The 111,228-nt window shown below is 64.4% G+C and carries 115 protein-coding genes, 2 tRNA genes and 2 pseudogenes (2 of these 119 cut by a window edge); 74 read left to right on the top strand and 45 right to left on the bottom strand.

The genetic code is table 11. The annotated features are described in order from the left end of the window. Window positions 1–1,392: the 5' portion of an NAD(+) synthase gene (locus tag FHS94_RS08020; RefSeq protein WP_184056457.1), read on the bottom strand. It extends 663 nt beyond the left edge of the window; the window shows 1,392 of its 2,055 coding nt (coding positions 1–1,392); it begins with the start codon at window positions 1,390–1,392; its stop codon lies beyond the left edge, outside the window. A gap of 80 nt (window positions 1,393–1,472) precedes the next feature. Between FHS94_RS08020 and FHS94_RS08015 the strand changes: the two genes are divergently transcribed. The 7 genes from FHS94_RS08015 to FHS94_RS07985 all read left to right on the top strand — a co-directional run bounded on the left by FHS94_RS08015 (window position 1,473) and on the right by FHS94_RS07985 (window position 7,285). Continuing rightward, a complete protein-coding gene (locus FHS94_RS08015; protein WP_184056455.1) occupies window positions 1,473–1,817 on the top strand; it encodes an arsenate reductase in 345 nt (114 codons plus the stop codon). Window positions 1,818–1,871: 54 nt separating this feature from the next. Next, window positions 1,872–2,306: a hypothetical protein gene (locus FHS94_RS08010; RefSeq protein ID WP_184056453.1), complete on the top strand. Its 435-nt coding sequence runs from the start codon at window positions 1,872–1,874 to the stop codon at window positions 2,304–2,306. Window positions 2,307–2,330: 24 nt separating this feature from the next. After that, on the top strand, window positions 2,331–3,191 hold the full coding sequence (gene panB / locus FHS94_RS08005; RefSeq protein WP_184056451.1) for a 3-methyl-2-oxobutanoate hydroxymethyltransferase: 861 nt from the start codon (window positions 2,331–2,333) through the stop codon (window positions 3,189–3,191). Between the two features lie 110 nt (window positions 3,192–3,301). Further along, the gene (locus tag FHS94_RS08000) at window positions 3,302–4,003 is read left to right on the top strand and encodes a tetratricopeptide repeat protein (protein ID WP_184056449.1); all 702 of its coding nucleotides are present in this window, start codon (window positions 3,302–3,304) and stop codon (window positions 4,001–4,003) included. Continuing rightward, window positions 4,000–5,337: an outer membrane protein assembly factor BamB family protein gene (locus FHS94_RS07995; RefSeq protein ID WP_246348428.1), complete on the top strand. Its 1,338-nt coding sequence runs from the start codon at window positions 4,000–4,002 to the stop codon at window positions 5,335–5,337. The genes FHS94_RS08000 and FHS94_RS07995 overlap by 4 nt, the downstream gene beginning before the upstream one ends. A gap of 50 nt (window positions 5,338–5,387) precedes the next feature. Then, entirely contained in the window at window positions 5,388–6,758 is a 1,371-nt protein-coding gene (gene der / locus FHS94_RS07990; RefSeq protein ID WP_184056447.1) for a ribosome biogenesis GTPase Der, read from the top strand. Between the two features lie 89 nt (window positions 6,759–6,847). Further along, on the top strand, window positions 6,848–7,285 hold the full coding sequence (locus tag FHS94_RS07985; RefSeq protein WP_343055215.1) for an Hpt domain-containing protein: 438 nt from the start codon (window positions 6,848–6,850) through the stop codon (window positions 7,283–7,285). Window positions 7,286–7,288: 3 nt separating this feature from the next. Here FHS94_RS07985 and purL read toward each other — a convergent pair whose 3' ends face one another. The 3 genes from purL to map are packed head-to-tail and all read right to left on the bottom strand — an operon-like array spanning window position 7,289 to window position 11,429. Next, the gene (gene purL, locus FHS94_RS07980) at window positions 7,289–9,532 is read right to left on the bottom strand and encodes a phosphoribosylformylglycinamidine synthase subunit PurL (RefSeq protein ID WP_184056443.1); all 2,244 of its coding nucleotides are present in this window, start codon (window positions 9,530–9,532) and stop codon (window positions 7,289–7,291) included. A 59-nt stretch (window positions 9,533–9,591) separates the two neighbouring features. Continuing rightward, window positions 9,592–10,587 (bottom strand): bile acid:sodium symporter family protein, encoded by a 996-nt coding sequence (locus tag FHS94_RS07975; RefSeq protein ID WP_184056441.1) that lies wholly within the window; start codon window positions 10,585–10,587, stop codon window positions 9,592–9,594. Between the two features lie 14 nt (window positions 10,588–10,601). Continuing rightward, window positions 10,602–11,429, bottom strand: a complete 828-nt coding sequence (gene map, locus FHS94_RS07970; RefSeq protein ID WP_184056587.1) for a type I methionyl aminopeptidase — start codon at window positions 11,427–11,429, stop codon at window positions 10,602–10,604. Between the two features lie 52 nt (window positions 11,430–11,481). Here map and FHS94_RS07965 point away from each other — a divergent pair, with 52 nt between their 5' ends. Continuing rightward, window positions 11,482–12,240 carry a competence/damage-inducible protein A gene (locus FHS94_RS07965; protein ID WP_184056439.1) on the top strand — a complete coding sequence of 253 codons (759 nt, stop codon included), beginning with the start codon at window positions 11,482–11,484 and terminating at the stop codon, window positions 12,238–12,240. 16 nt (window positions 12,241–12,256) lie between these two features. Here the strand turns inward: FHS94_RS07965 and FHS94_RS07960 are convergent, their stop codons facing one another. After that, complete coding sequence (locus FHS94_RS07960) at window positions 12,257–13,426, bottom strand: glycosyltransferase family 4 protein (protein ID WP_184056437.1); 1,170 nt, start codon at window positions 13,424–13,426, stop codon at window positions 12,257–12,259. A gap of 95 nt (window positions 13,427–13,521) precedes the next feature. Between FHS94_RS07960 and FHS94_RS07955 the strand changes: the two genes are divergently transcribed. Together FHS94_RS07955 and radA are read left to right on the top strand one after the other, a co-directional pair. After that, entirely contained in the window at window positions 13,522–14,232 is a 711-nt protein-coding gene (locus tag FHS94_RS07955) for a glutathione S-transferase family protein (protein WP_184056434.1), read from the top strand. Between the two features lie 32 nt (window positions 14,233–14,264). Continuing rightward, window positions 14,265–15,638, top strand: a complete 1,374-nt coding sequence (gene radA / locus FHS94_RS07950; RefSeq protein ID WP_184056432.1) for a DNA repair protein RadA — start codon at window positions 14,265–14,267, stop codon at window positions 15,636–15,638. Here the strand turns inward: radA and FHS94_RS07945 are convergent. Next, window positions 15,617–16,081: an NUDIX hydrolase gene (locus FHS94_RS07945; RefSeq protein ID WP_184056431.1), complete on the bottom strand. Its 465-nt coding sequence runs from the start codon at window positions 16,079–16,081 to the stop codon at window positions 15,617–15,619. The two genes, radA and FHS94_RS07945, sit on opposite strands and share 22 nt — an antisense overlap. 84 nt (window positions 16,082–16,165) lie before the next feature. Here FHS94_RS07945 and FHS94_RS07940 point away from each other — a divergent pair, with 84 nt between their 5' ends. The 4 genes from FHS94_RS07940 to FHS94_RS07925 are packed head-to-tail and all read left to right on the top strand — an operon-like array spanning window position 16,166 to window position 19,249. Beyond that, window positions 16,166–16,726, top strand: coding sequence for a CvpA family protein (locus FHS94_RS07940; protein ID WP_184056429.1), 561 nt, complete (start codon window positions 16,166–16,168; stop codon window positions 16,724–16,726). Further along, entirely contained in the window at window positions 16,723–17,172 is a 450-nt protein-coding gene (locus FHS94_RS07935; protein ID WP_184056427.1) for an iron-sulfur cluster assembly scaffold protein, read from the top strand. Before FHS94_RS07940 ends, FHS94_RS07935 begins: the two co-directional genes overlap by 4 nt. Further along, window positions 17,172–18,923: a cation:proton antiporter domain-containing protein gene (locus FHS94_RS07930; RefSeq protein ID WP_184056425.1), complete on the top strand. Its 1,752-nt coding sequence runs from the start codon at window positions 17,172–17,174 to the stop codon at window positions 18,921–18,923. Before FHS94_RS07935 ends, FHS94_RS07930 begins: the two co-directional genes overlap by 1 nt. Continuing rightward, window positions 18,920–19,249 carry a DUF423 domain-containing protein gene (locus tag FHS94_RS07925; RefSeq protein ID WP_184056422.1) on the top strand — a complete coding sequence of 110 codons (330 nt, stop codon included), beginning with the start codon at window positions 18,920–18,922 and terminating at the stop codon, window positions 19,247–19,249. The genes FHS94_RS07930 and FHS94_RS07925 overlap by 4 nt, the downstream gene beginning before the upstream one ends. 7 nt (window positions 19,250–19,256) lie before the next feature. On the opposite strand, the gene FHS94_RS07920 is transcribed toward FHS94_RS07925, so the two are convergent. Genes FHS94_RS07920 through FHS94_RS07910 form a run of 3 tightly spaced genes read right to left on the bottom strand, consistent with a single transcriptional unit; the run spans window position 19,257 to window position 21,033 of the window. After that, a complete protein-coding gene (locus tag FHS94_RS07920; RefSeq protein ID WP_184056420.1) occupies window positions 19,257–19,397 on the bottom strand; it encodes a DUF2256 domain-containing protein in 141 nt (46 codons plus the stop codon). After that, a complete protein-coding gene (aroB, locus tag FHS94_RS07915; RefSeq protein ID WP_184056418.1) occupies window positions 19,397–20,497 on the bottom strand; it encodes a 3-dehydroquinate synthase in 1,101 nt (366 codons plus the stop codon). Before aroB ends, FHS94_RS07920 begins: the two co-directional genes overlap by 1 nt. Next, complete coding sequence (locus FHS94_RS07910; RefSeq protein ID WP_184056416.1) at window positions 20,494–21,033, bottom strand: shikimate kinase; 540 nt, start codon at window positions 21,031–21,033, stop codon at window positions 20,494–20,496. Before FHS94_RS07910 ends, aroB begins: the two co-directional genes overlap by 4 nt. Window positions 21,034–21,113: 80 nt before the next feature. Between FHS94_RS07910 and FHS94_RS19640 the strand changes: the two genes are divergently transcribed. From FHS94_RS19640 to FHS94_RS07895, 4 genes are read left to right on the top strand one after another with little or no spacing between them, the layout of a single operon-like run. Next, the gene (locus FHS94_RS19640; protein WP_281396862.1) at window positions 21,114–21,248 is read left to right on the top strand and encodes a hypothetical protein; all 135 of its coding nucleotides are present in this window, start codon (window positions 21,114–21,116) and stop codon (window positions 21,246–21,248) included. Beyond that, window positions 21,232–23,049 (top strand): hypothetical protein, encoded by a 1,818-nt coding sequence (locus FHS94_RS07905; RefSeq protein ID WP_246348427.1) that lies wholly within the window; start codon window positions 21,232–21,234, stop codon window positions 23,047–23,049. The genes FHS94_RS19640 and FHS94_RS07905 overlap by 17 nt, the downstream gene beginning before the upstream one ends. A gap of 3 nt (window positions 23,050–23,052) precedes the next feature. Continuing rightward, window positions 23,053–23,967 carry a tyrosine recombinase gene (locus tag FHS94_RS07900; RefSeq protein ID WP_184056414.1) on the top strand — a complete coding sequence of 305 codons (915 nt, stop codon included), beginning with the start codon at window positions 23,053–23,055 and terminating at the stop codon, window positions 23,965–23,967. Between the two features lie 9 nt (window positions 23,968–23,976). After that, a complete protein-coding gene (locus tag FHS94_RS07895) occupies window positions 23,977–24,924 on the top strand; it encodes an acetyl-CoA carboxylase carboxyltransferase subunit alpha (RefSeq protein ID WP_184056412.1) in 948 nt (315 codons plus the stop codon). A gap of 83 nt (window positions 24,925–25,007) precedes the next feature. Here the strand turns inward: FHS94_RS07895 and FHS94_RS07890 are convergent, their stop codons facing one another. Together FHS94_RS07890 and FHS94_RS07885 are read right to left on the bottom strand one after the other, a co-directional pair. Further along, on the bottom strand, window positions 25,008–25,175 hold the full coding sequence (locus FHS94_RS07890; protein ID WP_184056409.1) for a Flp family type IVb pilin: 168 nt from the start codon (window positions 25,173–25,175) through the stop codon (window positions 25,008–25,010). A gap of 99 nt (window positions 25,176–25,274) precedes the next feature. After that, entirely contained in the window at window positions 25,275–25,448 is a 174-nt protein-coding gene (locus tag FHS94_RS07885; protein WP_343055214.1) for a Flp family type IVb pilin, read from the bottom strand. 74 nt (window positions 25,449–25,522) lie between these two features. Between FHS94_RS07885 and FHS94_RS07880 the strand changes: the two genes are divergently transcribed. After that, window positions 25,523–25,921, top strand: a complete 399-nt coding sequence (locus tag FHS94_RS07880) for a (deoxy)nucleoside triphosphate pyrophosphohydrolase (protein WP_184056583.1) — start codon at window positions 25,523–25,525, stop codon at window positions 25,919–25,921. Window positions 25,922–26,830: 909 nt separating this feature from the next. Here the strand turns inward: FHS94_RS07880 and FHS94_RS07875 are convergent. Then, window positions 26,831–26,904 (bottom strand) — tRNA-Cys (locus FHS94_RS07875). Between the two features lie 114 nt (window positions 26,905–27,018). Between FHS94_RS07875 and FHS94_RS07870 the strand changes: the two genes are divergently transcribed. The 4 genes from FHS94_RS07870 (at window position 27,019) to FHS94_RS07855 (ending at window position 31,786) form a co-directional block, all read left to right on the top strand. After that, window positions 27,019–27,804 carry a hypothetical protein gene (locus tag FHS94_RS07870; RefSeq protein WP_184056405.1) on the top strand — a complete coding sequence of 262 codons (786 nt, stop codon included), beginning with the start codon at window positions 27,019–27,021 and terminating at the stop codon, window positions 27,802–27,804. Between the two features lie 34 nt (window positions 27,805–27,838). Next, complete coding sequence (locus FHS94_RS07865; RefSeq protein WP_184056403.1) at window positions 27,839–28,291, top strand: hypothetical protein; 453 nt, start codon at window positions 27,839–27,841, stop codon at window positions 28,289–28,291. Between the two features lie 1,075 nt (window positions 28,292–29,366). Continuing rightward, window positions 29,367–29,804, top strand: coding sequence for a BLUF domain-containing protein (locus tag FHS94_RS07860; protein WP_343055213.1), 438 nt, complete (start codon window positions 29,367–29,369; stop codon window positions 29,802–29,804). Window positions 29,805–31,057: 1,253 nt separating this feature from the next. Then, a complete protein-coding gene (locus FHS94_RS07855) occupies window positions 31,058–31,786 on the top strand; it encodes a PEP-CTERM sorting domain-containing protein (protein WP_246348425.1) in 729 nt (242 codons plus the stop codon). Between the two features lie 431 nt (window positions 31,787–32,217). Here FHS94_RS07855 and FHS94_RS07850 read toward each other — a convergent pair whose 3' ends face one another. Continuing rightward, window positions 32,218–32,811: a PEP-CTERM sorting domain-containing protein gene (locus tag FHS94_RS07850; RefSeq protein WP_184056399.1), complete on the bottom strand. Its 594-nt coding sequence runs from the start codon at window positions 32,809–32,811 to the stop codon at window positions 32,218–32,220. 1,072 nt (window positions 32,812–33,883) lie between these two features. Here FHS94_RS07850 and FHS94_RS07845 point away from each other — a divergent pair. From FHS94_RS07845 to FHS94_RS20000, 4 genes are all read left to right on the top strand, one after another. Next, window positions 33,884–34,045 (top strand): hypothetical protein, encoded by a 162-nt coding sequence (locus FHS94_RS07845; protein ID WP_184056397.1) that lies wholly within the window; start codon window positions 33,884–33,886, stop codon window positions 34,043–34,045. Between the two features lie 69 nt (window positions 34,046–34,114). After that, window positions 34,115–34,351 carry a hypothetical protein gene (locus FHS94_RS07840; RefSeq protein WP_184056395.1) on the top strand — a complete coding sequence of 79 codons (237 nt, stop codon included), beginning with the start codon at window positions 34,115–34,117 and terminating at the stop codon, window positions 34,349–34,351. 48 nt (window positions 34,352–34,399) lie between these two features. Then, the gene (locus tag FHS94_RS07835; protein ID WP_184056393.1) at window positions 34,400–34,600 is read left to right on the top strand and encodes a hypothetical protein; all 201 of its coding nucleotides are present in this window, start codon (window positions 34,400–34,402) and stop codon (window positions 34,598–34,600) included. A 62-nt stretch (window positions 34,601–34,662) separates the two neighbouring features. Further along, window positions 34,663–34,809, top strand: coding sequence for a glycine zipper domain-containing protein (locus tag FHS94_RS20000; RefSeq protein WP_484592894.1), 147 nt, complete (start codon window positions 34,663–34,665; stop codon window positions 34,807–34,809). Window positions 34,810–35,672: 863 nt separating this feature from the next. Here FHS94_RS20000 and FHS94_RS19910 read toward each other — a convergent pair. Both FHS94_RS19910 and FHS94_RS07825 read right to left on the bottom strand, forming a co-directional pair. Continuing rightward, on the bottom strand, window positions 35,673–35,804 hold the full coding sequence (locus tag FHS94_RS19910; protein ID WP_184056391.1) for an OapA N-terminal domain-containing protein: 132 nt from the start codon (window positions 35,802–35,804) through the stop codon (window positions 35,673–35,675). Window positions 35,805–37,054: 1,250 nt separating this feature from the next. Continuing rightward, window positions 37,055–37,309, bottom strand: a complete 255-nt coding sequence (locus tag FHS94_RS07825) for a hypothetical protein (RefSeq protein WP_184056389.1) — start codon at window positions 37,307–37,309, stop codon at window positions 37,055–37,057. Between the two features lie 382 nt (window positions 37,310–37,691). Here FHS94_RS07825 and FHS94_RS07820 point away from each other — a divergent pair, with 382 nt between their 5' ends. The 4 genes from FHS94_RS07820 to FHS94_RS07805 are packed head-to-tail and all read left to right on the top strand — an operon-like array spanning window position 37,692 to window position 39,089. Then, entirely contained in the window at window positions 37,692–37,982 is a 291-nt protein-coding gene (locus tag FHS94_RS07820) for a hypothetical protein (protein ID WP_184056387.1), read from the top strand. After that, a complete protein-coding gene (locus FHS94_RS07815; RefSeq protein ID WP_184056385.1) occupies window positions 37,979–38,170 on the top strand; it encodes a hypothetical protein in 192 nt (63 codons plus the stop codon). The genes FHS94_RS07820 and FHS94_RS07815 overlap by 4 nt, the downstream gene beginning before the upstream one ends. Further along, window positions 38,170–38,793, top strand: coding sequence for an SOS response-associated peptidase family protein (locus FHS94_RS07810; RefSeq protein WP_184056383.1), 624 nt, complete (start codon window positions 38,170–38,172; stop codon window positions 38,791–38,793). Before FHS94_RS07815 ends, FHS94_RS07810 begins: the two co-directional genes overlap by 1 nt. 2 nt (window positions 38,794–38,795) lie before the next feature. Continuing rightward, complete coding sequence (locus tag FHS94_RS07805) at window positions 38,796–39,089, top strand: integration host factor subunit alpha (RefSeq protein WP_184056381.1); 294 nt, start codon at window positions 38,796–38,798, stop codon at window positions 39,087–39,089. A 27-nt stretch (window positions 39,090–39,116) separates the two neighbouring features. Here the strand turns inward: FHS94_RS07805 and FHS94_RS07800 are convergent. Continuing rightward, window positions 39,117–39,186, bottom strand: a tRNA-Ser gene (locus tag FHS94_RS07800). Between the two features lie 333 nt (window positions 39,187–39,519). Here FHS94_RS07800 and FHS94_RS07795 point away from each other — a divergent pair. After that, a complete protein-coding gene (locus FHS94_RS07795; protein WP_184056379.1) occupies window positions 39,520–39,714 on the top strand; it encodes a hypothetical protein in 195 nt (64 codons plus the stop codon). A gap of 975 nt (window positions 39,715–40,689) precedes the next feature. Beyond that, window positions 40,690–40,917, top strand: a complete 228-nt coding sequence (locus FHS94_RS07790; protein ID WP_221234627.1) for a hypothetical protein — start codon at window positions 40,690–40,692, stop codon at window positions 40,915–40,917. Window positions 40,918–41,015: 98 nt separating this feature from the next. On the opposite strand, the gene FHS94_RS07785 is transcribed toward FHS94_RS07790, so the two are convergent. After that, window positions 41,016–41,519 (bottom strand): calcium-binding protein, encoded by a 504-nt coding sequence (locus tag FHS94_RS07785; protein ID WP_184056375.1) that lies wholly within the window; start codon window positions 41,517–41,519, stop codon window positions 41,016–41,018. Between the two features lie 323 nt (window positions 41,520–41,842). On the opposite strand from FHS94_RS07785, the gene FHS94_RS07780 reads away from it, so the two are divergent. Beyond that, window positions 41,843–42,949, top strand: coding sequence for a calcium-binding protein (locus FHS94_RS07780; RefSeq protein ID WP_184056373.1), 1,107 nt, complete (start codon window positions 41,843–41,845; stop codon window positions 42,947–42,949). A 507-nt stretch (window positions 42,950–43,456) separates the two neighbouring features. Here FHS94_RS07780 and FHS94_RS07775 read toward each other — a convergent pair. Then, complete coding sequence (locus FHS94_RS07775; RefSeq protein WP_221234626.1) at window positions 43,457–44,119, bottom strand: hypothetical protein; 663 nt, start codon at window positions 44,117–44,119, stop codon at window positions 43,457–43,459. A 333-nt stretch (window positions 44,120–44,452) separates the two neighbouring features. Beyond that, window positions 44,453–44,986, bottom strand: coding sequence for a calcium-binding protein (locus tag FHS94_RS07770; protein ID WP_184056370.1), 534 nt, complete (start codon window positions 44,984–44,986; stop codon window positions 44,453–44,455). 311 nt (window positions 44,987–45,297) lie between these two features. Between FHS94_RS07770 and FHS94_RS07765 the strand changes: the two genes are divergently transcribed. After that, on the top strand, window positions 45,298–46,356 hold the full coding sequence (locus FHS94_RS07765) for an acyltransferase family protein (protein WP_184056368.1): 1,059 nt from the start codon (window positions 45,298–45,300) through the stop codon (window positions 46,354–46,356). On the opposite strand, the gene FHS94_RS07760 is transcribed toward FHS94_RS07765, so the two are convergent. Beyond that, window positions 46,357–47,343: a cellulase family glycosylhydrolase gene (locus FHS94_RS07760; RefSeq protein ID WP_184056366.1), complete on the bottom strand. Its 987-nt coding sequence runs from the start codon at window positions 47,341–47,343 to the stop codon at window positions 46,357–46,359. It abuts the gene before it with no gap. Between the two features lie 160 nt (window positions 47,344–47,503). Between FHS94_RS07760 and FHS94_RS07755 the strand changes: the two genes are divergently transcribed. After that, on the top strand, window positions 47,504–48,556 hold the full coding sequence (locus FHS94_RS07755) for an acyltransferase family protein (RefSeq protein ID WP_184056364.1): 1,053 nt from the start codon (window positions 47,504–47,506) through the stop codon (window positions 48,554–48,556). A 314-nt stretch (window positions 48,557–48,870) separates the two neighbouring features. On the opposite strand, the gene FHS94_RS07750 is transcribed toward FHS94_RS07755, so the two are convergent. Then, window positions 48,871–51,972, bottom strand: a complete 3,102-nt coding sequence (locus FHS94_RS07750) for a LamG-like jellyroll fold domain-containing protein (RefSeq protein WP_184056362.1) — start codon at window positions 51,970–51,972, stop codon at window positions 48,871–48,873. Between the two features lie 52 nt (window positions 51,973–52,024). On the opposite strand from FHS94_RS07750, the gene FHS94_RS07745 reads away from it, so the two are divergent. Next, window positions 52,025–53,923, top strand: coding sequence for a phage major capsid protein (locus tag FHS94_RS07745; RefSeq protein WP_184056360.1), 1,899 nt, complete (start codon window positions 52,025–52,027; stop codon window positions 53,921–53,923). A 29-nt stretch (window positions 53,924–53,952) separates the two neighbouring features. Here FHS94_RS07745 and FHS94_RS19375 read toward each other — a convergent pair. The 4 genes and pseudogenes from FHS94_RS19375 to FHS94_RS07725 form a co-directional block, all read right to left on the bottom strand. Next, window positions 53,953–54,312: pseudogene (locus FHS94_RS19375) on the bottom strand (terminase large subunit domain-containing protein); the annotation flags it as partial. Window positions 54,313–54,582: 270 nt separating this feature from the next. Continuing rightward, the gene (locus FHS94_RS07735) at window positions 54,583–54,864 is read right to left on the bottom strand and encodes a hypothetical protein (protein WP_246348424.1); all 282 of its coding nucleotides are present in this window, start codon (window positions 54,862–54,864) and stop codon (window positions 54,583–54,585) included. A 396-nt stretch (window positions 54,865–55,260) separates the two neighbouring features. Then, window positions 55,261–55,623, bottom strand: coding sequence for an HNH endonuclease (locus FHS94_RS07730; RefSeq protein ID WP_184056356.1), 363 nt, complete (start codon window positions 55,621–55,623; stop codon window positions 55,261–55,263). After that, window positions 55,616–55,795 (bottom strand): hypothetical protein, encoded by a 180-nt coding sequence (locus FHS94_RS07725; RefSeq protein ID WP_184056354.1) that lies wholly within the window; start codon window positions 55,793–55,795, stop codon window positions 55,616–55,618. Before FHS94_RS07725 ends, FHS94_RS07730 begins: the two co-directional genes overlap by 8 nt. 115 nt (window positions 55,796–55,910) lie before the next feature. Between FHS94_RS07725 and FHS94_RS07720 the strand changes: the two genes are divergently transcribed. Beyond that, window positions 55,911–56,240 (top strand): PilZ domain-containing protein, encoded by a 330-nt coding sequence (locus FHS94_RS07720; protein WP_184056352.1) that lies wholly within the window; start codon window positions 55,911–55,913, stop codon window positions 56,238–56,240. Window positions 56,241–56,568: 328 nt separating this feature from the next. Here the strand turns inward: FHS94_RS07720 and FHS94_RS07715 are convergent, their stop codons facing one another. The 5 genes from FHS94_RS07715 to FHS94_RS19635 form a co-directional block, all read right to left on the bottom strand. Continuing rightward, window positions 56,569–56,982 (bottom strand): hypothetical protein, encoded by a 414-nt coding sequence (locus FHS94_RS07715; RefSeq protein ID WP_184056350.1) that lies wholly within the window; start codon window positions 56,980–56,982, stop codon window positions 56,569–56,571. Window positions 56,983–57,336: 354 nt separating this feature from the next. Next, complete coding sequence (locus tag FHS94_RS07710) at window positions 57,337–57,858, bottom strand: hypothetical protein (RefSeq protein WP_184056348.1); 522 nt, start codon at window positions 57,856–57,858, stop codon at window positions 57,337–57,339. A 34-nt stretch (window positions 57,859–57,892) separates the two neighbouring features. Beyond that, on the bottom strand, window positions 57,893–58,444 hold the full coding sequence (locus FHS94_RS07705) for a hypothetical protein (RefSeq protein ID WP_184056346.1): 552 nt from the start codon (window positions 58,442–58,444) through the stop codon (window positions 57,893–57,895). 209 nt (window positions 58,445–58,653) lie between these two features. After that, on the bottom strand, window positions 58,654–58,848 hold the full coding sequence (locus tag FHS94_RS07700) for a hypothetical protein (protein WP_184056344.1): 195 nt from the start codon (window positions 58,846–58,848) through the stop codon (window positions 58,654–58,656). A 304-nt stretch (window positions 58,849–59,152) separates the two neighbouring features. Beyond that, entirely contained in the window at window positions 59,153–59,287 is a 135-nt protein-coding gene (locus FHS94_RS19635) for a hypothetical protein (RefSeq protein ID WP_281396860.1), read from the bottom strand. A gap of 137 nt (window positions 59,288–59,424) precedes the next feature. Between FHS94_RS19635 and FHS94_RS07695 the strand changes: the two genes are divergently transcribed. Beyond that, a complete protein-coding gene (locus tag FHS94_RS07695) occupies window positions 59,425–59,679 on the top strand; it encodes a hypothetical protein (protein ID WP_184056343.1) in 255 nt (84 codons plus the stop codon). 29 nt (window positions 59,680–59,708) lie between these two features. Here FHS94_RS07695 and FHS94_RS07690 read toward each other — a convergent pair whose 3' ends face one another. Together FHS94_RS07690 and FHS94_RS07685 are read right to left on the bottom strand one after the other, a co-directional pair. Beyond that, window positions 59,709–59,921 carry a hypothetical protein gene (locus tag FHS94_RS07690; protein ID WP_221234624.1) on the bottom strand — a complete coding sequence of 71 codons (213 nt, stop codon included), beginning with the start codon at window positions 59,919–59,921 and terminating at the stop codon, window positions 59,709–59,711. 71 nt (window positions 59,922–59,992) lie between these two features. Further along, entirely contained in the window at window positions 59,993–60,892 is a 900-nt protein-coding gene (locus FHS94_RS07685) for a DNA polymerase III subunit beta family protein (protein WP_184056341.1), read from the bottom strand. 299 nt (window positions 60,893–61,191) lie between these two features. Between FHS94_RS07685 and FHS94_RS07680 the strand changes: the two genes are divergently transcribed. The 7 genes from FHS94_RS07680 (at window position 61,192) to FHS94_RS07650 (ending at window position 65,899) form a co-directional block, all read left to right on the top strand. Continuing rightward, window positions 61,192–61,623, top strand: a complete 432-nt coding sequence (locus FHS94_RS07680; RefSeq protein ID WP_184056340.1) for a hypothetical protein — start codon at window positions 61,192–61,194, stop codon at window positions 61,621–61,623. Then, window positions 61,623–61,817: a hypothetical protein gene (locus FHS94_RS07675; protein WP_184056339.1), complete on the top strand. Its 195-nt coding sequence runs from the start codon at window positions 61,623–61,625 to the stop codon at window positions 61,815–61,817. The genes FHS94_RS07680 and FHS94_RS07675 overlap by 1 nt, the downstream gene beginning before the upstream one ends. Next, on the top strand, window positions 61,814–62,077 hold the full coding sequence (locus tag FHS94_RS07670) for a hypothetical protein (RefSeq protein ID WP_184056338.1): 264 nt from the start codon (window positions 61,814–61,816) through the stop codon (window positions 62,075–62,077). Before FHS94_RS07675 ends, FHS94_RS07670 begins: the two co-directional genes overlap by 4 nt. Next, entirely contained in the window at window positions 62,074–62,733 is a 660-nt protein-coding gene (locus FHS94_RS07665; RefSeq protein WP_184056336.1) for an HNH endonuclease, read from the top strand. The genes FHS94_RS07670 and FHS94_RS07665 overlap by 4 nt, the downstream gene beginning before the upstream one ends. Before the next feature lie 1,312 nt (window positions 62,734–64,045). Then, a complete protein-coding gene (locus FHS94_RS07660; protein ID WP_221234623.1) occupies window positions 64,046–64,591 on the top strand; it encodes a DUF1643 domain-containing protein in 546 nt (181 codons plus the stop codon). Further along, window positions 64,588–64,869: a MerR family transcriptional regulator gene (locus FHS94_RS07655; RefSeq protein ID WP_184056334.1), complete on the top strand. Its 282-nt coding sequence runs from the start codon at window positions 64,588–64,590 to the stop codon at window positions 64,867–64,869. The genes FHS94_RS07660 and FHS94_RS07655 overlap by 4 nt, the downstream gene beginning before the upstream one ends. Next, window positions 64,838–65,899, top strand: coding sequence for a tyrosine-type recombinase/integrase (locus FHS94_RS07650; RefSeq protein ID WP_184056332.1), 1,062 nt, complete (start codon window positions 64,838–64,840; stop codon window positions 65,897–65,899). The genes FHS94_RS07655 and FHS94_RS07650 overlap by 32 nt, the downstream gene beginning before the upstream one ends. A 452-nt stretch (window positions 65,900–66,351) precedes the next feature. Here the strand turns inward: FHS94_RS07650 and FHS94_RS07645 are convergent, their stop codons facing one another. Continuing rightward, window positions 66,352–67,221 (bottom strand): glycosyltransferase family 2 protein, encoded by an 870-nt coding sequence (locus tag FHS94_RS07645; RefSeq protein WP_184056330.1) that lies wholly within the window; start codon window positions 67,219–67,221, stop codon window positions 66,352–66,354. Between the two features lie 217 nt (window positions 67,222–67,438). Between FHS94_RS07645 and FHS94_RS07640 the strand changes: the two genes are divergently transcribed. The 6 genes from FHS94_RS07640 to FHS94_RS07615 all read left to right on the top strand — a co-directional run bounded on the left by FHS94_RS07640 (window position 67,439) and on the right by FHS94_RS07615 (window position 74,812). Continuing rightward, window positions 67,439–68,353: a polysaccharide pyruvyl transferase family protein gene (locus tag FHS94_RS07640; RefSeq protein WP_184056328.1), complete on the top strand. Its 915-nt coding sequence runs from the start codon at window positions 67,439–67,441 to the stop codon at window positions 68,351–68,353. 102 nt (window positions 68,354–68,455) lie between these two features. Continuing rightward, complete coding sequence (locus tag FHS94_RS07635; RefSeq protein WP_184056326.1) at window positions 68,456–69,133, top strand: protein-L-isoaspartate O-methyltransferase family protein; 678 nt, start codon at window positions 68,456–68,458, stop codon at window positions 69,131–69,133. A gap of 56 nt (window positions 69,134–69,189) precedes the next feature. Beyond that, window positions 69,190–70,683, top strand: coding sequence for a TolC family outer membrane protein (locus FHS94_RS07630; RefSeq protein WP_184056577.1), 1,494 nt, complete (start codon window positions 69,190–69,192; stop codon window positions 70,681–70,683). Between the two features lie 28 nt (window positions 70,684–70,711). Beyond that, window positions 70,712–71,245, top strand: coding sequence for a DUF2497 domain-containing protein (locus FHS94_RS07625; RefSeq protein WP_184056324.1), 534 nt, complete (start codon window positions 70,712–70,714; stop codon window positions 71,243–71,245). A gap of 90 nt (window positions 71,246–71,335) precedes the next feature. Further along, complete coding sequence (locus tag FHS94_RS07620; RefSeq protein WP_184056322.1) at window positions 71,336–73,975, top strand: valine--tRNA ligase; 2,640 nt, start codon at window positions 71,336–71,338, stop codon at window positions 73,973–73,975. A gap of 78 nt (window positions 73,976–74,053) precedes the next feature. Further along, window positions 74,054–74,812 (top strand): EAL domain-containing protein, encoded by a 759-nt coding sequence (locus FHS94_RS07615; protein ID WP_184056320.1) that lies wholly within the window; start codon window positions 74,054–74,056, stop codon window positions 74,810–74,812. A 90-nt stretch (window positions 74,813–74,902) separates the two neighbouring features. Here FHS94_RS07615 and FHS94_RS07610 read toward each other — a convergent pair whose 3' ends face one another. After that, a complete protein-coding gene (locus tag FHS94_RS07610) occupies window positions 74,903–75,376 on the bottom strand; it encodes an Hsp20 family protein (RefSeq protein ID WP_184056317.1) in 474 nt (157 codons plus the stop codon). A gap of 565 nt (window positions 75,377–75,941) precedes the next feature. Here FHS94_RS07610 and FHS94_RS07605 point away from each other — a divergent pair. Genes FHS94_RS07605 through FHS94_RS19630 form a run of 6 tightly spaced genes read left to right on the top strand, consistent with a single transcriptional unit; the run spans window position 75,942 to window position 79,214 of the window. Beyond that, window positions 75,942–77,192: a lipoprotein-releasing ABC transporter permease subunit gene (locus FHS94_RS07605; protein WP_184056315.1), complete on the top strand. Its 1,251-nt coding sequence runs from the start codon at window positions 75,942–75,944 to the stop codon at window positions 77,190–77,192. After that, entirely contained in the window at window positions 77,185–77,859 is a 675-nt protein-coding gene (locus FHS94_RS07600) for an ABC transporter ATP-binding protein (protein WP_184056313.1), read from the top strand. Before FHS94_RS07605 ends, FHS94_RS07600 begins: the two co-directional genes overlap by 8 nt. Continuing rightward, window positions 77,856–78,029 (top strand): hypothetical protein, encoded by a 174-nt coding sequence (locus FHS94_RS07595; protein ID WP_184056311.1) that lies wholly within the window; start codon window positions 77,856–77,858, stop codon window positions 78,027–78,029. Before FHS94_RS07600 ends, FHS94_RS07595 begins: the two co-directional genes overlap by 4 nt. Continuing rightward, a complete protein-coding gene (locus tag FHS94_RS07590; RefSeq protein ID WP_184056309.1) occupies window positions 78,026–78,616 on the top strand; it encodes a GNAT family N-acetyltransferase in 591 nt (196 codons plus the stop codon). Before FHS94_RS07595 ends, FHS94_RS07590 begins: the two co-directional genes overlap by 4 nt. After that, complete coding sequence (locus FHS94_RS07585; protein ID WP_184056307.1) at window positions 78,613–79,092, top strand: glutathione peroxidase; 480 nt, start codon at window positions 78,613–78,615, stop codon at window positions 79,090–79,092. The genes FHS94_RS07590 and FHS94_RS07585 overlap by 4 nt, the downstream gene beginning before the upstream one ends. Next, window positions 79,089–79,214, top strand: coding sequence for a hypothetical protein (locus FHS94_RS19630; protein ID WP_281396859.1), 126 nt, complete (start codon window positions 79,089–79,091; stop codon window positions 79,212–79,214). The genes FHS94_RS07585 and FHS94_RS19630 overlap by 4 nt, the downstream gene beginning before the upstream one ends. Here FHS94_RS19630 and FHS94_RS07580 read toward each other — a convergent pair. Beyond that, on the bottom strand, window positions 79,203–79,778 hold the full coding sequence (locus FHS94_RS07580; RefSeq protein ID WP_184056305.1) for an HdeD family acid-resistance protein: 576 nt from the start codon (window positions 79,776–79,778) through the stop codon (window positions 79,203–79,205). The genes FHS94_RS19630 and FHS94_RS07580 overlap by 12 nt on opposite strands. 92 nt (window positions 79,779–79,870) lie before the next feature. Between FHS94_RS07580 and dnaE the strand changes: the two genes are divergently transcribed. Both dnaE and FHS94_RS07570 read left to right on the top strand, forming a co-directional pair. Then, a complete protein-coding gene (gene dnaE / locus FHS94_RS07575; protein ID WP_184056303.1) occupies window positions 79,871–83,380 on the top strand; it encodes a DNA polymerase III subunit alpha in 3,510 nt (1,169 codons plus the stop codon). Window positions 83,381–83,455: 75 nt separating this feature from the next. Next, a pseudogene (locus FHS94_RS07570) lies at window positions 83,456–85,047 on the top strand (long-chain fatty acid--CoA ligase). 10 nt (window positions 85,048–85,057) lie between these two features. Here the strand turns inward: FHS94_RS07570 and FHS94_RS07565 are convergent. The 3 genes from FHS94_RS07565 to FHS94_RS07555 all read right to left on the bottom strand — a co-directional run bounded on the left by FHS94_RS07565 (window position 85,058) and on the right by FHS94_RS07555 (window position 86,598). Next, window positions 85,058–85,279 (bottom strand): hypothetical protein, encoded by a 222-nt coding sequence (locus tag FHS94_RS07565; RefSeq protein WP_184056301.1) that lies wholly within the window; start codon window positions 85,277–85,279, stop codon window positions 85,058–85,060. After that, the gene (locus FHS94_RS07560; RefSeq protein ID WP_184056300.1) at window positions 85,276–85,464 is read right to left on the bottom strand and encodes a hypothetical protein; all 189 of its coding nucleotides are present in this window, start codon (window positions 85,462–85,464) and stop codon (window positions 85,276–85,278) included. Before FHS94_RS07560 ends, FHS94_RS07565 begins: the two co-directional genes overlap by 4 nt. Before the next feature lie 63 nt (window positions 85,465–85,527). After that, entirely contained in the window at window positions 85,528–86,598 is a 1,071-nt protein-coding gene (locus FHS94_RS07555) for a PA0069 family radical SAM protein (protein ID WP_184056298.1), read from the bottom strand. 57 nt (window positions 86,599–86,655) lie between these two features. Here FHS94_RS07555 and FHS94_RS07550 point away from each other — a divergent pair, with 57 nt between their 5' ends. Further along, a complete protein-coding gene (locus FHS94_RS07550) occupies window positions 86,656–86,997 on the top strand; it encodes a VOC family protein (protein WP_184056296.1) in 342 nt (113 codons plus the stop codon). Window positions 86,998–87,027: 30 nt separating this feature from the next. Here the strand turns inward: FHS94_RS07550 and FHS94_RS07545 are convergent, their stop codons facing one another. From FHS94_RS07545 to FHS94_RS07530, 4 genes are all read right to left on the bottom strand, one after another. Then, window positions 87,028–87,504: a hypothetical protein gene (locus tag FHS94_RS07545; RefSeq protein ID WP_221234622.1), complete on the bottom strand. Its 477-nt coding sequence runs from the start codon at window positions 87,502–87,504 to the stop codon at window positions 87,028–87,030. Between the two features lie 99 nt (window positions 87,505–87,603). Beyond that, window positions 87,604–88,131 carry a molybdenum cofactor biosynthesis protein B gene (moaB, locus tag FHS94_RS07540; protein WP_184056292.1) on the bottom strand — a complete coding sequence of 176 codons (528 nt, stop codon included), beginning with the start codon at window positions 88,129–88,131 and terminating at the stop codon, window positions 87,604–87,606. A gap of 47 nt (window positions 88,132–88,178) precedes the next feature. Further along, the gene (locus FHS94_RS07535) at window positions 88,179–89,975 is read right to left on the bottom strand and encodes a lytic transglycosylase domain-containing protein (protein ID WP_184056575.1); all 1,797 of its coding nucleotides are present in this window, start codon (window positions 89,973–89,975) and stop codon (window positions 88,179–88,181) included. A gap of 35 nt (window positions 89,976–90,010) precedes the next feature. Next, window positions 90,011–90,736, bottom strand: coding sequence for a uracil-DNA glycosylase (locus FHS94_RS07530; RefSeq protein ID WP_184056290.1), 726 nt, complete (start codon window positions 90,734–90,736; stop codon window positions 90,011–90,013). 141 nt (window positions 90,737–90,877) lie between these two features. Between FHS94_RS07530 and FHS94_RS07525 the strand changes: the two genes are divergently transcribed. From FHS94_RS07525 to FHS94_RS07500, 6 genes are all read left to right on the top strand, one after another. Beyond that, a complete protein-coding gene (locus FHS94_RS07525) occupies window positions 90,878–92,533 on the top strand; it encodes an electron transfer flavoprotein-ubiquinone oxidoreductase (RefSeq protein ID WP_184056287.1) in 1,656 nt (551 codons plus the stop codon). A 43-nt stretch (window positions 92,534–92,576) separates the two neighbouring features. Continuing rightward, window positions 92,577–94,106, top strand: a complete 1,530-nt coding sequence (locus tag FHS94_RS07520; RefSeq protein ID WP_184056286.1) for a tetratricopeptide repeat protein — start codon at window positions 92,577–92,579, stop codon at window positions 94,104–94,106. Continuing rightward, window positions 94,103–94,990 (top strand): 4-(cytidine 5'-diphospho)-2-C-methyl-D-erythritol kinase, encoded by an 888-nt coding sequence (locus FHS94_RS07515; RefSeq protein ID WP_184056284.1) that lies wholly within the window; start codon window positions 94,103–94,105, stop codon window positions 94,988–94,990. The genes FHS94_RS07520 and FHS94_RS07515 overlap by 4 nt, the downstream gene beginning before the upstream one ends. 137 nt (window positions 94,991–95,127) lie before the next feature. Then, window positions 95,128–96,198 (top strand): recombinase RecA, encoded by a 1,071-nt coding sequence (gene recA, locus FHS94_RS07510; RefSeq protein ID WP_184056282.1) that lies wholly within the window; start codon window positions 95,128–95,130, stop codon window positions 96,196–96,198. A 198-nt stretch (window positions 96,199–96,396) separates the two neighbouring features. Next, window positions 96,397–97,221, top strand: a complete 825-nt coding sequence (locus FHS94_RS07505; RefSeq protein ID WP_184056280.1) for a methyltransferase domain-containing protein — start codon at window positions 96,397–96,399, stop codon at window positions 97,219–97,221. Further along, window positions 97,218–97,850: a glutathione S-transferase family protein gene (locus FHS94_RS07500; RefSeq protein WP_184056278.1), complete on the top strand. Its 633-nt coding sequence runs from the start codon at window positions 97,218–97,220 to the stop codon at window positions 97,848–97,850. The genes FHS94_RS07505 and FHS94_RS07500 overlap by 4 nt, the downstream gene beginning before the upstream one ends. On the opposite strand, the gene FHS94_RS07495 is transcribed toward FHS94_RS07500, so the two are convergent. Continuing rightward, entirely contained in the window at window positions 97,841–99,157 is a 1,317-nt protein-coding gene (locus tag FHS94_RS07495; protein WP_184056573.1) for a dicarboxylate/amino acid:cation symporter, read from the bottom strand. The two genes, FHS94_RS07500 and FHS94_RS07495, sit on opposite strands and share 10 nt — an antisense overlap. Before the next feature lie 77 nt (window positions 99,158–99,234). Between FHS94_RS07495 and FHS94_RS07490 the strand changes: the two genes are divergently transcribed. Further along, the gene (locus FHS94_RS07490) at window positions 99,235–100,488 is read left to right on the top strand and encodes a M24 family metallopeptidase (protein WP_184056276.1); all 1,254 of its coding nucleotides are present in this window, start codon (window positions 99,235–99,237) and stop codon (window positions 100,486–100,488) included. A 141-nt stretch (window positions 100,489–100,629) separates the two neighbouring features. Then, window positions 100,630–103,287, top strand: coding sequence for an alanine--tRNA ligase (gene alaS, locus FHS94_RS07485; protein ID WP_184056274.1), 2,658 nt, complete (start codon window positions 100,630–100,632; stop codon window positions 103,285–103,287). An 84-nt stretch (window positions 103,288–103,371) separates the two neighbouring features. On the opposite strand, the gene FHS94_RS07480 is transcribed toward alaS, so the two are convergent. Beyond that, window positions 103,372–105,171 (bottom strand): cation:proton antiporter domain-containing protein, encoded by a 1,800-nt coding sequence (locus tag FHS94_RS07480; RefSeq protein WP_184056272.1) that lies wholly within the window; start codon window positions 105,169–105,171, stop codon window positions 103,372–103,374. A 118-nt stretch (window positions 105,172–105,289) separates the two neighbouring features. On the opposite strand from FHS94_RS07480, the gene FHS94_RS07475 reads away from it, so the two are divergent. Next, window positions 105,290–105,796, top strand: a complete 507-nt coding sequence (locus FHS94_RS07475) for a hypothetical protein (protein ID WP_184056270.1) — start codon at window positions 105,290–105,292, stop codon at window positions 105,794–105,796. Window positions 105,797–105,835: 39 nt separating this feature from the next. Here FHS94_RS07475 and FHS94_RS07470 read toward each other — a convergent pair whose 3' ends face one another. Then, window positions 105,836–107,056, bottom strand: a complete 1,221-nt coding sequence (locus FHS94_RS07470) for an NADP-dependent isocitrate dehydrogenase (RefSeq protein WP_184056268.1) — start codon at window positions 107,054–107,056, stop codon at window positions 105,836–105,838. A 285-nt stretch (window positions 107,057–107,341) separates the two neighbouring features. On the opposite strand from FHS94_RS07470, the gene FHS94_RS07465 reads away from it, so the two are divergent. The 4 genes from FHS94_RS07465 to tsf form a co-directional block, all read left to right on the top strand. Next, window positions 107,342–108,064 (top strand): phosphatidylserine decarboxylase, encoded by a 723-nt coding sequence (locus FHS94_RS07465; RefSeq protein ID WP_184056266.1) that lies wholly within the window; start codon window positions 107,342–107,344, stop codon window positions 108,062–108,064. 91 nt (window positions 108,065–108,155) lie between these two features. Continuing rightward, window positions 108,156–108,962: a CDP-alcohol phosphatidyltransferase family protein gene (locus FHS94_RS07460; protein WP_184056264.1), complete on the top strand. Its 807-nt coding sequence runs from the start codon at window positions 108,156–108,158 to the stop codon at window positions 108,960–108,962. 500 nt (window positions 108,963–109,462) lie between these two features. After that, window positions 109,463–110,287 (top strand): 30S ribosomal protein S2, encoded by an 825-nt coding sequence (gene rpsB, locus FHS94_RS07455; protein ID WP_246348423.1) that lies wholly within the window; start codon window positions 109,463–109,465, stop codon window positions 110,285–110,287. An 81-nt stretch (window positions 110,288–110,368) separates the two neighbouring features. Continuing rightward, window positions 110,369–111,228: the 5' portion of a translation elongation factor Ts gene (tsf, locus tag FHS94_RS07450; protein WP_184056262.1), read on the top strand. 85 nt of this gene lie beyond the right edge of the window; only the first 860 of its 945 coding nucleotides appear in the window; it begins with the start codon at window positions 110,369–110,371; the stop codon falls past the right edge of the window.

Genomic DNA, 111,228 nt, shown 5'->3' with positions numbered 1-111,228 from the left:
GAGCCCCGCCTGCACATTCTCGAACGTCACGTCATAGACCGGCTCGCCACGGCCGAACGGGTGCTTCATCTCCTCCAGCATCGCCCTGGCGCCGGGACGGATGTCGATCTCCTCGCCCGTGATGCCGAGCGCGTTCATCAGCGCCCAAGCATTCGCCTTTGTCCCCTCGCCGGTCGCGAAGCCGGGCATGGTGAAGCCGAGAATGTCGGTACGCGGCTTGCCGAGGCGATCCATCGCCTTGGCCGCGACGATGAGGGCGTGGGTCGAGTCGAGCCCGCCCGACACGCCGATCACGATCTTGCCTGAACCTGCGGCGGACAGGCGCTTGGCGATGCCCTCCACCTGAATGTTGAAGGCTTCGTAGCAGTCCTCGTCGCGCTTTTCGGGGGCGTTGGGGACGAAGGGGAAGCGGCGGACGTCGCGGATGAGGCCGATGTCCCGGGGTGCGACCCCATGTTCGAACCTGATCCGGCGGAACTGCTGCTCGGGGTGGCCCAGCGCGCGTGCGGCGTCGCTGAAGGTGCCATTGCGCAGGCGCTCCTGCGTGAGCCGTTCCAGGTCGACATCGGCGACGGCCAGCTCGGGCCGGCGACAAAAGCGCTCCGACTCGACCAGCAACTCGCCGAGTTCGTAGACAAAGCCCTGGCCGTCCCAGGCGAGGTCGGTGGTGCTTTCCCCGATGCCCGCGGCGGAATAGATATAGGCGGTCGCCGTGCGGGCGGACTGGGCCGCGGCCAGCAGCATGCGTTCGCGCGCCTTGCCGATGATGATGTTCGACGCGGACAGGTTGCAGCACACCAGCGCCCCCGCAAGCGAGCCGGCGGTGGAGGGCGGCGTGGGGGCCCAGTAATCCTCGCAGATCTCCGCGTGAACGACGAAGCCGGGTCGGTCCGCTGCCTCGAACAACAGGTCGGTGCCGAACGGTACGGCCTCTCCGTTCAGGTCGATGGTGAGCCCGGTCAGGCCCATGCCGCTCGCGAACCAGCGCTTTTCGTAATATTCGCGGTAGTTGGGCAGGAAGGTCTTCGGGACGACGCCCAGTACGCGCCCGCGGCTGATCGCCAGGGCGCAATTGAACAGGCGTCCGTTCCTCACCAGCGCTGCCCCGACCAGCAGCACGGGGGTCAGGCCCTCGCTCGCGGCACGCACCGCCTCCACCGCTGCCAGCGTCGCGCGCTGCTGCGCCGTCTGCATGTGCAGGTCGTCAATCGCGTAGGAGGTGAGGTTCAGTTCCGGGAAGACGAGCAGGTCGACGCCTTGCGCGTCAGCCTCCTTTGCGAGCGCTATCGTGGCGTCGGCGTTGGCGCGGGTGTCTCCAACGCTGGCCGGGGGTGTCGCGGCGGCGACGCGAAGCATGTTGTGGCTGGCGAGTGCGTAGAAGGGATGCGTCATGGTGCCGCTCTAACGCGCAAGCCACGCGATCGGTAGCCAAGCTGCTTGCCGGGAATGCAACCCGTCGGCATGTGGCCGGCATGACGACGATCTACGGCATTCCGAATTGCGATACGATGAAGAAGGCCCGTGCCTGGCTTGGCACACAAGGGATCGAGCACGCGTTCCATGACTATCGCAAGGCGGGGGTTCCGGCCGAGCGTGTCCGCGCCTGGGTCGAGCGGCTGGGGTGGGAAGTGGTGCTGAACCGGCGCGGGACCAGCTTTCGTGCCCTGCCCGAGGAGGCACGAAGCGACCTGAACGCAGATCGCGCCATCGCAATCATGCTGGCGCACCCGTCCACGATCAAGCGCCCGGTGGTTGAGAGTGGGGACGAACTGTTTGTCGGTTTCGACCCGGACGCCTGGGCGCGCGCGCTCTGCTGACCGCTTGCCAGAGATGGTGGCGGCGCGCATCCTGTCCGTGACGGGAGAAATGTCATGCGGACATCGGTCAAGCCGCCGGTCTGGTTCTGGGTGGCGGGCGTTCTGTTGCTTGTCTGGGGGCTGATTGGTGTTGGCGGCTTTGTCGCCGACCGGATGATGACGCCCGAGATGGTGACGAGGATGTCGGATTTTGATCGGCAGCTTCGGGCCTCTCAGCCGGGCTGGACGGTCTGGGCATACGGCCTTGCTACGGTCACGGGCCTGCTCGGCAGCTTGGCGTTGTTGATGCGGCGGCGCGCGGCGCAACCCCTTTATGTTGCGTCCCTCGTCTTCGTGGTGGTGCTGTTCGGTTATGTGCTTGGCGCGACAGACATTATCGCCGCCAAGGGCTTTGGTCCGGCCGCCGGGTTGCCAATCGTGATTGCCTTGCTTGCTCTTTTCTCGATCTGGCTTGCGAGCTTGGCGCGACGGCGGCGCTGGATCGGGTGACGCCGGGGAGGTAGAGGCGACGCCATGTCCACCACCTACACCATCGATACTTCCACCAGCCGCGCAACGCCCGTTTCGGCGCCGCTCAAGCGGCTGACCATTCCCGCCATCCGTCGCCAGAAGGGTGGCACGCCGCTGGTCATGCTGACGGCGTACACGGTCCGGACTGCCCAGCTGCTGGACCCGCATTGCGACATGCTGCTCGTTGGCGACAGCCTGGGCCAGGTCATTTACGGATTGCCCTCCACGGTGCCGGTGACGCTGGAGATGATGGCGGCGCATGGGGCGGCGGTGGTGCGCGGCAGCTATCATGCGGTGGTGGTCATCGACATGCCCTTTGGCAGCTACGAAGGGTCACCCGAGAGCGCATTCGACAATGCGGCGTTCCTGCTGAAGCAGACGGGCGCGGCTGCGGTGAAGCTGGAAGGCGGCACGGAGATGGCGGACACCGTACGCTTTCTGACGCGCCGCGGCGTTCCGGTGATGGGGCATGTCGGTTTGACACCACAGTCGGTCAATGCGCTGGGTGGCTATGGTGCGCGGGGCCGCACACAAGAGGAGGCAGGACAGATCATCGACGACGCGCGTGCCATCGCAAAAGCGGGTGCCTTTGCCGTCGTCGTCGAAGGCGTGGTCGAGCCGATCGCGATCGAGATCACCAGGGCGGTCGAATGTCCCGTCATCGGGATCGGGGCCTCCGCCACGTGCGACGGGCAGGTACTGGTCGCGGAAGACATGCTGGGGATGTTCGAGCGCACGCCCCGGTTCGTGAAGCGATACGAGGATCTGGCGGGGCGGATCACCGCCGCCGCCGAAACCTATGCTGCCGAGGTACGCGACCGGACCTTCCCCGGTCCCGACCAGGTCTACGCCCCCCGCGGTTAAGGGCGGCGGCCGGGTCGCCAGCGCGATCCATATCAGTCCCCATTGCGGGACGGCCGCTCCCCGCTTAATGCTCCCGCCGTTCCTGTCTTTTGATCATCCGGAGCCATTTGTTGGCCATCACACCGCAATCGAATGAAGCTTTCCTGCGCGAAGTCGATGAAGAGCTGCGCCGTGACCAGCTCGCGACGTTCTGGGAACGCCATGGGCGGTGGTTGATCGTCGGGATCATCGCGGCGCTCTCCCTGTTCGGCGGCTGGCTTTACTGGCAGCACCATCGCGAACAGGTCGCTGGCGCCGAAGGTGAGAAACTGGCCGACGCGTATCGCGCGCTTGGCGAGGAAAAGACCCAGACCGCGCAGCCTGTCCTCAACTCGCTGGCAAGCTCTAGCCGGCCGGGCATTCGGGCATCGGCCCTTGCGACCCAAGCCGACCTGCTCTTGGAGAAGAAGGACACCAAGGGGGCAGCCGCAAAGTTCGCTGCGATCGCTGGGGACAGTTCGATCGGCCAGCCGCTGCGCGACCTGGCGCTGGTGCGGCAGACGGCGGCAGAGTTCGATACGCTGCGCCCGCAGGTGGTCGTGGAGCGGCTTCGTTCGCTGGCGGTAAAGGGCAATCCGTTCTTCGGCAGTGCGGGGGAGATGGTGGCGATTGCGCAGCTCCGCATGGGCCGTCGCGACCTCGCAGGGCAGATGCTCGGCCAGATCGCCAACGATCCGGACGTGCCGGCCACCATTCGTCAACGCACGGTTCAGATGGCGGGCGCGATGGGCGTCGATGCCATCGCCGACAGCAAGGATAACAAGTCGCAATGAAGTTCCTGAAGCGGGGCAGCGCCATGCGCGCCGGCGTCGCGGCGACAGCGCTGCTGGCGTTGGGCGGATGCGGCGTGTTCAAGATGGGTCCCAAAAAGACTCCCACCGTTGGCAATCGCGTACCGATCCTGATGTCCGAAAACGCAGTCGAGACTGATCCCACGATCGCGAACATCCAGATTTCGCTGCCCGCGCCGGCGCCCAACGACAACTGGGCACAAAATGGCGGCAACGCGGCCAAGTCGATGGGTCACCTCGCGCTGGCCGCGTCGCCGTCACAGGTCTGGCAGGCCACAATCAACGGCGGTTCCAACCGTGAACGCCTGGCCGCGGCCCCGGTGATCGCGGACAACAAGCTGTTTGTCATCGACGTCGATGCGACCGTCCACGCCATGGCCGCCGACACGGGTCGCCCGCTGTGGACGGTGTCCCTGTCGCAGGACAAGGCGAACCGGGGGTCGCGCTTTGGTGGCGGCGTCAGCTATGACGACAACAACGTTTACGCGACCGATGGCCTGGGCGATGTCGTTGCGCTGTCGGCGGCTGACGGCAAGGAGATCTGGCGTGCGAAGCCGGGCGGGCCGCTGCGCGGCTCTCCCACCGTCGCTAATGGCAACGTCTATGTGCTGAGCCAGGACAACCAGTTGTTTGCGCTGGGCCAGAATGACGGCAAGGTACTGTGGCAGCAGGCTGGGACGCTGGAGACACAGGGGGTGTTCGGTGTTGCCGCCCCCGCGTCCAGCCAGGGCACGGTGGTGACCGGCTTCTCCAGCGGAGAGCTGAACGCCTATCGGTACGAAAATGGCCGGGTGCTGTGGCAGGATGCGCTGTCGCGCACCTCGATCACCACTTCCGTGTCGAGCCTTGCCGACATCGACGCCGATCCGGTGATTGATGAAGGCCGGGTCTATGCCGTGGGGCAGGGCGGGCGCATGGTCAGCCTGGATCTCGCGACCGGGCAGCGGCTGTGGGAGCAGAACTTCGCCGGCATTTCGACGCCCTGGATCGTGGGCGAGTGGCTGTACGTCGTCACCGACGACGCGCGCTTGGTGTGCCTGACGCGGTCGAACGGCAAGGCCCGCTGGATAGCGCAGCTGCCGCGCTTCCGTAATCAGAAGAAGAAGACGGGGCAGATCACCTGGTTTGGTCCGGTTCTGGCCGGCGGGCGCTTGATCCTGACCAATAGCGAGGGGCAGATCGGCTATGTTTCGGCGACCGATGGCACGATCCAGTCCACGATGAAGGGCAAGACCCCCTTCACCCTGGCACCGGTAGTCGCGAGTCAGACGCTGTACACGCTGGATGGCAAGGGACGAATCACCGCGTATCGCTGATAAGCGGCACTCGCCCTTGCCGTGACCGCCAGCGCGCGTAAGGCGGCGCGATGGCATCACTTCCAACTGTCGCGATCGTCGGCCGACCCAATGTCGGCAAGTCGACGCTGTTCAATCGTCTCGTCGGCAAGCGCCTGGCCCTGGTCGATGACCGGCCGGGCGTCACCCGTGACCGGCGGGAGGGCGAAGCGCATCTCCTCGGCCTCGACTTCCGCATCATGGATACGGCCGGTTACGAGGATGAAGATCCCGACTCGCTCCCCGGGCGTATGCGCCGCCAGACCCAGGCGGCGATCGACGAAGCGGACGTGGCGCTTTTCATGATCGACGCCCGCGCCGGGATCGTGCCGCTGGACGAGGAGATCGCCCGCTGGCTGCGCGGGTCGTCCACCCCCGTCGTGCTCGTCGCGAACAAGGCGGAAGGGCGCGCGGGCGAGCAGGGCATTCTTGAATCGCTCGCCTTAGGGTTCGGAGATCCCGTGCAGCTGTCTGCCGAGCATGGCGAGGGCGTGGCCGATCTGTTCGAAGCGCTGCTGCCCCACCTGGAGCGTGAGGACCAGCCCGAGGAGGTCGAGGATAACGAGAGCCTGGACGCCCCGCTGAAGCTTGCAATCGTGGGTCGCCCCAACGCGGGCAAGTCGACGCTGGTCAACAAGTTGCTCGGCGAGGATCGCCTGATCACCGGGCCGGAGGCTGGGATCACGCGCGATTCCATCTCGGTCGACTGGCTATGGACCGACCGGGAGGGGCATGAACGTCAGGTCAGGCTGATCGACACCGCCGGGATGCGCAAACGCGCCAAGGTGCAGGACAAGCTCGAAAAACTGTCGGTCGCGGACGCGTTGCGCGCCGTCGACTTCGCAGAGGTCGTCGTGCTGCTCCTCGACGCGACGCTGGGGCTGGAGTCGCAGGATTTGCGCATTGCCGACCGGGTGCTGGAGGAGGGCCGGGCGCTCGTCATCGCGCTGAACAAATGGGACGTCGCCGAAAACGCGTCGTCGCTGTTCAACGGCGTGCGCAAGGCACTGGAAGACGGGTTGAGCCAGGTCAAGGGGGTGCCGTTGCTGACGGTGTCCGGGGCGACCGGCAAGGGGCTGGATGTCCTTATACAGGCAGCCTTCGAAACCCGCGCGGCATGGTCAAAGCGGGTCGGGACGGGCGAGCTCAACCGCTGGTTCGAGCGCGCGCTGGAGGCGAACCCGCCGCCCGCTCCTGGCGGCAAGCGGATCAAGATGCGCTATGTCACGCAGATCAAGACCCGCCCGCCTAGCTTCGTTATATTCGGAACCCGGGTCGACCAGGTGCCCGCAAGCTACGAACGGTACCTCGTCAACTCGATGCGACGGGAACTTGGATTTGGTGCCGTGCCGATCCGCCTTACCCTCAGGGCGCCGAAAAACCCTTTCGAAAAGGCGGACTAATCAACGGGCAGCAACCGAGTTTTTACATTTGGAGCGCTAACACCCTGAGCGAACCCTCGGTCAGTCGCGGCCCGATGGAGGAGAACAGGGTGTCGTTCGAAGGCAACACGTTGGTCGATTGGACCGCTTTCAGCAAGGCACGTGCCGAGCTGGGCGCGGGCTTCGTCCGCATTCTTGGCTATTTCCGCGAGGACGGCGTTAAATCGGTCGCAGCGATCGAGGCAGCGATGCGCGGGGGCAATGCCGCCGCGCTGGTCATCCCTGCGCATACGCTGAAGGGAGAAGCGCGTCAGTTCGGCGCCGAGCCGCTGGCGGCGCTAGCCGAGCATATCGAAACCATCGGTCGGGACTGCGTGGAAAAGCAGGATACGCCCGATCAGGCGCTTGAGCATGTGGTGAAGCTGCGCCCCTGCTTCGAGGCGACGCTGTCGCTGCTCGAGCGCGAGTCGAACCCGTTGAAGGAGCGGCGTCCGGTTGCCGGCGGTTTCGGCCGCCGCGCGCCCGGAGGGTTCGGACGCGCCGGCTAAGCCTCAGGCGAGGGCCGCGTCCGCTCCCATCAGCGTCGGGAAGAACGCCTCGTGCGTGCGGCGCAGGTCGTCAAGCGCGACCACGTCGTCACGGTCCGGACGTTCAAAGATCAGCCGCTTGCCGCCGGTGCGGCCCAGTGGCTCCGCTTCCACGCCGGCCGCGTGGGCAGCGCCGAGGAAGTCGAGCAGCGCGTGGTCGTGCACGGTGACGATGTACACACCCTGATCCTCCGCGAAGAAGGAACGGGCGCAGTCATAGGGCTGCTTGCGATCGATCATCGCGCCGATGTTGCCCGCCAGCGCCATCTCCGCGATCGCGACCGCAACGCCCCCATCGGCAACGTCGTGGCACGCGGAGAGGTGCCCGGCGGCGATGCTGGCGCGGATCAGGTCGCCGGTGCGCCGCTCGGCTGCGAGGTCGACTGGCGGGGGTGCGCCCGCATTACTGCCCTCCAGCCCGCGGCACTCGCGTAGCCAAAGCGACTGGCCGAGGTGCCCGCCGCGAGTGCCAACCGCCAGGATGATGTCGCCCCCGCCCTTGAATGCGATGGTGCAGCTCTTTTCCCAATCAGCCAGCAGGCCGACGCCGCCGATCGCGGGAGTCGGCAGGATCGCCGAGCCGCCGCCGGTCGCCTTTGATTCGTTGTACAGGGACACATTGCCGGACACGATCGGGTAATCGAGCGCACGGCATGCCTGGCTCATCCCCTCAAGGCAGCCGACGATCTGGCCCATGATCTCGGGCCGCTGCGGGTTGGCGAAGTTCAGGCAGTTCGTGATCGCGAGCGGCGTCGCGCCGACTGCGGTCAGGTTGCGCCAGGTTTCAGCGACGGCCTGCTTGCCGCCCTCTACCGGGTCGGCGAGGCAGTAGCGCGGCGTTGAATCGGTGGTCATCGCCAGGCCCTTTGGCGTGTCATGCACCCGGACAACCGCTGCGTCGCCGCCGGGACGCTGCACCGTGTTCGCGCCGACCATGTGGTCGTATTGCTCCCAAATCCAGCGACGGCTGGCGATATCGGGCGAACCCATCAGGGTCAGCAGGTCGGCAGCGATGTCGCGGGTGTGGAGCCCCTCCGGCAAAGCGCCCGGGGCCGGGGTGGGCACGTGCGGGCGGTCGTACAGCGGCGCCTCGTCCGCAAGCGGGCCGAGCGGGATGTCGCACACGGTTTCGCCGTGGTGCTTCAGGACCATGCGGCCGGTGTCGGTGACATGGCCGATGACGGCGAAGTCGAGTTCCCATTTGCGGAAGATCGTTTCGGCCTCCGGCTCCCGGCCGGGCTTCAGGACCATGAGCATGCGCTCCTGGCTTTCGGACAGCATCATCTCGTACGCCGTCATGCCCTCTTCACGCTGGGGCACGTCGTCCATGATGAGTTCGATGCCGACTCCGCCCTTGGACGCCATTTCGACGCTGGAGGAGGTGAGGCCGGCGGCACCCATGTCCTGAATGGCGACGATCACGTCGGTCGCCATCAGCTCCAGGCACGCCTCGATCAGCAGCTTTTCGGTGAACGGGTCGCCGACCTGGACGGTGGGGCGCTTCTCCTCCGCATCCTCGCCGAAATCGGCCGAGGCCATGGTCGCGCCATGGATGCCGTCGCGCCCGGTCTTGGAGCCGACATACACGATCGGATTGCCGATGCCCGAGGCGGCCGAGTAGAAGATCTTGTCCGTGTCCGCGACGCCTACAGTCATCGCGTTGACCAGGATGTTGCCGTCATAGGCGGGATGAAAGTTGACCTCACCACCCACGGTGGGCACGCCGACGCAATTGCCATAGCCGCCGATGCCATGAACCACACCGGAGATCAGGTGGCGCATACGGGGGTGATCGGGGCGACCGAAGCGCAGCGCGTTAAGGTTCGCGACCGGGCGGGCGCCCATGGTGAACACGTCACGCAGGATGCCGCCGACGCCCGTCGCCGCGCCCTGGTAGGGTTCGATATACGAGGGGTGGTTGTGGCTCTCCATCTTGAAGATGGCAGCCTGGCCGTCGCCGATGTCGATAACGCCCGCATTCTCACCAGGACCGCAGATCACCTGCGGACCGGTGGTCGGCAGCTTCTTAAGATGGAGGCGCGAGCTTTTGTAGCTGCAATGCTCCGACCACATGACCGAAAAGATGCCGAGCTCCACCAGGTTCGGCTCGCGGCCGAGCGCGTGGAGGACGCGGTCATATTCCTCGGGAGACAGGCCGTGCTCGGCGACGATCTCGGGCGTGATCTGCGGGCTGCTGGTCTGGGTCATGCGGGCGCCTTAGCGAGCGGAAAGCGGCTCGTCATCCTGCCCGACACGTTTAACCGGTCCTAGCTGGCGAGCGCAGCCTCTTGAACGGTTCGCTCGGTCGGCTGGTTTCCCGCATAGCGCTGCGCCACGCTGGCGCAGACGAGGAGCTGAAGCTGGTGAAAAATCATCAGCGGCAGGATGATCGCGCCGACCTGTGCAGCCGGGAACAGCACCCCGGCCATCGGAACGCCCGACGCCAGGCTCTTCTTGGAACCGCAGAACAGGATAGCGATCGAGTCGGCACGATCGAAGCCGAGCCGCTTTGCCAGAATGCTGGTCCCGATCATGACGATCGCGAGGAGCAGCGCGCTGAAAAGCAGCACCAGCAGCAACTGCCAGGCGGGCACACGCGTCCAAAGCCCCTCAACCACCGCAGCGCTGAACGCCGTGTACACGACGAGCAGCACGGATCCGCGGTCGACCAAGGACAGCACCGCCTTGTGGCGATCGACCAAACCGGCCGTCCACGGCCGCGACAGATGGCCAAGGACGAAGGGGAGGAGCAGCTGCCCCGCGATGGTCCGCACCTCACCAAGGGAGACGTGGGCCGTGCCGCCCATCAATCCTGCAACCAGCAGGGGCGTGAGCAGGATGCCGAGAAGGTTGGAGGCCGACGCGCTGCACACCGCCGCGGGCACGTTGCCCCGCGCCATGGAGGTGAACGCAATCGAGGATTGAACGGTGGACGGCAGCAGCGTCAGGAACAGTAGGCCGGCGGCAAGCGTCGGCGCCAGCACCGCCACCGTCCCCGCATGGAAGGCGAGACCCAGCAGGGGAAAAGCGACAAAGGTGATCGCAAGCACCAGCAGGTGCAGGCGCCAGTTCGTCATGCCTGCGATGATGGCGTCGCGCGACAGCTTGGCGCCGTGCAGGAAGAACAACAGGGCGATCGCGGCGAAGGTGACGATCCCCAACCCGCTCGCAACCTGCCCGCGACACGGCAGCACGGTCGCCAGCAGGACGGTGGCAAGCAACAGGAGGCTATAGCGGTCGATACGCCTGAACAGGGCAGCCATCAAGCGGGAGCTTCTTATTGGTAAGGTGGCTGGTTGTAGCCGGCGGGGCTGAGCGTGAAGATCTCACACCCGGTTTCCGTGATGCCGATCGAGTGTTCGAACTGCGCAGACAGCGAACGATCGCGGGTGACGGCGGTCCAACCATCGTCCAGCAGCTTCACGTCGGGACGGCCGATGTTGATCATCGGTTCGATGGTGAAGATCATGCCGGGGCGAAGCTCCGGTCCGGTGCCGGGACGCCCGACATGAACCACCTCCGGCGCGTCATGGAACAGGCGGCCAAGGCCGTGGCCGCAGAAGTCGCGAACGACGCCGAAGCGGTGCTTCTCCGCGTGGCGCTGGATCGCGTTGGCGACATCGCCCATGCGGTTGCCGGGCTTCGCCTGCTCGATGCCGATCATCAGGCACTCATAGGTGACCTCGACCAGCCGCTTGGCGCGAAGCGGCACGTCGCCGATCAGGTACATGCGGCTGGTGTCGCCATGCCAACCATCGACGATCGGGGTCACGTCGACATTGACGATGTCGCCCGACTTCAGCGTCTTTTCGGACGGGATACCGTGGCACACGACATGGTTGATCGAGATGCAGGTGGAGTGGGTGTAGCCACGATAGCCGAGGGTCGCGGGCACGCCGCCGTTCGCCGTCACGAAATCGTAGATCAGCCGGTCGATCTCTGCCGTGGTGACGCCCGGGACCATGTGCGGCACCAGCATGTCCAGCGTTTCGGCCGCCAGCCGGCCGGCGCGGTGCATGCCGGCAAAGGCGTCAGGACCATGAAGCTTGATCGCGCCCGTGCGGGCATCCGGTGAATCGGCGGTGACGGTGACGTATTCGGTCATGACGCCGATATAGCGTGGCGAACCCAGGTTTGCGAGGCTATGCCGGCCAATGATGAGCGAGCAACGCATCTGGACCGCCGCGCTGGTGGTGATCGGCGACGAGATCCTGTCCGGCCGAACGCAGGACAAGAACATCGCTCAACTTGCGAGTTGGCTCAACGTCCAGGGTATCCGGCTCGCCGAGGTGCGGGTGGTGCCGGACCGGGCGGAAGCGATCGCGGAGGCGGTTAACATCCTGCGGGCGCGCAACGATTACCTGTTCACCACGGGTGGCATCGGGCCGACTCACGACGACATCACTGTGGATGCGATCGCCGCCGCGCTGGGCGTGCCGGTCGTGCACCATCCTGACGCAGTCGCCACGCTGGAGCGTTATTACGAGAGCCGGGGCGGGCTGACTGAAGCGCGGGCGCGGATGGCGCGCGTGCCCGAGGGCGCAACACTGATCGAGAACAGGGTGTCCGGCGCGCCGGGCATCCGCTGGCAGAACATCTTCATTATGGCAGGCGTGCCGCATATCACCGCAGGCATGCTGGATGCGCTGACCGGCACGCTAGAAGGAGGGCAGCCGGTGATCTCTGCGACGGTCGGCGGCTGGGTCGCGGAAAGCGAAGTCGCGGACCTGTTGCGCCGGACGGAGAAGGCGTATCCAGGCGTCGCGATCGGCAGCTATCCTTTCTTTCGCGACGGGCGCACAGGCGCGAACTTCGTCGTGAGGAGCCCGGATCAGGCCCTGGTCGATGCATGCCTCAGCGATCTGACGGCCGGGCTGGAGCAGGCAGGTTACGCGGTTACTGCCGGAGGCATCTGACCCGCGAGAGCCTGGATCAGGCGGGCACCTCACGGTTCGCCATCACCTCCCGATAGGCCTGCAGCACCGCCGCATTGGCCGTGTCCCAGCGATAGGAGAGCGCCCGGCGGTGGCCGGCCGCGCCGAGTTGTTCGCGCAGCAGTGGCTCTGCCACGATGCGGCCGATCGCGTCGGCATAGGCGCCGACGTTGGTGGGCTGGACGAGAAAACCGGTTTCCCCCTCAACCACCAGATCGACGGCACCGGTCGCGCGCGCGGCCACGACGGGAACCCCGGCCGCCATCGCCTCCGTCGTGACGTTGCCGAACGTCTCGGTCACGGACGGGTTGAAGAACACGTCCATGGAGGCAACGGCGCGGCCGAGATCGTCGCCCGACTGGAAACCGGCAAAGATCGCCTCGGGTGCTTGCGCGGCGAACCATTCCCGCGCCGGCCCTTCGCCAATAACGAGCACCTTGTGGCGGACATTGCGTCGCTTGAGTTCCGCGACGACCCTGGCGAAGATGTCGAGGCCTTTTTCCTTCACCAGCCGGCCAAGGAAGCCGACTGCCGTGTCGCCGTCCTCGATCCCGAGGGAGCGGCGCCATTCGAAACTGCGCCGTGAAGGGGTGAAGCGATCATGGTCGATGCCGCGCGACCAGATAGAGGTGGGCGCGGTGACGCCCCAGTCGGCCAGCAGCGCGGCAATGCTGGGGCCCGGCACGAGGACCCGGTCGAACCGGTCATAGAAGCGCTTCAGCCCGGCGATCAGCAGGGGCTCCGCAAAGCGCAGGCCATAGTAACGGGGATATGTTTCGAAGCGCGTATGAAGCGACGCCACCGCTGCCGCCCCGTGCGCGCGGGCATAGGCAACCGCACGGTGGCCGAGCAGTTCGGGTGCGGACACATGCACCAGATTAGGCGCGAAGGCATCGAGATCGCTACGGATGTGGGGGGGGAGGCCGCGCGCCAGCTTGTACTCGCCGCGCCCGAATGGGAGCGACAAAGCCGGCACACTGACCAGATCGCCCGTGGGGGGGAACGCGGGCTTCACGACTGTCGGCGAATAGATCCGCACCGCGATCCCGTGGTCCAGCAGATAGCCGACAAGCAGGTTCAACGCCTGGTTCGCGCCATCGCGAACATAGTTGTAGTTGCCGCTGAACAGGGCGACGCGGAGAGCTTCGTCGGTTGGGGGCCGCTGCATGGGGGAGGCGCTGTAGCGCGCGCCGAGGCGGCTGGCCACCGTGCCCGGACGGGCGTAACCATTGCCTACCCGGAGCCACAGAGGAGCGTGCCCCCATGACCGACCTGGCAACCTTTCCCGTCACCCGGCGCTGGCCGGCGACGCATCCCGACCGCATCCAATATTACGGCCTGCCAACGCCCAACGGTGTCAAGGTATCGATCGCGCTGGAAGAGCTGGAACTGCCTTACGAGGCCCATCTGGTCGACTTCGGCCAGAACGACCAGAAAAGTGCCGAATTCCTGTCGCTCAACCCGAATGGCAAGATCCCCGCGATCCTGGACCCTAACGGGCCGGGCGGGCAGCCCTTCGCCGCGTGGGAGAGTGGGGCGATCCTGACCTACCTCGCAGACAAGGCGGGGCGGCTGATCCCGTCCGACCCCGCGGGGCGTGCGCAGGTGCTGACCTGGGTATGGTGGCAGGTCGGTGGCCTTGGCCCGATGGCGGGGCAGCTCAACTTCTTCGCGGCGATGGGTGGCAAGGATTGGGAAGATAAGCGGCCGCGCGACCGCTACGCCGAAGAAACGCGTCGCCTGCTGGACGTGCTCGACGGGCAACTGGCGGGACGGGAATGGATCGCGGGCGACTATTCGATCGCCGACATAGCCTGCATGGGCTGGGTGCGAGCGATGCGAAAGCTGGACCACGATACCGGACTGGTCGGGTTTGGCGAGTTCGGCCGCCTGGGCGATTGGCTGGACCGCGTCCTGGAAAGGCCGGCGGTGCAGCGTGGCCTTCACATTCCCGAAAGGCCGAACAGGGGCTAGTCGTTCCCGACCTGTTCCGCTACATCGCGGTCATGGCCAAGCCGCAAAAACGCTATGTCTGTCAGTCCTGCGGGTCGGTGTCGTCACGCTGGCAGGGGCAGTGTGTCGACTGCCAGGAATGGAATACGCTGGTCGAGGAAGCGGCGGCGGTGGTGACGCCGTTCCAGGCCAAGCACAATCTGCAGGGCGGCGGGCGCTCCATCCAGCTTGTCGGGCTGGACGCGGAGGTGACGCTTCCCGATCGCATTTCGACCGGGATCGCGGAGCTGGACCGTGCGCTGGGCGGCGGCTTCGTGGAAGGATCCGCGACGCTGATCGGGGGTGATCCCGGTATCGGAAAGTCGACGCTGCTGCTCCAGGCGGCGGCGCGGATGGCGAGCGCGGGGCTGTCGGTCGCTTATGTCTCGGGTGAGGAAGCGGCGGACCAGGTGCGGTTGCGCGCGCGGCGGCTGGGGCTGGGATCGGCGCCCGTGCAATTGGCGAGCGCGACCTCCACGCGGGACATCCTGACGACGCTGTCCACCGGGCGGCCGCCTGCGCTGCTGGTGATCGATTCGATCCAGACCATGCATTCGGACCTGATCGAAGGCGCGCCCGGCACCGTCAGCCAGGTGCGTGCGTCGTCGCAGGAGCTGATCCGCTTCGCCAAGGAGCGCGGCACCGCGCTGGTGCTGGTCGGGCATGTGACCAAGGACGGCAGCATCGCCGGGCCGCGCGTGCTCGAGCACATGGTGGATACCGTGCTGTCCTTTGAAGGAGAGCGCAGCCACCAATACCGCATCCTGCGCGCGATCAAGAACCGGTTCGGGGGAACGGACGAGATCGGCGTGTTCTCGATGGTCGCCGAAGGGTTGACGGAGGTCGCCAACCCTTCTGCGCTGTTCCTGACGCACCGCGAGGAGGGGATTACCGGCGCTACCGTGTTCCCAGCACTGGAAGGGACGCGGCCGGTGCTGGTGGAGATACAGGCGCTGGTGGTACGACTGGCCAGCGGCGCGACGCCGAGGCGATCGGTGGTCGGCTGGGACGCAGGCCGGCTTGCGATGGTGTTGGCGGTGCTGGAGGCGCGGTGCGGGCTCTCCTTCTCCGCAGCCGAAGTCTATTTGAACGTCGCGGGCGGGTACAAGGTGCAGGACCCGGCGGCGGACCTGGCGGTTGCGGCGGCGCTGGTATCGGCGCTGTCGGAGCGTCCGGTGCCGGCCGATGCGGTGGCATTCGGCGAGATCGCGCTGTCAGGCGAAGTGCGCGCGGTGGCGCATGGGCCGCTACGCTTCAAGGAAGCGGCCAAGCTGGGGTTTGAGCGGGCGCTGGTCCCCTCCGCCATGACGAGCGATGGTGGTGACCTGCGCTTGTCGGGTTTTCGGACGCTGGTGCAGTTCGTGGACTATATGCTGGGGCGCGGCTGAAGCCGGGCGCTCAGCGCGGCGGCCAACCCGGATGGGTACAGGTTGACCCCAGGCGGCAGCTCGTCCGGCTTAGCCCAGCGCGCGATCTGGCGTCCGCTGCCGTCGTGATAGAGAACGTGCTTCCGCGTATAAAGATCAGGGTCGGCCAGGGCCGTGTTAATCGCGAACAGATATTCGTGGCCCGTCGCATCGCCATGAACAAAGATGTTCTCAATGGTGTGCCAAGGGCCATCGAAGCTCGCCTCACACCCGAGCTCTTCGCGCAACTCCCTGCGTAGTGCTTCTTCCCGCGTTTCGCCGAACTCGATCGTACCGCCAAGCGGGCGCAGGCCGACCAGGATCGACCTGTCATCGCATACCGGGCCGAGCAGCAAGGCCGGACCACGCCAGATCAGCGCGAGCACCTTTGTCCGGATGACGGGCGACGGTCGCCAGAAGCTCATGCGTGCCTTCTATTGGCCCTGGCCGGAGCCCGCCAGCATGGTCGGGACTAGCGAAAAACGGTCAGCAGCCCTATTCGCAGGACCATGGCGCTGACCGCACTCGACATGGTTGTTTTGCTCGCTGTCGGGGGCGCTGCGATCCTCGGCTTTGTTCGTGGTTTTGTTACCGAGGTGCTGTCGCTGTTCGCCTGGGTCGCGATCACGGCCGCCCTGAAACTGTTCCACATCCCGATCAGCCAGGCGCTGACCCGCTTTGTGGGCACGGCATCCGGGGCGGCAGTACTCGCCTTTGTCCTGATCGCGGGCTTCACGTACTTCTTTGGCCGCCTGGTCGCGCGGGCGATCGGGGCGCGGACAAGGACCAGCGTGCTCGGGCCGCTTGATCGGGGGCTGGGCTTCGGGTTCGGCGCGTTAAAAGGCCTGATCCTGTGCAGCCTGGCGTTTCTTCTGGTGGCACTCGTGGTGGACACGACGCGCGGCGGCTCGGCACGGCGGCCGGCATGGATGACAGGGAGCCGGACCTATCCGCTGCTCAACGCGACCAGCGCGGGGATTGCCGACTTCGTGGATCGCCGGCGTCGCGGTCAGCCTGTTTTCGGGGCGCGGACGCCGGACACGAACAATGCTGTGGGAGCCGCGGAATGAGCAGCGCGCTTTATAACCAGGACATCCTGCGTCTGGCGGCGTCCATCCCGTTTCATGAGCGACTGGTGACGCCAGCGGCCTCCAGTGAGAAGCGGTCGCCGGTCTGCGGCAGCCGGGTCACGGTCGACGTGAACCTTGGTCCTGACGGCCGGGTCGCTGAAGTTGGGCTGCTGGTTCGCGCCTGCGCGCTCGGCCAAGCATCGGCATCGCTGCTGGCGGCGAACATTCTCGGCAAGAGCGCGGAGGAACTGGAGGCGGCTCGCGATGCGCTGACCGCATGGCTTGCAGGTGAGGGCGATGCGCCCGATTGGCCCGGCCTTGCTGTGCTGGCACCGGCGCGACACTATGCCGCGCGGCATCCCTCCATCCGCCTCGCGTTCGAGGCCGCTGCGGAAGCGGCGCGAGAGGCTGCGCGGCACGGCGATCATGCGGTCGTGACAGCCTGATGGAGCACGAGTCGGTTTCGCTGTTGCGCGACGGCGTGATCCTGCTCGGGTTCGGGCTCGTTTGTGTGTTGTTGTTCCGCCGGCTGGGGCTGGGTGCGACGCTGGGCTACCTCGTGGCTGGTGCAGCGGTCGGCCCGCATGTGCTCGGCCTGGTCGGCGGTGCCGAATCGAAGATGGGCTTTGCGGAGCTCGGCATCACGCTGCTGCTGTTCCTGGTCGGGTTGGAGCTGAACCCAAGCCGGCTTTGGAAGCTGAAGGAAGACATTTTCGGCCTTGGTCTGCTGCAGGTAGCGTGCTGCGGGCTGGCGGTTGCGGGCTTTGTATGGCTGGCGGGCTTTTCACCGGCTGCGGCGCTGGCGCTTGGGCTGCCGCTCGGTCTGTCGTCGACCGCTCAGGTGCTGCCGATGCTGCAGTCGGCGGGACGGCTGCGGACGCCCTTTGGTGAGCGCGCCTTTTCGATCCTGCTGTTCCAGGATCTGTCGATCGTTCCGCTAATCACGATTGTCGCTGCCCTGTCGCGCCGGCCCGCAGAAGCGAACGCGCCGCCGGGGTGGCTGCTGGGCTTGTACACCGTGCTGGCTGTGGCGGGGCTGGTGCTGGCGGGCCGGTTCGTTTTGCGCCCGTTGTTCCGGCTGATCGGACGGCTGGGCGAGCGCGAGCTGTTCGTCTTTGCCGGCCTGTTCGCGGTGATCGCCGCAGCGGCCGTGATGGAAACCTTCGGGTTGTCCGCCGCGCTCGGTGCTTTCGTGGCTGGCGTGATGCTTGCCGACACGCCTTATCGGCACGAGATCGAGGCGGATGTGGAGCCGTTTCGCTCCATCCTGCTCGGGCTTTTCTTCCTTGCGGTCGGCATGAGCCTGAAACTGCCGGTGATCGCGCAGCGCCCCTTGTTCGTCCTGGGCGTGGCGGCGGCGCTGATCCTGACCAAGACTGCCGTGATTACCGCGATCGGCCTCGCCTTTCGGATGAAGTGGCGCCAGGCCTTCGCGCTGGGGCTGTTGCTGAGCCAGGGCGGTGAGTTCGGGTTCGTGTTGTTCGGTCAGGCCGCGACCGGTGGGCTGATCGATCCGCAGGCGGCGAGCCTGTTCGGGGCAGTAATTACCCTGTCGATGGCAACCACGCCTTTCCTGATGACGCTGACCAAGCGGTTCCGGGAAGAGCCGGTCAACAGCATCCCCGAAGAGCGAGACGGGCCCAAGGCCGACGGGGCCAATGCCCTGATCGTCGGCTATGGTCGGTTCGGCCAGACGGTGGCGCAGATGCTGCACGCGTCAGACGTGCCGGTGACGCTGATCGACACCGATATCGAGATGATCGATGTCGCCAACGAGTTCGGGGCCAAGGTCTATTATGGCGACGGTACGCGGCTGGACCTGTTGCGCCAAGCAGGCGCGGCAGAGGCGGAGCTGATCTGTTTCTGCCTGGATGGTGACCAGCTGGACGCGGAAATGCTGGACGCGGTGCATGAAGCATTCCCGAACGCGACCCTGTTCGTGCGCGCGTTCGATCGTCGTGCCTTGATCAAGCTGAAGGACGCGCCGGTGCGCTACATCGTGCGCGAGGTGCTTGAGTCCGCAGTGAAGATGGGGCGCATGGCTCTCGACAGCGTCGGCGTGGATGGCGCGGAGATCGACCGGGTAGAGGACCGCTATCGTCGTCGCGATCGCGAGCGGTTGAAGGTGCAGCGCGACGGCGGCGATATCCGGGCGGCAAAGACGATGGTGTCAGACACGCGGATTGGGGAACGATGAACTGGCTGGGTGTGCTTGCGGCCGTGTCCGGCGCGGTGGCCGTCATGGCGGGCGCTTTCGGTGCCCATGGCGCAGGCGCGCGCGCGGCCGAACTGCTGCGCATCGGCGGACATTACCAGCTGGTTCATGCCGTGGCGGCGCTGGTTGCGCTGCGGCTGGGCGCGGCAGGGCCGGGATGGCTATTCGTGGTGGGCGCGGCGTTGTTTGCGGGGTCGCTGTACGGGCTGGCTTTTGGAGGTCCGCGCTTGCTCGGTCCCGTCACGCCGCTGGGGGGTGCGCTGATGATCGCCGGCTGGTTGTGGCTGGCATGGCGGCTGAAGGGCTGAGCGCCCTCTAGCGCTTCTTGCGGCACGCATCCGAGCAATAGGTCACCTGGTCCCAGTCGCGGGCCCACTTCTTGCGCCAGGTGAACGGCCGATTGCAGGCTGGGCAGATCTTCGTCGGCAGATCGGCCTTTTTGACGCCATTGGGCATCAGCGCGGCTGTTCGTCGAGGAAGCGTTCCACGTCGGCCAGATCGACCGAGCGATCAAGGAAGGTTTGGCCGATCCCGCGTGCGAGCAGGAAGGGCAGAACGCCCCCGCTCGCTTTCTTGTCGTGGCGCATCAACTCGACCAGCTTGGCACCAGTCGCGGCGACACCGGACGAAGCGAGCCCTTCGGGAAGGCCGACTTCACGGAAATGGTCGCTGACGCGCTGCGCGTCCGGCTGGGGGCACAGGCCACGCCTGACCGAATAGGCGAAGGCGAGAGCGCATCCTGCGGCAACGCCCTCCCCATGAAGGAGCCGGTCCGAAAAGCCCGCTTCCGCCTCCAGCGCGTGGCCAAAGGTGTGGCCAAGGTTCAATAGCGCGCGGGTGCCGTTGGTTTCATGCTCATCCGCAGCAACGATGCGCGCCTTGGCCGACACCGCATGGGCGATCGCATAGTCACGCGTGGCCGGATCGCCGGCGAGCAGTGTTGCCCCCTGGGCTTCACACCAGTCAAAGAAGGACGGGTCGTCGATCAGCCCATACTTCACCACCTCGGCATAGCCGGCGCGAACCTCCCGCGCGGGAAGGGTGTCGAGCACGTCGGGGTCGATCAGCACCAGTGAGGGCTGGTGAAAGGCGCCGATCATGTTCTTGCCGGCGGTGCTGTTGATCGCGGTTTTCCCCCCGACGGAACTGTCCACCTGCGCCAGCAAGGTTGTGGGGATCTGCACGAAACCGCAGCCACGCTTCAGGATCGCCGCGGCAAAGCCGACCAGGTCTCCGATAACTCCCCCGCCCAGCGCGACGATGTGGTCGCTGCGCTCTATACCAAGGCGCAGAAGCCGATCGCAAAGCTGCTCCAGCGTCGCCCAACTCTTGGTCCGCTCCCCTGGAGGCAGCACGATCGACTCGCTGTCGATCGCCGCAGACCCAAGCGCTTCCTGCAACTTGGCGAGATGAGGGCGGACATTCTCGTCCGTGACGATCACCAGCCGCCGCCCGCGCGCGAATGGCGCAAGGTGCTCGGCCGCACGGCTTAGCAACCCGGCCTCGATCAGGATGGGATAGCGCCGGTCGCCCAGTTCAACAGAAACCGTGTTCATGCGCCGATCGCCTCCATGATGGCGGCCACCGTTGTTTCATGCGGGGCCTTATGGCTCGACACGCGAAAAGGCGCGAGCGCGTAAATGGGATTACGGACGCGCGCGAGTTCGGTCAGCACCTCCACCGGATTCTTGCCGCGCAACAGCGGGCGCGTGTCGCGGCGGCTGACCCGTTCGGCAAGGACGCGCGGATTGGCATCCAGCCAGACTGCGACAGCGTTTTCGAGGATCAGGCGCCGCGTTTCCTCGTTCAGGAACGCGCCGCCGCCCGTTGCGATCACCTTGGGGGTTCCATCGACCAGCCGAGCGATTACCCGGCGCTCCCCGTCGCGGAAATACGGCTCGCCGAAGCGGTCAAAGATTTCCGCGACGCTCATTCCCGCCGCTTTCTCGATTTCGGTGTCCGCGTCGGCGAAGGGCAGGTGAAGCTTTGCAGCGAGGCGCCGGCCCACCGTGGATTTACCGACGCCCATCAAGCCAATCAGCACGATCGGCTGCCCCTTCCACGGCTCAACAGGCTTACGGCTTTGCAACATCGGTTGGGGGCTATACTAGGCAGGGCGCGCCCGGCAATGGTCGGGTCCCGGTCACGAACAGCGTCAACCAAGGTTTGCCCATGTCCCGCCTCCTCGTCACGCTTCTCGTCATTCTGGTGGTGGTCGTGGGCGGCCTGTTCCTGTTGTCCAGCCGCGCGCACGAAGTGCCGCAGACCCAGGTCGAGAAGGCGGTCTCGCTTGACAACCTCTCCTAGCGGGCTGCGGCGGGTCGCTGCGGTGACGCTGGTCGCCGCGGTGACGCTGCCGGCGTTGGCGCAGCAGGAACGGCCCGAGTCGATCCTGCCGCCTGGCTTTGGCGAGCCCGCGGCCACGCCGAGCGCCCGCCCGAGCCCCCGGCCCAGCGCTACCGGCCTTACCAGCGGCCCGATCGCCGCACCGACGCCGTCGCAGGCAACTGCGGTGGTTCAGCCGCTACCGGCGCCGGAGCCGAGCGCATCGCCATCGGAAACGCCGAGCCCGACGCCCACGCCTGACGCGCGGGTGCTGGCCGAATACGAGATGCCGGCCGCGGCGCGCCGGTCGCTCGCGTCTGTGGGGCCGATCGGAACGGGGGAGGGCGCCTTGCCCGCGGACGCGTTCGGGGCCGCGGACGGGCAATACCTAAAACTGCTCATGCGTAATCTGTCGGCACCGCTGCCGTCGCGCTGGATGTCGATCCTGTTGCGGCGCGCGCTGGTGGGGCGGATCGACACGCCAGCCCATGTGAACGGCGCCGATTTCGCCGCGGAGCGAGCCTGGTTGCTGCTGCGCATGGGCGAGGCGCCCGCGGCGCGCGCGCTGGTGCAGGGCGTCGATGTGGCAAACACGACGCCGAAGCTGCTTCAGGTCGCGATGAACGCAATGCTCGCTGCGGGTGATCCGGGGGGGCTGTGTCCGTTGCAGGCGCGCGCAGCTGCCTTGGCCCCCGCGCGTGGCTGGACCACGGCGGGGGCCATCTGCGCCGCGCTGAGCGGAAATCCGGCTGCGGCGAAGGCGCAACTGGCGCAGGTTCGTAGGCGCCGCGTGGCGAGCGGCATCGACCTGCAGCTTGCGCAAAAGGTGATCGGCGCGGGACCCAATGGTGGCCAGGCGATGACGATCGAGTGGGCTGGCGTCGACCAGCTGACCGCGTGGCGAATCGGTCTGTCGTTGGCGACGAGCACGCCGCTGCCCGACGAGCTAATGGCGACCGTCGGGCCACAGGCTAACTGTTGGCGGGCCTTGGCCCCAGGCGTTCCTCCGGCTCTTCGACTGCCTGCGGCGGAAGCTGCGGCAGGGCAGGGCGTCTTGTCCAACCTGGCGATGGTCGACCTGTACGGATCGGTAGAGGGGGGCGACGATGCCCCGTCCGCGGCGGTGGCGGTCGCAGACGATCTTCGCACGGCCTATACCGCGGCCGACGCGGCTGCGCGCCTAGCGGCATTGCGTCGCATCTGGGGGCGGGATGATGGGCAGACGCCCTATGGCCGGCTGGTGCTGACTGCCCGTGCGGCCATCAGAGTGCCCGCAGGCACGGCGAAGGCGCCGGCCGATCGATTGGTCGCATCAATGCTGTCGGCAGGGCTGGACCGGACGGCGGCACGCTGGCGCGGGTCGGTGGAAGCCGGTGGGGATGCCTGGGCCATGCTGGCGCTCGCCGATCCCGACCTGTCCCAGCGGCTGACCTATCGCGATGTGTCGAGCTATGCCGGATCGGGTGACAGCGCGGTCAAGCAGCGGTTGTTCTTCGCGGGGCTGGCTGGGCTGGGGCGGCTCGCTCCCGCGGACATCGAGCGTGCGGCCGAAGCATTGGAGGTGCGGATCGGGGCGGAGAACCCCTGGACGCGGGCACTGGATCGCGCGGCTCTGGCAAACCAGCCGGGGACGGTGGTCCTGCTGGCCGCAATCGGTATGCAGACAGGTTCTTGGCGCGGAGTCCCGCCCGAGATGCTGTACCGCATTGTCGGGGCGCTGCGTGCGGTTGGGCTGGGTGGTGAGGCGCGGATGATCGCTGCCGAGGCGATCGCGCGGGCCTGATCCATGGGCACGGATGCGGCCCTGATCGATCGCTTTCTGGAGATGCTGGCGGCGGAGGCGGGGGCGGCGGCCAACACGCTGGCTGCCTATCGTTCAGACCTGGCGCTGGCGTCGACGGAACTGGCGGGGGAACTGACGACGGCGGATGCCGCCGTGCTGGCGCGACTGGCGCACGGCTGGCGAGATCTGTCGCGATCGACGGTGGCCCGCAAGGCGGCGTCATTGCGGCGGTTCTTTGCATTCCTGCACGACGAAGGACATCGCGGCGATGACCCTGGCGGCACACTGCCAAGGCCCGGGACCGCCCGGCCTTTGCCCAAGGTGTTAAGCCTTGACGACGTCGAACGACTGTTCGGCGCGATTGCGGCGCGGCTGGCGAAGGAACCGGTGCTTCCGGCTGACCTGAGGCTCGCTGCCTTGATGGAACTTCTGTACGGATCGGGGCTGCGCGCGACAGAACTGGTCTCGCTGCCGCGGTCGGCGGTGTCGCCGGATCGCCCCTTCCTGATCGTGCGCGGCAAGGGTGGGCGCGAGCGGCTGGTACCCATTTCCGATCGTGCCCGCGCTGCTGTCGCATCCTGGCGCAACCATGTGGCGCCCGATCGGCAATGGCTGTTTCCCTCCGGGAAGGGCCACCTGTCGCGCATTCGACTTTTTCAGCTGGTGAAGGCGCTGGCGGCGGAGGCGGGGATCGCGCCCGATCGGGTCAGCCCGCACGTGCTTCGCCACGCGTTCGCCACTCATCTGCTGGCCGGCGGCGCGGATTTGAGGGCTCTACAGACCATGCTTGGTCATGCCGACATTGCCACAACCGAGATTTACACCCACGTCGAAGCGAGCCGATTGGTGGAACTGGTGAACACGCGCCATCCCCTGAACGACGCTGGCCGCGTTGACCTTCGGCCCTCGCCCGCTTAGCGCGCCGCGATGCCAAGTTTCCTGGATTTCGAAAAACCGATCGCCGAGCTGCAGGGCCGTATCGACGAGTTGCGCGACACTGCTGCCGACGGCACGGTCGACATCAGTGCGGACCTCGCCCGTCTTCAGGCGAAATCTGACAAGCTGCTTCGCGATACATTCGCCAGATTGACCCCGTGGCAAAAGACGCAGGTCGCGCGCCATCCCGAGCGCCCGCACTTCAAGGACTATGCTGCGGGACTCTTCGATGACTGGATGCCGCTTGCTGGCGACCGCGCTATTGGGGACGATCAGGCGATCCTGGGCGGCTTCGCCACCTTCCGTGGACGCCGAGTAATCGCGATCGGTCACGAGAAGGGGGCGGACACCGCAAGCCGGCTCCGCCACAATTTCGGCATGGGCAAACCCGAAGGGTACCGCAAGGCGATCCGCCTGATCGGTCTTGCCGATCGGTTCGGGTTGCCCGTGCTGACACTGGTGGACACGTCTGGGGCCTTTCCGGGCATCCAGGCCGAGGAGCGCGGCCAGGCGGAAGCGATCGCGCGATCGACCCAGGCGTGCCTTGCGGCGGGCGTTCCAGTGATCTCCGCGATCGTCGGCGAAGGCGGTTCAGGGGGCGCAGTGGCGCTGGCTGCCGGTAATCGCGTGCTGATGTTCGAACACGCAATCTATTCGGTGATCAGCCCCGAAGGAGCAGCGTCGATCCTGTGGCGCACGGCCGACAAGGCCGCCGATGCCGCCGACGCGATGCGTATCACGGCGCAGGACCTTAAAGGTTTCGGCATCATCGACACGGTCGTGCCGGAGCCGTTGGGTGGCGCACATCGTGCGCCCCATACAGCGATCGACGCTCTTGGCGACGCAATCGACCAAGCATTGGACGATCTGGTTGGCCGAGATCCACAGGTGTTGCGGGCGGACCGCCGGGCGAAATTCCTGGCGATGGGTCGACTTTGAACTTCAACAAAATGACCAAATGAGAAGGGCGGCGGAACCGATGGTCCGCCGCCCTTCATCTGTCCGCTTGCCGAGGAAGTGTCTTACGACGCCTTCATGTTCGACGAGATGTTGCTGAAGGTGGTCGTCAGCTGAGTACCAATGCCCTTCATGGCGGCGATAGCGGCAACGGCGATCAGGGCAGCGATCAGACCGTATTCGATTGCGGTCGCGCCCTTGGAATTCTTGAGGAAGTTGCGGATCTTCTGCATTGCGGTCTCCATGGTCTTGAAACTTCAGTCACCCGGCTGGTCCAGTCTTCCGGATCGAACCAACAATCGCCCGTGTAGAGGAGGCGGGTTGAGAAAGGCTTAAGAGCCACCCATCGCCGTCGCGACTTTGTTGCTGACATCGTCCCACATGCCGATTGTTGTCTGAGCGGTGGCACGGAGCGCCCCGACCATGGCGAGCACGATCAACGCAGCGATGAGGCCGTATTCGATGGCAGTTGCCCCGCGAGCATCGGCAGACAGGCGGCGCAGCACGCGCTTTACCAAGGAGCGATGAACGGTCATGGCAATGCGAAGTACGGGAATGAGGTAAACGATTGGTGGACTCGATGCCTCCGTTGCTGGTCGTCGCCGGCGCGCTGGTTCGAGGCGGGGCCGTGCTGGTCCAGCAACGTCCGGCCGACAAGGCCATGGCCGGATTATGGGAATTCCCCGGCGGAAAGGTCGATGCCGGGGAGGCGCCCGCAGAGGCTCTGGCGCGCGAACTCAATGAGGAGCTCGGGGTCTCCGTTGACCCCGTCAAGTTGACCCCAATCACATTCGGCACCGGCCTGATCGGCAGCCGCGATCTGGTCCTGCTTCTTTATCGGGTGGCTCAATGGACGGGCGAGCCGCAGGCGCTGGAAACCCCTGAGCTGCGTTGGGTTGATGCCGATGCGCTTCGAGACCTGCCGATGCCGCCGGCGGACTTGCCGCTTATTGCGCCATTGTGCCGCATTCTGGGTTGAAGTGACGGAAGGGGGCGAGCTCAGCCTCGCTCCCTTCATCGCGTCGAAGTGAACCAGACCAAGTTCACAACGGTCCGTTCGAGGCGGGTTACGGGCGAGAACTTGTGCCAATTAGGTCCGAACTCACTCGGTAATTTGTCGTCAACCGTTGCCGGCGCGTATCGCGCTATGATCCACGCACCTCCCGTCCAGGCAATCGCGCAGGCTGCATCGCTGCAGCAACTGTTCTCGGCGCATCAGCAGTTGCTGGATGGCTTAGCGCGCCTTGAAACAGAGACGGCGAGGCCCGTTCCCGACAAGGCGGCAGTCGGAGCGGCGCGGTTGGCGCTGTCACAGGCAAGCCGGAAGCGGAGCACGATCCTGGACAGCGTGCTGGCTTCTGAAGCACGCATCAGAACTGGCCCAGACCTGTTGCAGCTGGTTGCCTTGCAGGACAGCGTGCGAAGAGCGCGCACGGCTTCGACTGCCCATGTCGCAAGATGGAGCCAGTCGACGTTGGAGGCTGACTGGCGCGGTTATTGCCGCGACTCGGCCCTAATGCGCCGACACATGCGCAGGCAGATGGAGGCGGAGACACAGTTTTTCGTGCAATCGAGTGGATCTGGTGGGGGCCGTGGCTGACAGCCAAGACAGTTAAGCTTTACCGCCGCGACACGCCGTCATCGTTGCAGCGGCGTGCACGGGACAGCCTTGGCGAATGAGCGGGGCGTTCATGGCACGACGCTATGAATGGTTTGGTAGCCCCTGCCGTCGCCAGTTGCTCAACCATTGTTGACTCAATTCAGCGCGGCCGAATGAAGATCGCTTCTCCCAATAACAGCCGCAAGGTGGCCAAACTCGATCTTGGGGGCGGGGGCGTCGAGCTCGAGACAGCCGCGCAGCCTTTCAGGAATTTATCCCTAACGAAGTTGGAGGCCCGACCGGGAATCGAACCCGGGTGCAAGGATTTGCAGTCCTCTGCGTCACCACTCCGCCATCGGGCCTCGACGCCGGGAGAGGCGCGCAAATGCGTGGTTTTCTGCACCGCGTCAACAGGCGAGTACGCACTCGTTTTCAGCAAGTGCGCAGTGTTCCCGTTTCGGTCACGGAGGCGGCGCATGCCTGAGAACAGCGCGATCGAGAAGCCGCTGAAGGCATACGCCGTCCTTGAACATGACGAGCGCACCGGCGCGATCTATTTTGCCCGCCATGCCATCGTTGCCCGGAAGACGGGGGCGGCGGAGTATGGCGACGGTGAGCTGTCCTACGTCACGTGCAATCGTGCCCCATGGGCGGATCGCTTCGCAGACACTGGCGTGGTTCCCGTCTCGATGATGGTTGAGAATGGATGGCACTTTGAGTGCACCTGCTGCGGGTCGAGGATCGATAAAGACCTGCCCGATCGCTGGCGCGACCGGAACCACGACGGTCTGGCCGACATGCTGCGTGAAGCTCGGCGTTGGCGACGCTGGAAGCCAGCCATGATCATGGGGAGCCAGCATACGCAGGTGTTCTGCGATGCGGCCTGCGAGGCCGCATGGGACAGGGAGCAAGCCGAGACACAACGGATTAGGGATCGCACCGTCGAGCGGTTTAAGGCCATCGTGCTTCGCCGCTTTCCGGACGCTGATATCGTTGATGACGATGACCGCTGGCAGCGGCCCCATGTCTATGTCACGCGGAACAGGGGCGGCCGGCTGGTGCCCCGGCAAGTCGTCGTGGCGTTCCGCTTTCCAGGAATGGAATACGGCCCAGCAACGCTGCGCTGGGATCACCGATCAACGTATCGTGGCGGCAGACCAGAGTGGAGCTGCTGCGGCGGCGATAGAGACGCGTTCGAAGCGTGGGCGAGGTCCGTGAAGCCTGCCGTCGCTCCCGCCCCGTTCGCGATGGAGGAGGCGTGATGACGCACGAGATGTGCGGCGTTACTGCGTCAGGATGAAGAAAGGCACGTCACCTCCGAACCTCTTCGCTGCCGCGAGATCGTTCGCCATGGCTGCACGTCTTTTGCAGCCGCAGGCCTCTCAGGCGGCAGCCATCCCATTCTACTTCTTGAACGGATTCGCGATCGAGATGGCACTCAAGGCGGTGATCCTTAGGGCCAATCGAGATCAGGGTCAGTTGAAACGGATCGGCCACGACCTTCTGGGAGGGTTGCGGGCTGCTGAGGATTGTGGCCTGAGCCTCGCGGAACCTGAGACCTTCAATATGATCAAGCGCATGTCGGTCGTTCATGGCGATCACACATTTCGGTGCATTCCCGACATCGAAGAGGTCGAGGTCATCGGACCGGGGCTGCTGGAGACGCTTCTGGGCAGACTATTGACACGGATCGAAGCCGAGTTCGACGTCTGGGAAGATCAGGACCCGGGCACGGCCAAACGGCTCTAACAGCTTGCCCACCTCACTGAACCGGGTAGGTTGCCAGATGTATCAAGGAAGAGCGGCCTTAATGCGCCGTCTTAGCTTAGCAGCGACCGCTTCCCAGGGCTGAAGTCGCGCGGTCTCGCCAGCGAGGGCGAGCGATCCGATCCGTGAAGCCACGAGCGCCCACGTTCTCACCTCAAATTCCCCGACGGAGGACGGGCCAGCAGACATTGCCCGGTATTATCACCCCGTTTGGGGCGGGAACGCCAGTGTCTCTAACGATTTCGTCACCTCTTCGGAGGCACCTTCGTGACCATGCTTAGGCCACCCATGCCCGCGCGCTTCGCTGAGCTGCGGAACTGCATCGATGACGTATGCAGCCAAGCAAGTGCGCTCCTGAACGATAGTTGCGGCGCCGAAAACGCTCCTAAGCTCGCCCGAACTAGGTGGCGACTGACGAAGGCGCTCAGTGACTACCACGCATTCGTCTTGGGTGAGTTCTGCGGTGCTGGAGCCGGGTCTCCCTCTGATGAGGAACGGGCGAAAGAGCGTGTGAAAGCCGACTGCCATGCGCTGAACAAGCTTATGCAGGTATGCGCAAGAGCGTGGAGCTCTGGGGACAACCACGCTCGATGGGAAGAATATCGGCCAGCAGCTCTCCACCTGCTCACGACCGTGCAGCATCAGCTGACACGGAACGATGACGCTCTCAGGGACCTATCCTTCGCGCGCTCATCGCGACGCTCAACTCAGGCTGCCACGATCGCAAGGTCGGCGTTGAGATAGCTTACCCACTTTACCGGACCGGGTAGGCTGGACCGGCAAGAAAGAGCGCATGGATCCTAAGTGGTTGGGCATAGGCGTCGCGATCGGCGCGGGAGTGGGCGTGTCGATGCACAACGTCGGACTGGGCGTCGTACTTGGAGCGGCGATTGGGGCGGTGCTGTCGCTTCGATCAAAGGGCCGATCCCGGCCTTAGGTGTTTCTGCCGACCGCCAATTGCTGACGTGCCGAGCTTGTTCGGCACCCCCGGAGGGTGTCGCAGTTAGGTCCGTACCCATCCCAACTAGGGCAGCAGAGCCTCCCGTGGCATGCTGCTATGATGCTCAGTTCGCTACTATATGTGAGCCGCAGCTTGGTCCCGCCTGACGACCAGGGCGAGCAGCTTCTTGCTATCCAGGCCCTGTCACACATCCGGAATGTCGAGCTGGATTTGACTGGGTTTCTCGTGTCAACACAGGACTACTTTAGTCAGTACCTTGAAGGCGACGCCGATGCCGTATCCGTCCTTATGCAAAGCATACGGGCGGACACACGGCACACCGACATCAAGGAAACACCGTTGTTAGTAGAACTTGATTATCGGCTCTTTCCCCACTGGCGCATGACCTGCTTCCCGACTGGCTGCTTCGTCAGCCGGCACGTGGAGCCGATCCTCAGCGGCTGCTTCAATAAGATGGATACAGAGTCGGTAATCAGCTTGATTCAGTTCGTGCGTCAAACCGCGCCCGATCTCGTTCGTACGCCTGCTGATTAGGGCTAGTCTGGCCGGGCACTGCAGACTCGCAGCTCTGGCCCACCTCACCGCACCGGGTAGGCAGAGGCGAGACAAGCGCTGTCTTCTGCTCGCACCTCAGGGCAGGTGGCCGGTTTACTCAGTTCCATTCCGGGACGAGCTGGTCCAGCTGGCCCGTAACGCCTGCTTGCTCACGTGTAACGTCCGGCTACCCTGCCGTTTGGGGGAGACAGGAATGGGCACAAGCACTTGGCGTGAGTGGACGATCGCTGAAAAGAAGCGGCTGTCTGATCTAGCGAGCATAGGCCTAATCGACGACGAGATTGCGAGGGCTATGGATTGGCCAGTGCGTTCAGTCTCGGCCCAACGTATGCTGATGGGCATTCCTCCGAACAAGCGCTGATCCTGCCTTGCCCACCTCACCGAACCGGGTAGGCTGGCCCGCACTATCCCGGTGTCCGATCCCGCCGCATAGTGTCGAGTTAGCCGGCCTGATTGCGCACATCTCTTATCGGAGTACGTCGCCAAAATGAGGCCACATAGCTTTTGGTGGTTTATCGGGCTGGTCGCACTCACCTCATGCGCCGACTCAGCCCAGCGCGAAGCAGAGCGCGTTCTAGCCGGCACGGGGATCGAGCGCTGCTTGGCTGCCGCACACTGGACCCGAGCCAAGCGTGTCGGCGCGTACGTAGAAGAACTAGAATTGGGGTCGTACTTCAACGCACTCGACGAGCCTCCGGAGTCACGTCCTCGCGGAGTGGAAAGCGACTTTGACGCCCGCTTGGTTGGGCACGCCCAGATGGTTCTGGGAGGCTTTCTCGTGAAGTATGCGAAGGATTATCGAGAGGCGGGCTCGCCTCGGACAGCAACTTCCGAGGCCCTGCGACGGTCAGGCTTCGACGGCAGGCTTCTCAGTGGCAGCACTACCGGTCCGGGAGGTTGGATCAGAGGCGAAGCAGAAGGATGGCTCTCGCGAGAAACCGATCTTTCCTGCGGATCGGATCAGCACAATGGTCGCTTTTTCATCATCAAGGACTTCCGACCGGCGTTTCGCGTAAGCGTTCGCTAGCCGCCCAAGCGAACAGCTTCGGCACTTGTCCACCTCACCGAACCGGGTAGGCTGGATGAGCTAAGTTGGTGACTCGAACTGCCGGCCTCAGGTTCAAAGGGGAAGAGTGTCCCAAGCAGGACAATTTCGCGGATAGCGGCTCTTAACCAGACTTGCCCAGCTCATCGCGAAGTGATCTGTTGCGCGTTGATCTGAGGGGGGACAAATGCATCGAATCACGTCATCGCTGGCCGTAGTTGCCTGCCTCACAATGACAACTGCCGGCGTCGCCGCGGGGCCTGTCACCTTCAGTGGTTCGGGCGTAATCAACTCTACTGGCGGCAAACTGGCACCGAGTGGTGTCAGCCCAGTTGGCAGTGCGTTCAACTTCAGGTTCTCGTTCGACCCGGCGACCGCATCGCTGATCCAGTCGGACGATGGGTACGCATTGTACGACCTCGCGGTGTCTAAGCCGACTGCAACGCTTGGCGGCTTCAGTTTTCCGGCGTCCAACGATCCGGTGCTAACGCCGCTCGTTGAGTTGTCTCGCGGGTTCTCCTTCTTCGGCGGGGACTCGTCCGAGCCCTCACTTGCTTTCACCTTCTTCTTATTGGGTACGCCGACCACCTCCGCAGCGGACACTCCATTTCTCGGATCGGCTGGACGGAGTCAGCAGCTGGCGATCGGGGGAGTGTTTCGATCGTCCGACCTAAGTGCGCCGTTGACGATCAACAGCCTGTTCGGGAGCGGCACTCCGTTCTACCAAAATTTCGAGTACGGGACGAGAGATCCGGCCCTGCGGCAGAGCGGTCTCCTGGAAGGCAGCTATGTTGGAAGCTTCACGGCTCCTGTACCTGAGCCTGCGACATGGGCTTCGATGATCGCTGGCCTTAGCTTGGCAGGTGGTGTTGCAGGCTATCGCCGCCGCCGTAAGACGAAGGTCAGGTTCGCCTGATCGTAAGTAGCCGTTCGGCTATTCTGGACGGCCATCCTCGCACCTGTGGGCGGATCCCGTTCAGCATCGTCAGCGGGCGTCCAAACGACGGCCTTTTGATCCTACATTACCCGTACCTTGCCCACCTCACCGAACGGGGTAGGCTGGCGCGCCCGCACCGGCTGAGCGCAGGTCTTTCGAGGAGCGTCTCGCGCGGTAGGGTGAATTAGGGCCGGCGTGGTCCCAGCGGCGTAAAAACCGGTCACAACCGGAGGCCACAATTCGAGTCCTGTCGTCGGCCCACCCGACGACCCGAAACTGATACATTTTGCGGCGCCGAAGTACGTTGCACCAGCACCAGGCTTAGCACCAGCTAGGCTGGTACCCTGAGCCTACAACCCGGGCCTGGCTACCTGCATGGCCGCCCAGAGTGCCTGTACGGCCGACGTTCTTCAGGCAAACATCACCTTCGCTTTACGCCTGCGACGGTATGCTGCTGCGCCGCTTGCCAGGCTAAGACCGGCAGCCAGTGACGCCCACGTTGCGGGCTCGGGGACTGGCGCAGCCATGGAACCATCTACCATCAGGCGACCAGAACCGCCGCTGAAAACCTCGGTGCCTCCGTCGGTGGTGTAAGATGAGGTAGAGAAAGTGCCTCGCTTGTTCAGGAGCTCTGCAAGCGTGGGAAGATAATGCTTTTGACCTAGCACGTTGAAGAAGTTCACGCTTATCAATGGCTGCGACCTGGCACCGGAGAAGCTGGCCTCTTTGTCCGCCCTGTCGTAGTTCGCGTACAGCACTGGAGAGACATAATCCTCCAGCTTAGTCTCGAGCGAGATGTACTCTGCACCCTCAAACAGGCCCATTGTATCCTCGTTGTACACCCGGTCATACACGATGAGGCCCGTGATTTTGTCACCCGCTTTGTACAGACCATAGGCGTCGTTGCCGAACACACCTGTGAACGGGATCTCTATGTGGTAGTTATCAGCACCGGCTACAGTGGGCAGAATCGCAAGAACGCCAGCAAGTATGTAGCAGTTCATGTCTTATCCCCTGTGTGACCCAGGCAGATGCTAGACCTCGTAGTCGGCGACGCAAGCCAATTGGGCGGGCTATGCTGAAAGTCTCGGTGCGTAGGAATAGGTGGCGCAGCTCGATTGTACTTTCAGGAAGCTATCGTGCAATGATTGCTGGCGAAGGCGGACCTTGCTCTGGCGGTTTGCTACCTGTCCGAACCGGTAGGCCAGACCGACACCCCAAAGAGAGCGCATGGATCCGAAGTGGTTGGGCATAGGCGTCGCAATCGGCGCGGGAGGCGGGGTAGCAACGCACAACATCGGACCGGGGATCGCCCTCGGGGTGGCGATTGAAGCGGTGCTATCTCTTCGAGCAAAGGGCCGACCTCGCTCCTGGTCCTCGCTTGCCCGCCTGGGAACCGGGTAGGCCGGCGCGAAACCAGCGCTGGCAGCTGCTTGCACCTTAAGGGCAGGTCGGAGGTTACTCAGTTCCATTCCGGGACGAGATGGGCACAGCTGGTTCGCAGCGCCTGCTTGCTCACATGCAAGGCCCGGCTACCCTGCCGCTTGGGGGAGACAGGAATGGGCAAGAGCACTTGGCGTGAGTGGACCCTCGACGAGAAGAAGCGGCTGTCCGATCTAGCGAGCGTAGGCTTAATCGACGACGAAATTGCTAGGGCTATGGACTGGCCAGTGCGTTCCGTCACAGCACAACGAATGCTGATGGGCATACCTCCGAACAGGCGCTGATCCTGCCGAGCCACCTCGCCGAACCGGTAGGCTGCCCTCCCGGAGGACTCGCAACATTAGGGGCAAACCGGGTCGCCGATGAGCGGCTTCGGACGACTCTGATCTAGCGAGACTAACGAAGCAGGAGCGTACGGACGAGTAGATCGGAAAGGAACTTTATCTCACCGTCTGAGCAGTCACGGCTCAGCGCGTACTCCTCCGGGATCGCTCGACAGAACGGAGGTAATAAGCGTTTTGCCCAATCTGAAACATACGTTGCCGTGAAGAAAGATAGCCTTTGCGGGACGTTGACGAGGCTTTCCGTGCCAAGGCCTATCTAGGTACGCGCTTAGTACGCTTAGGAGGTCTCGTGAACTTCATCGCCGCGGCAGCGCTGATCGAGCGCTACGGAGATGCCGGCGGAGTGGCCAGGTATATTGTTGGCCAGATTCTAGCGGACCCAGAGTCGGAAGCGCACTGGCGCGCCACCGCCGCCGCCTGCCACGAGTTGCTCACGGCTAAGATCCATTGAGTCTAGGCGTCGACGGCTTGCCTACCTAACCGAACCGGGTAGGCTGGAGCGAACGCGCGAGGCCGACAGATGCAGCTGTTCAAGATGGAGTTCACCGTTACCGAAGAGGAAGCGGTGGAGATCGGGCGACGCCTACTCGACGCCCAATCACCCGACGAAATTGATCTGGGTGACACCGCCTCACTCGTCGGACGCGCGATCACAACGGCCCTTGCCTCGTTTGCGGGCCCGGACCACGGCACCTATTTCACACGGTATCATTCAGAGGCCACGACTGAGTACCTTCAACAGCAGAGCCGTGAGTAGGCCGTCTACATGCTTGCTGGCTTTGGTGAACCGGCTAGGTTGGAGAGCATGCCAAAGCTGCCTAGACGCTTACCTTACGAAGCGATCATCCTAGCCGGTCTGCTGCTGGGCAGCTGTGAAGACCGGCTCTCCCCAAAGCGCATTGCTGAACAGGCTGACGTTGCCGATGTGAATGCGCGCAATGCTCTGGCGCGCGTCAGTGAGCTGGAAAGCAGAGTGAGCGAGATCGAGCGCAAACTCAATCACTAGGCAAGCTGGGGACCTTGTCCACCTCACCGAACCGGGTAGGCTGCTTGCAGGGAAGGCAAATCATGAGCCCAAAGTGGATCGGTATCGGTATCGCGCTCGGCGCGGGCGTCGGAGTAGCAATGCATAATCTGCCGATTGGAATCGCGATCGGGACAGCGTTGGGAGTCGCGCTTTCGTTCAGGGCGCAGCGGAGCTCGCGTAGACGTTGACCGTGGGTCGAAACCGAAGATCTGGGCAGACCGAGCTATGACTCGCCGTTCTCGCGCTAACTTAGCGTTCTCGCTCGTGCAGGCCACCGTTGCCGCAGCCGGGCGGCAGTCGGCCATCCTTGGCTCGGTGTCGTCGCGGGATTTATTACCGCCCTCGCGATACGCCATGCATCCGAAAACTGGTCTTCCTCCGGCCGGTGATGCTGCCCCACTCGCTTTGCGGGTAGGCGGACGGCTTAAGTACGAAGGTATGCTCTTACTTGAGAACTCATTCTGTCTGCCTCACCAAACCGGCGTGGGCTGATCCGCTGTCGTCCGGCCTCCGCTTTCGCCCCAATAGCGGACGTCCATCTAGGCGGGTAAGTAGCACTTAGCGTTTTGCTTCAGGAGGCAAGGCAATGACCAGAGCTGATCGTTTGTGTATCATCGTGGCCGTTCTGCCGGTCGGAATGTTAGTCTCCGGTTTGCTCGGCACTATGGTGGTGCGCAGCGCGACGGGCGCAAGCCCGTTTCCTGACGGTTCAGCGAATTACGTCCTTCCCGCCAGCTTGCTGGTGACGTTCGGTGCCGTTCTGGCAGCGAACCTCCTTCGCATCAGAGTCGCCCACCTACGTCGCTAGCGAGCGTCCGCTTTCCTGCGATTGTGTTGAAAAACTCTGCTGGTCACGATCGATTGGTCCGGACCGGCAAGATAATATCAAGACATCAAACGAGACTCCTCGATTCGCGCAGTATATTTGTGCCGTAAGTAACAAAGTGGCGCTTGATCGGGCCTTGCAGGGCGACGGCCGACCTTTTCAACACAATCCTGCCAAAGCGGACTTCCGCTTGCCCACCTAACCGAACCGGGTAGGCTGCCTCTATCAATGTGACGCCTGAAAGAGCGTGCGCCCGATTTCGATCCCAGCGGCAAACATGGCCGCCCAAACGGCTACCGTGATCAGGATCCGGTGCAATTTAGGCAGCTGATCAAACCAGGCTCTGAACTGCGCCACCCTCGGTCTCCCTCCCTGGCGTCCCTACCGCGTCCGGACATCGGGGCAAGCGCCCTGAGCTGCTCCAAGGTGACCCGAACGGCATGAATAAGCCCCATTGCCCACCTGAGCGAACCGGGTAGGCTCGGGCCCAATGTCGTTTCTGATCGGCTGGAGGCGCTAGCCGTCGAGCCGCTTGCTCCGGACTCGGAGCAGCACGATGGATCAATCCCTATGGTTTTACCTGCTTGCGGCAGGGCCCTTCACGTTTTCGATCTTGCTCGCCCTAGATTGGAACTGCTCGCCTAAGAGCGCTGGGGAGATCAGACGGAGGCGCGAAGCGGTCGAGGAGCGCGCGCGAAAGGACGACGACACCAGCGGCGGTCCTCCATCCTGACGTGCCCACTTCACCGAACCGGATAGGCGTAAAGTTGATTGCTTCAAGGTGCTGGCACGACAGCCGGGGACAGTCATTCGCGTGCCCTTCTCACGTCGTCGATAAAGCGTATCTTCAGCTTCTCGACTCGGAGAGGGAGAGAAATCAATGACCAAGTTGCAGAAGGTTTGGCTTAAAGCGGCCTGTCTCATGACCGTGTATTCGGTCATCCCGGTCACCCCTAGTGCGGCTCAATCCGGAGATATTTGTTACGGCATCGCTCGAACTGAGTGCATATACGGAGCCTCCAAGGATCAATACGTGAGCTATAGTGCATGCTTCCAAGCTCAATACGCGCTTTGCAAAACGCGTGGGGATAACGGCTGCAAACCGCCTACGATCGTGCCCGGCTTTTGTTAAAGCGGCGAAGGTGGGCACTTCAGACCACAGTCTGTTGCCCACCTCACCGAACCGGGTAGGCTGGCAGCATGGATGAGAAGCAGCAGGATGGCGTGACCATCCTCGCCTAGCTAGTGCCATCCTGGGCGCCTTGGTTGCGATATTCTCCGCGCTCGCTTCGGCGAGGCATCTGGAGCGGGCTGGCCCAGGTCACGGGACCAGGTAGGCTGCAGGTTGGTTCTGATATTGTTTGCGCTAACATTGCACCGGCCATATCTTCCGCGTCGAACGGGTGCGGGGGCACGGAGTTGTTTGGCTTAAACAAGAGACGATGGGCACAGACCCACGAGGAACTCAGTAGGGCAGAAGCGGGCGAGAACCTGCGTCTAACAATTCCGACACCAAGGGACGGTACTTTTGCAAGCTTCCTGCAGCTTCTGGAACAGGGTGAGTCTGTCAAGTGCGCCGATGGTCAGCGCGCATCAGGTTGCTGACCTTAAATCTCGACCGGAAAGTCCGGGGCGCTGTGCAGCTGTTTAATGTCAGCAAGGGACAGCATCCGCTTTGCGTCTACATCAATGAAGAGGGTGTCGTTTCGCGCAGCACAGATCGCCTCTGCGTCAATAGCAGCACGCACCATAGCCTCCAGGGAGCCGCTATTTAGGTGCGATATCGCCTGTGCCTCGGAAGGCGCACTCCGGCTGTCCCGCCGGCACCACAGCCGCGCAGGTTTCTTCCAGAACTCGTTCATTATGATCTCGTAATCTGCGGCGCCATGGCTCGTAAGCGGCGCCACTTCTTTGAACCATAGCTAAAACCAACATGGGTCAAGTTACCCACAGGATTGCGGCGAACCGCTCGTCGCAGGTTGCTCGATTTAGCGAACCCGGTAGGCTGGCCTCATGGATAAAGCTGACCACGTCTCGCAGCCCGGAGATCACCGCGGTCCCTTTAACGCGCTTTCAGATTACGCGCTGAAAGAGGCCTACGAGCGCGTAGCAGCTGATCCGGACAGCCCGACCGCTCCGTTACTGCTGGCGGAGCTAGAGGCGCGAGGCATCGCACAATGAGCCCCGCCACCGTCGTCCGGCCTGAGCGCGAGGTCGCTGCACTTGCCGATAGCAGGTCGGACCATGGTTGAGCACTTGTCAGAACCCGAGGTCGATTTTCTGCTGAGGTGCGTACCCTATCCAAGCGACGCATTGCCCCCGGCTGGCGACCTCAACGCGCTAGAGGGGGCGGGCCTGATCAGGGCCGCGAAGGTCGGACCCGGCACGAATTTCATCCTGACCGCCGAAGGATGGGTGCGGCTCCTGTCTGATGCGGATCTGCGCAAGGCCTACCTCGGCACGGATGGCGAGCCAGAGAACGAGGTCGCTGACCTGCTTGCGGCCGAGTGCGAGCGCCGGAACATAGACCTGTGAGCGAGACCGGCGCCGTGATGCGCGCCCTTGACCTGGCGCGGACGGGGTCCGTGCGATCAGTCGAGGACATCCGCCGCACCCTGAAGAAAGAAGGGTTTGAAAGCGTCGATGGCCACCTGACCAGCCACAATTTGAAGAAGCAGCTCCGGGCGGCCATCAACGAACGCATCCTCAAAGAAGTGGGCTGATGTGCAACCGCGCGCGCCTGGCGGGCGAGCCCGAGACGCTTCACGCGCGCTTCTCCGCCAGCTGGGCGCAAGACGTCGTCCGGCCGAACGTTAGCCTGGAGGAACTCTACCCCAAGAGCCGGGCCTACATCGTTCGTGAGGAGCGCGACCGTCGCGTGGTCGACGTGATGAGCTGGGACGTGCTGGGCGGGGAGGGGCCCTGGCCCATGACGAACGTTCGCAACCTGAAATCGCCACAGTGGCGGACGCTAGCGGCCGAGCCGTCGAGACGGTGTCTCGTGCCCCTGACCGAGTTTTGCGAATGGACGCCCGACAAGCACCAGGTAGGCGAGGGCAAGCCAGTCAAAGGTGAGATGTGGTTCGCTGTCGCCGAGCAGCCCGTGTTCGCTGTCGCGGGGTTTTGGCAACAGACGGCCAAGGGCCCAGGCTTCACCATGGTCACCTGCGACCCGAACGAACTGGTCGCGCCCATTCACCCGAAGGCCATGATCACCATCCTGCACGAGGCGGACTGGTATCGATGGTTGCGGGGCAGCTATGCCGACGTGATCGAATTGCAGCAGCCCTACCCGGCTGCCAAAATGACCGTTAGGGGCCCGATCTTTCCAACGCGCACGGGGTAAGCATGACGCGTGACGATCTGGCCGACGCAATCGTCAAAGAGCACGGGCTGTCCCGCATTCGCGCTAGGCGACTTGTGGATCAGATACTCGAGCAGATGAATGCCGCCCTCGGGAGAGGGGAGGACGTGAAGATCGCCAACTTCGGTGTATTTGTGATCCGCGAGAAGGTCGCTCGAATGGGTCGCAATCCCAAGACGCTAGAGCCACACCTCGTATCCGCCCGGAAGGTGCTTACATTCAGACCGAGCGACAGCATGCGTGATCGGATTGAGGCGGGGCGTGGCCCGGCGCGCTAGGCCGCGACCGCATCGATTTTCTCCGCGTCGCGGTGACCGGGTTCGAACCGATAACCTCACCGTCCGGATGCGCTCTATCCAGTTGAGCTACACCACAACGCGAAAGCACCACTAGCCGCTCGTCAGCGGCAGGCAGGTGCCGCCCGGGAACGCACATAGCTGATTCGAGGCTTGCGCCCAACCGGAACATAGTGAGAACAAGGGCGCCCCTCGAATTAGGAGAGCGCGTTGAACTACCCTCGTCCCAGCCTGCAAACCGAATGTCGCACCAATATGCCGGACAGTGCCGAGATACTGGCCGCAGCTCTAATTGCAGACGTCGGACACCTTGACGCGATCGACTGGCTGGAAGACGAGCTCGCCGCGACGGACTGCCCGCGCGCGGCCGCCATGCTCTGTAAAATCATAGATGCTGTGGAGGCTCAGAGCCGTGGCCGGCTCCACTAGCGGACGCTGCCGGGTTTGTACGGCCAACGATCAGGAAACGCTGATCGAGCAGCTGGCCGAGCAGGTCTGGGAGTGGAGGCGGGAGCGCGACTTCCCGCACTGGGCTGAGGCGGGCGAGTTCTGGCAGGCCAAGTTCCGGGAACATGCGCTGCTCTTCGTCAACGCTGCACGGGGGTAGGCGACGATGGTCGGTAATCCGAAGAGACTTTCCGACCTCAACCAGATCAAAGCCGATGTGAGAATATCGTGTCGCGACTGCCGATTCGAAGAGGACTGGACCGTGGACGCGCTCTCAAAGCACCTGCTCGCGATCGGGGGCAGCACCACCTGGTCGGAGCTCACGCGTCATCTACGCTGCCGTCGTGCGGGCTGCGGTTCCCCGCGGTTGCGGGCCATTCCAGTACCCTACGCACGGCGCCAGGCGAACGCGAAACGCCAGATCAGCAAGCTTGATCAGGAGACAGTGGCCACGGCTGTAGGCATTCTGGAGGACGCAGCCGCGCGCTCACCCGGCCGGACTGTGAACACGCTGGAGATCCGCCTCGCTCTATTGACAGTGCACAAGTACACGCGCGACGCTGAGCCAATACGGCTGCTCTGGGAGCGTGCGGGAAGAGCAGGGCGGACGACCGACGAAGGCTTGGGCGAACCGCTAAAAGCTATTCGGCACCGTCTCGAGCATCTGGGCTGGATCGCACCGCGTGTGCTCACCGAGCCGACAAAGACGTGGCCTTGGTCCTCACCTGCGCCACCTGGGTGGCTCGCCAGCGATGACGGCCTTGCTCCGCTCGATGAGGGGAGAGCATGAAATTAACCCGCTCTTCACTGGGGGGCGGTAGAGCAGCCTTGCGGGCCGAACACTAAGCCGGTTCTGCAGGGCACTCCTTGACACTTGGGCCGGCCGAAAGGCTGGCCCTCTTTTCAACAGTCAACTGGTGCCCCTCGCGGCCTCAACCCCGTCCGACAGGTTGCAACCAACTGCCGGACGGGGAGGAGCGCAAAGGTGGGTGTCCCCCGCAGGCCCGCCTTGCCCTGCTACAGCGCGACCCGCACTGGAGATAAAGCAGCGGAGGTTACACCGCCGTGTACAGATGTGCGGAGCACATTGCTCCGATGCTTCGCGCTGCCTGCCGTATATGATAGTACGTAATTTATGACTCGGAACGACTTTCTCACAGAGCGTGAGATCAAGATGATTGATGCTCTGCAGAAGCGGGTTTTGTATTACCGAGACAAGCAGCAGGCCCATGATCCTGAAGCCCAGCCGATCTACAATCGAGAACAGGTGCTCCGGGAGAAGGCCGAAACGGTCGAGCTAGTGTTATACGAGGCGCTGATCCATGCTGGATTTCCAGCGGAGGTCCCAGAGTGGGCGGCCTAACCCTCGTGTGACCGACGGCCGAAACTCCGTCCCGCAGCGTCACACGCCGCCGACGTTTCGACTTCCGATCAGCGCCGGGTGACAGTTTCGCCCGCAGCCTAGTCCTGCACAACAGGCTGGGCGTAGGTCTTCCCGCCGATTTTGATCTTGCGATCCGCAGGCACGGCGAACCGGTCCCGGCCGGCACCGCCCCACACGAGCGCGGTCGCCGCCTTGGTGCTGATCGTGTCATCGCCGCCATTGCCGCGGATTCCGTCGGAGGCACCGCCCTTGTCGGCCGCAATCCCGGTCAGGACATTGGCGTTGTCATCGCCGACCAGGGTCGCACCGAAAGGCGAGCCTGTCGCATTGGCGAAGCCGCTGATCCGGAACGAGCAGTTGCCGACCTTCACCTTGCCGGCCTTGAGGTCGATCGTGACGTAGCCACTAAGGGTTCGCGGCAGATCATCGCCCGTGATGGTCGAGCCGGGCTCGGTCGCAACGACGGGCGCCTTCGGACAAGCCGCCTTGTTCGTCCCTGCGGTTGCAGGGATACGGTAGGTTTCGGCCAGAGCCGGCGTCGCAAGGCCAAGCGCCATCGCGGCGAAGATCAGGATCTTCATCGGGTCGTTCCTTCATCGTTGTGAGGTGGCGGGCGTAACGCGCCCGCCGGGTGCGATAACTCAGCGTGCGCTGGAGTAACTGGCAGGAAGATCTGAGTTAACCGGCCCGAGCCTGACAGGCCTGAATCAACGTTCGAATGCGGCGAACCGCACCTCTGCTTCGATAAGCTGACTTCTATGGTTAATATTTGTTCATAATTCGTCGCGTAGGCAGATTCTGCAGGGCGGGGGACGCGCTCAGCAATTCAGTGCCATGCTTTAGGCGTGGTCCACAGTGTCTGCGGGATTGACCTCCCGCGGGCGCGCTTGGCTGTGAGGACTGCATGACTAAGATTATCAAGGCTGTTGATGGCGTCTTGGATTATTCTGATTGGGGTTCCAGTATCGACTTGAACCTATCTGTGTTGGACAAGGCAGGACAGTGGCCGACTATCATCAACCAAGTACTTGGCTCCGATTACGACGACAGCATCGTTGGTAATCAGGGAGCATACCAGACGTTGAGCGGCGGCGGTGGTGACGACACCTTGGTCGGCATTGGTAACAAGACAATCTACGATGGCGGCTCAGGAGCCGACACTGTAGATTTTTCAAATATGTCGCACGTCTACGTCAACCTCGATAGCGGCACATCGTACCTGAACGAAACGTTCAACAGCATCGAAAATCTGATCGGCACCGCCAACAATGACACGCTGATCGGATCAGACAGCAACAACGTCCTGAGTGGCGGCGGTGGATCAGACATCCTCAACGGGGGTGGCGGCGCCGACATCCTGCTGGGCGGCGCCGGCGACGACCTCTACTTCGTCGACAGCAAATACGATGTTGTGACCGAGTTTGCAGACCAAGGTGTGGATGGCGTGAACTCCAGCGTGACCTGGACGCTGTCGTCCAATGTCGAGGACCTGACCTTGACGGGTGGCGCTGCCATCAACGGCTACGGTAACGAGCTTGCCAACCGCATGATCGGCAATGATGCGGCGAACATTCTGCGGGGCGGTGCTGGTGACGATGCCCTGAACGGCGGCGCGGGCAATGACACGCTGAACGGCGGCGTGGGCGATGATGTTCTGCGCGGTGGAGCGGGGAAAGATTATCTTTGGGGCGGCGCCGGTAGCGACAGGTTTGTCTATAATTCTATCAGCGAGTCCACCGCAAATAACCGCGACATCATCTACGACTTCCAGAGCGGTGCCGACAAGATTGACCTTCGTGCTATCGATGCTGCCTCTGCCCTGTCCGGCAACCAGGCGTTTCACTTCATCGGCGACGACGGTTTCAGCGGTAGCGCGGGTGAGCTGAGAGCGGCCTACACGTCCGGCTATACGGTCATCAGTGGTGACGTGAACGGAGATGGAGTGGCGGACTTTGCCATCAAGCTGCAAGGTCTTTCAGAACATCTCGGATCTGGCGACTTCTTGTTCTGATCGGCTATGATGAAGGGTGCCGGCAATGTGCTTGCCGGCGCCCTTACGACTGGCGTGACGGATCGCGTACTGGGCCGCTCACGACGAGTCTCAAGCGACCGCTCACATGCATTCGCTTACCACTGGGCTGTCGTCCAAAAGGTTACACGTCCAGCGGCTACTGGGTCACGATCCGCAGCATCCAGCCCCGTCCGACAGGTTGCAACGTTCTGCCGGACGGGGAGGAGCGCTAGGGGGTGTCCTTGCAGGCCCGCCTCGCCCTGCAACAGCGCGACCCGAGTCGCGTGTTTACTTATGTTAGCGGGCCTGTCCACTGATCCAGAGTAGCTGGATTTATTAGCGCCGCGTAACGCTCTCGCCAGGTGCCAAGTCCTGCACGACTGGCTGGGCATAGGTCTTCCCGCGAATCTTGATCTTGCGATCAGCCGTCGATCCGGACTTGCCGGGACGGCGCCATAGGCACGAGTTTTGGGATACTGAGGCAAAAGGGGAGGATTCCGCTCAACCTTATTGCCACCTTTCTTGGCAAATTTCCCTAGTTGTCGGTCCCGTGCACGGATTTAGGACTATTGGACCTGGCTTCGGTGTGCGGTGATTGTCCTCGCTGTTAAGCTCGACAAGGGTTTCCACTTCGTCCTGGATGGCTTCGAGTTCTGGTTGAACTGCCTCCCAATCAACAGCGGATACGCCAGCGTCACTTTTCGCCTGCTTAGCCATCTGCTCGATGATGACGCTGAGCCTGCGGGTCAGCTCGGTGGAGTAGCTCACCGCGCCCACGATGGTAGCATCGTACCGCAGACCACTGAATGCGCGCTCATCCCTCCTCACATCTGATTGCGCCGACCAGTGCAAGGTTTCGAGATCAGTGGCGAGGCTGGCCTGCTTGCCATCTTCGCCCATAGAAATATCGATAATGTTCATCAGACTTCCACGACGGTCCAAGATCAACCGAAGATGGTAGATGAAGAGAGCTTTGGCTGCCGCATATTCCTGAGCAGATGCCTGTTGCTGAAGGCGCTGTTCAACAAACGGCAGGGCCGCGGCAGAGTCTGCGATCCGTCCCGACGCGGACGCCTGCTGAGCTGAAGTAAGCAGTGCTTGCCTAGCGGCAGTCGCCTGCGCGGCTGAAGCAGCTGCGGTTCTGACGTTAGCTAACGCATCAGTTTCCATGACGCTAAGTTGCCGCTTAGCGTTGTCTGCAATCACAATTGCTGCCTGACTGAGTCGTTTGGCGGCCTCTGCCTGTTTATCGGCCGCGGCACCTCCGGCAATGGTTGCGTAGAGGGCGACTCCAGAAATCCCGGCCGCAACGATCGACGTTCCAGCCGCTATTATTGCCGCCCACGTCGAGGCTTCCCAATGCTTTTATCGCCCTGTCCACGTCATGCTCTGTGTTTAGCAACCGGTTCGCCCTTCTGCCGCCACTGGCAGCCATCCGAAGCTGACGGTTGAAGGCGCTGCAGGGCGGTGAATGATAAGAGGCCGCCCTGCACGCTCGCCAGCTTACCGCCGTGTGAGCGTCTCGCCAGCTGCGAGGTCCTGCACAACAGGCTGGGCGTAGGTCTTCCCGCCGATTTTGATCTTGCGATCCGCAGGCACGGCGAACCGGTCCCGGCCGGCACCGCCCCACACGAGCGCGGTCGCCGCCTTGGTGCTGATCGTGTCATCGCCGCCATTGCCGCGGATTCCGTCGGAGGCACCGCCCTTGTCGGCCGCAATCCCGGTCAGGACATTGGCGTTGTCATCGCCGACCAGGGTCGCACCGAAAGGCGAGCCTGTCGCATTGGCGAAGCCGCTGATCCGGAACGAGCAGTTGCCGACCTTCACCTTGCCGGCCTTGAGGTCGATCGTGACGTAGTCACTAAGGGTTCGCGGCAGATCATCGCCCGTGATGGTCGAGCCGGGCTCGGTCGCAACGACGGGCGCCTTCGGACAAGCCGCCTTGTTCGTCCCTGCGGTTGCAGGGATACGGTAGGTTTCGGCCAGAGCCGGCGTCGCAAGGCCAAGCGCCATCGCGGCGAAGATCAGGATCTTCATCGGGTCGTTCCTTCATCGTTGTGAAATGGCGAGCGTGCGCCCCCGCCGGTTGCGATCTCGTGATTGGCTTCGCTCGGATTAGCTCGAGAGCGCTGTTCGCTTCTGTTCCATACTTCGGCGAACAACGTCTAAGTGCAGGGCACCTATACGGCTTGTCGGAAGAAGCTCCGCCGACGAGCATGCGCTAGGCACAATAGCTCTCGGTTGAAGCTGGAATAGCAAGGCGAGCGATGACGAGCAAAATCAGGCTCAAGGCTCGCGTAGATTAGTCTCCTTGAGTATGACCCCTCCCGTTTCGTCGAGGGGGGGCAATGGAAGGCAGCAGATTGACACGCACTGGCCATTGGCCGGCGCTCGACGGCCTGAGGGGCGTGGCAGCTATCGCGGTCGTGGTTTTCCACTGCGCAGTATGGGTGCTCCCTGTGCGGCTAGTCCCGCATGCCTTCCTCGCCGTCGATTTCTTCTTCATCCTAAGCGGCTTGGTCGTTGACCACGCTTACAGAAGTCGTCTCAAGGGCGGCATGACGCGCGGCGATTTCGCTCGCGCAAGAATTATCAGGCTTTACCCCATGCTCGTTCTGGGGACGCTGCTCGGATTTCCCGTGGCCCTTGCAGTTTATGGGGTCAGCATATGGACTGGACTGCCCTTCGCGGTGCTGGGGCTGCCGATACCTTATGGCTGGGCTGACACACCATTCACGATCAACGTCCCGGCTTGGTCGCTGTTCTTTGAGCTAATCGCGAGCACCTTCTATGTCGTCATCGGCTATAAGCTTCGCTGGCCCGTAATCGCTGGCATCGCAGCGCTCAGCGTTGCAGTACTGATGCTGGGCGCGCGGGAGCAGCATTCCTTAAACTTGGGCGCGCACTACGCTGGCCTCTTCTACGGGCTTCCCAGGGCTATGCTCGGCTTCTCGATTGGCATGCTGCTGGCCAGGTTAATCTCCAAGGTCACCCTTCCAAGGGTCCCTTTTGAAGCCCTGGCGCTGATCGTTGTCGCGTCGTTCCTGGTGCCGACGCTCAAACGTGGCGACAACTACTATGCGCTGTTAAGCCTCTTCGTCCTGTATCCAGCAGTCATGTGCCTCGGCTGTTTCAGCAACCCGTCCACGCAGACGGGCCGGCTTGTGGAGTGGTTGGGCGCGATATCCTACCCGCTCTACATCGTTCATATGCCGGTGAAGAAGCTGGGCGACTACCTTGCTCTCAATCGTTTTGGGTTTCTGGGCATCGCGGCCGTTTTGCTCAGTTCTGTTGCCTTGGCAGAAGTTCTCCTGAGGTACTACGACGAGCCCATAAGAAAGTGGCTCAAAACGCAGGCCCATAACAGCGGGTTATCCGGTGCCGAATCTCGACCGAGCCGATTGTAGCTACTTGCCGGTGATCATCCGGACATAGGGCAGGGTAGGGCTGGCCGGCGTGCGGAAGAGGTAGCTCTTCTTCCAGCCACGGCCGCCACCCCACCAAGTGACGTAGGCAAGGTTCTCAGCCTCCAGCATCTCCGCGATCACGGCGGCACCGAACCCGCGACAGCTGTCCCGCATCCCGCGATCAGAGCCGAACGCGATCTCGCCGACCATGACGGGCAGACCGAACGGCCTCGCCTGTCGGGCAAAGGTGCCAATGCTGGTGTACGGGTAGCAGTAGTCATTCGCGCCCGAGCTGTTCTTGTCGGGGTAGCGGTGGGCCTGAAGGCCAGTCTTCCCGAGCGGGTCCACGATCGTCCCGCCCGGCAGTTTCCGCAGAGCACAAGCGGCAGACAGGCAGGCCTTACCCTTGCGCTCGCCCTTGTCGAAGCGGAAGGCGGCCGTGACGCCCGGGTACTCCAGCCATAACTGGTTCGTGATCCCGGCCGAGCGCATGTCGGTGACCCACTGCTGACCCTCTTGCGCCCATTGATCCCAGTCCTTCTTGACCTTTTTGCTGTCGAAGAACTTGAGCTCGTTCATGGGGTCGATCTGGATCAGGTCTGACGCCGGCATGAGCTTCAGAAAAGCGAGCCACTCCGGCACCGAGGGCGGCACCTTGCGCCAGTCATATTCGTGGCGGTCGAAGATGCAGGGCACGTTGAGCGCCAGGCAGGTCGAACCTAGCAGCCGGAGCTTGGCCGGCGCCGTCCTTACCTGCGTCATCTTGAACGGGATGCGGAAGACGCGGAAACCAGCGTCATAGTAGGCTCGCAGGTCAGCCGGGTCGGGCAGCAAGGCCCTTCTCTCGACGCTTCTGAACTCGCCGCCAGATAGGTTGATGCCCATCGCAACGGATCGAGGGGCCCGCTGATCGGGTTGCTTCTCTTGTGCAGCTGCGCCCGGAGCGCAGGCAAGCGCAAGCAGTCCGGCGATGATGCCAGTTCTCATGAGGGTCAATCCTTTGGTGTTGCAGGAGAAATGGGCCGAGCCCTCGCCCGAAGGCGACCGGGCTAGCGACCGATGTGAGCTACCCCTAAGAGAGACTGACTTTTGTATGGAAAAATGACTGAGCTAGATTAGTCTCGCTCCCAGAACGGGAGAACGAGGTTTGAACGACCTAGGCTTTGCAGCGGGCGCGAGCGAGGTGCGAAAGGCAGGTAGGCTTGAGTGGATAGACGCCACCAAGGGCCTGGGCATCATCCTCCTCGTTGTCTTACATGTTGAAGCCGTCTCAGACGCAACTCTCGCAGCCCCGATTGTTTGGGTGCTGAGACTGTTCCGCATGCCGATGTTCTTCATCGTGGCGGGGCTGCTCTTCTCGCCACGCGAACCCGTTACACTAGCACGAAAGAAGGCCAGCTCGCTTCTCGTCCCTTACGTGTCGTACCTAACACTCATCTGGGCTGCTCTTGCTTTGAGGTACGCTTTGCTGGGTGTCCCGAGCCTCTATCTGACCCCGGCAGGCATCAAAGCTATAATCCGCGGAGGGGAGCGTCTCAACGGCGAGTACGGCGTATTCTGGTTCCTGACCTGCCTTTTCTTCACTCAACTAACTTACAACGCCTTGATCAGGCGTTGGGGCAGCCCGCTGAAGGCTCAAGTGATCGGGACTGTGCTGTTTCTGCTCTTGCTCGGCTACGCTCTTGCCTGGGCTAAGCCGTGGTTCGCACCGCCGTTAGCATTGGGAATCGTCCCGTTCGGGTTGCCGCTGTTTTGGTTTGGAAACGTGCTCAAAGTGGCCTCACCAGATCCGCGCAAGGTGGTTCTCGGCAGCGTCGCGGTTCTTGCAATCGGGGCGGTCACGTGGAGCCTTGGTATCCCACTCGGCATGGACATGAAGTACGCTGAACCGGGTGTGCCGTTCTTATCGATCGCTGTGGCCATGGCGCTGACCTGTCTGTTCTTCGAACTGATGAAGCCGATTTCCAAACTGCCGGTCGTCGGTGCGCGACTGGCGTGGTTAGGGGAGGCCGCAATAGTGATCATGTTCCTGCATCAGTTCGTCCGCCGCACCTTTCGGGCAGTCGGCCTCGACATAGATCTCGCTCTGATTGTCCTTGGTGTTGCCGTGCCTTTGGCTGCTTACTTGATCATCGAGCGAAGCCGCACCTTGGCTCCCCTATTCTTGGGCACAGCGGCTGATCGAAGGTCGGCAGTTTAGGCTTCGAGACACGGCTGGTCGCAGCTTGGCTCTGCTACGGGGACGGTGAAGAGGACGCCTTATCGTCTGATAAGCTCAGAGCGGGACAAACGCTTGCGAAGCGGTTCTTTTTCTGCTCGCTTGACGGCACCGTCTGCCAGAGGTGGTGCAATTCCTCGGCGGGATAGCCTTGATCCTCGGCGGCTCGACTTTGCTTGTTCGTTTCTGGCCTACAAAGGTCGGTCCGAAGTTGGATGCTTGCCCCGTGTGCGGCGAGAAAGACTACTTCAGCGGGTACGATGTCTGCCAGGAGTGCCAGTTCCCGTGACCCCGGATTAGAATGTTGCAGCATTGCCTGTGCCGTCCAGATGATAGAGGCCGATCAAGCCGGTTTCGCTGCCAACATACGGTGTCGTTGGCGGTGTGAACGCTGCGGAATACTTGGCAGTGCTCCAGACTGCGACTTCATCCAACGTGCCGGTCCACAGGAATGTAGTGTCTGTGGAGTTGAAGTTGCCGACACCGAACTTGTCTGTTGCGGCGCCCTGCCAGAACGCGGTCGCAGAAGAACCGACCTGAGCGCCATCAAGGTACAGGGTCACCCCCGTTGGCGTCATGACGAGCGCAACGTGGTGGCGAGCGCCATCGCTGACGACCGGGTTCGTGCCTGCCGCGCTGCCGCTGCTGCTGTTGATGTAGACCGTCGCGCCCGTTGCTGCGGCCTGCTTATTGAAGCCAGCGACAAGTCGGCCCTGAGCATTGACGCCCAAGAAGCAGCGCTGACTCTGCCCGACGAACACGCGCAGGCTGGAAGGCGCCGCTGCAACGGAGAACCACGCCTCCAGCGTAACGGTAGCCTGCCCCGCCATTAAGTCCGTTGCGGCAGGCGAGAAGCCATAGCCGCCCGCCAGTTCCTGCCCGAACCCTGTCTTCCCAGCCTGGTAGCTCGCATTCGTCATCGTCAGGTTCGGCCCGACTTGGGTCGGTGCCGTGCCGGGAACCGGTGCCGCTGCGGTCACAGCCGCGAGCGTCGCCATGAGCTGGCGACCGCGCGTAATGCCATCCCCATCCGTGTTGTTGTCATAGATAACGTTTGCCTGACCCGCGTTGCTGCTGTCGGGCGGGTAGAAGGCGTAAACGTCCAGAGCTTGGCTATCGGCAGGAACCGCCGCGAGCTTCAGGGTAATAGTCGATCCGCTGATGCTGATCGGGGTAGTCGCATCGAGCGCAAGCCCCCCCGATGTGGACCCACTCGCGAACACTGCGAACCGAGAGGCGGGTGAGCCGACGGAGGTAAGGGCAGTTGCCCCGCTCGGTAGCGAGATCGTCAGGACAACATTCGCCGACCCCGCCGCGCGCGTTGCCGACGAGATCGCAGGACCGGCGTCGTTGTGCGCCAAGCCGAGACCCGACCGCGAAGCGCGGTAGAAGTGGTCGGCGAGCGTGATCGCGCCAGCCTGGGACTCGTGGACGCCATCGTAGAGATCGATGTCGTTTGCGTTGATCGAGACCCCACCATTGGCAGCAGCCCATGCGGCCGAGGCGTTCCGGATCGCCTGGATCTGAGCCGAAGTGCCCCAGCTCGTGCTGTTGATGTTCGGGATGCTGCCGATCAGCTTGTCGTAGTTGGACCCGAGGGTCGCGTTATGTGCGGTGACGTCGGCAAACAGGCTCGTGAGGTTCGTCTGATAAGTCGCTGACGCCATACCGTTTTTAGCATCGGTATGGCCCTGCATCCAGATGAACGTCTCGAAGCCGCCAACTGCGTCGAGGGCAGCCCGAAGTCCTCCATTGTCGGCCCCTCCCGGCACAAAGACTGTGATCGACTGAGAGCCGCGCGCATAACCCACCAGCGCGCAGCTGACGCCAGCGGCTGCAATCTGCCGGTTCAGAAACTCAGCGGCGAAGGCACTGTTGTACCCGGTCGTGCCGTCGACGTTGGCGCCCCAGCTGGGCGTGTACGCCGTCTGTGTCGGCTCCAGCGGAGCGGCATAGATCGAGGTGTTCGCGTTTGGTGTGATCCCGAGCGATGCCATGGTGACCGTCGCCTGGCTGTCCCGGGCGGTGAACATGCGTGTTGCGAGCGACTGACCTGAGACGGCCACGACCCGGCCCATGCCGATCTTCGACGTTCCAAGCTGTGCCGTGCCACCGTTGGCCCGCAGGTCGAGGTAGTACCAACCCAGCCGGGCCGGCACGTTCGGGCAGGTGACGCTCGTGGCGGCTGCCGCGACGTTGCTTGCCGCTGTGGTCCAGTCCTGAACGACCGGGTTGCCGTTCGCCACGGCATCACGCAACCGATACTCGATCGAGGTCGCGGCCCCGTCCAGCGCAATAGGAACCGCGATCGACCCGGCGCCCTTGGCATTGGCGCTGCCGGTCTTCGTTGAACGCTGGTAGATGCGACCGTCCGTCAGCTGCGTCATCGCTAGGTTGACGCTCGAAGCCGCTGCCGCGACCGCGACCGCAGTGCTGGTGACCGTCGTTGAGCCGCCGGGGCCGGCAGCCGTGTTCTCCAGCGTGAGAGAGCCGTTGGTCGGCGCGACTACCGTCGCGCCAGTGCCGATCGACGTCGTCCCGAGCAGCCAGCGGCGAGTGACCGAGGTCGCATTCGTCGCGACGCCATCGGTCGCGGCGAACACGGTCGTGCCGGCCGTGCCACTCGTCGGGCTGATCGATGGCAAGGTCGTGAACACCGGCGCGGGCGGGGCGTCATCGTTGAGGATTGTGCCCGTCGCGCTGGTCGCTGCGCCTGCGATATAGCCAGGCGGCGTCGAGATCAGGAAGGTAAAGGTCTCGTCGCCTTCGAGGCTTGTGTCGCCCTTGGCGTTGATGGTCACGGTGCCGCTCAGTTGACCCTGCGCGATGGTCAGCGTTCCACTGGTAGCTTGCCCAGCTGCGAAGTCGTTCGCGTCGGTGCTTCCATAGGCCAGCGCCCACGGTACGGCTGTGCCGCCAACCGGCGCAGCCTGCGAGAGGGTCACGATATAAGTATAGGCGACAGTGCCGCTGTCCCCCTCAGACTTGGATAGCGCCCCCGACAGCGACACAGACGGCAGCACGACTGCGCCCGAGGCCGCGACCTTCACGATCACCGAGTTGATCTCGATCGTGGGCGTGACCATCAGCAGGGCGTCCGCCCCGTCGACCGTCTCAGGGTAGCCGAACACTTTCCCTTGGAAGAACCGCTTGGCCCCGGTTGGATAGACCACCCGGAAGGCGAACAAGTTCGGGCTGTCGGCAGCCGCGCGCAGGATTGCCTGCCCCGGGTCGCTCTCGTCGTGCGCGAGCGATGGCGACAGCGAGCCATAGTCAGCGGCGCCCTTGTGCTTCTGCTTGGGCCCGAAGAGCGGCTGGAACTCCGTCTTCGCGTAGCTGGCGCCCATCGTCCCGATCTTCTCGACCTGGCCGATCTCGGTACATGACCCGCAATCCATCCGCAGCATCCGCGGTCGATGTCGCCGCCATGATAGGCTGAAGGAACCAACTATGGACGTTCTACACAAGGCGCTCGCAAGCCCCGCAGACAACGATCCCTATGAGTTCGTCCTGTCCGACGAGACTGTTGATCGCATGGGGGACGTAATCGATCAGGCCGGATGGAAGCTTGCGACGTTCCTCTCCAACCCGATCGCGCTGTTCAACCACGACTCCGACTTTCCAATCGGCAATTGGGAGAACGTTCGAGTTGAAGCTGGCAAGTTGCGCGGCCGACTGAACTTGCTCGCGAGGGGGCTGTCTCAGCGCATCGACGAGCTCAGGGCTTTGGTCGAGGCTCGCATGCTGCGGGCTACCTCGGTTGGTTTTAAGCCATTCACTGCAGAGGCGCTGAGCGGCTCGAAGGTGGGCGGTCTTCGATACAAATCACAGGAACTGCTGGAATGTTCGCTCGTGAGCGTGCCGGCCAACCCGAATGCGCTCGCTTTGGCGAAGTCGCTCAACCTTTCCGACGACATGAAACGACTGGTCTTTGGCGAGAATGCCGAACGGGTCAGCACAGTGCTGCGTCGCGGATGCCCCGGCGAGACCGCCGCTCTGAACTCCCCACATCGAAAGGCTTCAAACGTGGCAACCCTCTCCGAGCGGATCGTAACCGCGCAGAACGAACTCACTCGTCTCAAGGACGCTCTTACCGATCACGTCAAGGCAGACGATGCCGACACGATCGTAACCGAAGAACTGGCGGGCCAGATCGAAACGCAGGAAGCCGCGCTCGCCGGTCTGCAGCGTGCCGAGAAGGCCCTGGCCATGAAAACTGCTAGGCCGGCGGACACTGCTGCCGAGCCTCGCCGCCCGTTTGCGGCTCCTGCCAAGAAGAGCCAGCCTGGTGACCTGATCATCCGGTCTGCTGTCGTGCAGGTGCTGGCCAAGATCGAGGGGCGTTCGGCCATCGACGTCCTGACGTCGCGCTACGGCGAAGACGACACGATCAAGGCCATGCTCGATGTCACGACCAAGGCTGCCTCGGCGCCGGCGACCACGACCACGAGCGGCTGGGCAGCGGAGCTGGTGCAGACCGCCACGCTCGATTTCATTGACACGCTGGTGGCCAAGTCAGTCTATCCGGTGCTGCGCGACCTGGGTGGCAAGTTCACCTTCGGCCGCAACGGCGTCGTGTCGATCCCGGCCCGTTCGGCGACCCCGTCGATCGCTGGCTCGTTCGTCGGTCAGGGCGCGCCCATCCCGGTCCGCCAGGCAGGCTTCAGCGCTTCGACGTTGACGCCCAAGAAGATGGCGGTGATCACCACGTTCACGCGTGAGATCGCAGAGAAGCCGACGCCCGACATCGAGCAGGTGCTGCGCACGGCAATCCAGGAAGACACCGGCGTCGCCATCGACACCGTCCTGCTGGACACGAATGCTGCAACCGCCATTCGTCCTGCTGGTCTCCGGAACGGCGTCACTGGCGTGACGGCCACCACCGGCGGCGGCTTTGCTGCTCTCGTGGGCGACCTGAAGGCGCTGGTTGCGGCCCTGATCACCTCCTCGGGCGGCAACGTCCGTCAACCGGTCTGGGTGATGAACCCCGTCCAGGCGCTGTCGATCTCGCTGACGCAGAACGGCGCGGGCGACTTCCCGTTCGCGGGCGACCTGCGCAACGGCACGCTGCTCGGCTACCCGGTCGCGCAGTCAGCAACGGTGACCACGGGCACGGTCGCGCTGGTCGACGCGGCGGACTTCTTCACAGCTACCGGTGACGAGCCCCGCTTTGAGGTCAGCGATCAGGCGGTGCTCCACATGGAAGACAGCACGCCGCAGCAGCTGTCGGCCGCAGGCACGCCGAACGCCGTCGCCGCCCCGATCCGGTCCATGTTCCAGACGGACAGCTTGCTCTTGAACACCCCGGCAGGTGGTTTGTCCGACTGCGTCGTGAGGAAGAGCGTGTAGCCCTCCGGCCGGCTGGCTTGTCCGCCAGTGGCCTCGCGAAACATGGCGTCTGCGTTCGCGCGCTCGCCAAAGAGCCAGAGCTCGTCCACCAGGACTCGGCTGGCCTTTTTGCCCGACACCGTAGCCGCGTCTGCCGCCACTACCTTCAGTGTCGCCTTGGTGTCCCGGTTCGTGATCGTCCGAATGTGGGCCTGCGGGTGCAGCAGCGCGGTGAGTTCTTCGTCCGCCCGGATCATGTCCATCGCCGGGCCGAAGCTGTTGTTCGCGACCTCTATGGTCGGTGCCAGAATCAGGTTTTCGTCAGATGGGCGCCAACCGCAGATTAGCTCGGTGAGCATGGTGCCGGCTGCGATCGTGCTCTTGGTATTTTTTTTACTCACCAAGAGCATGCCCTGTCGGATCATCTGCTGACCCGTCTCGGGGTCGTATGCGCCGAAGATCGCGGCAGCAAAGTCGAGCAGCCAAGTGTCTGCGGATTCGCCGATCGTCCAGTAGCGGTTGGTCGCGGGATTGATCCCTAGATCCACGACGCTCAGCGCCGTGAACACTTCCATCTTGGCTTCGGCTGACGACGAGAACAGAGGCGCGAACGGCACCAGGGATTGGCGCTTGCGGATCCGCCGCTTCCAGTCCGGGCACGCCGTCGACCAGGTCGGCACTTACTTGACGGCCTTCAGCGTCGGCGGGCCGATCTGGCGGAAACGGCCAGCCACCGCTTTCGCGGCTTCCTGCTGGGCGGCCTTCTTTCCTTGCGGGGCCGACGCTTCGTTCAGCGTCTTAAACGCGAGCGACAACGTCTTGAGCGTGTTGGCCCGGCCATCAAGGCTGATCGCCTTCATCATCGCCGCACGACGGTCGCCGGTGCGATCGCCCTCGCAGTCTTCCTCGATCGCCTCTTCCAGCTCGCCAATGTGGCTGGTGACCGTGTCGAGCTCGTCCATCATCCGGGCGACGAGTTGCCGACCGCGGTCGGCTATCGCCGGAGACTCGGTCGGCTGATCCGCTGACGGTGCTGGCGGACCCGGCTTTGGGGCCCTCTGGTTTGCAGGTTTGCGGGTGCAAACCGGACGCACCCACTTCTGAGCCTTCGCGCGCTTATGAATAGCCGTGTCCGAAATCTCGTGTCGGTCAGCAATCTCGCGGACGGAATCTTCGCCGGCCAAGTATTCAAGCTCGATGCGAGCCCAATCGATAGTTGTTTTCCGGGCTGCCATCGCAGGGCACCTCCGGCCCGAGTTTGCACCCCAAACCGCCCACCGGGATTTTTTCTCTGCGTGAGGCGGGATGCGGTGTAGGTCGGGAGGGGTCGGCCAAGTTCGGGCCTACCCCCCCCTGGGTTAGCTGCGTCGTGCGGCGTTCTCAGCCCGCTGCTTGCGGCTGTCGTGGCAGGGCTTGCACAGCGTCTGGACGTTGCTCTCGTCCCAGAACAGGCGCTCATCGCCGCGGTGCGGGATTTTATGATCCGCGACCAGCTGCAAAGTATCGGCGGTCACGCGACCGCAGCCGGGCCACTGGCAGGTGAACAAGTCCCGGCGCCAAGTTGCGAGCCGGAGCTTTTGCCAGCGTGCTGTGCCGTACCACTTGCGCCACGGGGCGTTGAGTCTGCGGGTAGCGTCGTCCGAACGCTCGACCGGTGGCAGGGAACCGAGAGACGGCTTCAGGGAAGCCAGTCGATGGGGCAGCGTCTTCAGCTTACCCATCAGATCGATCGAGCGGCTGCACCGTCACGACCACCTGAACGTCGTTACCAGACGGCGACCCGATCCACTGGACCGCTTGCACGCCATCCTTGGTAGCGTCGACCTCACCAGTCATGCCGATCTCAGCAAGCGCGGAGACAATGACCGTCGCGACGTCTGAAGCTGAGGCCATGGGTTCCTCTTTGATGGATCGAAAGAAAAGTCTGGGGCGCAGGGCCTCGATCCGCTCGAAGGCGCCTCGTCTACGGCTTAACTGGTGATCAAGGGTTGGGCAGTAGCGCGTGCCTATGCAACTCGCGCAACGCCTTCAGCAGGCACAATCAACCGCCTGGATCGATGAACGTCGTGCAATGCGCCGGCACCTCGGCTTGCCGGTAATGATGAGTAGCACGCACACTCGCCCTTCGCTGGCGTACATGGTCGACGTGTCATCCGTGGGTTGCAGGATCGAAGGGCAGGTCAGTTTCGCGATCGGCTCGTTTGCGGCGATCGAAGTGAAAGGCTTCACCAAGTTCGAAGGCTGGGTCGTGTGGCAGCGCCCGGGCGAGCTCGGTGTCGAGTTTGCACACCCCTTACCAGAGCCGGTCGTCACTCACTTAGAAGCCTTCGTGCACTGATAAGCTGACTGAGGTTTAGCCGTTCGCCTGATTGCCGGTAGGCACTCGCTGCCCCGCACCGGTTGCGCCGTAGCTACAGGCGATCAGACGCTTCGCACCCGCCGCCGTGGTCGGGTGTTTGGGATGCGGGGCAGTAGCCGAAGTGGGCAATCTTAAGCGGTTCGTAACAGCTCGGTTTTAAAGGCGGGTTTGGGCGTCACCGCTTATCTCTGTTCGGACTGGTGGCGTCTAACCTTCACGCCTTCGGCAGTCCGCTTGGCAACGCCATCGCGCCACTCGGTGATGGCAAGGGCAGCGCCCGCAGCGCCCGACCTTAACTCCCAGCCGCTTAGGCGGCGATGCCCATAGCGGGCTTGTTCCCCTCCTGTACCGGATTGTGAGTCAGTCGCCAAGAGGCAATTGTCATGCGCAGCGCGCCGCCAAAGAGCACAACTGCCTGCTTCCCGTCACTCTGCTCAACCACGCCGGTCAATCCGATGAACGCTGCCTCGTTGCAGGTGACCTCTTGGCCAGGCGTGAATGCCTGACGATGCGCTTTGCGTGCAGCACGTTGCGCCCGATCAGCGGCGTCCGCCTCCATTGACCGCAGGTTCGCGATCTCCCGATCAGCGATCAGCGGGACACGACCACCATGACGGAATAGCGAGAAGGGCGGGTGCGGGTTGATGGGCAGACGCAACACCAGCGCTAGGTCAGCCAAGCGGTCGGCACGCACGAACACGAAGGAGGGCGTGATAGGCACGGGCGTCTCGACGCGCTTCGTCGACCGAGGCTTCCTGCGGCTAACCGTCTGCTCGGGCGTCCATGCATCGAAGCCCGCATCGCGAAGCGAAGCGGCTACCTTCAGCGTGCGCGGCCCAGATGTCCGCAGGATGCAACAGTCCTGAGCCCGCCTCATCTCATCAACTCCCGCTCGAAATCATCTTAGAACAATTGTGGAACACGGTCACGCGCTACGGCTTGTGGTAGCCACTGGCGCGACGTCTTGGCGCCACATGCCCAGCACCAGATGACGCGGGGCGGGTTGCGCTCGATCGTCTCATCCCGAGCACCGCAGGAGCATGCGTAGAAGGTGCGATCATCGTGCCAGGGCACATCATGCCGCCTCGCGCATCGGCTCAGCCGCAGAAAGCAGGGCAGACCCGACCCTTGGCTCCGGGGCCCAAGCCTTGAACGGTCCGTGATACAGGGCGCGAGACATGTAGCTGCCGTCGCTCAATCGCCGCACCAAGCCACGCTCGACCGCGATACGGCACCATTGCTCCGGCACGTCCCCGATCGGCTGGCCGTCGTCGACGTTGCCGAGCCACGTCGCGAACGCTTGGTCGGCGAAGCGCTGACATTCGAGCAGGGCAACTGCCTGCTCCGACTGGGGAGCCCGATACTCCGCCAGGATGTCGAGCAGCTGCTTGGCGGTCGGAAACCAGTTGAAGCGGCGACACGCCTCCCGAACCATGAACGCCAACGCCTCGTCGGGCTGGCCAATCAGCAGCGCCAAGTATCCGGAGGTGCGCAGTTCGCCTGCGTCATCGTCTTGGGCGCGCCGCGGCAGCATCGCGTCCAAATGCTCCAGACGCTTCGTGACCCGCGCTGGGCTTGCCGGCTGCACGACTGGCATAGTGGCTTCTGCCCATGCGGCGATTTCGCGGCAGTCAGCCAAGGTTGCCGGCTTCAAGCTTTGCGGACGCGCGACGCAGGGCGCTGGTGAAGCCGTCGGCTGAACGATTAGCTGGTTGGCGATATGGCCGATGCTTTCCATTTCGGGTCTCCACGGCAGCCGAAAGCCACGCAGCGGGGTCGCTGTGACCTTCAGCTTCAGATTGTCGGATCAGGGTGAGAAGTTCGGGGTCGCCGAGCGACTTGCGCCAGCGACCGAGAAGCGAGCCCGCCTGACGAGGGTCCATTCCGCTCCGGGTGAGGATAGCTCGGCCGCTATCGAAAACCGCTTTGCAGAAGTCCGTGGCCGGGTGCGGCACGACCGTGCCCGTTGCGTCAGCAACGGAATGATCTGTCTCTGTATCTGCTTCTGTCTCTGGGGCCGTTGCGCAACGCTCGCGCAACGTTGCATCGGCGTTGCCAGCCTTCTTCTTGGCGCGGCTGCGACGGGCGCGTTCCGTGCTGCTGTCGCTCTCGTACTGGCGACGGCTCCATGCTGTGACAGCGCCCGCGTCGATGAGGCCCAGCTCGGAAAAGGCATCGAGCACAGACGTGATGAGCGCGGGGGGCTCACAGAGGATTACGGCAATACGGCGGGCGGTTGTGCCGAACCGGCCGCCATCGTTTACAGAAGCGGCGCTCTCTAGGAGAGAATGCCAAGTAGCAATCGTGACCGCGCGCGAACACTCGGCGAGAAGCGCCGCCTCACCGAGCTTGGGGTCAGTGACTGTCCCCTCGTAAGCGCGGTACCAGCGCGTCACGCCAGCCGCCCCCACGGACCGCACAGGGCCGCTATGGTGTCGGTGTGGTCACGGACGCGCCAGCGGCCGACGTAGTAGCCAAGGCGAGCGTTCGCGAGGATGCGGTCAGAAGTGACCACGTCCTTCGGCTCGCGGCCGGTCGCACCGACCCTGCCGATGCGGACGACATGGTGAATGCGTTCGCCGGTCATGCTCTGATCCTCGCCAAGCGCGCGCGAAACAGCCCGAGCTTTACCCGATCGTCACAAAGCCGCGGTACGGCTCCGCCGAGAGGCAGATATGACGCAACCGACTTGGCACGATGAACAGCACGACCGATTGGCACGCATGACCGGGGCAGAGACGGGTTGGACCCTTGCCCGCGCGCAGCGGCCACAGGTCGGCGTCTGTGTGCGCTGCAATGAGGGCTTCGCAGCCTCTGAAGGTCACGTCGGACCAAACGTGAGCCTCTGCTACCGTTGTTTGGACGATCGGCTCTAGTCTCCGGGTAGCGCGTCATTGGCGGCCTCGCTCAGCGAGCGAGGCCAGACGCTCGAACGCGACTGCGATCCGCCGCGCCCTCGACGTCAGCATGGCCAGCGACCACGCGCCCCAGGTGGCGAGCAGGACAAGGGCGTCCTGATTGCTCATACCGCTGCTCCGTTGCTCGTGGACGCGGCAGGATCGAGATGCGCCAGATTACTCGATCTGAAAGGATTGGGGTTTAGCCCGTGGCTGGTCGCGGCTAGGGCGCTGCGGCCAGTAATCAAACCTGGTTGGAGAATAATATGATCAAGTCCATTTCGGCCGCGCTCGCGGGCGCCGCTCTTATCGCTGCACCGACGATGGCCGCAGCTGCCCCGGCAAACCCTGCTGCCTCGCTGTCGGTTGCCAAGTCTGTCCGCGCCAGCGCTCCGGCCGGTAAGGACAAGATCGCAGGCGGCGCTGGCGGCATTGCCGCAGTTCTGATCGCTGCTGGCATCGCTGCCATCGGCGTAATCGCGATCGTTCAGTCCAGCGACGACGATTCCGACAGCAACTGAGCTGTCCGCGGGCTGGTGGGTGGACGCACTCACTGGCCCGCCTCCTCGCGCAGCTTGCGGGCGTGCTCGCGAACGCGATCGGCGCGGGCGTCGAGGGCCTCAGCCGTGGCGATCAGGTCGGCTGCGGAGATACCCCGATCACCCGCCAGCTTGGCGCGAAGGCTGCGAGGCTGTATTGCGAGTGCATCACCCAGACGCTCGTGCCCGCCGAGCATTTTGCCGGCCGTGTCTAGACCCATCATTCGGGCCACTGACACGATGGGTTGCTGAGCCTCTTTAGCGGCTCGGGTGTCTGGCGCAGCCGACGCCACGATCAGCTCACCCGCATTGGCATGATGACCGCCGACCAGGCAGTGTCAGCGGGGTTGCGCACGAGAGCAGGCGCGGACGGGTCCGTGAGCGTGAAGAGGATCTCTTCACCCTGCGCGGAGGTCAGCAGGGAGGCGAGGTACTCACCATTGTACCCGATCTCGAAGCCGGGCGCGTTGTGCTCGCAGGCCACCTTCACTTTCACCGCTAAGCCGCTGTCGACGTAAGCGGCAGACACCGTGACAGTCCCTTCGGCATCGAAGGTTAGCTTCGTTGCCCGCACCGTGCGGGAGTGGCCGGAGACTGCCGACATGGCGCGACGAAGCTCGGCGATCTTGAACAGCGCCTGCTTATCCCCGCCTTTGGGGATAACGCGGGCGACATCAGGGTAAGTGCCGTCGATCAGCGTAGCGGTTAACGTCACTTCTGCGGCCCGTTCCGCAAGCGCGATACGCAACCGCGACGCGTTCACCGGCGCCGGCGCCGTAGTCGTCACCTCATTGGTTGGCGCTGGTGAGCCGATAATTAGGCTCACCCCGTCCTTTACAGACCGGGCGAGCTCAACCAGCAGCCGCACCGCTTTCCGAGGGATGATCACGTTCGGGCCTAGCTCGCCCTTCGCATCTGGTAGCGTGATGTCGGCTAGGTACAGGCGGTGACCGTCAGTGGCCTGCGCTTGGATCGTGGTCGCGTCCACTGACTTCAACCGGACCCCGTTCAAATAGTATCGGGTCATCTCGCTTGACATGGCATCCGCCACGCGGGCGATCGCAGCAACGTCAGCGCCCGACAGGGTGGCTGTGAACTGCTCTCGCAGGTCCCGGGTCTGATCCATCGGGAAGTCGTCAGAGGGCAGCTTGGACGCAGTCACATCCAGGTCGCCCGACGTCAGGGTTACGCGCACCGGGTTTTCTCTTACAACAACATGCGAGCCGTCTTTGCCGCTCGCGCCGAGAAGCTCAGCGTGCGACCCGGTTCCCTGCTCCTCTTCGTTGAGCAGCATTCCAGCTTGCGAGCGCGGTACGGTCGCCGGCCATCGCTGGCTCAGCTGCAGCGAGCCGTCATCGATGCGACGAACGTCCGCAAGTTGGATCTGAAGGCGTGGCTCGCGGCGAAGGCCGCTGCCGATTTCGAGGCTAAGTATGCCGGTGAGCTCGCTGAGGACGGTGAAGAGGCCGTCGGCTACCTCCAGGCGTGCGCATCATGACTGCGCTCGATCCCAACACCCCGCCCGTCGGTGGTCAGCCGTTCATTGTCACGATCACCCCGTCCAAGATCTTCCCCTGGTATGGCGCAATCCCCGGCAGCGAGGGCAACCCGCAGTCCGCCACGGCCATGCCCGACATCTACCGGGTAGGCGGGGCTCGCTTCACCAGCCAGCAGATGGGCGAGATGAAGAAGCGCCGCATTGATCCGGCTTCGGTCGAGACGATGACGGTTCAGCGCCAGGCGACCGATCGCGAGATCTACTGCGGCATCGGCCGGCTCCCGCCCGTGTTCGCCATGGAATGCCCAGTCGTGAAGCGCGAGGCCGACAAGGTCCGCGTGATCTCCCCATCCGGTCAGCTGGCCTGGGTTCGCCCGGACGGCTGGGTCAAAGCGCCGCGGACGCGGCCCATTCAAGGGTACATGTGATGCTGGACTTGGCCGAACACGCCTTAGGCGTGCTGTCGCTTCTGTTCATCGCTGGCTGCGGCACGGCGTCGCTTTTCACCATCGCCGCGACAGTCGTGCCGAACTGGAACCGCATGGCCGGTGCCTTTCGCGGCCAGCCGCAACCATCCGCACAGCGGCCCGCGCGCTCCGCTCGACAAAGGATCACCGCATGAAGAACAAGCTTTCAGACCTGAACGACCACCTGTTCGCCCAGATCGAGCGCCTCGGAGACGAGGAACTGACGGACGAGCAGATCGAGAAGGAGGCAAAGCGTGCCGAGGCCATAGTCTCGGTCGCCGATCAGATCGTGAAGAACGCTGATCTGCAGCTGAAGGCAGCCACGCTGCTCGCTGGGCATGGCTACCACTTCGCGCCTCACCTGGCGAACATCGCACCAGCCGCCGAGCCGCGCCGCATAGGCGATGGCAAGTGAAGGGGCGCTCTATTCCTTACAGCGCCGCCGAGTTGGCTTGGCTAGAAGAGAACCGCCTGTTGCCGATCGCGGACTACCACGCGGCGTTCTCAAATGCCTTCAACCGGTCAGACGTGTCCGCTGCCAATCTGCATGCACTGCGCAAGCGGAAGGGCTGGAAGACGGGCCGCACGGGCTGCTTCACGCCGGGGCAGGTGCCGTTGAATAAGGGAAAGCGCTGCCCGGAAGGCACCGGCGGGCGCCATCCGAACGCACGCCGCACACAGTTCCGAAAAGGTGAGCGGTCCGGAGTTGCCACCCGCTTGTACAAGCCAATCGGGACAGAGCGCCTGTACAAGGGCGGCTATCTGCAGCGGAAGGTGAACGACGATCTGCCGGCACAGGCGCGCTGGCGATCCGTCCACCTGATCCGCTGGGAGGAAGTGAACGGGCCTCTGGCGGCCGGTTATGCGCTTAAGTGCTTGAACGGCGACAGGCAGAACACCGATCCGTCAAATTGGGAGGCTGTGTCGCGGGGCGTACTCGCGCGCCTGAATGGCGGCCGGTTCAAGAGGCGGATTGGCTTCGACCAGGCGCACCCTGACGTGAAGCCGGTCGTAATGGCGATCGCGAAGTTAGAGCAGCGCGCCAGCGAGCGCCGGGATCGCCGGCGGTGAGCTATAACGCTCGAAACCCTGAGCTCGAGGACTCACGGACCGGCCATGCCTGGATTAGCGTCTCAGCCTGGGACGCCCGGCCGCCCGGAAAAGGGCGCACCCTGATTTCACACTATGTGCGCTGCTTCCGCGTTCGCCTTCAACTGGCCTGCGCTGCGGGCCAACGCGAATGCAGCCGCCAACGAGACGATAGTCCATGCGGCCATGAATTGGATGATCATGCTCGGCCCTCTCCTGGCGGCTCACTTTCGGACCGCTCTAGCAGGGAGGTTAACCATCTTGACCTGCGTCGCAAGGGACGCGGGCGAATAAATTACAATTATGAGACTTACAGGACCGTGGTGTCTGCCGAGCCGGCTCTGTGGCTCGCTGCAGCCGTGCTGTCCCCTAGTAGAGCGCGAGCTAAAACTCTGCGCAGGCTGGGATTTATCAGGGCACCAGCGGCCCCAAGTGAAAGCAAAGCTAACGGAACGCCCCAAATCAAGGCGACCAGTGAATACAACACGGCCATACGCACGCCCCTCTTGTCACGTCGACTACTACCAGAGGTTCGACGAGCCGGCGCTGCAGGTACCATCATTCGGTGCGCCGGTCAGCATTACTTCTTCATCCATGCGACAAACTGTTTCGTAACGGGACGTACGGTGACCAAGGCCGGAGTAGAGCCCGACCATTTCTTGGTCCGAAGGACCGGGTCAGCTGTGCTGTGCGGACCGACTCGACTGTTCCGCGATTGCGCGCTCAACAGGCGTCAGGCCACGAAGGCCGTCATCGCCGGCAGATTTCGCCGGGGTGGAAGTGGAACGGCGGCCCCCCAACAGGCCCAGCGTGGGTCGGCTCATTATGCCCTCCGATGTGGTGAGCAGGGGCGTTCCCCCGCAGGGTGGCGAAAACGGAAGCGCTAGCATTTAGTTCCACGCGCGAAATGAAGGTGTTCGATGTTCATGGATATGCCCCCGGCTTTCGCCTGTAAGGTTGTGCGAGTTCACGACGGAGACGGGCCACTGTGGTGCCGCTCAGGTCAGAAAATCCGCGTTGCCGGCGTGCAGGCGCCAGACTTCACCAGTGCCGAGCCATGCCGCCAGCGCCGGACAGGATACGTGTGCGACGATGCTGCGGCCAAGCGCGCCCAAATGGTCGCGACAGAACTGACGCTTAACCGGCGCCTGTCCTGCCAGCCTGTAGATCGCAGCTACAGCCGCATCGTTGCCCGGTGCACGCTCCCGGACGGCCGTTCGCTTTCGTGCGCTCTCTTGGCCGCCGGCGCTGCGCAGCGCTGGGACCGCTACTGGCGCCGCTACAGGATGGGAGAGTGTCTGTGATCATCCGCGAGCGCACTGACCTGAGCGGCGTGCAATGCTCGGCCTCGTTCAGCCCGTGCGAGACGTATCGCTACCTGCTGACCTGGCGTTGGTCGCACGCTCCACTGCTGGTCGCCTGGATGCTCAACCCGAGCACCGCCACGCACGAGAAGTTGGATCCGACGTTCGCCGGACTGGTGAGCCGCGCGCGGGCATGGGGCAGGGGTGGCGTGCGGGTGATCAACCTCTTCGCCTTCCGCGCGACCCAACCGGCCGCGATGAAGGCAGTCGCCGATCCGGTCGGGCCGGAAAACGATGCCGTGTCGCTCGACGTCCTGCGGGCCGCGGCAGCCGCCGGAGATGAAGTGGTCTGCGGCTGGGGTGCACATGGCAAGCACAGGGGCCGCGACACAGAAGCCGCCGCACTCGCCGCGCACGCTGGGCTTCGGCTGAACTGCCTCAAGCTCAACCAGGACGGGTCGCCTCAGCACCCGCTCTACATCGCCCATAGCGTCCCGCCGCGGCCTTGGGCGCCAGTCGAAAGGATTGCTGCGTGACCGAGCATGTGGTCATCACGCCGCCACGCTCACGCTGGGGCCGACTTCTGTCAGCCGAGGATGCTGCCGAATACCTCGGTATCGGCATCACCATGCTGCGTGGGCTCGGCATCAAAACGAAGCCGGTTGGCCGCCGGGTGATGTGGGATCGGCTGGATCTCGACCGCTGGGTCGACAGAATCAGCGAACAGCCGATCTTGGACGCGGATCAGGGCAAGGAACAGGAAGACGAGGAGGCCCGCTTCTTTGAGCGGCGTCGTGGCCGTGCCCGGCACTAAGCTCCGATACACCTACCTATCGAAGGGTACGTACTGGCGATTCCGCCACAAGCTGACGGGGGACGTGCCTCTGCCGCACGACTCGGCTCTGCAATGGTCGCAGCAGCAGGAGCGGTCGACCTTCATGGAGCGGTACGCTGAGCTGCTGGCGATCGTGGAAGCGAGGGGCGCCAAACGTCCCCCGGCGCGATCGAGCTTCGCGTGGTTGGTGCAACAGTATCGCCGCAGCCCGGAGTTCTCGGAGCTCGCCGACGCCACCCAGACGGATTACGCGCGGACGCTAGACCTGATCGTTCAAGAGCTCGGAGAGGTGAGGTACGCCGCCGCTACGCGGAACATCCTGAAAGCTGTCCGAGACGATCACGCTGCGACTGTTCGCAAGGCGCATAAGATCAAGCAGATGCTCTCGCGCCTCTACAGCTGGGCGGACGAGAACGACCTGGTGCCCGCCGGCTTCAACCCCGCGAAGGGGATCAAGCGGCTCAAGCGCAAAGGCGGGGATAAGGAGATCGTCGTCTGGTCCGACGTCGAAGTCGAACTGTTCCTCAAGGGCGCCCCCGCGCATCTGGTCACGCCCGTGCTGGTCGCCCTCTACACGGGCCAGCGCCGCGAGGACGTGGTGAAGATGACGTGGCAGCAGTTCCAGGGTGACGTGATTCGCGTTCGGCAGTCGAAGACCACGGCTTTGCTCGACATTGCCTGCCACACCGCGCTTCGTCGCCATCTCGACAAGCTCCCCCGCAAGGGCGTGGTTATCTGCACGACCGCCGACGGAAAGGCGTTCACGCCCAATGGTCTGTCGGGGGCCGTTCGCCGCCGCGTCGAAGCGCTGCCCGACATGCCCAACAACAGGTCAATGCACGGTCTGCGGTATGCGGCCGGATCGCGGATGGAAGAGGCTGGCTGCACCGTCGCTGAGATCGAAAGCGTGCTCGGGCACCAGACCTTCAAGATGGTGCTGAAGTATGCGTCGCAGCGGCTTCGAGCAGCAGCGGCGATGGCAAAGATGGAAGCTGCCGAGAGCGCCTAAAAGTCCTGTGCGGAGTACGCACTATGACCAGTAACACTTTGATATCAGGTGAGGCGAACGAATGGTGAAAGTTGCGAACAACCGGCTCAAGTCCTGGCCTGTGTCAGGATTTGCAGTCCTCTGCGTCACCACTCCGCCATCGGGCCTCGACGCCGGGAGAGGCGCGCAGATGCTTGCTTTTCCGCACCGCGTCAACAGGCGAGTACCGCTGCCGCATGCTCTTGACCCAAGGGGGTGCCGCTCGAGGTCCGATCGCTGGTATTCGTCCGAGCGCTATCTTATTGTTGGAGGCACTGATGTAAGAGCTTGGGCGCCTGCGAGGTATGGCAGCGATCGCGCCATGGCGTGAGGAGCTCCTGGGGACCCTTGAAGGCAAGAGGCGTCCAGGAGTTGTCCTCCCTTGCGATCCACCGCACGGAGCCTCAATGAACGTATAACGAGTGCAGCCCGACCTAATATTCTTTCAGGATCTTTCGGTTCAGGCGGTAGGTCAGCGCGCCTGCATGTAGTGCGGCGCGGGCAGCCCAGCGGCGCGACCGAGCACTGCCCGGGACGGATGCAAGCGCGGCGGTGGCCGACACAGCTGCCTTTGCGCCAGCGGTAATCGGCAGCTTTTGAAATGCACGAGGGTCGTGAGTGGCAAGCAACAGACCATGGGTCTGTCCGGCCCGGAAGTTGCGCCGAAGAACCCAGCGCATCCGGGCACGAGATTCCGGTACTGGCTCAGTGACGACAGCGCCCGGACGATAGGCGATGACCCCGCCTGCCGCGGTCAAGGAGCGGAAAAACAGCGTATCCTCTCCTCCCGTGCGGCCAAGGGCCAGGTCGAAGCGAAGCCCGTGACGACGAACGAAGTCGAGATCGAGCAATGCGTTGCAGGTATAAGCGTTGTCGAGCCGCCCGGTGATCCGGTTCGAATAAAAGGCGCATCGCGACAACCACTTCGGCTGACTTGGTGAGTAGATCGCGCGCGAGATGCCGATGACCGCATGGGCACCGCCAACATCCGCGCTCAGGCGCACCAACCAGTCGGGTTCTGCCTGTTCGTCATCATCAATGAGCGCGAGCCAACGAGTTGTGGTTGCATCGAGCGCCGCATTTCGCGCGATTGAGATGTTCTGAGCGGGCGCATGCAGGTACTTGATCAGCACGCCTGCCTCCGCAGCGGCTGCCAAGATGCGGCTCTCCGCACTCCTATCGTTGTCATTGTCTATGACGACAATTGGAGGCAGGCCTGCAAAGCCGCGTTGTTCAGCAATCGAGCGCAGAGTGCCGGCAATCGACGGTCGCCGAAAGGTGCAGATTGCAATTGTGAGATCCATGCCCCGCCATCCTTAATGCGAAGCCTTTGCGCCCCCGCGCTGACTCCTTCCCCGGCCGGCTTTGACATTGATCAGATATTCACTCAAGTTGAGAAAATAACGTTCCCCACTGATCTGTCCGAAATGGATACAAGTGCGTCTGCTTTATTATCGCGGCGATCATCCGAATTTCGGTGACGACTTGAATGAGGTTGTCTGGCCAGGATTGGCTCCGGAAATGTTTGGGCCAGCCACCCCTTCCGCGGACGGATTCCTGGGCGTTGGAACGCTGATCGGGCGACCATTTCCTGAGGTCAGCCGTATCCATGTATTCTCAAGCGGCGTCGGTTATGATCCGATTGCTGCAGTTCACCCGAGCAATCACTATTGGTGTGTTCGAGGCCCACTCTCTGCACGCGTGCTAAACCTGCCGACCGACCGTGCGATCATTGACGGCGGTATCCTAGCGCCTGAGCGGCTGGGGATCGGCCGCGCCTCCGCGTCAGCCAAGCCGGTCGTGGTCCCGCATTGGCAGTCGATGTTGGTCGGGGGGTGGGATGAGGCGTGCAATCTCGCAGGTTTTTCATTGATCGATCCAATGCAGCCACCGGAGAAGGTGATCGGCGCCATCGCTTCGGCGCCGCTGGTCATGACCGAATCGCTCCACGGCGCGATCATCGCCGACGTTCTTCGGATACCCTGGATCGCGTTCGTTACGACCGGCAACGTGCCGCTGTTCAAGTGGTTCGACTGGACGGCATCGGTTCGCACACCGCTTCGCATCGTGCCTGTTCGACCACCCTCACCTAGAGCCCTGGCGCTCTTTGGCCGGCCCAAGCTTGGCACCGTCAATCGCGCTGTAGAAGTCGGCGAAGATCAGGCGTTCGATCATTTCATGAAGGGCATCAATATCGCCAGTTCACGCCAGCAACGCGGAGCAGGGGCGGTTGCACGCGGGCTGCTGGCCCGCTTGGGCGAGCGCATAGATGGGGTTACGCCGCAAGGAACCGCACTCGCCCTGCAGAAGCTTGCCTCGTCAGCTGCCCCGCAGCTTAGCCCACCAGGCGTAGTGGAGGAGCGGCGTGCGAGCCTGCTCGACCGCCTGGAAGAGCTGCGAGCTGCTCACGCCACGGGCGACCTCGCGGCCGCCTGACAGGGGCGCCTTTGCAGCTTGGCGCGCTGCTAGACGCGCGATAGAAGTGGGCCATCAATGTGTATTGCATGGCTAAGACAGCTATGCGACAGGAAGGCCATGATGATCGCGACTTCACTCGCTAGCCCCGCCGGGATCGACACGCAGGCAATGCGCATGGCCATGGTGTCCAGCCAGCTGCGCACAAACGCGGTGGACGACACCCGAGTGGTAGAGGCGATGGCAACGGTCCCCCGCGAGCTGTTCATGCCTGAGGCAGCACGGTTCGCGGCCTATCGTGACGTGGCCATCCCGCTTGGCGGCGGGCGTTCCATGAACATGCCGCTTGCGACCGGGCGATTGTTGACGGTTGCAGATCTGGAGGCGACCGATCGCGTGCTGTTGATCGGCGCGGCGGGCGGCTATTCGGCGGCGCTGCTCGCCCATGTGGTGGCAGAGGTGGTCGCGGTCGAGGAAAGTGCTTCCCTTGCTGGACTGGCCCGGACGCCGCTGGCGGGGCAGGAGAAGGTCACGGTCGTTGAAGGGCCGTTGACGGCAGGTCACCCGGAAGGTGCGCCGTATGACGTGCTGATCGTCGACGGCGCTGTGGAAGTGCTTCCGGAGACTCTTGTGGCGCAGTTGAAGCCAGGTGCCCGCATTGCTGCGGGCCTGGTCGACCGGGGCGTGACTCGGCTGGCCTTCGGGCGAACCTCGGCTTCGGGGTACGGGCTCCAGCCTTTCGCCGACATCGAATGCGTCGTGTTGCCCGGGTTCTCCCGGCCGCGCAGCTTTCAGTTCTGACGGGAGCACCTATCGTGAGGATCGGTTGCTGGCTGGCGGGCGCTGCCCTGTCTGCGATGTGCTCGCTCGCGGCGACGAGCGCTGGCGCGGATACTCTTCAGGATGCGTTGCGGCGCGCCTATGCGACAAATCCGACCCTGACCGGGGAGCGCGCGAGCCAGCGGGCGAACGATGAGAATGTCCCGCTTGCCAAGGCACAGGGGCGTCCGAACGCCGGCGCCAGTGCGAGCCTCAACGAGAATTTCTATAACAGCGGCAATGCGTCCCAGACGCCGGAAAGGTCCTTCTCGGTCGGGCCTCAAGTGTCGTTCCCGCTCTATCAGGGCGGCTTGGTTCGCAACTCCGTGCGCGCTGCGGAAACGCGAGTTCTTGCCGGGCAGGCCGGGCTGCGCAACACCGAAGCCAATCTGTTTGCAGAGGTGGTCGCGGCCTACATGGACGTCATCCGTGACGAGGCCATCGTTGGTCTGAACCAGCAGAATGTCCGTGTTCTCGACGTCAATCTCCAGGCCAGCCGCGACCGGTTTCAGGTTGGCGACCTGACGCGAACGGACGTTGCGCAATCCGAGTCACGCCTGGCACTCGCCCGCTCGCAGCTGCAAAGCGCCGAGGCGCAGCTTATCGCGAGTCGGGAGAATTACGTCAGGGTCGTCGGCTCTTCCCCCGGACAACTCCTGGATCCGCCCATTCTGCCCCAGCTGCCGGCGACGGTGGAACAGGCGGTCACGGCGGCGTTGAACGACAATCCCGCACTGATCGCGGCTGCGCGGCAGCGGGATGCGACCCGGTTCGATGTTCAGGCGGCGAAGTCATACCGCTTGCCGCGAGTCTCCGCGACGGCGGGCGGGAGTTTCAACAGCTACCTCGGCACCCTTGGCGCGGGCAGCAGCGGAAACTTCATCTCCGGATCCCAGAGCGGCGTCGGCGCAACCGCCGGACTCAGCCTGACGGTGCCGTTCTATCAGGGCGGTGCTCCCAGCGCGCGGGTGCGGCAGGCGGAAGCGCTGCGTAGCCAAGCAATTGAACAGGCGACCGAAACGGAGCGGAGCGTGATCTCCGCGGCGCGCTCGTCCTATGCGATCTGGCGCTCGTCACAGCAGGTGATTTCCAGCTCGGAAGTTGCTGTGAACGCAAACAAGCTCAGCCTGGAAGGCGTGCGCGCCGAGAATTCGGTTGGCACGCGAACCATCCTCGACATCCTCAACGCCGAGCAGGAGCTGCTGAACAGCCAGGTTACATTGGTGACCGCGCGTCGTGACGCTTACGTTGCCGGCTTCAACCTGCTTGCTGCGATGGGCGAGGCGGAGGCGCGCGACCTGGGCCTTGATGGCGGTGCGTTGTATGATCCGGTCGCGAACTATAACCGCGTGCGCAACAAGGCTAGCGACTGGAGTGACGATGGCGAGCCGGCTGCCATCGCCACACGGACCAATGAAAGTCTTCCGGAAACGGCTCGGGTCGTGCGTCCGCAGGATGCCCTGTTGTCTACGCCCCCGGTTGACACGGGGCGCCCATTGACCACAGGTGCCGACGCGCCGTCCCGCAGGTAGGGTTAACGGCCGGGGAGAACGCGCGAAGATGGGGGATATCAGCGCCGAGCCGTCGATGGAGGAGATCCTGTCTTCCATCAAACGGATTATCGCCGAAGAGGGCGAGCCGCCGAGTCGCACGCGCCGAGCGTCGCGGCCCGCACCGACGCCCCCCCCTACGCCCACGGCAATCACCCCGGACGAGCCCGGGGTTCTGGAACTCAACGATCCGGTGACTCCGCCACAGCAGCCGGCGTCGATGCTCCAGGCTCCGTTGGCGCCTGTCTCAACGTCACAGCCTTTGGCGGGTTCGCCTGTTGCAGAGACGGCGTCAGACGACTCACCAGCTCAGCCCACCGCCGAATCGATCCTGTCGCGTGAAGCCGCTGCTGCATCGCGCGGGAAGCTCGACATGCTGAGCCGGCTGGTCACAAAGCCCGAACCCGGCAGCGATGGTACGCTGGAAGGGCTGGTGCGTGAGATGCTGCGCCCCATGCTCCGCGAATGGCTCGACACGAATCTGCCGCCGATGGTGGAGCAGATGGTCGCGCGCGAGATTGGAAAGATTACCGGCCAGATTTGATTAGCGCCGCGTGGCCAATTGCCCCGCGCTCATCCTTCTCGGGCAACGGAGGCTGGTTTCGCCCGGCTGCCCTCGCTAAGCGCTCAGGCCATGAGCGACTTGGCACCCGAACCGCTGAACAAGAACTTCGATCCTGCCGCCATCGAGGCGCGCTGGTACAGCCATTGGGAGGCTAACGGGCTGTTCCGCCCAGATCGGTCCAACGCCGAACCTTGGACGATCGTCAATCCTCCGCCCAATGTCACCGGCTCGCTGCACATCGGTCACGCGCTCGACAACACGCTGCAGGATATCCTGACCCGTCACGCCAGGCTGAAAGGCAAGGACGCGTTGTGGGTTGTCGGCACCGACCATGCCGGCATTGCGACACAGATGGTCGTCGAGCGTCAGATGGCCGCCAAGGGCGAGAAGCGCACCGACATGAGCCGCGACGACTTCGTCGCGCGCGTATGGGACTGGAAGGCCGAGTCGGGCGGCGCGATCACCGCGCAGTTGCGGCGACTGGGCTGTTCGATGGACTGGGCGAACGAGCGCTTCACCATGGACCCGGGCTTCAGCCGGGCGGTGGTGAAGGTGTTTGTCGAACTCCACCGGCAAGGCCTGCTCTACCGCGACAAGCGGCTGGTGAACTGGGACCCGGGCCTTGGCACCGCGATCAGCGATCTGGAAGTCGAGACACGGGAGGAGAAGGGTGGCTTCTGGCACCTGCGCTATCCGCTCGCGGATGGGTCGGGCAGCATCTCCGTTGCCACGACTCGGCCGGAAACGATGCTGGCCGACATGGCCGTCGCGGTGAACCCGTCGGACGAACGGTATCAGGCGCTAATCGGCCAGCAGGTGCGCTTGCCCATCACAGGTCGCCTGATCCCAATCGTGGCAGACGACCACGCCGACCCGGAACTCGGCAGCGGCGCAGTGAAGATCACGCCGGGACATGACTTCAACGATTTCGAGGTCGGACGGCGTGCCGGGATCGAGGCCCGCGACATGCTCAACATGCTCGGGGCCAAGGGCGAGGTGGTGCAAGTCGCCGACGGACTTATCCCGGGGGACCTGATCGGCCTGGACCGCTTCGACGCGCGCGATCGGATCATCGCGCTGCTGGAGGGTGAGGGCGCTCTGGAGCGTGTCGAGGAGCGGGTGATCCAGCGCCCGTATGGCGACCGTTCGGGTGTCGTGATCGAGCCGTGGCTGACCGACCAATGGTATGTTGATGCCGCGACGCTCGCCAAGGGCCCGATTGAAGCGGTGCGCGAAGGCCGGATCCGGCTGGTGCCCAAGACGTGGGAGAAGACCTTCTTCAACTGGATGGACAACATCCAGCCCTGGTGCGTGAGCCGCCAGTTGTGGTGGGGGCACCAGATCCCGGCCTGGTTTGCCGAGGACGGCCGCGTATTCGTCGCGGAAACCGAGGAGGAGGCCCAGGCGGCCGCAGGGGAAGGCGTGATGCTGACCCGCGATCCCGACGTGCTCGACACCTGGTTTTCCTCCGCGCTGTGGCCATTTGCGACGCTGGGCTGGCCTGATGCAACGAACCCGACGCTTGCGGGGCGCTATCCCAATGACGTCCTGATCTCCGGCTTTGACATCCTGTTCTTCTGGGATGCGCGCATGATGATGCAGGGTATGCACTTCATGAACGAGGTGCCGTTCAAGACCCTGTACCTGCATGGTCTGGTGCGGGCAGCCGACGGCGCCAAGATGTCGAAGTCGAAAGGCAACACCGTTGACCCGCTAGGCCTGATCGATCGCTATGGCGCCGACGCGTTGCGCTTTTTTATGGCGGCGATGGAAAGCCAGGGCCGCGACATCAAAATGGATGAAAAGCGGGTCGAGGGTTACCGCAACTTCGCGACCAAGCTGTGGAATGCGGCGCGTTTCTGCCAGTCCAACGGCATCGGCGGATCGACACTGCCCGAAGCGCCGGCTGCAAGCCTGGCCGTGAATAAATGGATTATCGCGGAAACGATCCGCACGGTGCAGGCGGTCGATCTGTCGTTGGCCGAATACCGCTTTGATGCGGCTGCGAACGCTGTCTACCAGTTCGTCTGGAGCCGGTTTTGTGATTGGTATCTGGAGCTGATCAAGGGGCAAATCGACGAAGAAACACGTGCTGTCGCCGGCTGGGTGCTAGATCAGATCCTCCTGATCCTGCACCCGTTCATGCCGTTCATCACCGAAGAGCTGTGGCATTCGCTCGCGACCCGCCAGAGTGACCTGATCGTTGCTTCCTGGCCGCAGGCGGATGCCCGCAGCCTCGATCCAGCGGCAGAAGCTGAGATTGACTGGCTGATCCGACTGGTCGGCGAGGTGCGCGCGGCGCGGACGGAGCTGAACGTCCCACCGGGGGCGCGGCTGCCGCTCCATCACCGGGGCGCGGGTCCTGAGACCCTGGCGCGTTTGTCGCGGCAGCAGTCGGTGATCGCGCGACTGGCGCGAGCCGATTTGGCAGAGGGCGACGCGTTCGGCGGCGCGGCGCAGGTCGTAGTCGACGAGGCCACGTTTGTGCTGCCGTTGGAGGGCGTGATCGATCTTGCCGCAGAGCGCACGCGCTTGTCCAAGGCGATCGGGGCGGCCGAGAAGGAGCGGGACGGACTTGCTGGTCGGTTGAGCAATCCCAGCTTCGTGGAGCGCGCCAAGCCGGAAGCGGTTGAGAAGGCGCGGGCGGACCACGCTGACAAGGCGGCCGAAGCCGACCGCCTGTCGGCGGCACTGGCCCGCTTGGGCTAAAGGGAAAGCACGACCAAATCTGTGTTAATCATAGCTTTTTAAGCTCGATCGATCATCAATGGCTCGAAGGAGCTTTGGATGGTTGGTTGTGAAGGCTGTCGGGCCGCGGCGGAGCAGTTCGACTTGGCGATGGCATTCCAGCCGATCGTCGACGTCGAGACCGGGCACCCGTTCGCCTATGAGGCATTGGTCCGCGGACCGGATGGGGAGAGTGCTTCCGAGGTGCTGACACGTGTCACACCGGAAAACCGCTATGCGTTCGACCAACAGTGCCGTGTCGCGGCGATCGAGCAGGCAGTCGAGGCCGGGTTGCTCGCCACCGACGCCAAGCTGTCGATCAATTTCCTGCCGAATGCCGTCTATTCGCCAGTCGCCTGTATCCAGCTGACGCTCAAGACGGCGCGGCGGGTGGCCTTACCGACCGATCGGCTCATCTTCGAGTTTACGGAAAATGAGCGCATGGTCGACACGGATCATGTCGCCAACATCATCGCGACCTATCGTAAGATGGGCTTTGCCACGGCGCTCGATGATTTCGGCGCGGGTCATGCTGGCCTGGGTCTGTTGGGTCGGATCCAGACCGACCTGATCAAGCTCGACATGGAACTGATCCGCGATCTCGACAGCAACATGTCGCGCCGCCTTATCGTCGACAGCACGGTTGGACTTCTGCATCGGCTGGGAATTACCGTTATAGCCGAAGGGGTGGAGACGGAGGCCGAATACCGAACGCTTCGTGACATGGGCATCAGGTACCAACAAGGGTATCTATTCGCGCGCCCAGCGCTGCGCGCCTTGCCGGCCCTGAACATGCCGGCCTGGCGAGCGGCCGCATAAGAAGCAAAGGCGCCCGAACCTGAAAGGTCCGGACGCCCTCCGACGCCTGGAAAAGGGAGCAACAGGCGCCGAGCTGGTTGGAGCTAAAGCTTACGCGGCTTGAGCCTCGTCGCCTTCACCCTTGTGCTCTACCGCGGCCAGCGGAGCGCCCGTCTTGATCGCAATCGTCTTCGGCTTCATCGCCTCGGGAACCTCACGGACCAGGTCGACCACGAGCAAGCCGTCATTGAGACGGGCATCCTCGACGAAGACAAAGTCGGCGAGTTCGAAGCGGCGCTCAAAGCTGCGATTGGCGATACCCAGGTGAAGGAAACTGGCGTTAGCCGCCTTGTCGTCCTTCTTGCCGGTGACGAGCAGCAGGTTCTGCTGCGCGGTGATCTCGATCTCATCGCGGGAGAAGCCGGCAACCGCTAAGGTGATGCGATACCGGTCCTCGGCGACGCGCTCGAGGTTGAAGGGAGGATAATTCTCGGCCGACGCGCGCTGAGCGTTGGTCTCGAGAAGGTCGAAAAGCCGGTCGAAGCCAATGGTCGAACGGCGGTAAGGGGTCAGGTCCAGTCGCATATCAAAACCTCTCACATGAGCGAGTTGACAAGCCGGGCGCCCGCGGGTGCGAGGCCCCCGGATGCGGCCCAAAGTGGCGCCGCACGAACCATATCTGGGAAAAGTCCGATGCGGTTCAAGGGGCCGGCGATGCAAAAACCTGATCTCGATAAGCCTCCGTTCAGGTCTTCAGGCGCAACAAGGACCTTGAAGGGGCTCCTGGTGCCGCGTCGGTGTTTGGAAGCTCCCGTGCCGTGCCAGGCAGCCTCTTCGCCGAACCAGCTAGAGCCCTGAACGGCAAACGCCCGGACCGTTTCCGATCCGGGCGCCTGCGTGACGATCGCTCGTCAGCCCCCTTTCTGCGCTACCGCTCAAACACCTCTTTGGGCGGAGCTGGTAGCGTTTTCCCGAACCACGGCCGTTGCCTGTGTTCTCAGTAAGGTCGTGCTAGAAAGCCACCACGCGCTTGTCACCAGTGTTGTTGCGCAGAGGCGACGATTGGCGTCCAATTGTGTCCGCACAGACACACCTTCGGATCCGTGGTTCCCGTTGCGCGCGGACAGGCCAACCCGTAAGCGCTCTGACCATGTTGTTGTCTCGCTTCGAACGCACCATCGCCCGGCGATACCTGCTGCCGGGCCGGGGCGAGCGGTTCATCGTCCTTGTCGCCGGATTCAGCCTCGGCGCAGTGATGCTGGGCGTTGCCGCTCTGGTCATCGTCATGAGCGTGATGAATGGATTTCGCGCGGAGCTGTTCGACAAGATCGTCGGGCTGAACGGTCACGCGGTGATCCAGGGGGTCGGAGGGCGGCTCCCTGATTGGCGCGATGCTGTTAGGCAGGCCCGCGCCACGCCGGGAGTGACCAGTGCAGTTCCCCTGATCGAGCAACCGCTGTTCACGACGTATAACGGCCGGAGCGAAGGCATCCTCATTCGCGGCATGCGGGTCGAGGACATCCGCGACAATCCGAGCCTGCGTGGCAAGGTGTTGCTGGGCACGCTGTCCAGCATCACGCCCGGCAGCAACCGCGTTGCGATCGGGTCCCGCCTGGCCGAAGCGTTGGGTGCGGAGCTGGGCAGCGAGATCACGATCATCAACCCGCAAGGCCAGTCCACCCCGTTCGGCACCGTCCCCCGCTATGTCAGCTACACAGTCGGCGCGATCTTCGAGATTGGCGTCTACGATTATGACAAGGCCTATGTGATCATGCCGATCGAGGATGCTCAGACGCTGCTTCTTCTCGGCGATACGGTGGGCATGATCGAGGTGAACACGGCCAATCCGGATCGCGTGCAGGACATCCTTGCTCCCTTGCGCGACAAGCTGCCACCGGGCGCTGCGATTGCAGACTGGCGGACCATGAACGCCCAGCTGTTCGACGCGCTGGCGGTTGAGCGGGTGGCGATGTTCACCGTGCTGTGCATCATCATCCTGGTTGCCGCCTTCAACATTGCATCGAGCCTGATCATGCTGGTGCGGGCCAAGACGCGCGACATAGCCATCATGCGCACCATGGGCGCGACCCGCGGCGCGATGATGCGCATCTTCATGACAGTGGGCTTCACGGTTGGTGTGCTGGGCACGGTGGCGGGGCTGCTGCTCGGCTTCGTGTTCCTGTTTTACCGTCAGGCGGTCGTGAACTTCGTCCAGCTTGTGACGGGCCAGAACCTGTGGGACCCCTCCATCCGTTATCTGACGGAGCTGCCGTCAAAGGCTGACCCGGTCGAGATCACCGTGATCGTGATCATGGCGCTGCTCTTCTCTTTCCTTGCGACAATCTATCCCGCGTGGAAGGCGGCGAGTACCGACCCTGTGCAGGTGCTGCGCTATGAATGATCCGGTGCTCGACGTGCGCGGCCTCGCGCGCAGCTTCACCCAGGGCGGGCAAACCATCGAGGTGTTGCGCGGGGTCGACCTGTCCGTGCGGCCGGGCGAGATCGTTGCGCTGCTGGGACCGTCCGGGTCTGGCAAATCGACGCTGCTTCAGGCGGTCGGGCTGCTGGAGGGCGGCTTTTCCGGGTCGATCCGGATCGCAGGCGAGGAAGCGACCAGCCTCGACGCGCAGGGGCGCACGGTGATGCGCCGCGATCGGCTAGGCTTCGTGTACCAGTTTCACCATCTGCTGCCTGATTTCAGCGCGGTGGAGAATGTTGTCCTGCCTCTGCTTGTCCGTAACGCCTCGGCTCGGGACGCGGAGGAGCGGGCCGCAACGCTTCTGACGGCGCTCGGCCTCGGTCACCGCCTTACCCACCGCCCGAGCCAATTGTCCGGCGGCGAGCAGCAGCGGGTCGCCGTCGCCCGCGCGCTGGCCAACCGCCCGGCGCTGGTGCTGGCGGACGAGCCCACCGGCAACCTCGACGAGCATACCGCCGACGTGGTTCTGGCCGAGTTCCTGCGTCTCGTACGCGAGGAAGGGTCGGCAGCGCTTGTCGCTACGCATAACGAGCGGTTGGCGCTGAAGATGGACCGTCTGGTCCGCCTCCACGAGGGTCAGCTGCAGTGATCGCCGCCATGGTGGCCGGTGCCGATGATGTGCCGGCGTACAACGGGGCCGGACGGGCCTGGGCCGTGCGCCGACCGTGGTTTCGATCGACCTTCAAGGCTGGGCGTGACGGCGCGCTCGACATCGGGTCAGCGCTCGCGTCCTCTTCTCTCCTGCCCGGCAGCCAGTGAACGCCTGGCGCGAAACGCCGACGCTGGCTGGCCGCCACGTCACGCTACGGCCGCTTGAGGCAGGCGATATGGATGCGCTGGTCCAGGTGGCATCGGCAGGTGGCCTCTGGAACACCTTCTACGCCAATGTCGCGCAACTGAAGGATGCGCCGAACTGGATGGCGCGGACATTCGCCGATCGCGACACAGGCCGTGCAATGCCGTTTGCGGTGCTGGGCGCGGCGGGTGAGGTGGTGGGGACCACTCGCTTCATGCGGATGAACCCTGCCCATCGTCGGCTTGAAGTCGGTGGCACTTTCTACGCGAAGGCGGTGCAGCGCACCGGCGTGAACACAGAAACCAAGCTGCTGTTGCTGAACCACGCTTTCGCCGTGCTAGGCTGCCAGTGCGTCCAGATCCGCACGGATGCACTCAATCGCCGCAGTCAGGCCGCGATCGAGCGTCTTGGAGCCAGGAAGGACGGCTTGCTGCGCGGCCATCAGATCGTGGCTGGGCGGTTGCGCGACACCATAGTCTATTCCATCCTCGACCGTGAGTGGCCCGGGGTACAGGCGAATCTCAGGTTCCTGCTGGAGAGCAATGGATGAGCGCGATCACCGACCTGACTGTCCGAGCAGCTGACGGGGGCGAGGCGACGCTCGATACCTGGCGGGGCAAGGTGCTGTTGATCGTCAACACCGCCAGCCGTTGCGGCTTCACCCCGCAATATGAGGGACTCGAGGCCTTGCACCGCGAATTCGGCGCGCAGGGGTTCGAGGTGCTGGCTTTCCCATGCAACCAGTTCGGGGCGCAGGAGCCCGGCACGGACGCAGAGATCGGCGCCTTTTGCTCCACGACCTTTGACGTCACCTTCCCCGTATTTGCCAAGATCGACGTCAACGGTTCCGCCGCGGACCCGCTATTCGAACGACTGAAAGCAGAAGCGCCGGGCGTGCTCGGGTCAAAGGCGATCAAGTGGAACTTCACCAAGTTCCTGGTCGATCGCGAGGGGCGGGCTGTGAAACGCTATGCCCCGACGACCAAACCCGAAGACATATGGGCGGACATCATAGCGCTGCTGTGAGATCGCGGTTCGGCGACCGCGGCGTGCTCGATTGCCTGTTCGGGATGATCCTGCTTATCCTCGCCGGGCTGCTGATCATGCTTTCCGTCGTCCATTGGTTGCTGGGCGTGTCACACGGATGATGTTTCAGGCGCGGCGAAGGCCGGCGCCCCATTTCGGTGGGACAACGCGCTCAATACCGCCGTTACGCCACCAAACAGGAAGCTGATGCCGAGGATGAAGCCGGGCAGCGCCAGTGCCGCCCACGGCAGCATGATCAGCACATAGGCTGCCAAGAGTATGTTGATGATGCCGAGCGCGATCATCATCCAGCGGTGCCGGCGGTAACGCGCGCCAAGTGCGAGCTCCAGCACGCCGCGCACGGCAAGCCAGACCGCCACGACAAGCGTCAGCGATACCGCACCGGAAACCGGATCGAACGCCATCAACAGGCCGACCACAACCGACACCAGCCCGAACAGGATGGAGTAGGCGCGCCCTTCATGCCCGTGCCCCGTCGCGCCCGCGACGGTCGAGACTACGCCCGCGGCGATGAAGAACCACCCGACGACCAGCGTTGCCGCGATCGTGGCCGAGAAGGGCCAAGCCAACGCCAAGACGCCCAGCAACAATGACAGGATGCCATAGGCCAGGATCCAGCCCCAGCCGGCCCCCGCCTGCAATCGCGTTGATCGTTCAACAGTCATGCCGACATTCTCCGCCATGTCACCAGCGAACGGGCCGTCGCTTTAGCGGTTCCGCGCTGGTCGAATCGGGTGGGACTCCCTAAGCTAGGGCGATGCCGCATTCCGGGTTCGTCCCACTCCGCATCTTTTCGTCCTACACCATGCTGGACGGCGCGATCGAGCCCAAGGCGATCGCCAAGCATGCGCGAAAGCTGGGTTTTCCCGCCGCGGCGCTGACTGATCGCAACGGCCTGTATGCAGCGATGGCCTTCTCCGATGCAGCCAAGAAGGACGGAGTGCAGCCCGTCATCGGTACCACGCTCGCGGTCGCACGGCCGGATATGCCCGAGGGCGTGGCGGCGCCGCTCGACTGGCTGGCGCTCTATGCGCAGGACGAGCGCGGCTACGACAATCTGTGTGCGCTGGTCAGCCTTGCGCACCTCGACCGTCCGATCGAGCAGCCCGCTCATGTGGACTGGTCGATGCTGGAAGGGCGCACCGATGGCCTGCTGGCGCTGACCGCCGGCGGCGAGGGCGGGCTCGCCCGCTTGTTCGCAGAGGAGCAGCATGAGCGGGCTCTTGCCTATGCCGATCGTCTGCAGGCCCTGTTCAGCGACCGTCTGTTTATCGAGCTTAGCCGTCGCGGTGACCCGGTCGAGGAAGCGGCAGAGGAGGCGCTGATCGACCTCGCCTATGACCGCAACTTGCCACTGGTCGCGACCAATCCCTGCTGCTTCGCCGAAGGGGCATTCGGAGAGGCGCATGACGCCATGTTGTGCATCGCCAATTCGACCTATGTCGAAAGCGAGGACCGGCCCAGGAGTTCGCCCGACGCCTGGATGAAGCCCGCCAAGACGATGCGCGAGCTGTTCGAGGATCTGCCCGAGGCGATCAGCAACACTCTGCTGGTCGCACAGCGCTGCGCGGTAATGGCCCCCAGCCGCAAGCCCATCCTGCCGAGCCTTGCGGGCGACCGCGAGGGCGAGGCGACGATGCTGCGCGAGGAGGCGCGTGCTGGGCTGGACGCGCGTCTGGCTCGCATCGAGGAGCTGGGTGGAAACCCGGATCGCGACGCTTATGCCGCGCGATTAGAATTCGAACTCGATGTCATCATCGGCATGGGATTCCCCGGCTATTTCCTGATCGTGTCCGACTTCATCAAATGGGCGAAGTCGCACGACATTCCCGTCGGTCCCGGCCGTGGATCGGGCGCCGGATCGGTCGTGGCCTGGGCGTTGACCATCACCGACCTCGACCCGCTGGCGCTGGGCCTGCTGTTTGAGCGCTTCCTGAACCCGGAACGCGTGTCGATGCCCGACTTCGACATCGATTTTTGCGAAACCCGGCGCGGCGAGGTGATCCGTTACGTCCAGGAGAAATACGGCCGCGACCAGGTCGCTCAGATCATCACCTTTGGTAAGCTGAAGGCGCGCGCCGTGCTGAAAGACACGGGCCGCGTTCTCCAGATGAGCTATGGCCAGGTGGACCGGCTCGCGAAGCTCGTTCCCAATCACCCGACCGATCCCTGGGACCTGAAGCGCGCGCTGAACGGGGTGCCGGAGCTCGCGCGGGAATACGCGAACGACAACCAGGTTCGCCACTTGCTCGATCTCGCGATCCAGCTGGAGGGCCTGCCGCGCCACTCGTCGACCCACGCCGCCGGCGTGGTGATCGGAGACAGGCCGTTGTCGCAGCTGGTACCGCTGTACCGCGATCCGCGATCCGACATGCCCGTCACGCAGTTCGACATGAAGTATGTCGAGGGCGCTGGGCTGGTGAAGTTCGACTTCCTCGGCCTGAAGACCCTGTCGGTGCTGCAAAAGGCTGTGCAGCTGCTCGCCAAGCGCGGTATCACCGTCGATCTGTCGGCGCTGACCTGGGACGACGAGGCGGTTTATAACCTGCTCCAGCGCGGCGACACCGTGGGCGTGTTCCAGCTGGAATCGGAAGGGATGCGGCGCACGCTGTCCGCCGTGCGCCCGACCAACTTCGGCGACATCGTCGCGCTGGTGTCGCTGTACCGACCAGGCCCGATGGATAACATTCCGTCCTTCGGCCGCCGCAAGGCCGGAACCGAGCCGATCGAGTATCCGCACGCGCTGCTGGAGCCGATCCTCGCCGAGACGTACGGCATCTTCGTCTACCAGGAACAGGTGATGCAAGCCGCGCAGATCCTGGCCGGCTACAGCCTGGGCGGCGCCGATCTGTTGCGCCGCGCGATGGGCAAGAAGATCAAGGCGGAGATGGACCAGCAACGGCAGATCTTTGTCGCGGGCTGCGCCGAACACAACCAGATCCCCAAGGCCAAGGCGAACGAACTGTTCGACTTGATCGACAAGTTCGCGGGCTACGGCTTCAACAAGAGCCACGCGGCCGCCTATGCGCTGCTGGCCTATCAGACCGCGTGGCTGAAGGCGCACCACCCGCACGAGTTCTTCGCCGCGTCCATGTGCTTCGACATGGCGCAAACCGACAAGCTTGCCATCTTCGTCGAGGACGCTCGCCGATCAGAGGTGGCCGTGCTGCCGCCCTGCATCAACGCCAGCGCCGCCGAGTTCGACGTCGAGGTGGCGGCTCCAGCCGCGGACGGTGGGGGAGAGGCATCGGGGCTGGCCGTTCGCTACGCGCTTGCCGCGTTGAAGTCGGTGGGTGAGGGCGCGATGGAGCGGCTCTGCCTCGAGCGCGCCGAACGGGGGCCGTTCGCCTCCCTCGACGATCTCGCCGCACGCGTCGATCCGCGCCTGCTCAACAAGCGCCAGGTGGAGACGCTTGCCGCGGCAGGAGCCTTTGACAGCTTCTACCCCAATCGTGCCGGCTTGGTCGCGGTAGCTGAGACGCTGCTGGCCGTGGCTCAACGTACTCACCAGCAGAAGACCAGCGGGCAGGGCGGCCTGTTCGGCGGCGACACGCAGGTCAACGACACGATCAAGCCCCCAGCGTCGGTTCGCTGGACGCTGGCCGAGCGGATGGAGCAGGAAAAGGAGGCGTTCGGCTTCTACTTCTCCGCCCACCCGGTGGACCGCCACGCGCACCTCGCCAAGAACCACGGTGCGCGTAGCTTTGCGAGCCTGTCCGAACTGTCGATCCCCGACGATGGCAGCCGTGCCGGCGCGACACTGGCAGTGCTGGTCGAGGACGCGCGCTGGCGCACCTCGGCGCGGGGCAAGCGTTACATGATGGCGACGCTGTCGGACGCGAGCGGCCAGTTCGTCGCCACGTGCTTCGACGATGCCGTGGCAAAGGACCTGGAGGAAGCGGCACGGGTCGGCGGATGTGGCCTTGTCACTGCGGAACTGGACCGGCGGCCGGGCGAGGAGCTGCCGCGCGTGTCGGTGAAGCGTATCCAGCCGTTCGAGACGCTCGCCCAGTCGGCCCGCTTCGTGCTGGAGGTCGAGATCGCCGACGCCGGTGCGTTCACGGCGTTGGCCCGCCTGCTCGCCGATCACCGTGGCGCGCGGGGTGAGGCTCGGGCCACCGTTCCGGTACCAGGCGGCACGGCGACGGTGCTGCTGGGTCGCGACTTTCTGCTCGACGAGGAACTGCGTGAGCATGTCGAGCACTTGCCCGGTGTCGCCGCCGCGCGGCTCGCCATGTCGGAGGTGCGCCTCCAGCTCGTCGGCTAGCCGAAGCCCGCCGGATCGGCTTGCCGGCGCGATTGCCTGACCTATGCTTGCCCGGAGAAAACAAGGAGAGGGTTGATGCTGGGCGGCATGCAGGATGTCGAGCTGCGCGTGCCGCGGCTGATTGACCACGCCGCGCGTGAACATGCCACTCGCGAGATCGTCTCGCGTTGGGCGGACGGAAGCGAGACGCGCAGCACCTGGCCGGGGTGGCGCACGACGCTCGGCGGCTCGCACAGGCGCTTTGGCGATTAGGACTGGGCCGGGGCGACCGCGTCGCGACGCTTGCCATGAACCACGGCCATCACCTTGCTGCCTGGTATGGCGTGATCGGTGCGGGGTGCGTCATTCACACGATCAACCCGCGCCTGTTCGACGAACAGCTCGTCTACATAGCCAATCACGCCGAGGATCGCGTGCTGCTGTACGATCGTGCTTTCCAGCCGATCGTCGACCGGCTCCGCCATCGCTTGTCCAGCATTGAGCATTATATTGTCATGGACGGCCAGGACGAGGGAAGCTTTCGCGCTCTGATCGAACGTGAGGACGGCAACGCTGCCTGGGTCGAAGGGCCGGAGCGTGAGCCCTGCATGCTCTGCTACACCAGCGGCACGACTGGGGACCCCAAGGGCGTGTTGTATACGCACCGCTCCAGCATCCTGCACGCGCTGACGGTGGTAACGCCCTCCGTCTTCGACCTGTCATCGCGATCGGTTGCCTTGCCGGTGGTCCCGATGTTTCATGCTGCGGGCTGGGGCTTGCCCCTGGCAGGAGCGATCGCAGGCGCAAAGTTCGTGTTCTCTGCCGTGAACGAAGCGGGCGTGCTGTGTGGGTTGATGAACCGGGAGCGGGTTACCCATTGTGCCGGCGTGCCGACCGTCTGGCTCGGCATGTTCGCCCATATCGACGCTACGGGAGAGTGGCCGCGCCACCTGCGCCTTGCCACAATCGGCGGGGCGGCCGCGCACCGCGCAATGATAGAGCGGCTGATAGCGATGGGGATCGATGTCGCCCATCTTTGGGGCATGACCGAAACCAGCCCGGTCGGCACAGCAGGGCAGCGGCCCGGCCATTGGGACGAGATGACGCTGGACGAGAAGCTCGACTTTGCCAGCAAGCAGGGCCAGATCCCGTTCGGGATCGAGCTGAAGATCGTCGACGACGAGGGCTCTGAACTGCCACGCGATGGCGTGTCATCCGGGCGCCTGCTGGTACGCGGTCCCTGGGTCGTCCAGCGTTATTTCGGGGCGGAAGAGGACTGTGTGGACGCAGATGGCTGGTTCGACACTGGCGATGTTGCCGTCCTTCATCCCGATGGCACCATGCAGATCACCGATCGCGCCAAGGATGTGATCAAGTCAGGGGGCGAGTGGATCAGTTCGGTCGAGCTGGAGAACGCGGCGGTGGGCTGCCCGGGCGTGGCAGAGGCTGCTGCGATCGGCATCGCACATCCCAAATGGGATGAACGGCCGTTGCTGCTGGTCGTCCGCAAACCAGGCAGCCAGGTAAACGAGGCCGAACTGCGCGCGCACCTGTCGACGTGTGTCGCCCGCTGGTGGCTGCCCGACGCGATCCTGTTCGTCGAGGCCCTGCCTCATACCGCGACGGGGAAGCTTCTCAAGACAGCGCTGCGCGAGCGGTATGGTAGTTACCAGCTCGCCAGCACCTGATAATCCGACGCTAGGCGTCCGGGCCCACATGCCTGCCGGGCGACGCGGCGCCTGACGAGCCCTGATCAGCGGATGCGGCTTCGTCCCCTGAGTCGCTGTCGATCCGCAGCGCCTGCTGGTCCTCGAGATCCTGGATATGCCCTTCGACAGCCTGCTCACGCCCCGCCGTGGGCGAGACGCGATCGCTGTTGAGCGTGCCGCGGTCGAGGCTGCTCTTGGTCAGGTCGCTCATGCCTGCTTCTCGGCGGTGTCGTCGATCGTCTCGCCCTGGACGCCGGCATTGTTGCCATAGCCGGCGCCGGACTCCTGGTCACCGCTGTCGGACTGGGTCGGTACGGCGGGATCCTGGTTGGGCCGGTCGGGCGCGTTGCCCTGGCCGCCGCTTTCGCCGCCCGTCACATGGTTCTGGTCTGCCATCATCGCCTCCTGTGCGTTCAGGTGGTCAACGGGAGGGCACGGGTCCTGTTCCCCGGCCCGGCGTCAGAACAGCTCGCCCTGCGGCCCGGCTGGCGGCCGGAACAGGTCGGTCCTGAGCACGATCCGCTCGGCATTGAGGCCATGACGGCGGCAGGCAAGGCGAAAGCGGGTGGCGAGCAGGTCCGCCCATGGCCCGCTCCCCTTCATTCGAGTGAAGAACCCCGGATCATTGTTGCGGCCGTCCCTCAGCGAGCGGATGGTCGCCATCACCTTGCCGGCTCGGTCGGGGAAGTGTTCATCCAGCCACGCCTGGAACAAGGGCGCGACCTCGTGCGGCAAGCGGACGGGGATGAAGAACGCCGCCTTCGCTCCTGCCACCGCCGCCCGCTCCAGGATGTGCTCCATCTCGCCATCAGTGATCGCCGGGACCACCGGAGCAATCGAGACATAAACGGGCACCCCTGCCGCTGCCAACGCCTCCACTGCCTTAAGCCGACGAGTTGGCGAGGGTGCGCGCGGCTCAAGGGTCATCGCGATCCGGGGGTCGAGCGAGGTGATCGACATGCACACCGCCGCCAGCCCGCGTTCCGCCATCGGGCCTAGCAGGTCGATGTCGCGCACCACCCGATCGGATTTGGTGGTGATGGTCAGCGGATGGCCCGTCTCGGCCAGCACCTCGATGATGCTGCGGGTGATCCCCCAATGGTTCTCGATCGGTTGAAAGGGATCGGTGTTGGTGCCGAGCGCCATCGGCCGGCACTCATACCCCGGCCGGTTCAATTCCTCCCGCAGCATCGCCGCAGCATCGGGTTTCGCAAACAGCCGGCTCTCGAAATCGAGCCCCGGCGACAGGTCATGAAAGGCGTGGCTCGGGCGGGCAAAGCAATAAATGCAGCCATGCTCACACCCGCGATACGGGTTGATCGAGCGATCAAAGGGCACGTCTGGCGACTGGTTGCGGCTGATGATGGTGCGTGGTCGTTCGACCGTCACCGTGGTGCGCAGCGGTGGAGAGGCACCATCGATCAAGTCGCGGGAGTCGAGCCAGTCGCCGTCATCCTCGACGGACGGCATGTTGAAGCGGCGGCTCTGCGCGTTCAGCGTGGCCCCGCGGATTGCGCGAGTCTTGGCCATTGTCAAAGCCTAGGCGAACGCGCAGAACATAGCAAGAACGTTACGGGAGTCAGGTCAATGGCGAGGATCAACTATGTCGAACTGCCAATCGGAAACGTCGCGGTAGCCAGGCGCTTCTATGCGGACGCGTTCGGGTGGACGTTCACCGACTTCGGGCCGGACTACGCGGCAACGATGACCGGCGACGTCGACTTGGGGCTGAACGGCGACCGGGAACAGGCAACCGCCCATCTGCTGCCCGTGATCGAGGTCGATGATCTGGAGGGAACGCTGGCCGCGGTTATTGCGGCCGGCGGGCGAGTGACGCTGCCGATTTTCTCGTTTCCGGGCGGCCGGCGCTTCCACTTCGCCGACCCGCATGGGCATGAACTGGCGGCCATGGTGCCGGAGGCGAGTTGATGCGCCCTCGCTGGGCGCCAACTGCGCTTCTTACCGCAGCTTTCGTGCCGAGATTAGCCGGTCGACGGTAATGACATGATCGGACGCGCCCATGTGGCCGTAGGGGCCCTTGTATATGGTTCTGCGGCCAACGAATTCGAGAGCATAGAGCTTCCCACGCTTGCTGGGCAAGGTTTCGGGGTTCAGCCACACCCGCTCACCCCTGTCGCGGAAGGTGCAGGACCTGGCCGGAGCAGGGCAAAAGCGGGAGTTCTCGAACTCGTTGGTCCACAGCCCGCGCCATCGCCGTGCCGGGAGCATCTTCACGCAGCGCTCGGTAGGTGCCGACACGACAAGGGCGATGCCGTGCTCCATCCGTTCGCGCGCGCAAGGGAAGGGGCGGTTCCCGACCCCGTGACCGGTTCTGGCGATCTGCTGGTCCACCGGATCAACATAGGCTGCGGGTGGCAGGCGATCATCCAAGCCGGCGATCGCGGTTGTCGCGGCCAAGGCGCCAGCCACGATCATGCTCAAAGTCGCAAAAATAGGCCGCACGTCTCGCTCCCGCTTGATTATCCCGAGCGTAGCTGATCCGCGCCCGGGCGCTACCCCGAGGCATGTGCGCTTCTACCGCTCCGTCAGCCGCGGCATCAATTCCACGAAGTTGCAGGGGCGATGCCTGCTGTCGAGCTGGTCCGCGAGAATGCCGTCCCAGCCATCCTTTACCGCGCCGGTGGAGCCCGGCAAGGCGAAGATGTACGTGCCGCCAGCGACGCAGGCGCAGGCGCGGGACTGGACGGTGGAGGTGCCGATCTTTGCATAACTGAGCCAGCGGAAGAGCTCGCCAAAGCCCGGTATCATCTTGTCCGCGACCCGCTCAACCGCTTCCGGAGTCACGTCACGACCGGTGACGCCGGTGCCGCCGGTCGTCACGACGCAGTCGACCGTATCGTCCGCAATCCAGCGTCGGAGCTGCTCGCCAATCGCGTCCACGTCGTCGCGAAGGATGACGCGATCGGCAAGGATGTGCCCCGCGGCGGTCAGCCGCTCCACCAACGTATCGCCTGACCGATCCTCAGCAAACCCGCGAGTGTCGGACACGGTCAGTACCGCGATGCGAACGGGATGAAAAGGCAGGCTTTGATCGATCGGCATGCGCGTCCCATCGCGCCGGGCGAGCGCGGGCGCAAGCCGCGGCGGCGTTACTCCGCCGCGACCGGTACAGGCCCCGTCGGTACAGCAGCGTTCACCGCGATCGTGCTCGCCTGCGCACTGCGGTTCGGCTGGGCGTTCAGGCGAACCGCTGCGCCCCCTGGAAGGCCGGGGAAACGGGGCCACATACCCTGCGCCAGCGCCGACCGGCTCGGCAGCTTTTTCTGGCCGCCCTGCGTCTCGTAAACCCAGTAATTGCGTAGCACGGTGGTGACGTAACCGCGTGTCTCCCAATAGGGGATGCTCTCGATATAGAGCAGCGGGTCGCCGCCATCGCGGACAATGGCGTTCCATTCGCTGACCGGCTTGGGGCCGGCATTATAGGCGGCGATGACCTTGGGCAGCAGCCCGCCGGTGATGCCCGCCATGTCGCGAAGCCGCTCCAGATGCCGCTGGCCGACGTCCATGTTGACGGACGGCTTTGTCAGGGCAGAGCGGTCCACGGACAGCAGGCCCTTTTCACGACCATAATCGGTCGCGGCCGCCGGCATGATCTGCATCAGGCCATAGGCCCCTGCAGGGCTGACGACCTTGCTGCGGAACCGCGACTCTTCGAGCGTGTGCGCATAAACCAGCGCCTTGTCCACGCGCCAGCCGCTGTCGGGTTTCCAGTTCGGCGTCGGATAGCGCGCCTCGGTCGCGGCCGTGACGCCGACCGGACAGTTATGGGCGAGCCAGACCGTGGTGGCTGGCAGGTCCAGCGTTTCCGCGAGGCGAACCAGGCTACCGAACTCCGCCGGGTTGCCGATCTTTGCCTGCTGGCGGATCACGTCCTCCGCGAAGTCGGCCTCACCGATCTCGGCAAGAGCGGCGGCAACACGGACGTTGGGACGCTTGTCCAGCGCCGCCCAATCCGCCTGGACAAAACCGGCTGCTGGCTTGATCGCGTCCTTCATCATCAGCGCCTGGCGGGCGAGCTGGCCATAGAAGCTTTCGCCGAACTGCGCTGCCGCCGTCAGCCGCGCCTGGATCTTGTCGGGCCGTTGGCAGGCCATGTCGGCGCGCGCGGCCCAGTAAAAAGCCGCAGCACGCAGGTCGACATCGCCTGCACGGCTTGCCACGCCCTCGAAGCCCGTTTCGGCCGCGGCGCAATCATTCTGCCGCCAAGCGGAGAGCGCGCCCATCCAGCGGGCCTGCACTGCCCACTCGCCGACGCCGTCCTGCGCTGCCGCTGCAAGACGTCGGGCGTTCACGTCGTCGCCGATCAGGAAATACATCCAGCCGACCCGATGCTGCCACTCGGTCAGCGCTTCGGGCGACAAGCCCTGGGTCGCGTTGAGAAGTGCTTCTGCCGACGCGCCGTCATCAACCTTGACGAAGGGCTGCATACGGGTGCCGAGGTCGGCGGCAACCAGATCGCTCTTGATGGCCTTGGTGCGGACGCGGCGCGGGGCGCCGTCCTGCCAGATCAGCCGCTGTTCGACCGGCAGCGGCGGCAGGTCCACCGCGCCGCGAGCCTTGGCGATGCGGGCCAATGCCGCCGCCTGCGGCAGCTCCGGTGCTTCGGCGAGCAGGGCGGCAACCGGCTCCAGCTCAACGCGGGGCGATCCCTTGGCGGTGTAGAGCTCGGCGCGGGCAAAGGCATGCAGCGGCCCGGGCGTCATGGTGTCGAGCCCGATCTGGGCATCCGTCCAACGGCCGTCACGGATCGCCGCGAATACCGCCCGGTAAGCGTCGCGCTGCGCCTGGTCGAGTTGCGCGGGTATGGACGCCTGGGAGGGCGTCGCGGTCCGGGCCCCCTCCATTGGCTCTGCGGCCACCGCGGCCTGCGGCAGTACTGCCGCCATAGCGGCCAGCGTAGCCGCGGAAACCGTCAGTCGGATCACGTCGTCGGTTCCCCGATCAGCATCTGCAAATCTTTCCAGGCCTCTGCCTTTGCGGCGGGCTTCTCCAGCAGGAAGCGCGGGTGAAAGCTCGCGACAACCTCCGTTAGGCCAGCTTCATGGTTAAGGGGATGTAAACGGCCCCGCGCTGACTGGACGCCCGTCGTGAGCAGGGCACGGCTCGCCGCATCTCCCATCACCAGCAGCCTTTTGGGGGCGACCAGGCCGATGTGATGGCGGGCAATCTCCACCAACCGTTCTTCATCCTCGCGCGGGGTGCGGCCGGCCATGGGTCGTTTGCCGCACAGGCTGGCCAGGTGCACCGTTTCGCGGCTGAGCCCGATGGCCGCCAGCATCCGGTCGAACAACTTGCCTGACGAACCCGACATCAACCCGCTGTCGGGGCCATCCTCCCGATCGGGGCAGTCCACCAGCACCATGACGCGCGCTGGTACGGGGCCGGAGGCGGGCAGGTGCTCGCCCCGCCAGCCGGCTTCGGGTGAGGCGGGGCCGCGCCGCCATGCGGCGAACGCTTCCCAATCGGTCGGCAGCGCGACGTCGTCAGCCGGCACCGGCGGGCTTGGCGGAAGGGCAGTGGGCAGAAGGGGGGCCGCGAACCAGTCGCGTGGTGTGTCCTCCACCAGCAAGTCGACACCCGCGTCCGCCCACCAGGCCAGCGCACTTGCTGCCTCTGCCCGCCAATCGCCTGGTAGCTCTGCTCCCATGACATATCCCATGTTGCGCAGTTGACGTTTCGGTCAACTTGTCCGATCCGCTAGGGGGACAAGACGTTGCCGGTGCGCGCCCGACCGTTCAGATCAGGGCATGGCGAAGCTGGGCTAGCGCGGGCCGGCCAGGAGAGAAACATGAGCGAACGCGAGTCGATGCCCTATGACGTGGTGATCGTCGGCGCGGGCCCAGCCGGGCTCAGCGCGGCGATCCGCCTGAAACAACTTGCCGCCGATGCCGGCACCGAGCTGTCGGTCTGCGTCCTGGAAAAGGGATCGGAGGTCGGCGCCCATATCCTGTCGGGCGCAGTGATCGACCCGCGTGGGCTCGACGAATTAATCCCCGACTGGCGCGAAAAGGGCTGCCCGTTGGCAGAGGTGCCGGTGACGGAGAACCTCCACTGGGTGCTGACCGCCCGGCGCAAGTTCAACCTGCCGCATCTGTGGACCCCGCCCTTCCTCCACAACAAGGGCACTTACACGGGCAGCCTTGGCAACCTGTGCCGTTGGCTGGCGGGGCAGGCCGAGGAACTGGGTGTCGAGATCTTCCCGGGCTTCGCCGCGGCCGAGATCCTGTTCCATGATGATGGCCGGGTGAAGGGTGTCGCGACCGGGGACATGGGCGTCGCACGCGATGGCACGCACAAGCCGGACTACCAGCCGGGCCTGGAGCTCCACGCCAAGTACACCTTCTTTGCGGAAGGCGTTCGCGGCCACCTGTCCAAGGAGATCATCCGCCTGTTTGACCTCGCGCGCGACAGCCAGCCGCAGGTCTATGGCCTGGGCGTCAAGGAGCTTTGGGACATCGCGCCCGAGAAGCATCATCCTGGCCGCGTCATCCACACGCAGGGGTTCCCGCTCGGCGATGATGCCAATGGCGGCGGGTGGATCTACCACCAGGCCAACGGGCAGGTGTCGATCGGGTTCGTGACCTGGCTTGGCTATACAAATCCGTACATCTCCCCGTTCCAGGAAATGCAGAAGTGGAAGACGCATCCGGCCGTTGCCGAGCTGCTGGAGGGGGGCAAGCGCATCTCCTATGGCGCACGGGTGATCAATGACGGCGGGCTGCAGTCCATCCCCAAGCTGGTCTTCCCCGGCGGCGCGCTGATCGGATGTTCGGCGGGCTTCCTGAACGTGCCCCGGATCAAGGGCACTCATGGCGCGCAGAAGTCCGCGATCATGGCTGCGGAAGCCACTTTTGCCGCGATCCAGGCCGGGCGCGAGGGCGACGAACTGACCGCTTATCCGCAGGCGTTCGAGGCGTCGTGGCTCTACAAGGAGCTATCCACCGTCCGCAACGTAGTGCCGTTGGTCAAGAAGTTCGGCGACTTCATCGGCTCCGGCCTGTCCGGCATAGCCATGTGGATGGAACATTTCGGCCTGAAGTGGCCGATCACCATGAAGCACAAGCCCGATCATGAGACGCTGTGGCGCAAGGACCTGGTGACCCCGCCGCTCTATCCCAAGCCCGATGGCGTACTGACCTTCGATCGGCTGTCGTCCGTGTTCCTGTCGAACACCAACCATGAGGAGGATCAGCCGGTTCACCTGACGCTACGGGATCCCGATATTCCCGTATCGTACAACCTGCCGCTGTACGATGGGCCGTCCCAGCGTTACTGTCCGGCAGGCGTATACGAGTTCGTTGGCGTGGATACGGGCGACCCGAAATTCGTGATCAACGCCCAGAACTGCGTTCATTGCAAGACGTGCGACATCAAGGACCCGACCCAGAACATCAACTGGGTCGTGCCCGAAGGCGGCGGAGGCCCCAATTACCCGAACATGTAAGCCGCACTTGCTCGCCGCCGCGTCTCTGGTGGCGAGCCCGGCCTTGGCCGATACCGGCGGACTGGCCGCATATCTGAGCGCGCGTGCGGCAGATGCGAGCGGGGAGCCGGTCGCGGCGAGCGCCGCCTATGCGCGCGCGCTCGACGCGGAGCCCGACAATGCCCTGATCGCCATTCGTGCGTATCGGGAATCCCTGGACGCGGGCGACGATGTGCTCGCCCGCCGCGCTGCTGCCGTGCTGGACAGGGCGGGCGTGGCGCCTGCCGATGCGGCATTGCTGCCCTTGGCTCAGGCGGCGCGGGCCGGCGATGCGGCGGCCGCGCAACGAGCGGCGGCACGGCTGACCGGAGGGCCGCTGCGGATCCTGGTTCCGTCCCTGCTCGGCTGGATCGCCTTCTCGCAGGGTGTGGACGCATCAGGTGCCCTGGATGCCGCTTCGGGCGACGCGCTGTCGCGGCGGCTCGCGACCGAAACGCGGGCGCTGTTGCTGATCGCGCGGGGGCAGACCGCCACGGGCCTGGCTGCGCTGGAGGCGGTTCGCGGCGGCGATGGTGACCTGGACTTGCGACTCACCGCGTCACAGCTGTTGAGCGGACAAGGACGACGTGCCGAGGCGGCGGCGTTGCTGCCGGGCCAGGGGCCGCTAGAGCGCGCATTTCGGGCCGGGGTGCCCGCCAAACCGACCCTCGGCTTCGCCGTGTCACGTCTGCTGACCCGAGTTGCGGCCGATTTGGGAGAGGAAACGGCCGCGCCGCTGCTGGTGGCGCTTACCCGCGCGGCCATCAACGCTGATCCCACCAACGACCGTGCGCGTGTCATCCTTGCGACATCCCTCGCCCGTGGTGGCGTTCCTGGCCCCGCGCTTTCTGTGCTGGGGCAGGTTGGGGCGGATGCCCCGCTCGCTGGCCTTGCCGCCGCCACGCGCGTCAGCATCCTGAACGGCGCAGGCCGCACCGCAGAAGCACTTCCCGCGGCTCGCGCCCGTGCCGAAGCCACGGATGCAAGCTCAAACGACTGGCAGCGCTATGGCGACTTGCTGGCGACGGCCGAGCGGTTCGACGAGGCGGCGCGGTGGTACAAGCGGGCGGTGGATGCAGCCCCCAACAGCTGGTCCGCCTGGATGCAATATGGCGGTGCGCTGGACCGGGGTGGACGTTGGCCGGAAGCACGCGCGGCGCTGGAAAGGGCGGTGGCGCTGGGCCCGACCGAACCCCTGGCGCTCAACTACCTCGGATATGCCAGGATCGCGCGGGGTGAAGCGGTGCAGGCTTCTGCCAAGCTTCTTGAACGGGCGAGCGCGCTCGATCCCGATAACGCCGCCATCACCGACTCGCTCGGCTGGGCATATTATCTGACCGGCCAGACGACGCGCGCCCTGCCGCTGATCGAACGCGCCGCGGCGGCACAGCCCGGCGATGCCGACATCGGCGAACATCTGGGCGACGTCTACTGGTCGCTCGGCCGCCGATATGAGGCCCGCTACGCATGGCGCGCCGCCGCGCTTGGGGCAGAGGGCGATCTCGCCGCGCGGTTGACGGGCAAGATCGCCAGCGGGTTGCTGCCGCGTCGATGATCATTGAGCGAGCGCCGGCGAAGATCAATCTCGCCCTTCACGTCCGTCGCCGCCGGCCGGACGGCTATCACGACCTGGAGACACTGTTCGCCTTCGCGCGGGACGGGGACACGGTATTGGTCGCGCCAGCGGAGGAATGGAGTCTGACCATAACCGGCCCCTTTGCCGGGGCGCTTGGTTCGCCGGCGGAGGTCGAGGCTGTGTCTCCACGCCTCGTGCCGGCCACCGCGGGTGAAGCATTTGCCGTACCAGACAATCTGATCGAGAAGGCCGCGAACGCCTTCACCCGCGTCTTCCCCGACATTCCGCCCCAGGCGATCACGCTCGACAAGCACCTGCCTGTTGCCTCTGGCATCGGGGGTGGGTCGGCGGATGCGGCGGCGACCTTGCGTGCGCTGGCAAGGATCGCCGGCGTCGCATCAGGCGACCCGCGTCTCACCGCCATGGCCCGTCCCTTGGGCGCGGACGTGCCCGCCTGCCTGCTCGGCCGCACCAGCATCGGCACCGGCGCGGGCGAGGAGCTTGCCGTGATCGAGGGCAGGCCGGGAATACCGCTCCTGCTCGTCAACCCCGGCGTGGCCGTCTCGACCGCGGCGGTGTTCCGCGCCTGGGACGGCGTAGACCGCGGCGCACTGCGCGATGGAAACCTGATCGAGCGGGCACTTGCGGGGCGCAATGACCTGGCCGGTCCGGCGCGATTGCTTGCGCCTTTGATCGGAGAGGTGGAGGAACTGCTCGCCGCCGCGCCCGGCGCCATCCTGTCGCGCATGTCCGGGTCGGGCGCGACCTGCTTTGCCCTGTTCGAAACCGATGCCGACCGCGACGCTGCGGCAGGACTTGCAGAGCGCAGGGGCTGGTGGACGCTCCCGACCTCGCTGGCATGAGTGTTGGGACCCGCCGCATCGAGCGGAGCCGAGGAAAAAATCCTCGTTCCACTCTTGTTCCGACGGAACACATCGAGTACATGTCTGATCAGACGCGTTGATCGGATCGCGCGCATGCTCTAGCGATGGGACGGACAATGGCCGCCAAACTGCAGGTGATCGATAACGTGGCAACCGCCAACGCAGACCGTCAAAAGGCGCTGGACGCCGCCCTCGCGCAGATAGACCGCGCGTTCGGCAAGGGCTCAGCGATGAAGCTCGGCCAAAAGGAAGCGATGCAGGTTGAGGCTATCTCGACCGGGTCGCTCGGCCTCGACATCGCGCTGGGCGTGGGCGGCTTGCCGCGCGGCCGCGTGATCGAGGTATATGGCCCTGAATCGTCGGGCAAAACCACGCTCGCGCTCCATGTGATCGCTGAGGCTCAGAAGAACGGCGGCACTGCAGCGTTCGTCGATGCCGAACACGCGCTGGATCCGGTTTATGCCAAGAAGCTGGGCGTTAACATCGACGAACTGATCGTCTCGCAGCCGGACACTGGCGAGCAGGCACTGGAGATCGTCGACACTCTCGTCCGGTCCAACGCAATCGATGTTCTGGTGGTCGACTCGGTCGCCGCGCTGGTGCCGCGGGCAGAGATCGAGGGTGAGATGGGCGACAGCCATGTCGGTCTTCAGGCCCGCCTGATGTCGCAGTCGCTGCGCAAGCTGACCGGCTCGATCAGCCGTTCGCGCTGCATGGTGATCTTCATCAACCAGCTGCGCATGAAGATCGGCGTGATGTACGGCAATCCGGAGACGACGACCGGCGGCAACGCGCTGAAATTCTATGCCTCCGTCCGCCTCGACATCCGCCGCACCGGCCAGATCAAGGACCGCGAGGACATCGTCGGCAACGCGACCCGCGTGAAGGTAGTCAAGAACAAGGTCGCACCGCCGTTCAAGCAGGTGGAATTCGACATCATGTACGGCGAGGGTATCTCCAAGATCGGCGAGATCCTGGACCTTGGCGTCAAGGCCGGGCTGGTCGAGAAGTCGGGTTCGTGGTTCTCCTATGACTCGATCCGCATTGGCCAGGGTCGTGAGAACGCCAAGAACTATCTCCGCGAAAATCCGGAGGTCGCCGACCGGCTGGAGCGTGCCATTCGCCAACGGACCGACCAGGTCGCCGAGGAGATGATGGCCGGTCCCAGCGAGGAAGACGATATTTAAGATACCGTGATCGGACTGGCTGCCCGATACACCAGGAGGCTCGCCCGCAACGGCGGGCCTTCTTTGCATGCGACGACGCCCGGCGACGGTGGTGCGCGGCGCGACCTCTTGAGTTCTTGTGCTTTCGCTAGCCGCGGGGTGTCCGCGCGCTTGAGCCGGGGTATTGGAACTACTCGATCCTCAACTGGAGCTCGCGTCATGATCGCCGGAACAGACTGGACGGGCTTTGTCGGCGATGTCTGGGCCGACGAGTGGCGGCGCACCGACCGCAGCTTCGCCAACCTTACGGACCAGCTTGAGGCCGCAATCCTTGCCGCAGCGCCGCCGGGCCCATTTCGTGCGCTCGACATCGGATGCGGGGCAGGGGCAACCAGCCTTGCGCTCGCCATCGCTCGCCCGGACGCTGAGGTGGTCGGCGTCGACCTTTCCCAGTCGTTGGTGGATGTTGCCCGTAACCGGCTGGCTGGCCTGTCGAATTGCCGCGTTGAACAGGGCGACGTCCTGGTCGCGGCAGCGGCGATCCGCGCGGACCTGCTCGTCTCCCGCCACGGCGTAATGTTTTTCGCGGACCCCGTCGCCGCCTTTGCCGCCCTGCGCGCCGCCGCTGCTCCGGGCGCGACATTGATCTTCTCCTGCTTCGGGCCGCGAAGGGACAACCGGTTCGCCACATTGGTAGACGAACTGGTGCCGCCCGAGCCGGTCGCGGCCGATGAACCCGGCCCCTTTGCATTCGCCGACCCGGAACGGGTTGCAGACATCCTGACGCGGGCTGGATGGCTGCCCGATGCTCCCAGGCGCGTGCCCTTCGCCTACCGTGCGGGCGCCGGGGACGACCCGGTCGCCGATGCAGTCAGCTTCCTTTCCCGCATCGGCCCGGCCGCGGCCGCCCTGCGGGAAGCGTCGGAGCCGGACGCACTGCGGCTGGCACTGGCGAGCGCCCTTGCGCATTATCGCACCGTAGACGCCGTCGACCTGCCCGCCCTGGGCTGGATCTGGCGCGCTCAGGCAGGGGAACCAGCATGACCATCATCGTCCACCATCTCGAGAACTCACGATCGCAACGGGTGCTGTGGATGCTGGAGGAGCTCGGGCTGCCATACGAGGTGCGCCGCTACGAACGAAACAAAGTGACCATGCTCGCACCGCCCGAGTTGAAGCGCATCCACCCCCTCGGCAAGTCGCCGGTGATCGAGGACGCCGACGCCGGCTGCATCGTCGCGGAAACGGGCGCGATCGTGGAGTATCTGGTCGAGAAGGCCGATGGCCGCCTTGGTCCGCCCCAGCACCGGGCCGATGTACTGCGCTACCGCTTTTGGCTCCACTATGCCGAGGGGTCGCTGATGCCGCCCTTGTTCGCGAAGCTGGTGCTCAGCCGCGTGCCCCTGCTCGGCAAGCCTGCTCAGAAAAAGCTGCAGCCGATGATCGACGTACACCTCGACTATGTCGAATCGGAGCTAGGCCAGCGTCCCTGGTTTGCCGGGCAGGAGCTGACGGCCGCCGACGTGATGATGAGCTTTCCGTTGGAGGCCGCCCGCAGCCGTGGTGGCCTCGACGCCTCTCGCCCGGCCACGATCGCCTGGCTCGACAAGATCCACGCCCGCCCGGCTTATGTGCGGGCGCTTCAGGCGGGCGGACCTTACGCCTATAGCTGATGCAGCGTGTCGCCGTCCTGGGGCGCACCGGCGGGAACGGGGGTGACCGGGATGGCGGCAGGCTCCGGCCGGTTGAGCTGTCCCTCCCACCGCGCCACCACCGCCGCGGCGACCGCGTTGCCGATCACGTTGGTCGCGGTCCGGCCCATGTCCAGGAAGTGGTCCACCGCTAGGATCAGCAGGATGCCTGCCTCCGGAATGTTGAAGTGGGACAGCGTGCCGGTGATCACCACCAGGCTGGCGCGGGGCACGCCCGCGATGCCCTTGCTGGTGATCATCAGCATCAACAGCATGGTGATCATCGTCCCCCAGTCGAGGTGGATGCCATAGGCCTGCGCGATGAAGATCGACGCAAAGGTCATGTAGGTCATCGACCCGTCCAGGTTGAACGAATAGCCGAGCGGCAGCACGAAGCTGGCGATGCGCGGTGGCACGCCGAACCGGTCCAGCGCTTCCAGCGTGCGGGGGTAGGCCGCCTCCGACGACGCGGTCGAGAAGCCGAGCAGAACGGGATCGCGCAGGTAGCGGATCAGCTCACGCGTGCGTGGGCCGACAACCAGGAAGCACGCGCCCAGCAGCACCGCCCACAACGCCGCAAGGCCGATGTAGAAGCTGCCCATGAAATAGGCGAGATCGCCGACCACGCCGACCCCACGGGTCGCCAGCGTCCGCGCAACCGCAAAGAACACCGCCACCGGCGCGAACAGCATCACATAGCCGGTGACCGTCAGCATCACGCTGACCAGCGCTTCCAAGCCACTCAACAGCGGCTTGGCCTTTTCGCCGATCGCCGCCATTGCCACGCCGAAGAACAGCGAGAAGATGACGAGCTGCAAAATGTCATTCGTCGCCATCGCGTCGATCGCGCTGGTCGGGATGATGTGCGTGAAGAACTTGGCCGCATCGAAGCCGGATCGGTCAACGCCGCTCGCCTGCGTCACGGGCGGCAGCGGCAGGTCGAGCCCGACGCCCGGCTGCAGCAGGTTTACCAGTATCAGTCCGAGCGTCAGCGATACCAGGCTGGCGCCTACGAACCAGGCAAAGGCGCGCAAGCCGACGCGCCCGATCGCTCCCGTGCCGCCCATATGGGCGATGCCCACCACCAGCGTGGAGACGACCAGCGGCGCGATGATCATCTTGATCAGGTGCAGGAACATCTGGGTCGGAATGTCGAACCAATAGCCCAGCCGTTCCAGCGACTCGGCGCCCGCAGCGCCCTGATCGGCATAGGCGACGTTCAATCCCCAGCCGAGCAAACCGCCCGCCACCAGCGCGCCAATGATCCACCACGTCAGTCGCTTGCCCAAACCCGTCACCCTCACGCACTTGTTGGTTGAGCGAAGGGGATTGCGGCCGCCGGGTCAAGGGACCTAGTCCTTTCGCCATGCACTTCCTTCCGACCCGCCGCCACATTCTTGCAGCCGCCGCAGCGCTGCCGATTACGGCCTCTGCCGTCCTTCGCGCGGCCGAGCCGGACCTGTCGGCGCTCCAGAACATGACGGGTGATGCAAAGCCGATCGACGCCGCCGAGCGGGCGCGCCGCTTGTCGCGGGCGCAAACCTTGATGCGGGCACATGGCCTGTCTGCGGTGCTGGTGGAGCCCGGATCGTCGATGATCTACTTCACCGGCGTGCGCTGGGGCCGCAGCGAACGTCCGACGCTCGCGGTGCTGCCGGTCGAGGGTGACGCGCTGATCGTCACGCCCTTTTTCGAAGAGCCCTCCGTCCGCGAGACGCTTGCCGTTCCGGCGACGGTGCGGACCTGGCAGGAGGACGGCGACGCGCTGGCCGTGGTTGCCGGATGGCTCCGCGAGCGGGGGCTCCGGGGACCGATCGGCATCGAGGAAACGGTGCGCAGCTTCATCCCCACCGCGCTCGCCCGCGCGGCGCCGGACCTTCAGCAACGGCCCGCCAACCCCGTGGTGCGCGGGTGCCGGATGGTGAAGACCGCGCCCGAGATCGCGCTGATGCAGCTTGCGACCGAGGTTACGCTGGCGGCCTATCGCTGGACCCATTCCCGAATCGAGAAGGGCATGGCGGGGCCCGAGATCTCCGCCCTGATGAACGCGGCGACGACCAAGCTCGGGGGCAGTCCGGAGTTCACACTTGCCCTGATCGGTCCCGCCGCGGCGCTGCCGCACGGCAGCCGCGAAGTGCACCGGGTCGGCGAAGGGCAGGTGCTGCTGATGGACTGCGGCTGCACGGTGCAGGGCTACCAGTCGGACGTGTCGCGCACCTGGGTGCCCATCGGCACCGCCTCGCGTGAGGTTCGCACCGTCTGGGATCAGGTGGCGAAGGGTCAGCAGGTCGCGTTTGCGGCTGCCAAGCTGGGGGCGCCGGCCGGCAGCGTCGATGGCGCGGTGCGGCGCTACTATACAGGCCTCGGCTATGGTCCTGATTACGCGTTGCCCGGCCTGTCGCATCGCACCGGCCATGGCATTGGCCTCGACGGGCATGAGCCGGTGAACCTGGTGCGCGGAGAGGCGACCCCGCTGGCGCCGGGCATGTGCTTCTCGGACGAACCTGGCCTGTATTTGCCGGGCAAGTTCGGGGTACGGCTGGAGGACTGCTTCCACCTGACTGCCGCTGGACCGAAGTGGTTCTCGACGCCCCCGACCAGCATTGATCGACCGATCTGACGGGCGCGCGGTCCCTCCGCGCTGATCACCGCCGGATTGGCTATCTCTGATCCAGCGCTCGCGGCACGGGTGGCGCATTGGTGTGCGACACGGGCAGCGCTTCTCCTTGAGCGGCCGCGCGTGCTCGCCTAAGTCCCCGCCATGACTTCGACCAACGACATCCGCCGCGGCTTTCTCGACTATTTCGCTCGCGCAGGCCACCAGCCCGAGCCGAGCGCGCCGCTGGTCCCGCAGAATGACCCGACGCTGATGTTCGTGAACGCCGGCATGGTGCCGTTCAAGAACGTGTTCACCGGCCTGGAAAAGCGGCCTTATTCGACCGCGACCTCGTCCCAGAAGTGCGTCAGGGCAGGCGGCAAGCACAACGACCTCGACAATGTCGGCTACACCGCGCGGCATCATACGTTCTTCGAAATGCTCGGGAACTTCTCGTTCGGCGATTATTTCAAGGAACAGGCGATCACCCATGCCTGGACCCTTCTGACGAAGGATTGGGGCCTGCCGCCGGAGAAGCTGACCGCGACCGTCTACCATACCGACGACGAAGCGTTCGGGTTGTGGAGGAAGATCGCCGGCCTGCCGGAAGAGCGGATTATCCGCATCCCGACCAAGGATAATTTCTGGGCAATGGGCGACAGCGGGCCGTGCGGTCCCTGCTCCGAAATCTTCTTCGATCATGGCGACCATATCGCCGGCGGCCCTCCCGGCAGCCCGGATGAGGACGGGGACCGTTTTGTCGAGATCTGGAACCTCGTCTTCATGCAATATGAGCAGGAGGCCAACGAGATCGTGGGCAACCTGCCCAAGCCGTCAATCGACACCGGCATGGGGCTGGAGCGCATCGCGGCGGTGATGCAGGGGGTCCACGACAATTACGACACCGACACGTTCCGGGCGCTGATCGAAGCATCCGAATCGCTCACCTCGACCCATGCGGAGGGTGAGCGCAAGGCATCGCACCGCGTGATTGCGGACCACCTGCGATCGGCTGGCTTCCTGGTCGCGGACGGCGTGCTGCCCGCCAACGAGGGACGCGGCTATGTGCTGCGCCGGATCATGCGCCGCGCGATGCGGCACGCCCATCTGCTGGGCGCGGCCGAGCCCTTGATGCACCGCCTGGTGCCGGCGCTGGTGGCTGAGATGGGCGCAGCCTATCCGGAGCTGGTCCGCGCGCAGCCGCTGATCGAGGCGACGCTGCGCCAGGAAGAGACGCAGTTCAGGAAGACGCTCGACCGGGGGCTAAAGCTGCTGGACGAGGCTACCGCGACGATGACGCCCGGCGCGACGCTGGCGGGCGAGACCGCGTTCCGCCTGTACGACACGTTCGGCTTCCCCTTCGACCTCACCGAGGATGCCCTCCGTGCCCAGGGTCTCGGCGTCGACCGTGAGGGCTTCGACGCGGCCATGGCCGAACAAAAGCGGGCGGCCCGTGCTGCATGGAAGGGATCGGGCGCGAAGGCATCCGACGAGCTGTGGTTCGACATCGCGGAGGAGCTCGGCGGCACCGAATTTACCGGCTATGCTAATGACACGAGCGAGGCCCAGGTGCTGGCGCTGGTCAAGAATGGCGAGCGGGTCGAGCACGCGACGGCTGGCGACGACGTGGCGGTGATCGTCAACCAAACCCCCTTCTACGCGGAAAGCGGTGGGCAGGTCGGCGACACGGGCACGATCACCAGCGACGCGGGCCTTACGGCATCCGTCACGGACACCGCAAAGCAACTCGGGCGTTTGTTCGTGCACCATGCGCGGGTCGATGCGGGCGTCATCCGCCTCGGCGATACCGTGCGCCTCACGATCGACGTCGCCCGGAGGGCGCAGATCCGCGCCAATCACTCCGCCACCCATCTCTTGCATGAAGCGCTGCGTCAGCGGCTCGGCACCCATGTCTCGCAGAAGGGTTCACTGGTCGCGCCGGAGCGGCTCCGCTTCGACGTGTCGCACCCAGTGGCAATGACAGCGGCCGAGCTGTCCGACGCCGAAGCGGCCGTGAACGCGCAGATTCGCCGCAACGGCAGCGTCGTCACTCGCCTGATGACCCCCGACGACGCGATCGCGATGGGTGCGATGGCGCTGTTTGGCGAGAGATACGGGGACGAGGTTCGCGTCGTTTCGATGGGCGCCGAGGACGGCGGCGAAACCTACTCGATCGAGCTATGCGGCGGCACTCATGTCGGCGCGCTGGGCGACATTGGCGTGTTCAAGGTCGTGGGCGAAGGTGCCGTGTCCTCCGGTGTCCGCCGGGTGGAGGCGCTGACGGGCGAGGCGGCACGCGCATACCTCAACAGTCGCGACGCCATGCTGCGCGAAGCAGCCGCAACGTTGAAGGCGAGCCCCGAGGAAGTGCCTGCCCGCGTCGCCGCCCTTGTTGACGAACGCCGCCGCCTGGAACGCGAACTGGCCGACGCAAAGCGCGCGCTCGCAATGGGCGGCGGGCAGGGCGGGCCGGTCGGCCCCGAGCAGGTCGGCAACATCGCCTTCATCGGACAGGTGCTCGACGGGTTCGAGGCCAAGGGCCTGCGCGGCGCGGTCGACGAGGCGAAGGGGCGGATCGGCTCCGGCGTTGCCGCCCTGATCGCCATCAACGAAGGGCGCGCCTCGATCGCGGTTGGCGTAAGCGATGATTTGGTCGGTCGCTTCAACGCCGTTGAGCTGACCCGGTTGGCGGTCGGTATCCTTGGCGGGCAGGGTGGTGGTGGCCGCCCCGACATGGCGCAAGGCGGAGGGCCGGACGGCACCAAGGGGGCCGAAGCCCTTGCCGCGATCCGTTCCGCCCTGGCCGAAGCGGTCATCGCCTGAGTTCAGCCGGGCGGGGCGGCTCTTGCTGCCGCCCCGCCCGGTAATGAACGCGCGCCGGACCAGATCGCCCCGATCTCGGCCGACTTACTCGCTGGCTGTTGACGGCGTGCTGGACGGCGCCTGGCTGCGCAGGCGAATGCGCCGGATCCGGGGCTCCCGGTCCAGCCGAGCCTCCCGCCGGATCGCCTGGCGCAGATCGTCCCGCTTCTGGTGAATGGAGGCGATCACCGGCCCCACTGCCATGCCCATGTCCACAAGCACCGCTTCCGACAGCTGAAGCGAGCTTTCCAGCGTCTCTGGTACCGCGTCGGTCACGCCCGCCCGGTACAGCTCGGCCGCATGCCGGGGGTCGCGCGCACGGGCGATGATCGGCAGGTCGGGGGCGAGCGCGCGCATCTGGCGCGTCAGCCGGACGGTCAGGACGGGATCGTCCATCGTCAGGATCAGCGCCCGCGCCTGGGCCAGGCGCAGCTTCTCCGACATGCCGCGCCGTGCGGGGTCGCCGAACACCACCGGATATTTATCGCGCCGCGCTGCGGCCACGGCGTCCACGTCAGCCTCAACGGCCAGGTACGATATATCATGGGCCGACAACATATCCGCCACGATACGGCCCACCCGGCCAAAGCCGATGATCACCGCGCCCGGCCCTGTGTCGGGGATGGCCGGCTCTTCCTTGTCCTTGCCGGACCGTTCGATGCGACGCGCGGCGACGCTGCCCAGCCGGGCCAGCAATGGCGTCAGCGTCAGCCCGATCGCCGTTACCGCCTGCCAGAACGCTGCCGTGGGTTGGGAGATCAGCCCGGCTGCGGTGGCGGTGCCGAGCACGATCAACGTCGTCTCTGACGGGCTGCCCATCAGCAATCCTGTTTCCGCGGCCACTCCCGGACGGGCATTGGCGACTCGAAGCAGCAGAAACGTCACCACCGTCTTCACGGCAACCACGCCCACCACCGCCAGCAACAGCGATGGGCCGCTCGCCCACAACGCGCGTGGGTCCACACCCATCCCGACCGTGATCAGGAACACGCCCAACGCCAGACCACGGAACGGCGCGGTGATCGTCTCCACCTCGTGATGATAGTCGGTTTCGGCGATCAGCAACCCCGCCAGCAGTGCACCCACGATCGGGGACAGGCCCGCAGCGCTGGTCGCGACGCTGGCGACGATCGCGACCAGCAGCGAGGCGGCCAGGAACACCTCCGGGCTTTTGGTGCGGGCCGCCTGCGCGAACAGGCGTGGCAATATGAACCGCCCCCCGACGTACAGGGCGGCAATCGTCAGCGCGCCCATCAGCGCGACGAAGCCGACGCCGGCAAGCCCGTTTCCGCCCGCAGGGCCGATGGCGCTGAGCAGGAAGATGATCGGGACCAATGCCAGGTCTTCGAACAACAACATGGCGAACGCCGCTCGGCCGACCGGGCTTGTTGTCCCCGCCAGCGGCAGCACCAGCGCCGTCGACGACAGGGCAAGCGCCAGCCCGAGGCCGAGCGAGCCTTGCCAGTCCTGCCCCAGCACGATCAGGCCCGCCCCGATCAACAGGGCGGACCCGCCAAGCTCCGCCGCCCCGGTTCCGAATACCAGGCGGCGCAGTGACCATATCCGCTTGAACGAGAGTTCCAGCCCAATTGCGAACAGCAACAGGATGATGCCGAACTCCGCAAACGGTTCGATGGCATGCGGGTTGGAGATGGTGATGTGATAGAGCCAGGGCTGGCTTGTCACCAGACTGCCGAGGCCCGATGGCCCTACCAGCATCCCGACCAGGATAAAGCCGATGACCGGGCTGATACGAAATCGGGCAAACGCGGGAATGACCAGCCCGGCCGCGCCCAGGATCACCAGGGTGTCGGACAAGCCTTGATTGGATAGTGTGATCGCCATGACACGCTTGTACCGCTGTCAGCCGCCATGTCAGCAGTTACCAGCCCAACAGCCATGTTCTGTCGCGAGGTGTTAATGATCGGGCCGCTTTGAAGGGGTATCCACCAGGGAGAGCGCGTTGATCATCACCTTTGTGCAAGCCGTTGCAGTGGTTCAGGCAATCGCACCGCCCGCTCCCCCATCGCCGCCGAGGCCACCGGCACTATACCCAGGCGTGATTGTATCGAGCGCCGGCGTGGAGCGTGTTCGGTTTCCGGTCGATCTGATCGTACGCGGGCCTGAAGGCCCGCTGTGGCAGGGCAGGGTCTGGGTCAGCAACGCCGGCCCGACGAACCTCCGCCAGTCCCGTAGCGAGCCGGGTGATCCGGCCTGCCTCGCCGCCGGCATTTCGAGCTTCGGCACGCAGCGGGTCAATGAGGTCAATGTCGACCTCAATCAGTTCAATTCCCCCGCCGATCCGGCAAGGGCCAACGTCACTGTCCGCTGGATCCGCCCGGCTGGCCAGGGATGCGCCGAACTCGGCTCCCGAACGGTGGAGCTTCGGCAATCGGTCAGCCTGCCCGCGGGCCAGACCGTGACACTCAACGGCGACGGTGGCTTGGTCGTGGAGCTGCGCCGCCGCTGACAAGGCCGGGCGACCGATCGACGGCCGCCCGGTATTGGTTCAGGCCCAGCTCGCCATCCGGGTCTCGAGGTTCTCGCGGATCGCCTCAAAGAACTGCTCGGTGGTCATCCAGGGCTGGTCGGGACCGATCAGGATCGCCAGGTCCTTGGTCATCTTGCCGCTTTCGACGGTTTCGATGCACACCTGCTCCAGCGTCTCGGCAAAGCGCGTGACGTCTGGGGTGTCGTCGAACTTGCCGCGATACTTCAGGCCGCCGGTCCAGGCGAAGATGGACGCGATCGGGTTGGTGGACGTCGCCTTGCCCTGCTGATGCTGGCGATAGTGGCGCGTGACGGTGCCGTGGGCGGCCTCGGCCTCCACCGTCTTGCCGTCGGGGGTGAGCAGCACGGAGGTCATCAGGCCGAGCGAGCCAAAGCCCTGTGCGACCTGGTCCGACTGCACGTCGCCGTCATAGTTCTTGCAGGCCCAGACGAACTCGCCGTTCCACTTCAGCGCCGACGCGACCATGTCGTCGATCAGGCGGTGCTCGTAAACGATGCCCGCTTCCTTGAACTTGTCGGCGAACTCGGCCTCGAACACCTCCTGGAACAGGTCCTTGAAGCGGCCGTCATAGGCCTTCAGGATCGTGTTCTTGGTTGACAGGTACACCGGCCACTTGAGGTCCAGGCCATAGTGCATCGAGGCGCGCGCGAAGTCGCGGATCGAATCGTCCAGGTTGTACATCGCCATCGCGACGCCCGGGCCCTTGAACTGGTACACTTCGCGGTCGATGACCTGGCCGTCCTCACCCTCGAACACTAGGCGCAGCTTGCCGGGGCCGGGGATGCGGGTGTCGGTGGCGCGATACTGGTCACCAAAGGCATGGCGACCGACCACAATCGGGTGGGTCCAGCCCGGAATCAGGCGGGGAACGTTCTTGATCACGATGGGCGCACGGAAGATGGTGCCGCCCAGGATGTTGCGGATGGTGCCGTTTGGCGACTTCCACATTTCCTTCAGGTTGAATTCCTTCACGCGCGCTTCGTCGGGCGTGATGGTCGCGCACTTGACGGCGACGCCGTGCTTGCGGGTCGCGTTGGCCGCATCGATCGTGATCTGGTCGTTGGTCTCGTCGCGCTTCTCGACGCCCAGGTCATAATAGTCGAGCTCGATGTCGAGATACGGCTTGATCAGGCGTTCGCGGATCCATTCCCAGATGATCCGTGTCATTTCATCGCCGTCGATCTCCACGACGGGCGTTTTCACCTGAATCTTCGCCATATGTCCTGTTCCTTGGGAAGGGGTTGAGGCGCGTCTAGGGGAGGGGACGGCAGCGATCAAGCGAACCGCGGGCTACGCAGCCGCCCGCCAATACGTTTCCGAGATGCCCTGTCATGCAGCGCTGAGGCAAATCCGATCCGGCGCAGTCGACAGCAAAGCTAGTCACCCAGCCCTGATCGTCAGCAGAGCCGTGCCGCGCCGCACTGCCAGAATCTGGCATAAGCATCGGACTCGATCCTGACGCCTCCAATTGTCACAATGGGCCAGGACGGTTAGGCTGGGCCCATGTCATCGCTCGAAAAGCCGCCTGTAACCACCACGACGGTCAAATGGAGATTCCCCGCCGTCCATCCCGAAGGGCGAAAGTACACGGCGATCGCGGTTGGGCTGACGTTGCTCGCGACAATCGTGACAAAGGTTCTGTTCTGGCCGTTCGTGGGTCTGACGATCTGGGTCGCTGCCTTTTTCCGGGACCCCATCCGCACCACCCCGACAGGCGAGGGGCTGGTGATCGCGCCGGCCGACGGCCTCATCACCATGATCCAACGCGTGCCCGTGCCGCGGGAGCTGGTCGGCGATCTGGGGGCGGAGCCGCTGGTCAGGGTGTCGATCTTCATGTCGGTGTTCGACGTCCACATCAATCGAACCCCGATCGCGGGCACCATTCGGCAGGTTGTGTATATTTCCGGCAAGTTCCTCAACGCCGACCTCGACAAGGCGTCGGACGAGAACGAGCGCCAGCACATCGTTGTCGAGGGCCGGGACGGGCGCCGCATCGGCTTCACCCAGATCGCGGGATTGGTAGCACGGCGCATCGTCGGCTTCGTCAAGCCTGGCGACATGGTGGCAACCGGTCAGCGGATCGGCCTCATCCGCTTCGGCAGCCGGGTCGACGTGTTCCTGCCCGACGATACCGCACCGCAGGTCACGCTGGGGCAGCGTTCAATCGCCGGTGAAACGGTGATCGGCCGGGTCGGCGGGCAGCCTGTAACCGGTATCTCGCAGTGACGCGGCAGAGGGGTTGCTTCCCGCCGGGCTCAAACCTCAGCCTCGGCTCTCCCGGGCTCCGGTCTGATTACCGCGCCGGAGACCAGAACTGATGTCGCTGGGTCCACGTCCGCGCCGTCCCGTTCGCGGCCTGCCGTTACGGGCAGTGGCGCCTAACGCCGTCACGGCTCTTGCCCTGTGCTCCGGGCTGAGCGGCGTTCGCTTCGCCATCGGCGGCGAATGGCAGCAGGCAGTGGCAATGATCATGGTCGCGGGCGTACTGGATGGTATCGACGGCCGCATCGCCCGGCTGCTCCACGGTGAAAGCCGCTTTGGCGCAGAGCTGGACTCATTGTCGGATGCGATCAGTTTCGGCGTAGCACCAGCTCTGATCCTGTATCTTTGGTCGCTTCAGGCACTGCCACGGATGGGCTGGATCTGTTCATTGATCTTGGCGGTGTTCTGCGCCCTTCGTCTGGCGCGCTTCAATGCAAAGATCGACGAAAGCGACCAGCCTCACAAATCCGCCGGCTTCCTGACGGGTGTCCCGGCGCCCGCCGGGGCTGGCCTGGCCCTGCTGCCAATGTTCATCTGGTTCTGGTCGGACGAACCCTTGGCTGCCTCGCCCTATCTGGTTGCGCCCTGGGCGGCCTTTGTTGCGCTCCTGATGGTGTCCAGCGTTGCGACCTATAGCTGGTCGTCGCTTCGGCTGCGCCGCAACATCCGGTTTGAAGCGCTCGCCCTGGTAGTGCTGCTCGGCGCGGCTCTGGTTACCGCGCCATGGCAGACCCTCACCGTTGTCTGCATTGCCTACCTGCTGACGATCCCGCTCAGCATGATAGGCTACACCCGCATCAGGCGGCTGCGCGCAACCGGCGCACTGCCGCGGGTACCGGATTTGCCGCCGACCAGCGCCTGACAGCGATGCGACGTTCGGCGACTGCCAACGTAGCAAGTGGTGCGAATCCAGCCTCGGCGTGACCGCGGGCAAGACGCGTGATGCGCTGCCACTGCGGCGCAACCGACGCGTAGATGACTGAAACGGATGCGGCGAACGCGCCGACAAAAACCACGATCCCGAAAACTGCCGACATGTTCGCTCCCTACTCTTGCGAACTCATTGTTCCGCAAGCCCAAACCGACAAGTTATCCACAGGTTCCGGACGCCTCAGAAAAACCGATAACTTAGAGCTACTTCCCGGTTTTCATCGCCGCCGTCAGATCTCTGGACCAGCTGTGATCCCCATATGTTCCTTTCATGTTCCGCTGTCAAGGTAATTCGGTGGTGTTGCCTGGTGCACCGCGATCGGCTAAGGGCGCGCCCCTAAACCCCGCATGGGAAGCATCATAACCCGGTGCGCCGGCTTCTTAGCCACGCGTCATCCGCTTCCCAGAGGCTCAACCGGAAGGAATTACTCCATGGCGGCACCAGTCGTCAGCATGCAGCAGCTTATCGAAACCGGCGCGCACTTCGGCCACCAGACTCACCGCTGGAACCCGAAGATGAAGCCGTACATCTTTGGCGATCGTAACGGCGTCCACATCCTGGACCTGTCGCAGACGGTGCCGCTGTTCGCCCGCGCTCTCGAATTCGTCAGCCAGACTGTCGCCGGCGGCGGCAAGGTCCTGTTCGTCGGCACCAAGCGCCAGGCGCAGGAGCCGATCGCTGATTCGGCGCGTCGTGCGGGCCAGCACTTCGTGAACCACCGTTGGCTGGGCGGCATGCTCACCAACTGGAAGACGATCTCCAACTCGATCAAGCGCATGAAGTCGCTCGAAGAGCAGCTGAGCGGCAACACCGCCGGCCTGACCAAGAAGGAGGTGCTCCAGCTCACCCGTGAGCGCGACAAGCTTGAGCTCAGCCTCGGCGGCATTCGCGACATGGGCGGCATTCCGGACGTGATGTTCGTGATCGACGCCAACAAGGAAGAGCTGGCGATCAAGGAAGCCAACACGCTCGGCATCCCTGTCGTCGCGATCCTTGACTCGAACGTGTCGCCCGACGGCATCGCCTTCCCGGTTCCCGCGAACGACGACGCGAGCCGCGCGATCCGCCTGTATTGCGAAGCCATCGCGATTGCGGCGACCCGCGGAAACCAGCAGGGCCAGCAGCAGCGCGGCGTTGACGTTGGCGCCCTTGAAGAGGCTCCGACCGAAGAAGCGCTGACCGTTCCCGCCGAGGACACCGGCGCTGCAACCGTTGAGGGCGCTGGCGCAGAGACCGAGCGCGCGATCGACGCGTAATCGTCACGATTGACTGTCAGCGGGCGGGGTAGGGCAAGCGCTCCGCCCCGCCCGCACTCACATTCCAAGAGGATCAAGAACATGGCCGACATCACGGCAGCGATGGTCAAGGACCTGCGCGAAAAGAGCGGCGCGGGCATGATGGACTGCAAAAAGGCGCTGAACGAAACCGCTGGCGAGATGGATGCCGCGATGGACTGGCTGCGCACGAAGGGCCTCGCGGCCGCGCAGAAGAAGTCCAGCCGCACCGCGGCCGAGGGCCTGGTCGGCGTCGCCACCAGCGGCACGAAGGGCGCAGCGGTTGAGGTCAACTCCGAAACCGACTTCGTCGCCAAGAACGATCAGTTCCAGGGCTTCGTGCGTGAGGTCGTCCAGATCGCGCTCGCGACCGGCGACGACGTTGAGGCGCTCAAGAAGGAGCAGATGCCGTCAGGCACCACGGTCGCCGAAGTGCTGACCAACAACGTCGCCACGATCGGTGAGAACCAGTCGATCCGCCGCGCCAAGCGCCTTGAGGTCGAGAAGGGCGCGGTTGTGTCCTATGTTCACAACGCCGCATCGGCGGGCCTGGGCAAGATCGGCGTGCTGGTTGCGCTCGAGTCGGACGCGGCTGACGATGTCCTGCAGGGCCTGGGCAAGCAGCTGGCGATGCACATCGCCGCCGCATTCCCCAAGGCGCTGAACGAAGCGGACCTCGACGAGGCCGAGATCGAGCGTGAGCGCGCGATCGCGACCGAGAAGGCAGCCGAGAGCGGCAAGCCTGCCGACATCATCGCCAAGATGGTGGAAGGTTCAATCGCCAAGTACCGCAAGGAGCACGCGCTGGTCAGCCAGCTGTTCGTGATGGACGGCAAGACCAAGATCAGCGACGTCGTTGCCAAAGCGGGCAAGGATGCAGGCACGGCCATCGTGCTCAAGGACTATGTCCGCTTCCAGCTCGG

Source organism: Sphingomonas aerophila (assembly GCF_014199305.1).
Classification (GTDB): domain Bacteria; phylum Pseudomonadota; class Alphaproteobacteria; order Sphingomonadales; family Sphingomonadaceae; genus Sphingomonas; species Sphingomonas aerophila.
This window is presented reverse-complemented; position numbering and strand designations above follow the sequence as displayed.

Coding starts and splice junctions, on each gene's coding strand:
- FHS94_RS08015 (WP_184056455.1), top strand. CDS start 1,473: ATGACGACGATCTACGGCATTCCGAATTGCGATACGATGAAGAAGGCC.
- FHS94_RS08010 (WP_184056453.1), top strand. CDS start 1,872: ATGCGGACATCGGTCAAGCCGCCGGTCTGGTTCTGGGTGGCGGGCGTT.
- panB (WP_184056451.1), top strand. CDS start 2,331: ATGTCCACCACCTACACCATCGATACTTCCACCAGCCGCGCAACGCCC.
- FHS94_RS07995 (WP_246348428.1), top strand. CDS start 4,000: ATGAAGTTCCTGAAGCGGGGCAGCGCCATGCGCGCCGGCGTCGCGGCG.
- der (WP_184056447.1), top strand. CDS start 5,388: ATGGCATCACTTCCAACTGTCGCGATCGTCGGCCGACCCAATGTCGGC.
- purL (WP_184056443.1), bottom strand. CDS start 9,532: ATGACCCAGACCAGCAGCCCGCAGATCACGCCCGAGATCGTCGCCGAG.
- FHS94_RS07975 (WP_184056441.1), bottom strand. CDS start 10,587: ATGGCTGCCCTGTTCAGGCGTATCGACCGCTATAGCCTCCTGTTGCTT.
- map (WP_184056587.1), bottom strand. CDS start 11,429: ATGACCGAATACGTCACCGTCACCGCCGATTCACCGGATGCCCGCACG.
- FHS94_RS07965 (WP_184056439.1), top strand. CDS start 11,482: ATGAGCGAGCAACGCATCTGGACCGCCGCGCTGGTGGTGATCGGCGAC.
- FHS94_RS07960 (WP_184056437.1), bottom strand. CDS start 13,426: ATGCAGCGGCCCCCAACCGACGAAGCTCTCCGCGTCGCCCTGTTCAGC.
- FHS94_RS07955 (WP_184056434.1), top strand. CDS start 13,522: ATGACCGACCTGGCAACCTTTCCCGTCACCCGGCGCTGGCCGGCGACG.
- radA (WP_184056432.1), top strand. CDS start 14,265: ATGGCCAAGCCGCAAAAACGCTATGTCTGTCAGTCCTGCGGGTCGGTG.
- FHS94_RS07945 (WP_184056431.1), bottom strand. CDS start 16,081: ATGAGCTTCTGGCGACCGTCGCCCGTCATCCGGACAAAGGTGCTCGCG.
- FHS94_RS07940 (WP_184056429.1), top strand. CDS start 16,166: ATGGCGCTGACCGCACTCGACATGGTTGTTTTGCTCGCTGTCGGGGGC.
- FHS94_RS07935 (WP_184056427.1), top strand. CDS start 16,723: ATGAGCAGCGCGCTTTATAACCAGGACATCCTGCGTCTGGCGGCGTCC.
- FHS94_RS07930 (WP_184056425.1), top strand. CDS start 17,172: ATGGAGCACGAGTCGGTTTCGCTGTTGCGCGACGGCGTGATCCTGCTC.
- FHS94_RS07925 (WP_184056422.1), top strand. CDS start 18,920: ATGAACTGGCTGGGTGTGCTTGCGGCCGTGTCCGGCGCGGTGGCCGTC.
- FHS94_RS07920 (WP_184056420.1), bottom strand. CDS start 19,397: ATGCCCAATGGCGTCAAAAAGGCCGATCTGCCGACGAAGATCTGCCCA.
- aroB (WP_184056418.1), bottom strand. CDS start 20,497: ATGAACACGGTTTCTGTTGAACTGGGCGACCGGCGCTATCCCATCCTG.
- FHS94_RS07910 (WP_184056416.1), bottom strand. CDS start 21,033: ATGTTGCAAAGCCGTAAGCCTGTTGAGCCGTGGAAGGGGCAGCCGATC.
- FHS94_RS19640 (WP_281396862.1), top strand. CDS start 21,114: ATGTCCCGCCTCCTCGTCACGCTTCTCGTCATTCTGGTGGTGGTCGTG.
- FHS94_RS07900 (WP_184056414.1), top strand. CDS start 23,053: ATGGGCACGGATGCGGCCCTGATCGATCGCTTTCTGGAGATGCTGGCG.
- FHS94_RS07895 (WP_184056412.1), top strand. CDS start 23,977: ATGCCAAGTTTCCTGGATTTCGAAAAACCGATCGCCGAGCTGCAGGGC.
- FHS94_RS07890 (WP_184056409.1), bottom strand. CDS start 25,175: ATGCAGAAGATCCGCAACTTCCTCAAGAATTCCAAGGGCGCGACCGCA.
- FHS94_RS07880 (WP_184056583.1), top strand. CDS start 25,523: ATGCCTCCGTTGCTGGTCGTCGCCGGCGCGCTGGTTCGAGGCGGGGCC.
- FHS94_RS07870 (WP_184056405.1), top strand. CDS start 27,019: ATGCCTGAGAACAGCGCGATCGAGAAGCCGCTGAAGGCATACGCCGTC.
- FHS94_RS07865 (WP_184056403.1), top strand. CDS start 27,839: ATGAAGAAAGGCACGTCACCTCCGAACCTCTTCGCTGCCGCGAGATCG.
- FHS94_RS07860 (WP_343055213.1), top strand. CDS start 29,367: ATGATGCTCAGTTCGCTACTATATGTGAGCCGCAGCTTGGTCCCGCCT.
- FHS94_RS07855 (WP_246348425.1), top strand. CDS start 31,058: ATGCATCGAATCACGTCATCGCTGGCCGTAGTTGCCTGCCTCACAATG.
- FHS94_RS07850 (WP_184056399.1), bottom strand. CDS start 32,811: ATGAACTGCTACATACTTGCTGGCGTTCTTGCGATTCTGCCCACTGTA.
- FHS94_RS07840 (WP_184056395.1), top strand. CDS start 34,115: ATGCAGCTGTTCAAGATGGAGTTCACCGTTACCGAAGAGGAAGCGGTG.
- FHS94_RS07835 (WP_184056393.1), top strand. CDS start 34,400: ATGCCAAAGCTGCCTAGACGCTTACCTTACGAAGCGATCATCCTAGCC.
- FHS94_RS20000 (WP_484592894.1), top strand. CDS start 34,663: ATGAGCCCAAAGTGGATCGGTATCGGTATCGCGCTCGGCGCGGGCGTC.
- FHS94_RS07825 (WP_184056389.1), bottom strand. CDS start 37,309: ATGAACGAGTTCTGGAAGAAACCTGCGCGGCTGTGGTGCCGGCGGGAC.
- FHS94_RS07820 (WP_184056387.1), top strand. CDS start 37,692: ATGGTTGAGCACTTGTCAGAACCCGAGGTCGATTTTCTGCTGAGGTGC.
- FHS94_RS07810 (WP_184056383.1), top strand. CDS start 38,170: ATGTGCAACCGCGCGCGCCTGGCGGGCGAGCCCGAGACGCTTCACGCG.
- FHS94_RS07805 (WP_184056381.1), top strand. CDS start 38,796: ATGACGCGTGACGATCTGGCCGACGCAATCGTCAAAGAGCACGGGCTG.
- FHS94_RS07790 (WP_221234627.1), top strand. CDS start 40,690: ATGACTCGGAACGACTTTCTCACAGAGCGTGAGATCAAGATGATTGAT.
- FHS94_RS07785 (WP_184056375.1), bottom strand. CDS start 41,519: ATGAAGATCCTGATCTTCGCCGCGATGGCGCTTGGCCTTGCGACGCCG.
- FHS94_RS07780 (WP_184056373.1), top strand. CDS start 41,843: ATGACTAAGATTATCAAGGCTGTTGATGGCGTCTTGGATTATTCTGAT.
- FHS94_RS07775 (WP_221234626.1), bottom strand. CDS start 44,119: ATGGAAACTGATGCGTTAGCTAACGTCAGAACCGCAGCTGCTTCAGCC.
- FHS94_RS07770 (WP_184056370.1), bottom strand. CDS start 44,986: ATGAAGATCCTGATCTTCGCCGCGATGGCGCTTGGCCTTGCGACGCCG.
- FHS94_RS07765 (WP_184056368.1), top strand. CDS start 45,298: ATGGAAGGCAGCAGATTGACACGCACTGGCCATTGGCCGGCGCTCGAC.
- FHS94_RS07760 (WP_184056366.1), bottom strand. CDS start 47,343: ATGAGAACTGGCATCATCGCCGGACTGCTTGCGCTTGCCTGCGCTCCG.
- FHS94_RS07750 (WP_184056362.1), bottom strand. CDS start 51,972: ATGGATTGCGGGTCATGTACCGAGATCGGCCAGGTCGAGAAGATCGGG.
- FHS94_RS07745 (WP_184056360.1), top strand. CDS start 52,025: ATGGACGTTCTACACAAGGCGCTCGCAAGCCCCGCAGACAACGATCCC.
- FHS94_RS07735 (WP_246348424.1), bottom strand. CDS start 54,864: ATGGACGAGCTCGACACGGTCACCAGCCACATTGGCGAGCTGGAAGAG.
- FHS94_RS07730 (WP_184056356.1), bottom strand. CDS start 55,623: ATGGGTAAGCTGAAGACGCTGCCCCATCGACTGGCTTCCCTGAAGCCG.
- FHS94_RS07725 (WP_184056354.1), bottom strand. CDS start 55,795: ATGGCCTCAGCTTCAGACGTCGCGACGGTCATTGTCTCCGCGCTTGCT.
- FHS94_RS07720 (WP_184056352.1), top strand. CDS start 55,911: ATGCAACTCGCGCAACGCCTTCAGCAGGCACAATCAACCGCCTGGATC.
- FHS94_RS07710 (WP_184056348.1), bottom strand. CDS start 57,858: ATGCCAGTCGTGCAGCCGGCAAGCCCAGCGCGGGTCACGAAGCGTCTG.
- FHS94_RS07700 (WP_184056344.1), bottom strand. CDS start 58,848: ATGACCGGCGAACGCATTCACCATGTCGTCCGCATCGGCAGGGTCGGT.
- FHS94_RS19635 (WP_281396860.1), bottom strand. CDS start 59,287: ATGAGCAATCAGGACGCCCTTGTCCTGCTCGCCACCTGGGGCGCGTGG.
- FHS94_RS07695 (WP_184056343.1), top strand. CDS start 59,425: ATGATCAAGTCCATTTCGGCCGCGCTCGCGGGCGCCGCTCTTATCGCT.
- FHS94_RS07690 (WP_221234624.1), bottom strand. CDS start 59,921: ATGATGGGTCTAGACACGGCCGGCAAAATGCTCGGCGGGCACGAGCGT.
- FHS94_RS07680 (WP_184056340.1), top strand. CDS start 61,192: ATGACTGCGCTCGATCCCAACACCCCGCCCGTCGGTGGTCAGCCGTTC.
- FHS94_RS07675 (WP_184056339.1), top strand. CDS start 61,623: ATGCTGGACTTGGCCGAACACGCCTTAGGCGTGCTGTCGCTTCTGTTC.
- FHS94_RS07670 (WP_184056338.1), top strand. CDS start 61,814: ATGAAGAACAAGCTTTCAGACCTGAACGACCACCTGTTCGCCCAGATC.
- FHS94_RS07645 (WP_184056330.1), bottom strand. CDS start 67,221: ATGGATCTCACAATTGCAATCTGCACCTTTCGGCGACCGTCGATTGCC.
- FHS94_RS07640 (WP_184056328.1), top strand. CDS start 67,439: ATGTTTGGGCCAGCCACCCCTTCCGCGGACGGATTCCTGGGCGTTGGA.
- FHS94_RS07635 (WP_184056326.1), top strand. CDS start 68,456: ATGATCGCGACTTCACTCGCTAGCCCCGCCGGGATCGACACGCAGGCA.
- FHS94_RS07630 (WP_184056577.1), top strand. CDS start 69,190: ATGTGCTCGCTCGCGGCGACGAGCGCTGGCGCGGATACTCTTCAGGAT.
- FHS94_RS07625 (WP_184056324.1), top strand. CDS start 70,712: ATGGGGGATATCAGCGCCGAGCCGTCGATGGAGGAGATCCTGTCTTCC.
- FHS94_RS07620 (WP_184056322.1), top strand. CDS start 71,336: ATGAGCGACTTGGCACCCGAACCGCTGAACAAGAACTTCGATCCTGCC.
- FHS94_RS07615 (WP_184056320.1), top strand. CDS start 74,054: ATGGTTGGTTGTGAAGGCTGTCGGGCCGCGGCGGAGCAGTTCGACTTG.
- FHS94_RS07610 (WP_184056317.1), bottom strand. CDS start 75,376: ATGCGACTGGACCTGACCCCTTACCGCCGTTCGACCATTGGCTTCGAC.
- FHS94_RS07605 (WP_184056315.1), top strand. CDS start 75,942: ATGTTGTTGTCTCGCTTCGAACGCACCATCGCCCGGCGATACCTGCTG.
- FHS94_RS07600 (WP_184056313.1), top strand. CDS start 77,185: ATGAATGATCCGGTGCTCGACGTGCGCGGCCTCGCGCGCAGCTTCACC.
- FHS94_RS07585 (WP_184056307.1), top strand. CDS start 78,613: ATGAGCGCGATCACCGACCTGACTGTCCGAGCAGCTGACGGGGGCGAG.
- FHS94_RS07580 (WP_184056305.1), bottom strand. CDS start 79,778: ATGACTGTTGAACGATCAACGCGATTGCAGGCGGGGGCCGGCTGGGGC.
- dnaE (WP_184056303.1), top strand. CDS start 79,871: ATGCCGCATTCCGGGTTCGTCCCACTCCGCATCTTTTCGTCCTACACC.
- FHS94_RS07565 (WP_184056301.1), bottom strand. CDS start 85,279: ATGAGCGACCTGACCAAGAGCAGCCTCGACCGCGGCACGCTCAACAGC.
- FHS94_RS07560 (WP_184056300.1), bottom strand. CDS start 85,464: ATGGCAGACCAGAACCATGTGACGGGCGGCGAAAGCGGCGGCCAGGGC.
- FHS94_RS07555 (WP_184056298.1), bottom strand. CDS start 86,598: ATGGCCAAGACTCGCGCAATCCGCGGGGCCACGCTGAACGCGCAGAGC.
- FHS94_RS07550 (WP_184056296.1), top strand. CDS start 86,656: ATGGCGAGGATCAACTATGTCGAACTGCCAATCGGAAACGTCGCGGTA.
- FHS94_RS07545 (WP_221234622.1), bottom strand. CDS start 87,504: ATGATCGTGGCTGGCGCCTTGGCCGCGACAACCGCGATCGCCGGCTTG.
- moaB (WP_184056292.1), bottom strand. CDS start 88,131: ATGCCGATCGATCAAAGCCTGCCTTTTCATCCCGTTCGCATCGCGGTA.
- FHS94_RS07535 (WP_184056575.1), bottom strand. CDS start 89,975: ATGGCGGCAGTACTGCCGCAGGCCGCGGTGGCCGCAGAGCCAATGGAG.
- FHS94_RS07530 (WP_184056290.1), bottom strand. CDS start 90,736: ATGGGAGCAGAGCTACCAGGCGATTGGCGGGCAGAGGCAGCAAGTGCG.
- FHS94_RS07525 (WP_184056287.1), top strand. CDS start 90,878: ATGAGCGAACGCGAGTCGATGCCCTATGACGTGGTGATCGTCGGCGCG.
- FHS94_RS07515 (WP_184056284.1), top strand. CDS start 94,103: ATGATCATTGAGCGAGCGCCGGCGAAGATCAATCTCGCCCTTCACGTC.
- recA (WP_184056282.1), top strand. CDS start 95,128: ATGGCCGCCAAACTGCAGGTGATCGATAACGTGGCAACCGCCAACGCA.
- FHS94_RS07505 (WP_184056280.1), top strand. CDS start 96,397: ATGATCGCCGGAACAGACTGGACGGGCTTTGTCGGCGATGTCTGGGCC.
- FHS94_RS07500 (WP_184056278.1), top strand. CDS start 97,218: ATGACCATCATCGTCCACCATCTCGAGAACTCACGATCGCAACGGGTG.
- FHS94_RS07490 (WP_184056276.1), top strand. CDS start 99,235: ATGCACTTCCTTCCGACCCGCCGCCACATTCTTGCAGCCGCCGCAGCG.
- alaS (WP_184056274.1), top strand. CDS start 100,630: ATGACTTCGACCAACGACATCCGCCGCGGCTTTCTCGACTATTTCGCT.
- FHS94_RS07480 (WP_184056272.1), bottom strand. CDS start 105,171: ATGGCGATCACACTATCCAATCAAGGCTTGTCCGACACCCTGGTGATC.
- FHS94_RS07470 (WP_184056268.1), bottom strand. CDS start 107,056: ATGGCGAAGATTCAGGTGAAAACGCCCGTCGTGGAGATCGACGGCGAT.
- FHS94_RS07465 (WP_184056266.1), top strand. CDS start 107,342: ATGTCATCGCTCGAAAAGCCGCCTGTAACCACCACGACGGTCAAATGG.
- FHS94_RS07460 (WP_184056264.1), top strand. CDS start 108,156: ATGTCGCTGGGTCCACGTCCGCGCCGTCCCGTTCGCGGCCTGCCGTTA.
- rpsB (WP_246348423.1), top strand. CDS start 109,463: ATGGCGGCACCAGTCGTCAGCATGCAGCAGCTTATCGAAACCGGCGCG.